Consider the following 112,884-nt stretch of genomic DNA (forward strand, 5'->3'; position numbering starts at 1 on the left):
CCATCTCGTCGAGCAACTCGGACAGATCCACCGGCGCGAACATCGACTGCGGGCCCTTGAAGTAGTCGTCCCGGACCTTGAGCATCCAGGTCGGCTGGGAGTCGGCCTCCCCGAAGTGGACGTTGATCAGGCAGTCGATCGCTTGGGTGTTCATGACACCTTCTCTTCGGCTTGCTCTCGCGCCCACCGGTAGTTGGGCTTGCCGTTGCCGAGGCGCTGGATCTGCTCGACGAAGATGANAGGCCGCGGTGGCCATGCATCCGGTCTCTGATACACAGCTGCGGCGCCGGGATCGCCGACGGCCAGCGGCCATCCCCGGGCCCGCACCAGGTACGCCGTGGCCGCGGCTTCGGAGGACACCCCGAGGCCGCCTTGGATGTGCACCGCCATCGTCGCCGCCTTGGCGGCCTCCTCGGCCATGAAAACGAAAGCCGACGGCGCCAACTCGGGGCGTTCGTCGGGTTCGTTGTCCAGGAACCAGGCGGCCCGGCGGGCGAGGTTGCGCCCGCCCTGAACGGTGATGGCCATGTTCGCCAGGGGGTGCGAGATGGCCTGCAGGGTCGAGATCGGCACGCCTAGCGTGTAGCGGGTCTTGGCGAACTCCGCGGCGATCGTCATCGTCTCCTCGACTAGGCCCACCAGCGCGGCCGCGGTCAGGAGCCGCCATTCGTCCAGCGCCCGTTGGTAACTCGCCACCGCGTCGGGGCCCTCGGCCACGACCGTGCGGGTGTCCGCGGCGGCCGGATCCACCCAGGCCATCGGCAACCGGCCGATGTTGTCCACCTTCGCCGGCCGGGTGCCGAAGGTCAGCCGCACGACCTNGGTGCAGAAGGTGTAGAGCGCGCGCCCGTCGGCGCTCAGATCGGCGCCCGGGTGCGGGGCGACGAGCGCGACGACCTCCTGGCCCCACCGCTCGCTCGGCCGCCCCACCACCAGGGCGTCGGCGACGCCCGGATGCGCCCGCAGCACCTCTTCGACCTCTTCGACGAACACCTTTTCGCCGCCAGTGTTGACCACCAGCGAATCGCGGCCGAAAAGCCGGATGGTGCCGTCCTTTTCGAGGGCTGCCCGGTCACCGGGTATCACCACGCGCCGGCCGTCGATCTGCGGGAAGGTCAGCCGGGTCGCCTCGGCGTCGCCGAAGTACCCGAGCGGAATCCGGCCCGTCCGGGCGGCCCAGCCGACCTCCTGGTCGCCGGGGCGCAGGAACCGCGTGCGATCGGCGGAGACGACCGTGGCCCCGTCCCTGGGTTGGAAGGTTTCGCTGGCGGTCCCCTCGCGGCTGTGCCCGAACGCCATGTTGCCGCTCTCGGACGACCCGTAGCCCTCGATGATCGTGATGTGCGGCAGGCATTCCATCAGTGCCCGTTTGTATTTCGCGTTGGTGGCGGCCCCGCCCGTGCCGATCGCGTTCAGCGCGGACAGGTCGTAGCGATGCGAGCGGAGTTCGGCGATCAGCGGGCCGGCGTACGCGTCGCCGACCATCGTCATCATGCCCACCTTCTCGCGCTCGGCGGTCTTCCACACCGAACACACGTCGAGCTTGTTGCGGTCGTCATAGAGCACGACCGGCAGCCCGGCGCACAGCGCCGCGAACGCGGTCCACAAGCCCGCCGCGTGCATCAGCGGGGAGACCGCGAACCACGGCGGGCCGCCGCCGCGCACCTTGTCGTGGATCTCGGTGACGCTGTCGTGGTCGGCGCCGACCATGGACGACACGTACATGTCGCTCTGGCGCCACAGCACCCCCTTGGGGCGCCCCGTCGTTCCGCCGGTGCACATCATGATCAGGTCGTCCGGCGACCCGACCGGCCGCACGTCCGGGTCGCCCGCGGCCAGAGCGTCGTCCAGCGACACGGCGCCCGGCAGTTCGGGTGCGCCGCTGCCGTCGTCGATGGAGACCAGGAGCTCGGTCCCGTCGGGGGGCAGCACGTCGGCGAAGCGGGCGCCGAGGGCGCGATGGTAGATGATTACGCGGGGCCGCACGTAGGCGAGCAGGTCGGCGATTTCGCGCGGCGAGTAGTGGTGGTTGACGTTGACCGGAACGGTGCGCGCCTTGAGGCATCCGATCACCATGTCGGGGTACAGGTCGTTGTACATCAGGAGCGCGACGCGATCCTGACCGCATTCCCAGGGCTCGAGCTCCTCGCGCTCGGCGTGGGCCCCGAAGCCCTTGCCGCTGAGGAAGTTTGCCAGCCGGGTGGTGCGGCTCGCGGATTCGGCAAACGTGCTGCGGCGGTCACCGCAGACGGTCATCAGACGATCTCCGATGACGTCGGCGATGGCGTCCAGCACGGCGCCCACGGTCCATTCACTCATGTGTCAGCGGCTAGGCGGACGATCCGACCTGGACACCGAGCAGGTCGAGGGCGTTGTCGCGCATGATTTTTCGGACGTCGGCATCGCTGAAACCGACGAGCTCTTCGGTAAAGGACACCGGCGACTCGAGGCCTTCGCCGTGCGGCCAGTCGGATCCGAACAGGATCTTGTCGATGCCGATCGCGTTGGCCAGCCCCGGCAGGTCGTCCTCGTAGTAGGGCGCGATCCAGACGTTGTTGCGCAACTGCTCGACCGGGTCTTCGGGAAAATGCCGCGGGTAGTTGTTGGCCACCTTCTTCAGGCGCTTGATCAGCCGGTGCACGAAGTACGAGCCGTTTTCGATGCTGACCGCCTTGAGTTTCGGGTGGCGGGTGAACACGCCGTGCACGATCATCGAGGCCATCGTGTCGTGGATGGCCCGGTCGTCGAGGAGCACCTGATCCAGTGGGTCCTTCTCGCCGAACCCCTCGAAGGTTGCCTTGCCGCCCCACTGCGCGGCGATGTGCAGATAGCCGCTGTCGCTGAGGTGAAAGCCCACCGGTACGCCTGCCTCGGCCAGCCGGGCCCACACCGGGTCGTGGCTGCGATCGCCCAGCGACCTCGGCTTGACCACGCCGGGCACCGGCGCCGGCCGTACCAGCACCAGCTTGGCGCCGCGGGCCAACACGAACTCGACCTCGTCGAGCGCCTTGGCCGGATCGGCCAGCGAGATGATCGGCGCGGCAATGATTCGGTGATCGGGCCGGTCGAAGCCCCAGTCCTCGTCGAGCCAGAGGTTGAACGCGTGCACCGACGCCATCGTCGCCTCGATGTCTCCCTTGAGCGCCTCCTCGACGCCGCAGCCGAACGTCGGCAGCATGAAGACCGTCTCGATGTCCTGGGTGTCCATCACCGCGACCCGCGCATCGCGGTTCTGGTACTCGGGGTGGTCGCCCAGGCGTTCGACTTTCATCAGCGAGGCCGGATCCACACCCTCGGGGATCTCGCCGCGGAACAGCAAGTCGAGGCAGCCCGGCACGATGATCGGGTCGAAGGTGACGTTGGGGATGAAGTGGTTGACGCGGTCCCCGATCACGGCCCAGGTGCGCTTGCCGTCGCTGACCATCTGCACCCCTCGGCGCTTGAACTTCTTGTCCAAGTGGCGGGTGAAGGCGTCCAGCGGCTCGTAATAGTGGTTGTCGACGTCGATCGGCCGGTAATCCAAGTCAGCCATGATCATCCTTTCCGGTGCCACCGGCAAAATTAAGCTTCGGTTGAAGTGAGCGAAGGGAATTGGGGCGGGCGCTTCTCGAGGAAGCTGGTGATCCCTTCGATGACGTCCGGTCGCGGCATCGCCTCGTGCAGCAGGATTTCGGCGCGCGCCGTAGCGTCGGCGACGTCGCGGGTGGCGTCGCCGTAGACCTGCTGTTTGATTACCGCCATCGAGGCGGGCGAGCAGTTTCGCGCGACGTCCTCCGCGTACTCGAGGGCCCGTTTCATCAGGTTTTCGGGGGCGACGACTTCTTTGACGAGGCCCAGCTCGGCCGCCTCCTCGGCGAGAAAGGTGCGACCGCTGAGCAACAGGTCGAGGGCGACTCCCCAGGAGCTCAGCCGCGGAAGTATCCAGGAGATGCCGAATTCGGCGATCAGCCCCCGCCGGGCGAACACCGCCGCGAACTTGGCCCCGGCTGCCGCGAAGCGGACGTCGCACATCAAGGCTTGGGTCAGGCCGATGCCGACACAGGCGCCGTTGATCGCCGCGACGACGGGCTTGCGAAGCGCGGTCACGAAATGCGGTGGGCGCTCACCGACCAACTCGGCCAGGTCGGTCTGACCCGCCTTCTCCATCTTCTCGCCGTAGCTGGCCGCCGAACTCGGCGCGCCCAGATAGGCGCCCGCGCAGAATCCCCTGCCCCGACCGGTCACCACGATCACCCGGATGTCGGGGTCTTTTTCGGCGCGGTCGATCCCGGCGTAGAACGCGGCGGCGATGTCGGGGCCCCAGGCGTTCAGGCGATCCGGACGATTGAAGGTGAGGATTGCGACGCCGCTTGCCGTGGCCTCGTAGAGTACGGCGCCTTCGGAAGCACCGTCGCTGCCGGACATCTGCCGCGGCACCTCCTCACCCTCGACCTGCCGGAAATCAGCCGTCTTTGTACGCATACTGTATACCTATCGGTAGCGCATTCCACAACCGCCGCCGCGCGCGCGTGAACCGCGACCAAACAGCGATTTTCGGCGCGCTGGGCTGCCCAGGGCAACCCCTAGCGGGACGCCCGTCCGCGGGTGATCAGCTTGACGATCGCCAGCAGGATCACCGCCCCCAGCAGACACGTGAGAAACGAGAACAACAACCCTCGGCCGTCCACGCTGACACCCATGGCGCGCAGGAGGAATCCGCCGATCAACCCACCGACGACGCCGACCGCGATGTTGAGGAGCAAGCCCAGCTGCGCGTCGGTCCCCGTGATTTTGCTGCCCACCCAGCCGGCCACGCCCCCGATGACGATCCAGCCGATGACACCCAGCGTGAGCACCGCCCGATCGTAACCGCGGGCGACGGGGTTTGGGATGGCGACGCGGGGGTTATCGATGACTCGTGAATGCGACATTTGCAGCGCTTGCTCACCGCCTGCGCCAGGCGCGCGCGGTGGCATCGCGGGCCGAGCTGGCGGTGATGGGCGCGCAGATCCTGTTCTGGGCGGCGCTGATCGGCGTTCTCGCCTGCCTCGGGTTGCGGCCGCGGCGGCGGTTCAACTAGGGGCTGTGGCGGGCGCCACGATCGCACAGGTTTACGTCGGCCACCTGACCGGGAAGCCTAGAAACAAGCCATTTATCAACGGGAGGGAATGCAATGGTTGACGCCAAGAGCGGTCCGATCGAACTCGTCCGGGGCATCATCGAGGATGTTTTCGGTAAGACCAAGCAGGTCATCGGCATCATCATCGGCCGCAATGACCTGATCAACGAGGGCAAGGCGCAGCAGGACAAAGCCGACGCGCAGCGCAGCGCCGGGAAGAAGGAAGCCGCCGCCGAGAAGGCGCGTAGCAAGGCCAAGGTCTATGAGGAGCGTGAGCGGGCCGAGCAGAACTAGACGGCCCACCCTAGCGAGCGGGCCCGGTCACGTACCGGGCCCGCTTCGCCGTGAAATCCGTTCTACTGCAACACGGTTTCGAGAAGACCGACCCGCCGGTAGGCGTTTTCGATCTGGGCCTTCGCCTCGGGCGGCAGTTCGGCCTGCGGAGGCCGCGAATGTGGATAGTCGCCGATCGGCAGTCCCAGCAGCGAGGCGGCGTACTTGAAGGCGCCACCCCAGTGGGTGAAGTAGTCCGGCCGCCCCGGGTAGCACGTCCACCAGGACCCGATGTCGAGGTCGAACTGGTCCATCCCGGACTCCCGCGCGTAGTCCATCGCCTCGAGGAGCTTGTCGCCCAGCACCAGCTCCCAGTATTCGGAGAACAATCGCCGTTGCGGGGTTTCGAATAGATAGCCGGCCGTGCCCAATTGCGCCGGACAGACGATGCCGGCGCGCAGCCACCCGGCGCGGTACACGGTCCGGTCGCATTCCCAGACCGCGAGGTCGGGCGCCAACTCGTGCAGCCGCCGGCTCGCCTCCGGCCGGAAGGCGCCCTCCTTGGTGGCGCACACGGCGGGTATCTCGTGATAGATGCGCGCGCTTTCGGCCGGGGTCAGCACGTAGCCGGAAGACGGAGAGTTGAACATGCCCAAGGCGATATCGGTGCGCGCGGCGATATAGGAGAAGAACCTCAATACACCCTCTCCTCCGTGCGCCTCCATCATCGGCGTCTGGATGTAGGCGATGTCGGCACCCGCCTGCTGGGCGTGGCGGGTCAGTTCCAAACAGTCCTTCGCCGACGTCGCCGCAGTGCAGGCCTGCACGACGACATCCGGGTTCAGGCCGCGCGCCTGCTCGATTGCCACCTCTAGCAGGCGCTTGCGCTCGTCGAGGGTCAGTGCCCAAAACTCGGCGATGCCGCTGGTACACCACAACATCGGGTGCCCGAGATCGCCGACGCAGTAGCGCACCAGTGTCCGATAGGCGTCCCAGTCGATGTCATCGCCGTCGGTGCCGCAGAACGGCGTGTAGAGGGAGTCGCCGATTCCCCGCAATGCTCCGCGCGCCCAGGTGCGCGCCTCGGTCGCCGTCGCCACAATCGACTCCTTTTGTCGGCCAAACGATTTCGGGTCAGGTGAAGTCCGAACCACCGTCGACGTTGATGTTGGCACCGGTCATGTAGGAATTGCGCCGCGATGCGAGGAAGGCGGCGACCGGTCCTATCTCTTCCGGCAGGCCGGCCCGCGGCATCTGCGCGGGATGCCCGAAATGCTCGGCGATCGCGTCCATCAGCGCGTACGGGTCGTTGCCGTCGACGCCGACGGACTTCGCCCAGCCGACCAGGGACTCCGACGCGATGCTGCCCGGCGACACCACGTTGACCAAGATCTCGTCCTTGGCCAGCAACAGGGACAAGTTTTTGGAGACGCTCGTCAGCATCGACTTGGCGGCGGTGTAGGCCGGCAGCATCACGCTTTGTCGCTGGGTGGAGTGCGCCGAGAAGTTGACGATCCGCGCCCATTGCGCCTTGCGCAGCAGGGGAAGTGCCGCACGGACGCAGCGCACCATGCCCATGACCCCGTCCTCAACGGCCCGGTGCCACTGTTCGTCGGTCAGATCCTCGAAGCTGCCCGCCGCGCCCGGCCCGACCGTGTTGACGAGCACGTTGAGTTCGCCGTCCCATCGCGCGGCGAGGTCGGCGAACACCGTGTCGACCGCGGCGGCGTCACCGATGTCGGCCACCAGGCCGAGGGCATCCGCGCTGCCGCGTCCGGTCAAATCGTCCGCCGCGGAATCCAGCGCGTCGCGGGTGCGGCCGACCACCGCCACCCGGGCCCCCTCGTCGGCCAGGCAGCGTGCCGTCGCCAACCCCATCCCGCGGCTACCGCCGACCACCACCGCCGTGGCATTCGCCAGCCCTAGATCCATGTGTCCAGCCGTTTTACCAAAAAGCCTACGATAGGTATTACAGTAGCAGACGGAAAACGCGCCGACACGCACGCATATACGCAGGTCAGAGAGGAACCAACGGTAGATTCCACTCTACCGGTGGCACGGCTAGATCCTGATGGAGGTGCCCGTAGTGGCAAAGCAGGCAACCGCCGAGAAGCGTCAACGACGCGAGCGCGGGTCCATCAATCCCGACGACATCATCAGTGGCGCATTCGAACTCGCGGAGCAAGTGTCGATAGACAACCTGAGCATGCCGCTGCTGGGCAAACACCTCGGCGTGGGCGTGACCAGCATCTACTGGTACTTCCGCAAGAAGGACGATCTGCTCAACGCCATGACCGACCGTGCCCTGGGCAAGTACGTCTTCGCCACCCCCTATGTCGAAGCCAGCGACTGGCGCGAGACGCTGCGCAACCATGCCCGCCTGATGCGTAAAACCTTCATGGGCAACCCAATCCTGTGCGACCTGATTCTCATTCGCGCCGCCCTGAGTCCGAAGGCGGCGCGGGTGGGCGCTCAGGAGATGGAGCGCGCGATCGCCAACCTGGTGGAGGCCGGCCTGTCGCCCGAGGACGCCTTCGACACCTACTCCGCGGTCTCGCTGCATGTCCGCGGTTCGGTGGTGCTGCAACGGCTCTACGACAAGAACCAGACGCCGGACAGCGGACCGCGCGCCATCGAGGACGCGGTGGCCATCGATCCGGCCACCACTCCGCTGATCGCCCAGGTGACCGGGCAGGGACATCGGATCGCCGCTCCCGACGAAGCGAATTTCGAGTTCGGCCTGGACTGCATCCTCAACTACGCCGGCAGTCTGATCGAGAAGGGCGCCAAAGCGTCGGCCCAGTCGCGTCAACGCAAGGCAGCCAAGTCGCGTTAAGGCCCACCCTGCCGCTGTGCAGCGTCGAGCGTGAACTGACGGCGGCTTTTTGGCCGATTTCTCGCCCTGGCTGCACGCTCGGCGTGATGGCGCGGTTACGCCTCGGGCTCCGGCACGTGGAAGTGCTCGTCACGCAGCCGGAACGCCTCCTTGGCGCCGTGCTGTGCGCGGGTCTTCACGAAGTTGAACTCGCCGGGGGCGAACTGCAGGTTGGTCCCGAAGGCGTGAAACAGATAGCTCGCGACTTCCTCGCCGTTATAGGCCTGCGTCTGCTCGACGAGGCGGAACGCTTCCTTGGCGATCACGACCCCGTCGGCGGGCATCTTCGCCGCCTTCTCGGCCCAATACCGCGCCCGACCGGTCACCGAGCCGGGATCGCATGTGTCGGTGAAGATTCCGAGGTGCTCGATCTCGCCGGCTTCGACGATGTCGCCGGTCAACAGCAGGCGCCGGGCCAGTACCGGGCCCAGCCGATGGAAGAACATGTGCAGGCTGCCGAGCGCGGGCCCGAGGAAGCGGGTCGCCGGCATGCCGATCTTGGTGTCGCGCGCAATGACGGAGATGTCCGTCATCAGCGCCATCTCGAAGCCACCGCCCAGCGCATAGCCGGCGATCTCGCCCACGGTCACCTTCGGGAAGCCCATGAGGTTGTGGTAGAAGCCAAAAGACTTGCGGTCCACCGTGAGTCGGCGGCGCTGGCTGGGGCGGCGCGTGGCCGCGGCGTCCTCGGACGGGTGGGCCTTGTCGTCGCCGTACCAGCCGTACGCGTTGTTCATGTCGGCGCCGGTGGAAAAGACGCCCTCGGCTCCGCGCAAGAGCACCACCGTCAGGTCGTCGTCGTCGGCCACGCGATCCAGGCAGCGGGCGATGGCCTCGCGCATCGCGGCGTCGTAGGAATTGCGCTGCTTGGGGTTGTTCAAAGTGATGGTCGCGATTCGCCGGTCGGGTTCGACCTCGAAGAGCACCCGATCGTCGGAAACGTTGGAGGAGCTCATCTGTCCCATTCCCTTCGCCGCCTGCCGAATTTGAATCCGGTCAGCTGCTCCGGCGGCGACGCCAACGTGGTGACCTCGCCCGTACAGAGCACCTCGTCGCCGAGCAGCAGCCGCGCGCTCGACGCGATGCCCCGCTCGACGTGCGACCGATCGATGTCGAAACGCAGCTCGGTGAGCACCGGGGTCGGCCGGCGGAAGTTGACCAGCAGCGACCGCGTCTTGCCGGAAAGACCGGTGACGCAGTTGTGGTGCTGGATCACGCAGTCGAAGAAGAGGCCGAGGAAGCCGCCGTGCACCAGCCCGGGCGGCCCCTCGTAGACGAGCGGGAAGCACACCACCCCGCCGGCTTTCTCGGCGTCGAGCCGATCGAACCGGTATTCGGGAAAGCACGGGTTGTAGGCGCCGATGTCGGTGGCGTGGTTGAGGTAGACCCGCCGGGGATCGCCGGGAAGCTCCCCGATGCGCGGCGCCGGGTCCGCCGCGGCCGCGGGGGCCAGCTCACCCTCCCATTCGGCGAACTTTGCGAGCATCGCGTCCACGGTCGGGTGCGGGTGTTCGAGGGAGAGCAGCAGCGAGCTGAGGCGACGCATGGCGCCGGCGGCCGCCACGGTTTGGGCGAGCGGCGCCTCCCCGAACTTCGCGTCGCCGACCATGCTGCCCGCCTTCACCGGGCTCCCCCGGTTGTTCCGTCGTTGGAGTTTCCTTGCTAACTTATACCCGTATCAATCGTATTGCCTACTGTATGGGTAACCGTATCGGCGGGGAAAGGCCGGGTACACGGTGAATCACGAGGCCGATACGGCCGGCGCCGACGGTTCGGTCACGGCGTGCCGGGACGGCGCGGTCTTGCGGATCACACTCGACCGCGCCGCCCGGCGTAACGCGTTGACCCACTTGATGATCGAGACTTTGGTCGACGCGTTGACCGGTGCCGCCGCCGACGATTCGCTGCGCGCGATTCACATCGGCGGGGCGGGGGACGACTTCTGCGCCGGCGCCGACTGGGTCGCCGCCAACGATCTCGGCGGGCGACGGCCGCGCGCGGGCGATTTGGTGCGGCGGATCCCCCATGCCGCCCACCGGGTCATCGAACTCGTGACGAGCGTCCAGCTGCCGGTGGTCTGCAGCGTTCGGGGCCGGGCGGTGGGGTTCGGCTGCAATCTCGCGCTGGCCGCCGACTTCGCCGTGGCCGCCGACGATGCGGTGTTCTGGGAACCGTTCGTCGACCGCGGCTTCAGCCCCGATTCGGGCTCCACCTGGTTGCTGCCGCGGCTGATCGGGGTGGCGCGGGCCAGGCGGATGCTGTTGCTCGGCGAGAAAGTGGGCGCGACGGATGCGGCCGACTGGGGCCTGATCCACCAGGTGGTCCCGGGACCCGACCTCGACGACACCGCCGGGAAGCTGGTGGAGCGGCTGGCCGGCGGGCCCACGGCGGCGATCGGGCTGGCCAAGCAGGCGCTGGGTTTCGGCCAGCACGCGACGCTGGGCCAGGCCATGACGCAGGAACTGTTCAATCTGGAACTCTCCTGCCGGACGGGCGATTTCAAAGAGGGACTGGAAGCGTTTCGGCAACGACGCGCACCGAGATTTGAGGGCCGATGACCATGCCGACGTTCGACACCATCACATACGAACTCGACGGCCATACCGCCACCATCACGCTGAATCGCCCGGAGGCCCTCAACGCGCTCAGCCCGCACATGATCACCGAACTCCGCGCCGCCTACGACGAGGCCGAGAACGACGACAAGGTGTGGCTGTTGATCGTCACCGGCACCGGCCGCGCGTTCTGCACAGGCGCCGACGTCAAAGAGATCCCCGAAGACGGCAAGGTGATCTACGAGCGGCCGTACCTGTCGACGTATGACCAGTGGGAGGCCCCGCAGGAGGGGACCCCACCGTTTCGCACTATGGCCAAGCCGGTGCTGACCGCCGTCAACGGATTGTGCTGCGGCGCCGGCATGGATTGGGTCACGACCACGGACATCGTCATCGCCTCCGAGCAGGCGACCTTTTTCGATCCGCACGTCAGCATCGGGCTGGTGGCCGGACGGGAACTGGTGCGGATATCCCGGGTATTGCCCCGCTCGATCGCCCTGCGGATGGCCCTGATGGGCAAGCACGAACGGATGAGCGCGCAACGCGCCTATGACCTCGGGTTGATCAGCGAAATCGTCGAGCACGACCGACTGCTGGACCGGGCCCGCGAGATCGCCGAGATCATCAATTCCAATGCGCCGCTCGCGGTCCGGGGAACCCGGCTGGCCATCCTCAAGGGCCTGAATGTGCCGCTGCACGAGGCCGAGATACTCGCCGAAACCTTCCGCGAGCGCGTGCTGCGGACGGAGGACGCCCAGGAAGGCCCCAGGGCTTTTGTCGAGAAACGTCAACCCAATTGGAAATGCCGGTGAAGGCAGTGCGTTTCGAAACGATCCTCCTCGACGTCAATGCGGGCGACCACGTCGCCACCATCACGCTCAATCGGCCCGGGCGGCTCAACGCGTTCGACCGCACCATGTGCGAGGAGATGGCCCGGGCCTGGCAGGCGGTCAAACTCGACGAGTCGGTGCATGCGGTGGTGCTGCGGGCCGCCGGCGACCGGGCGTTTTGCGCCGGGCTCGACATCAAGACGCCGTACGGTCAACCGGAAAACGTGTGGAATCACGAGGATCCCGGTGAAGCGCTCAGTCCCAAGTGGCAGAAGATGTGGAAGCCGGTCGTGTGCGCCGTTCAGGGCATGTGCACCGCGGGGGCTTTCTACTTCATCAACGAATCGGACGTGGTCATCTGCTCGCAGGACGCCACGTTTTTCGACTCCCACGTTTCGGCCGGGCTGGTGTGCGCGCTGGAGCCCATCGGCCTGATGCGGCGCGTCGGCCTGGGCGAGACGTTGCGGATGGCACTGATGGGCAACGACGAACGGGTCAGCGCCGAGACCGCCCTGCGGATCGGACTGGTGACGGAGGTGGTCCCCGCCGACCGGCTGTGGCACCGCGCCCACGAGATCGCGGCGACGATCGCCGACAAGCCGCCGTCGGCGACCCAGGGCACCGTGAAGGCGATCTGGGAATCGCTGGACAAGCCCTACCGCGCCGCCATGGAACAGGGGCTCATCTACACGCGGCTGGGCAACCCGATCGGCACCGCCGAACTGGCCGCCCGCCAAGGCGACGCCGGTGCGCGCCCGCCGAAGATCCGCTGATGCCTCTGCACCCGCTCAGTCGGCGCATCGCAGACGTGCTCGAACTGCGGCCGGACGCGCACGCGATCGAGTATGAGGGGCAATGGGTCCCGTGGCGCCGGGTGGGCGACACGGCGCGCAGCATCGCGCCCCTGGCCGGCCAAAGCGGCAGCATCGGGATGCTGCTGCGCAACCGGCCCGGCCAGGTGGCGGCCTTCCTCGGGGTGCTGCTGGGTGGCGGAACCGTCGTCACCATCAACCCCGCCCGCGGCGACGAGCGCACCCGGGCCGACATCGCCGCGCTGCGGCTGCCGCTGATCATCGGCGAGGCCGACGACCTGGCCGCGCTGGTCCCGCCGGGGACCGCGACGCTGGAGGTTTCGGCCTCCCTGGACGGCGTTCCCGCCTGCGGGAGCGTGGGATCCCGCACACAGCCCGGCGTGGCGGTGCGGATGCTGACCAGCGGAACGACCGGGCCGCCCAAACGGATCGACCTGACCTACGACATGCTGGCCCGCAGCGTCATGGGCCACGACCCCGGCGCCGCGCCGGCGCCCACGGAGCTGCGACGCGGCGTAGCGATCGTCAACTCGCCGCTGGTGCATATCGGCGGCGTCTTCCGCGTCCTGCAGTGCATCGCCGGGGCCAGACCCTTTGTGCTGCTGGAACGATTCGAGCTCGGAGCGTGGGCCGAGGCGGTGCGCAGGCACCGGCCCCGCACCGTGTCGCTGGTGCCGGCCGCGCTGCGGACGGTGCTGCACTCCGATCTGACGCGGGCCGACCTGGAAAGCGTCCGCGCCGTCACGTGCGGCACGGCCCCGCTTTCGGCCGATGATGCCGACGCCTTCACCGACAAGTACGGCATTCCGGTGCTGACCTCCTACGCCGCAACGGAATTCGGCGGCGGGGTGGCCGGCTGGACCCTTGCCGACCACAGGGAATACTGGCAGGCCAAGCGCGGCAGCGTCGGCCGGGCCAACCCGGGCGCGCAGCTTCGGGTGGTCGACGACGAGGGCGCGACGCTCGGGCCCGACCGGGTCGGCCTGCTCGAGGTCAAGCCGGGACAACTGGGCCCGGCGGCGAACTGGATGCGGACCACGGATCTGGCGCGCATCGACGCCGACGGCTTCGTCTGGATCGTCGGGCGGGCCGACCAGGCGATCATCCGCGGCGGGTTCAAGGTGATGCCCGACGAGGTGCGCGTCGCGCTGGAGGCTCACCCCGCGGTGGCGGGCGCGGCCGTGGTCGGGCGGCCCGACAAACGCCTCGGCGAGACGCCCGTCGCGATGGTGCAGCTGCGCGAGGCGGCGTCCGCGGATGCCGACTCGCTGGCGGACTACCTGCGGACCCGACTGGCCCGGTACGAAATCCCCACCGAGATCGCGATCGTCGACGCCATCCCCCGGACACCCTCGGGCAAACCCGATCTCGCGGCGGTCAGGCTCTTTTTCGGCGGCTCCTCGGAAATCACAGCCCAGCGCGACCATGCCCGGTGACGCCCCCACGGTCGCGGAAACCCTGCGGCACCAAGCCCGTTCGCGCGGCGACCACCCGCTGCTGGTCTGCGACGACGACCGCCTCGGCTACGCCGAGGCGGACCGGCGCTCGGCGGAACTGGCCCGCGGACTGATCGCGCGCGGGGCGGGCAAGGGCACCCATGTGGGGCTGCTCTACCCGAACGGCGCCGGGTTCGTCGTCGGGATGCTCGCGGCAGCGCGGATCGGCGCGGTGGTGATCCCGTTCTCCACGTTCGCCACCGCCCGCGAGATACGCGAGCAATTGGTCGACAGCGACACCGAATTCCTGTTGGCCACGCCGTCGTTCCGCTCCCACGACTACGTGCGGCGACTGGCCGAGGTGCTGTCGCATGCCGAGCTGGATGGCGACGACCGGCTGTTCGTCGCCGCCACGCCGCAATTGCGCTACGTCATCGTCGATTCCGAACGGGCGGGCCGGCTCGCGCCGAACGTCGATCCCGCCCTGCTGGCGGCGATGGAGGACGATGTCGACGGCTGTGATCCGCTGGCCATCGTGTACACGTCGGGCTCCACCAGCACGCCGAAGGGTGTGGTGCACACGCACGCCGGCCTGCTCGCACATCAGCGCAACCTCAACGAGATCCGCGGCCTGACTGCATCGGACAGGCTGTTCTGCAATTCACCGTTCTTCTGGATCGGCGGCTTCGCGTTCGGGCTGCTCGCCACGTTGGCCGCCGGATCGACCCTGGTGTGCTCCAACGCCACCGACGCGGGTCGGACGCTGGAGCTGCTGGAACGGGAAAAGCCAACCATCACCAATGGTTTCGCCGCCGGCATCGCGCACCTCGCGGACCACCCGAGCTTTCCCGCGCGCGACCTGTCGTCGATGCGCCGGGGCAACCTGTACCCGATCATGGCGCCCGGCGCGCGACCGGCCGACCCGGAGCTGCGGCACAACATGCTCGGGTTGACCGAGGCCGGCAGCGTCGTGTTGATCAGCGGCGACGAATCCGACCAACCCGAACGCCGCCGCGGGTCCTTCGGCATGCCGGCGCCGGGATTCGAGACCATGATTGCGGACCGGGACGCGTCGGGCGTCGGCGAGCTGTGCATCCGCGGGCCGTATGTGATGCAGGGGTATTACAAGCGCAGCCGCGAGGAGTGCTTCGATGCCGACGGCTGGTTTCACACCGGCGATTTGGTGCGTGCCGACGCCGACGGGTTCTTCTATTTCGTCGGCCGGCTCAGCTCGATGATCAAGACGGCGGGCGCCAACGTCTCGCCGGCCGAGGTTGAGCAGGCCATCGCCAAGGCGAGCGGCGTGGTCGCCCACGTCGTCGGCATTCCGGACGCCCGGCGCGGGGAGTTGGTAGCGGCGGTCGTGCTGGTGCCCGACGACCATGGCGCGTTCGACGAGGCGGCGTTGCGCGAGCGGCTCAGGGAGACGTTGTCGGCGTACAAGATCCCCAAGCGGTTCCTCGCCGTGCCCCCCGCCGAGATACCGCTGCTGTCCAGCGGAAAGGTCGACCTGCAGAAACTGAGGAAGCTGTTCGATGCCTGAACGCACCATCGACGAACTGGTTCGTTCTCGGGCCGCGCGGCACGGCGCCAAGCCGATGGTGATCGACCCGGCGGCCCGAATCAGCTATCGCGAACTCGAGCCCACCACAAGAGATCTGGCCGCGGTCTTCGTCGAGGCCGGCGTGGGCAAGGGCAGCCGCGTCGGGCTGATCATGCCGAACGGCGCCCGCTGGGTGCGGGTGGCGATCGCGCTGGCCCGCATCGGCGCCGTGCTGGTTCCGTTGAGTACCCTGCTGCGGCCCGGCGAATTGGTGGCGCAGCTGCGGACCGCGTCGGTCCAATTCCTGGTTAGCGTCGCGGAGTTCCGCGGTCACCGCTACCTGGCTGACCTGCAATCGGTGCCGCCGCTCGACCTTCCCGCCCTGCGCCAGGTCTGGCCGGCCGACCGGCTGGCGCGAGCCACCGCCGGTGAAAAGGCCCGCCGGATCGTCGACGCCCTGGCCGAGACGGTCACCCCCGCCGACCCGTTGGTCGTCATGTTCACCTCGGGCAGCAGCGGAACCCCCAAGGGGGTCATCCACTCCCACGGCAACGCGTTGGGCGCGGTGCGGGCGGGCCTCGCGGCACGCTGCATCACGTCCGACACCCGGCTGTATCTGCCGATGCCGTTCTTCTGGGTCGGCGGCTACGGCAGCGGCATCCTCTCCGCGCTGCTGGCCGGCGCGACGCTGGTGACCGAGGAGATGCCGCGGCCCGAAACCACCCTGCGGCTACTGGAAGCCGAACGGGTCACGCTGTTTCGCGGCTGGCCCGATCAGGCCGAGGCGCTGGCGCGGCACGCGGACAAAGTCGACGCCGACCTGTCGGCGTTGCGGCCGGGCAGCCTGGAGGCCCTGCTGCCGCCCGAACGGCGGGCCCAACCCGGCGCCAGGGCCGCGCTGTTCGGCATGACGGAGGCGTTCGGGCCGTACTGCGGGTACGCCGCCGACACCGACATGCCGCCGTCGGCGTGGGGCAGCTGCGGGAAACCGTTCCCCGGCATGGAGGTCCGCATCGTCGACGCCGACGGCCGGCCGGTGCCGCCGGGATCCGTTGGCGAGATCCAGATCCGGGGTCCACACACGCTGCGCGGCATCTGCCGTCGCGGCCGCGAGGAGCTGTTCACACCGGACGGCTTCTACCCCACCGGCGACCTCGCCCATTTCGACGACGACGGGTTCCTGTTCTACCACGGCCGGTGCGACGACATGTTCAAGGTCAGCGGCGCCACCGTCTACCCCGGCGAGGTGGAGCAAGCGCTGCGCACCATCGATGGCGTCGACAATGCCTACGTCACCAACGTGCCCGGCACTCAGGGCGAGCGGGTGGGCGCGGCGGTCGTATGCAACCGCGCGTTGACCGCCGAGCAGCTGCGTGGGTCGGCCCGAAAGTTGTTGAGTGCGTTCAAGGTTCCGGCGGTCTGGTTGGTGCTGGAATCCGACGACGACGTTCCGCGCGGCGCCACCGGCAAGGTCGACACCAAGCGGCTGCGCGAGATGCTGCTGAGACAGGATCATCAAGGTGCGTCGCAGGGATAACGCACCAATGCACGTCGCGGTCAGCTGGGCGCGCCACCCGGCGGCAAGCTGGCGGCGCCATGACCGTCGACGACCGCGTACTTCTCCATCAGGTTGCGCTTGTAGAGCTTGCCGGCATCAGTTCGCGGCAGCTGTGCCTCGAAGTACAGCTTGCCGGGACACTTGTAGTGCGCCATGCGATTCCGCAGCCAATTAACCAACTCTCCGGCCAGTTTCGTGGACGCCAGGGCGGGATCCGCCAGTTGTACAACGGCGGTCACCGCCTGACCCATCACCGGATCAGGCACGCCGAAGACGGCGGCATCGACCACGAGCGGGTGACTGACGAGCAGGTTCTCGGTCTCCTGCGGATAGATGTTCACCCCGCCGGAGATGATCATGTGATTGCGGCGATCGGTGAGATACAGGTAGCCCTCCTCGTCGAGATACCCTACGTCGCCTACGGTGACCCAGCCCTCGGGACTGCGCGCCGCGGCGGTCTTCGCTTCATCATTGAGGTACTCGAACGGATAACCGCCCTCGTAATAGATTTCGCCGACCTGTCCCGGTCCGAGCTCGGCACCATGGTCATCGAGGATGTGGGGCGTCCCAAGCATGGGCTTACCGACCGATCCCGGGCGCGCAAGCCACTCGTCGGCGCGGATGAATGAGATACCTGCCCCTTCCGATGATCCGTAGTACTCGTCGACTATCGGCCCCCACCAGTCGATCATCTGGCGTTTGATCTCGGGCGGACAAGGAGCGGCGGCGTGGACGACGCGTCGCAAAGTCGATAGGTCGTAGCGCCTCCGGGTTTCTTCAGGCAGCCGCAGCATTCGCACGAACATCGTCGGCACGAACTGGGCGTGCGTCACACCGTAGCGCTGTATGCAGTCGAGGGCCTGTTCGGCGTCAAATTTTTCCATGAGAACCGTTGTCGCGCCGGCGGCTTGCGCTGCCATCGTCCACATGGCTGGTGCGGTGTGGTAGGTCGGGGCGGGGCTCAGGTAGACCGAGTCGTTTCTCACCCCGAGCGCCTCGAAGACGGGCGTCGACAAACTCGAAACACCGGAGCCTTCGCGATTCAAGGGGCGGCGGATTCCCTTCGGGCGACCGGTGCTGCCTGCGGAGTACTGCAACAGCTGGCCGTCGCACTCATCGGCGATCGGCGTGGAAGGTTCGTGAGCCACGCAGTCGGGATAGCGCTGCCAGCCACCGAGGTCGGCGTCGGCGATCAGCGCTACCGGCGGCAGTCCGGGCCCGAGCAGGTCGGACAGTTCGCGGCACCCACCCAGCATCGCCCGCGAGGAGATGATGGCCTTGGCCCCGCTGTCTGCGACGATGTAGGCGATCTCGGAGTGGCTCAGATGCGTGTTGACCAGCGTGTAGTACAGCCCACTCCGCCGCGCCGCCCACATCGCCGCGTGGATGTGTTCGTTGTTCTCCATGAGAATTGCGACTGTGTCCCCGACTACCAGACCCGATCGCCGCAGGAAATGGGCGAGGCGGTTAGCGCTTGCATCGAGCTTTGCGAAGCCCACTACGGTGCCGGACGGATGAAGGAGCACGGCGGGTTTCGCGAACCGTGTGTGATCACGCAGCTGCATACAGGACCATCGACCTCCATTCGATCAGGCGACGTCGCCGCATTACATCGTGACGTCGCGGAACGCCTTAACGAGAGGCGACAGGACCTCGACCGCTCGATCGCCATCCGCTGGCACCGCGACCGTAAACCGGACATCGGTGACGCCCGCGGCGACGAGTGCCGGTACCGATGCGGCCGACGCCGCGTAATCGATTGATCCGTCATCGCCCTTCACGGCCCGGGCGGCGCCCTGAATTTGCAGATCGCTGGGGTCGCCGCCGTGGGCGGCGATCTTGTCTTTCATTGCCACGATTGCGGTTGGTAGGTCGGCGAACGCAGAGCCCCAAGGAATCCATCCGCTGCCGAATCGCGCGATTCGCCGTGCGACCGCGTCGTTCACCGTTCCGCTGATCCAGCACGGCACACCGCCGGGTTGCACCGGCTTCGGCATCTGGTGAATCGCGTCGAAGGAGAGTTCGGGCGAGTCATACGACGCGCGCTGCTGAGTCCACAACGTCTTGCAGACTTCCAGCGTGTGATCCAGCAGTCGCCCACGACGAGCGAACGACAGGCCGACGGCGTCGTATTCTTCTCGCTGCCAACCCACCCCGACCCCGAGATCGACTCGGCCCTCGGAGAGGACGTCGAGTGTCGCGAGCTGTTTGGCCAGGACCGCGGGCCGCCGCAGGGCGGCCAGCAGTATCGACGTCCCTAGTCTGATCCGCTGGGTGGTTGCTGCGATCGCCGTCAGGACCACAAGGGGTTCCAGCCAGCTTCCGTCGGGCCCAGTTGGTTGGCGGCCGCCGGGCGCGCCGCCTACGGACGGATCGCCGTAGGCGTCGAGGTTCTCGCCGAACACCACATGGTCGGACACCACGACACGGTCGATGCCGGCAATGTCCATCGCCTGTGCCGATGCCAGCATCGGGCGCCAATCATGTTGAGGGCCATCGGTGAACGTCCTGAGGTACAGCGAAATTTCCGGGCTGCGGGTCGTCATGCCGTTGTCTTCCTCCAGGATTGATCCCAATGATCGGTCGCTGCCACCTCGTTGAGCGGTTTGCGCCGCACCGGGTGGTGCCCGCCCTTGGGCCAGCCCACGGTAAGCAGGGTCGCGATCTTCCAGTCGTCGGGAATTCCGACCATGGATCGCAACTGGTCCTCGCAGGACCCGTGCCACAGGGTGATCGCCGCGCCGAGGCCTTGCGCGCGGGCCGCCAGCAGGAAGTTCTGCACGGCGGGAAAGATCGAACCCCCTTGCTGAAGTTCGGTGGTCCCGCGCTGCGGCTGGACACAGAACAGCACCAGCACGGGCGCCGCGCCGCCGACGCTCATGTGCTCAGCCATCGTTCGCAGCACGCGCGATTTGGGGTCGTCAGCGTCGTCCTCAGGCATCTCGAACTTATAGAACTCGCTCATGACGTCCCATGTCCTGTGGGCCGCGGCTGTGACCACGTCGCGCACGCTACTCGATCTGAGTACGACGAACTTCCACGGCTGCTGATTGCCGCCGGACGGAGCCCAACTCGCGGCACGCAGGCAGGTGTCGATGGCCTCGTCGGAGACGGGTTCGTCGCGATAGCGCCGCACCGCCGACGCCGTGCGCATGACCTCCCACACGTCCGCCGACGTCCGCGGGACCTGTGGCTCGCTCACGGCTTCGCCGTTGTGGGCAGCACGCCCTGCCAGGTTGCGCCGCGCACGGGACCGATGACCAGAGGGAGATCGAGGGTGGACAGCAAACCGGGTGGGGCGGCCATCACAGCGGGGATGGCGTTGAGTTCGCGCATGACAGTCGCGTAGGTCAGGCCGCGCATGTTGTTCCCGCGGCCATGCATCTCGATGTCGACGGTGTAGGTGGGCAGGCCGTCGATGATGACCCGGTAGCCACCGTGCGGCGATGGGTGCCGTGGCCAGTCCGGCGCGGATCCTTCGCCCATGCGAGTGATGTGTTCCAGCACGACACGCTCCTCGCCACCCACGACGCCGGCAAGCTTGAAGCGCATACCTCCCATCGTGCCCGGCTCGATCCAGCCCGACGCAACCTCGTATCGCTGGGTGGCCAACCATTTCTCGATCGATGTGTCGACGTGGTCCAGCCGAAGCCCGACGCCGTCGGCGACCAGGTGGACGACGGGTCCCCACAACGCGGCCAGGCGCACGGGGTCGAATAAGGGCGCCGGATAGTCCGGCGGATGTCCAAAGCCCATGAAGTCGAACATGATGTCGGGTTGATTGATCGGACCGTAGTCGAGGATCTCGAGCATGGTGATGCTGTCGACACGACTGCTGAACCCCGTCATCGTCAGCGCGATGACGTCGTTGGCCCAGCCGGGGTCCACACCGCTATTGAAGAAGCTGGTGCCGCCGTCCGCGCAAGCCGCCTCGAGCAGTTCGACGGTTTCCTTATCGGCCGCCGGCGGGTAGCACATGGGCACCAGCGAGGTACACACCACATCCTTCCCCGCACGCAGGCAGCGCGCGATGTCCTGTGCCGCTTCGTGGTAGCGATAATCGCCCGATGCGAAATATGCCACCACGTCCGCGTTCAACGACAGAGCGGCACCGACGTCGCGGGTGGCGATGACGCCGGTCGCGGGCATTCCGCACAGCTCGCCGGCGTCCTTGCCGTCCTTGGCTTCGGCATGCACCACAACGCCCGCAAGCTCAAGGCCCGGATGCGCAATGAGGGCACGCAAGGCGCCGATGCCGACCTGCCCGGGCCCCCAGAGTATTACCCGCGGCCTTCGTTGAACGCCCGCCATCCGCACCCCTAACGGCCGTGCCGGCCGATCTGTGAGAACATAGCTTCTCATATATTGATAACACCATTACCAGTTATGGACGAGAGATTGGACGCGAAGGGTGAGCGATTACGACTTCTTGAAGTGGGAAACGTTCGACGACGGCATGATCATTCGGATTTCGCTGAACCGCCCCGACCAGCGAAACGCCCAGAACCGTGGCATGCTGGTAGAACTCGATCAGGCGTTTGCCCGCGCCGAGGCCGATGACACCGTCCGTGTCGTCGTCCTCGCCGGTGAGGGCCCGATGTTCTCGTCGGGTCACGATATCGGCTCCAAGCAGGCGCGCGCCGAGTTCAGCCCGGGGCCGGGCCAACACCCCACCGTGACGATCAACGGCGGCACGCGCGACGGCGCGGAGAGAACGATGGTGCAGGAATGGCACTACTTTTTCCAGAACAACCTGCGATGGCGCAACCTGCGCAAGATCACCATCGCCCAGGTGCACGGCGATGTGTTCTCGGCAGGGCTCATGCTGATCTGGGCGTGTGACCTCATCGTCGGAAGCGAAGAGGTGCGCTTCGCCGACGTGGTCGGTACGCGGTTGGGGATGTGTGGGATGGAGTACTTCGGCCATCCTTGGGAGTTCGGGCCGCGACGCGCAAAGGAGCTCATGTTGACCGGCGACGCCATCGGGATCGAAGAGGCCTACCGGCTCGGCATGGTCAGCAAGATCTTCAAGCGCGACGAACTCGCCGAGCGCACACTCGAGTTGGCAAGGCGCATTTGCAAAGTGCCGACGATGGCGGCCCTGCTGATCAAGGAATCGGTGAACCAGTCCGTCGACAACATGGGCTTTTACAATGCGCTGCAATCGTGTTTCACGTTGCACCAACTCAATCACTCCCATTGGGCCCAGATCCGCGAAGACAAGCTTCCCACCGCAGGCGAGGAGCAGGGGGTGCCCAACTGGCGGACCGCTCCCCCGGTTGTCCTGGCGGTTAAGGACCAGGTCAGGTCCGACGCGTGACCGCTATCGCTTCGTCCGGCGAATCGACGCCCCAACCCATGGACGTAACCATCCCCGGTCACCTCTTCGGCCACCTGCCGTTCTACGACGTGGTCGACAACGACGAGTCGGTCGTCGTCGACCTGCACAACCGACCGGACCTGGCGAACTACCGGGGGGCGCTACAAGGCGGGTTGATCGCCACGCTCATCGATGTGGCCGGCGGCCGGCTTGCGGTCAAGCACGCGGGTGAGGGCAGCGGTGCGGGCACCGCGGACATGTCCATCCATTTCTTGGCGCCGATCGTGGAGGGCCCCGCGCGTGCGAGTGCCACGCTGGTCCGCGCGGGAAAACGCATGATCGTGGTCGCGGTCGACGTCTGCGATGTGGGTCGAGACCGGCTCGCGGCACGGGCGACGCTGAGCTTCGCGATCCTGGCGCCGCGCGATCCCGTTCATCCGGCGGTCGCCCCGTAGCGTGCGTCGGCGACGCGGTCCATTGCGCCGGCGGGATCACCGAAAACCATGGCCCACCCCCGGACTCGGCGGTAATACAACTGAATGTCACCCTCCATGCCGAACCCGTATCCGCCGTGGATGTGCAGGCTGCGGCGCGTCGCGTCCCGGGCCGTCTCATAGGCGAAACTGAAGGCCATGGCGGCCAGTTCGCGAGCGCGCTCGGGCTCGTCGGTGAATGCGCACGCAGCCTTCAGGCCGAGCAGGCGCGCCCCGTCGGCGGCGGTGGCGCTGTCGGCCAATGGGTGAGACACGGCTTGAAAGGTGCCGATCGCGGTTCCGAAGGCGTGGCGTTGTTTGGCATAGTCAACGCCGATCTCGACGGCTTTCTTGGCCGCGCCCGCCAACGCGACAGCTGTCAGGGCGAGCCACAAGTCGAGGGCGCCGGAAAACAGGTCGCTCGCCCGCATTCCCTCAGCGAGCACAACGGCCTCATCGACAATCGTGATGTCCGCCAGTGGCATTGACGCGAGGTTTGCCACCGCTGTGCGGTTGTTGCCGATCGGCACCGCCAGCAGCTTTCCCTCCGCCAGGACAATGACGTGGTCTGCCACCGCCCCGGCAGGCACCAGCCCCAATCGCCGCCCATGCCCCGCGCGAGGCGCGAATGCAATCAGCCGTTCGCCCGCGAGGACCGCGTCCAACAGCACTGCTCCGGCCTCCCCGGACTCGGCCAGCAAGCGCGCGGCGACCTGCGCTTCGATGACAGGCACGGAGGCGACCGCGCGCCCGAACTGTTCTGCGATCAGCGCCAGTTCCAGTTCCGAGGCGCCCCATCCGCCTGCAGCCTCGTCGACTGCCATCTGCACCGTCCCGGTATCCAGCAGCGCCTTCCAGAGCTTCGGGTCAAACCCCACCGGTTCGGCTTCCCGGACGCGGTCGGAGGTTGACTCCCGCGCAAAGAGCGCGGCGAACGAGTCCACCAACTGTCGCTGCTCGCCGGTTAAGCTCAGGTCCACCCTCGCCAGTCCTATCACGTGCGGATATGGTTACTCTCGAATTTGAGAGTAACATTACCGCCCAAATCAGCCGGGTGCGTGCGACGACAGATTGGCGTGCATAGATGCATTTTCAGCTCGATGCAGATACCGCGGCCTACCGCGACGAGGTCCGCGCCCACCTTCAGGGCGTGCTGACTCCCGAATTCGAAGAGCGCATCTATCGCAGCGGCGTCTCACACGATGAGGAGTTCGCCAAAGGCCTGGTTGGCAAAGGCTATTTCGCGCCTGCCTGGCCCGTCGAGTTCGGCGGGCAGAACCGCAACGCATGGGATGACCAGGTCGTCAAAGAGGAGCTCATGCGTTTCGACGCGCCGGTGTACCTTTCCGAGACGACCCGAATGGTCGCGTCGATCATCCGGGAGATCGGCACCCCGGCGTTGAAGGACCGCATCCTCCCCGGTGCGATCAACGGCGACATCACGATTGCCTTCGGCTTCACCGAACCGGAGTGCGGGTCGGACGTCGCGGCGGCGGCCACCAAAGCCGTTCGCGACGGCGACGACTGGGTGATCAACGGCTCCAAGATGTTCACCACCAACGGTCACATCGCTGACTTCGTGTTCTTGCTGGCGCGCACGAGCCCCGAAAAGCCAAAACACAAGGGCCTGACGATGTTTTTGGTGCCGCGTGACTCCAGCGGCTTTGAGGCACAAGCCGTGTGGACCCTTTCCGGCGAGCGCACCAACATCACGTTCTACAGCGACGTCCGCGTCGGCGACGAGTGGCGGATTGGCGAAGTCGACGGTGGCTGGCAGGTGCTCGGGCTGTCCCTGCGCGACGAACACGCATCGGGTTGGGGCCCGCACGTGATCCGGCTGTTACAGCATGCCGAACACTGGGCCACCACCACCATTTCCGACGATGGCTCACGGCCGATTGCGAATACCGACGTCCGGCGCCGGCTCGCCCGGGTCGCGATGGAGGCTGAGGTGTCGATGCTGTTGCAGCGGCGGTGTGTGTGGATGCTTGAACAGGGCGAGGTACCCGTAGCCGAGGGTTCCATGTCGAAGGTATTCAGCACCGAGGCGCTCGAACGCGGTAGCCAGGACGTGGTCGAGCTCGTCGGCACGGACGGCTTGCGCAGCTATCTCGACCCGACCGCCCCCGAACGCGGGCGGTTCGAGCACTCATTGCGGTTCTCGCTGGGCACCACCATCTACGCGGGCACGAGCGAAGTCCACCGCACCATCATCGCCCAGCGCGGGCTCGGCCTACCCCGTTAGCTTCTTGGTCCGGCGGCCTGACACCGCGCGCGGCGCTGCCTTGCGCACCGGCTTGACCTTGACGTCGGTGACAGGCGGTGTGACGGCCTGCTTGCACCACGCCCACAATTGGTCCTCGGTGAGCCTCGGACTCTTGCCGCCCAGATGGAAAACCCCGATCTGAGCGAGTGCGGTGAGTGTGGTGTTGAGCAATGTGGTCAGTTGCACGGGAGTCAGATCCGTGCGCACCAGTCCCGCCCGGGCACACGACGTGAGGATCTTCGTCAGCAGCTTCAAGTGAGGCTCCCACACCTTGGCGAAGTCGTCCGGCCGCTCGATCTCCAGGCTGAGGTTGTAGATCGTCATGACCCGGCCGCCGACGGCTTCCGAAGACTCTGCACGGGACAGCACGCCGCGGCAGAACGCCTCGAGTTGCTCCATCGGCCCGTCGGCCGCGGCGACCTCGTGCCGGATGTCCTCGGTGAACTGACTCGTGACGTTCTCGTAAAGCGCCAACATGAGTTCTTCTTTGCCCGCGAAGTGTTGGTAGAACGCGCGCAGGCTCAGGTTCGACCTGTCGATGAGCGTCTGGATCGTGAAATCGGCCTTACCCGACTCCTCCACCAACTCCAGCGCGGTAGCCAGAAACCGCGAACTGCGGGCGAGAGCGCGCGCCCTCGCAGTGCTCAGGCGCCGTTCGATCGTGCGCTGCTGCCACGTGCTGGAGAGCTCAACGTCGGGTTCAACCAATTCCAAGCCGGTTTCGGATTCGGGACCGGCGGGCTTCTTTGCGGGCATAGTGCCGTCAAGAATACGCGATCGACGTCGGAAGTGTGCGATCTACCTACACGCGCATGTTGATTATCGCGTTGCGGAACTCGTGATTTCCGCCTTCTGGGTCTTCCGACGCGCGGGACACCCCGGAGTGCCCTCGGTCGAAATCTTTGACCAGTGCCGCACCGCCAAGGGCGCGTTTGGATTTCGACACCGTCGAAATGCCCAGGACCTGGGGCGGCCCGGGTGTGTCTGAACGAACGGATGCGGTACCGTGTAAATGGTGATTCTCTTTCCCGAATTAGTGTGCCGCAAGCTGAAGGCGCAGGCCGTTGTCGAAGGGGTGCAGCGTTGAGTGCAGACATTCTGATCGTCTCGCCGGACGACCACCTGGTGGAGCCCGCCGATCTGTGGACGAGCCGGCTGCCCCAGCGCTACCAGGACATTGGGCCGCGAATCGTTCGCACCCGCGGACGCATGGATCCGAGCGTGACTTCCGATGTCGCGTTCGTCGAGGACGACGAGGGCCGAGAAGCGGACATCTGGCACTATGAGGATGCGGTCATCCCAATCCCGCTCATCAGCGCGGCTGCCGGCTACGACCTCGACGAGCTCACCACCGACCCGATCACCTACGACGAGATGCGTCCGGGCTGCTTCCGGCCCGCGGACCGGCTCGCCGACATGGACATCGCCGGGATTGAGGCCTCGGCCTGTTTCCCCAACACCCTCGTCCGCTTCTGCGGCCAACGGTTTCTGTACGGCAAGGACAAGGAACTCGCCAAACTCTGCGTCGAGGCTTACAACGACTTCCAGATCGACGAATGGGGCGGTAGCTCTAACGGTCGTTTGATCCCGCTCGGCATCATCCCGCTCTGGGACGTTGAACTCGCCGTCAAGGAGGTCGAAAGGGTTGCCGCCAAAGGAATGCGCGCCGTGTGCTTCTCCGAGCTACCCAGCCGTCTCGACCTGCCGTCGATCCACAGCGGCTACTGGGACCCGTTCTTCGCCGCCTGCGAGCGCAATCGGGTGGGCATCATGCTGCACATCGGATCAAGCTCTTCGCTCACCAAGTCCTCACCCGACTCCCCGCACGTGGTCACCAGCGCCCTCATGGCGGTCAACTGCACCATCGCCTTGGTCGACTGGCTGTTCTCCGCCAAGCTCGTCCAGTTTCCCAACCTGAAGCTCGCGTTCGCCGAGGCGCAGGCGGGCTGGATCCCCTACTACCTGCAGCGTGTTGACGAGGTCTGGGAGGACCGGCGGGCCTGGGGCGGCATCCATCCCCTGCTGACCGAGCCGCCGAGCAGCCAGGTACCCGGGCGCGTTTACTTCTCCACTTTCGGTGACCCGGTCGCGTTTCGCATCCTCGACCTCGTCGGTCCGGATCAGCTCATGTTCGAGACCGACTACCCGCACAACGACACCAACTGGCCGAGGAGCCTCGCGGTGGCCAACAAGGCGACCGAAGGTCTGGACGACGAGACGAAGCGGAAGGTGTTGTCCACCAACGCGAAGGCCTTCTTCGGCCTGGTGTAGCGCTACAGTGCCTTCCAATCCGGTTTGCGCTTCTCGAGGAAGGCACGCGGCCCCTCGATGGCGTCCCTGGTCAACGCAACCTTCATGCGGTAGTTCTCGGCGAGCAGTTCGGCCTCGTAGATGGGCAGCGTGAGACCCTTGCGCACGGCCATCCGTGAACCCCGGACCGCCAGCGGTGCATTGGAATTCACGATGCCGGCGATCTCCCACGCTCGCGCCATCAACGAGTCGTGCGGGACCACCTCGGTAAAGACGCCCAGGTCGTAGGCGCGCTGCGCGTCGAGTTGCTCGTGCTTTCCCATCAGGATCAGCCGCATCGCCACCGGCAGCGGCAGGATCCGGGCGAGCCTCACCCCTTCGCGTCCGGAGGTCACGCCGATGCTGACATGCGGATCCATCAACGTCGCGCGCTCGGATGCGATGGTGATGTCCGCGGTGGTCACGAGGTCCATCCCCGCACCGCACGCGATGCCATTGACCGCACAGATGATCGGCTTGGTCATCTGCAGCCACGGCGGCGTCGCCTCCTGCGGTGCGTCCCACTGCCGCATCGAGCTGAGGATGGGTTCGCCCTGGTTGTCGATTCCGGGCGCATTCTCCATGTCGTGGTCAGCCGCCTTGTTGACGTCGGCTCCGACGCATAGGGCGCGGCCGGCACCGGTGATGATGACCGTCCAGATATCCTGCGATCGTTCGATTTCCGCGTAAGCCACCGCCAATTCCGCGATCATCTCGTCGTTGATCGCGTTGAGCACCTCGGGGCGGTTGAGGGTCACACACGCGGTGTGATCCCTGACCTCCACGTCGATCGTGTCGTATTGTGTCACCGGGTGCGGCCCCCCTTCTCCAAAGCCGTTGTGGCGCTTGGACGGAATCCGAAGGTGTCCTCGAACCTGTCGGAGTAACGAGGCCAGACATCGGGATTCAGCAGACGTGGCGGCATACCGCCGTCGAAGATCGTCCGCCACTGCGTGGCGGTGGCGACGGCGATGTCGTGCGCAGCTTCGATCGTGATCCCCGCGGTGTGCGGCGTTGCGACCACGTTGTCGAGCTGCAGCAATGGGTTGTCGTGTCGCGGTGGCTCCTCGTGGAACACATCGAGGCCGGCTCCGGCGATGCCTCCACTGGCGAGTGCATCGAGTAGCGCAGCTTCGTCGTGGACGAGCCCGCGGGCTGTGGTGATGAAAAAGGCCGTTGGCTTCATCGCCGCGAACTGCGCCCTGCCGATGAGGCCCTCGGTCTCACTGGTCAGGGGGCAGGTCACCTGGACGAAGTCCGAGCGCTCGAGGACCTCGGTGAGCGTGACGGCTCGCGCCCCGTGTGCTTGAGCGTTCACCTGGTCGAGGTAGGGGTCGAAGACCAGGATTTCCATTCCGAAGGGGGCGCACAGCTCCACCAGGCGTCCCCCGATGGCCCCGAGCCCGATGACACCGAGCGTCTTGCCCATCAGCTGAGTCCCCCGTAGGACCAGGCGGTCGCGCAGCGGGCCGGCACGCAGCGTCCGGTCGGCGGCAGTGATCTTTTTGGCCAGGTCAAGCATGAAGCCCAGCGCGTGCTCGGCGACCGCCTCCGCGCCGGGGCCGGAGTTGTTGCACACCGCAATTCCGGCACGCGTGCACGCGTCTACGTCGATGACGTCGTACCCCGCGCCGGCAGAGCACACGGCGAGCAGCTTCTCGCAACGCTGCACCAAAGCCGGCCCGGCCAGCCACTGTGCGCCGTGGGCGTATCCGGCCACGTCGGTGCGGGTGGCGACCTGGTACCCGTGCGCCGATTCCAAAGCGGCCCAACTTTTCTCGTCGGGTGCGGCGAGATCGAGTTTGATCAGATCGACATCGCCATCTTTGAGGATGTCGCCGGCGACGGGATCGGTCCACCGTTCGTAGACCAGGCGCGCGCGAGCGCTCATGTGTTATTGACTTTAGGCTTCGCCTGGGCCGCCTTGAACATCTCGGCCAGTTCGGCGTTGACATTCTTGTAGTCGTTTCGCGCGATGGCTCCGTCCCGGCCCTCCACGACGTCGTATCCCAGCCGCAGGTCTTTGTTCTCCATGTGGAAGTACTCCCGGCCGATGGGCAGCCGCCGGTCTTCGCGCGGCACCTCCATCCACGCCCGCAGGAAGCAGCGCGCCTTCTTTGGATCGTTGCTGCTGACGAAGTCCGACCGCGAATGGCACATCGCGAAGTTGTTGGCTACCGCGGCCTCGCCGGATTCGAGCCGGAATTCGACCTGCTGCTCGACCAGGATGTTGCGCAGCAGCTCCACCGCTTCGGTCTCCTCCGCCGTGAACTCCCGGCCGAGCGCGTGCATGGCGGGAAGGATGCTGCTGTAGGTGAAGTTGATGCAGATCCGTCCGTCGATCTGGGAGAAGATGGGCACATCGTACGGCGTCACGTCGGGTTGGTCGTCGGGCTGCTCACTGCGCCGATGATGCGGAAAGCCCCGGTAGAGCACGTCGAGCAGGTCCGGACGTTCGGCTAGAACCCGGTTGTGCGCCGCGGGTCCGCTGGCGAACTGGCTTTCCCCTCCCTGAGCCGCCGGGTACACGCACAGCAACGACAGGATGTCGGCGGCGTCGTTGTGCATTGCCAGCTCGGCGCGGGACTTGGTTCCGCGGGCGGGTTGCACGCCGCCGGGCAGGATCTCCTCCTGGACGCGCACCATCCGATGCCCGAATGAGTTGTTCGACACGAGGTATCCGAGGTGGGTGCAGAACGCCCAGTAAATGCGTTCGAGGTCCTCGATCGAGTGCTGTTCGACGGGGAAGCCGCGTACGCACGCCAGGCCCTTGCCGAACATCAGCTCCTGGTAGAGCCGCGCCAGATCTTCGTCGAGATCGGGATGTCGAGCATCCTCTGCCGTGATGTCATCCCGGTCCTTGTTCGCGGTCTTGGCCAGGATCGATTCCAGCGCAGCCACGTTGCGCGCCGACAGGTCGAAGGCGAAGTCTTCCTTGCTCGTGAAGTCGGCGCCCGTCCACGCCATTGAGTCGGTGACGGGTTCGGTGTAGATGGCTGTCGGCATCCGGTCCTCCTGATGTATCGGCGTCGCTTCGGCTCTTGGTTTCGTTCGTCAAATAGGTTCCCGCGGTGACCCGCCCAGCCCGCGGAGCGCTTGTGCGCGCGCTGTGGCCGCCTCGGTCATCAGGCCGATGTCAGTCCCCGCCGAGATGAATCGCAATCTCAGTCCCACGAACCGATTCAGCAGTTCAACAGACTTTATTCCGGCCATCCCGAGCGCCACGCCGTGACCACGACAAGCCGCCGCGACCGATTCTACTGCACGTTGGAAATGTGGATTCTCGTACTGCCCGTGGATGCCCATTTCGGCGGTCAGGTCGCTCGGTCCGACGAGGATCATGTCGATGCCTTCCACTGAGGCGATGGACTCGGATGCATCGACGGCTTCCGGCGTCTCGATCATCACGGCCACGACCGTGCGTCGTTCGAGCACGTCCACCAATTGAGGTGCCGTTAGCGGCTGGTATCCACTGACAGCGTTGGGGCCCGAGATCGACCGATGGCCGATCGGCGGAAACCGCGCGGCGCGGATGACAGCTTGCGCCTCTTCCTTCGAATTGACGTGGGGAACAATGACTCCCACCGCTCCGCCGTCCAGCACTCGCGCAATGACGCTGGGGTCGTGTGATGGCACCCGCACCAGGCCGGAGATCCCCGCCCCCAGTGCGCTCATGCAAAGCATCCGCGCGGTTTCCAGAGACGTGGATGTGTGTTCGAGATCGACGTAAATGGCGTCGTACCCGCATGCCGCCGCGACGGCGGGCACATCGGGCGTGCGTGAGTTGAGCAGCGCCAGGCACAGCACAAGCGGTTGTCCCCGCAACGCGTCGCGCAGCGCTACCGTCATAGGCTCACCGTAGCGGACCGAGAATATGGTTTCCATGCTTTTGCGAACGACCATTATCAGCGGCGATGCACGATGTGATACCCATTAGCTATGCCGTCGAACCGCGTCGCCATCGTCGGCGCTGCCCTGTCCGACTGCGGCCGAGTCCCTGATCAGACCGCCATGGCGCTGATGGCCCAGTCCTCGCGACGGGCGGTCGCCGATGCCGGGCTCACGAAGGAGGACATAGACGGTTTCGGCGGGCATGGGACGTTGCTTCCGCCGGTGGAAGTCAGCGAATACCTGGGCCTGCGGCCCGACTGGGTCGACGCGACCAATGTCGGCGGATCGTCGTGGGAAGTGATGGCCGCTCACGCCGCCGCAGCGATCGCGGCCGGGGAAATCGAGGTCGCCCTGTTGACCTACGGATCCACCGCTCGCTCCGATGTCAAGCGCCGGGCACGAGCGTCCGCAGCCGCCATGGGCACCGGCGGCGCACTGCAGTACGAGGCGCCCTACGGCGCGACATTGATCGCCAAGTACGCCATGGTGGCCAGGCGTCACATGATCGAATTCGGCACTACCGTCGACCAACTGGCTGAGGTCGCCGTCGCCGCCCATGAATGGGCGGCCATGAACGAGAACGCATTTGAGCGCGACCGCATCACCGTGGCCGACGTGGCGGCCGCGCCGATGCTGGCTGACCCGTTCACCTCCAAGCACGTGTGTCTACGCACCGATGGTGGCGGTGCCGTCGTGCTGGCCAGCGAACGCGTGGCCAACGATTGTGCGAAGGACCCGATTTGGATTCTCGGGGCCGCCGACGCTACGTCGCACGTCAGCATGAGCCAGTGGCCCGATTTCACGACTTCGGCCGCCGCGCGCTCAGGCCCGCGGGCCTTCGCGCGGGCCGGCGTCAGTCCGGCTGACATCGATGTGTGCCAGCTCTACGACTCCTTCACGTCCACCGTGCTGCTGACCCTGGAGGACCTGGGCTTCTGCGCCAAGGGCGAAGGCGGGCCCTTCATCGAGTCCGGCGCCCTTCGCCCTGGCGGCGCGCTCCCGACCAACACGGACGGAGGCGGGCTGGCCGCGTGCCACCCGGGTATGCGAGGGATGTTCCTCATGGTCGAGGCTGTAAGGCAGTTGCGGGGGGAATGCGGACGGCGCCAAGTCAGCGGGGCCCGCCTGGCGTGTGTCCACGCGATGGGTGGTTTCTTTACCCACAGCGCCACGATGATCCTCGGGAGGCTGTAGTGACGGCGCCCGATCGCCCCACGATCGACACCGACGGCCAAGCGTGGTGGGCGGCCACGCAGGACCGCAGGCTGATGATCAACGTCTGCCGGTCCTGCGGTCAGACGTCGTTGTACGCGAGGCCCTTCTGCCCGCACTGTTGGTGCGAGGACGTCGAGTTGGCGCCGGCCACCGGACGCGCGCGGCTGTACACCTGGAGCGTCATCCACCAGAACGCCGCACCCTTCGACGCGCGCACGCCGTACATACTGGCCATGGTGGACCTCGAGGAGGGGCCACGGCTGATGACGGTCGTAGAGGATTGCACAGTCGAAGACCTGTGCGCCGGCCTGGAGCTGGCGATCGCCTTCCGCGAAGACGACGACGGATTCCTGGTCCCGGTCTTCCATCCGGCTACCGGGTAGTGGCAAGACGGTCGGCAAGCAGCCGCCGGCGCCCGGCCGAGCGTGCGTCGAGCTTGGTGCGGTCGACCTTGCCGTTCGCGTTGACGGGAAGCGGCTCGTCCCACACCACCAGCTCCTCCGGCAGCTTGTATTTCGGCAGCCCCTCCGAGACGAGAGCCCTGCCGACCTCGGCCAGGGTGATCTCGACGTCGGGGTCCAGCACCACCGCCACGGCAAGCCGCTCACCAGTGGTGTCGTCGGCGACCGCATAGGCGGCACACTCGCGGACGCCGCCGATCCGCGACACGGCTTCCTCCACTTCGGCGGCCGGGATCTTCAGACCGTTGCGAATCACGATGTCCTTGATCCGACCGATGATCCGCACCCGCCCGCCGACGATCTCCGCCACGTCGCCAGTGCGGAACCACTCGCCGTCGAAAGCTTGCTTGTCGTCCTCGGCGTCGGTATACGCGAGGAAAGTGTGCGGACCCTTGATGCAGCACTCGGTGGGTCCGGCCGCGGATCCGATCCGCACGTCGACGTCGGCGAGCGCCACTCCGTCGTCGGCATGGCGTACGACTCGGGATTCGGTCCGCAGACCAGACGTGCTGACCGGCACTTCCGAGGACCCGTAGGCGCGCATGACGACGATGCCGAAATCGTCTTCGACGCGTTCGACGATCCGCCGGTCCAGCGTCGTGCCGCCGAGATAAACCGCGCGGAGCGGGACGGCGGCGGCGCGCGCCGCGGCCTCGTCGAGCATCCGGTCCAGCAGCCGGTCCGGACCGCCGTACCATGTCGCACCGGAGGCGACCAGCAGGTCGCACGTCGCCGCCGGGTCCCAACTGTCCTCGAGAATCACCGGTACCGCGAGCATCGGACCGATGAACAACGCTTGCAACACACCGGTGACCGATGCCAGCGGACTGATCAAGAAGATCCGGTCGTCAGAACCAAGGCCCGCGGCGGCTATGTAGTTCGCCGACGCCTTGGCCAACGTGCTCAGCGAATGGATCACCCCCTTGGGCCGGGACGTGGTGCCCGAGGTGTAGAGCACGAAGCAGGGAGCGTCGGCTGAGCGCGCCGGGGGCGGGGGTTCGGCGACGCCTCGGCGGTCGCCGCTGCCCAGATCGATCCAACGACAGTGCGCGGGAAGTTCCGGCTGGGTGATCATCGTGCGGTTCGGCGCCGCGCCGAACTGCGCACCGGAACGGGTGAGGATGTCGGCGAGCTGCTTTGCCCCGGCGCTGCGCGGCACGAGCAGCACCACCGCATCGACACGCAGCGCCGCGTGAACGGCCACTACCGAGTCCACGTCGTTGCCGACGACCAAGATGATCGCGCTGCCCGGGCTCGCGCCGGCATCGACCAGCGCCAGCGCGGCCGAATCGATGCGCTTGTCGAGCTCGCCGTAGGTGAGTTCGGCGCGTCGATCCGCCACGGCGGGCCGGCCGGGATGTTCCGCGGCAGCAGATCGCACCACGTCAACCGGCTCCGCGGACCAGGATCCGGCCGCGCGGTAGCGGGGCCGCAGCACCTCAGCTCGCCGGTGCGCGTGCCGCAGTAACTCTGTGGGGCCAGTCAATAGAGTGTCCTCCGACGCAAACGCTTGCTCTCGATTTAGTAAATGTAACCTCTCACGCATGGAGTCAATGACTTTCGATGACCAGGTAGCCATCGTCACCGGTGCCGGCGGTGGGCTCGGCCGCTGCCACGCCCTCGAGCTGGCCCGGCGTGGCGCCCGGGTCGTGGTCAACGACCTGGGCAGCTCGGTGGACGGCAGCGGCGCGTCGACATCGGCGGCCCAAGCCGTGGTCGACGAAATCACCGCCGCGGGGGGCACCGCGATCGCCAACGGCGACTCGGTGGCCACCGAGGAGGGCGGCGCGGCGATCGTGGCGGCGGCGATCGATGCCTTCGGGCGGGTCGACGTGCTGGTGAATAATGCGGGGATTCTGCGCGACGCCGCGTTCAAGAACATGACCGCGGATCAAGTCGACGCCGTCATCGCGGTACACCTCTGCGGGGCATTCAACGTCACGCGGGCGGCGTGGCCGGTCATGCGGGAGCGGAATTACGGACGAATCGTTCAGACCACCTCAGGCACAGGACTTTTCGGCAACTTTGGTCAGGCCAACTATGGCGCCGCCAAGATGGGCCTCATCGGCATGATGCACGTTCTCGCCATCGAAGGAGCCCGCAACGGCATCGCCATCAACGCCATCGCCCCCATCGCGCGGACGCGGATGACGGAGGCCATCATGGGCGACGCGGGCAAGGCGATGCATCCTGAACTCGTCACTCCTGTCGTGGTCTACCTGTGTCATCGGTCCTGCGACCGAACAGCGCACATCTACTCGGTAGGCGCGGGGAAGGTGTCACGGGTGTTTATCGGAGTCACCAAGGGGATCGAGGATTCGTCGTTGACCGCGGAGTCGGTGGCCTCCTCGATCGACGAGATCGACGACACCGCCACGTTCACCGTTCGCGGCGGCCCGACGGCGAGCTGAGCGCAATCAGCGGCCGAAGAACTTGGGTTCCCGGCGTTCGGCAAACGACGCCAGGCCCTCTTGGAGGTCCGCGGTGCGCGACACCACCTCTTGGGCCCAGGCTTCTTGCTCGAATGCGCGGTGTCGATCCGACTCCGACGACACCGACAACAGCCGCTTGGTCAGCGCCAGCATCACCGTGGGGCCCGCGGCCAGCCGTACCGCGAGCTCCTCGGCGACCGCGTGGGTGTCGGCCGGTGCGGTCACGCGATTGACCAGCCCGAGCCTCTCGCAGGCCGCAGCATCCACTGGCTCACCGAGCATCAGCAGTTCGGCAGCCTTGCGCAGGCCCACAATTCTCGTCAGGAGGTGGACGGCGCCCGAATCGGGAAGGATTCCCCGGTGCACGAACGCCTCCACAAGCTTTGCCTGCGTTGACATGACGACGAGATCGGAGGCCAGCACCAGGCTGGCCCCGGCACCGGCCGCGGTACCCTTGACCGCGGCCACCACCGGTTTGTCACAGTCCAAGATCGACGCAACCAACCGCTGCCAGCCCTGCTGAAGCATGCGAGCGATGTCACCGGGCCGTTTCTCGGCGACCGGTTTTGACGGCGCGTCAGCGTTGGCCGTCTGTGACGGCAAGCCTGCACCGGTACAGAAGTGTCGGTCACCGGTTGCGCTCAACAGCACGGCGCGGACATCGGGTTGGTCGTTGGCCCGGGCGAACGCCTCGGTGAGCGTGTCACGCGCCAAGGGCGACAACGAGTTTCCGACATCAGGGCGGTCGATGATGATTCGTTGCACTCCGTCGTCACCGACGGCCACCACGATCCCAGATGCTTCTTCGCTCATGATCTCATTCCTGCGTTAACGGCATTTCCGCTTTTCGGGTATCTTAATTTCCATGCCGGAGACCGGTCAGATTACCGACGAGGGACTGGCCCGGTTGCGCGCCACCATCGGTATCGCCGTTCCCCATACGCAGCCGCCGCACTACTTTCGCCCCAACGAGGACAGCTTCCGCCACGTGGCGGAGAGCTACGGCGACGCCAACCCGCTGTGGACCGACTCGGAGTACGCAGCCAAATCCGTGTGGGGTGAGCCGATAGCGCCGCCCGCACTCGTCGGCGGCGACACCCTGATCGGCGAGGACGAGGTGGCCACGCTCTCCGATGAAGAGCGCGCGCTGACCAAGGGCGACCCACTGCGCGGCGTTCATGCGTTCTACGCCTCGTCGTCGCGCGAGTGGTGGGCGCCGCTGCGTGCGAATCATCGTGTCTTCCGGCGCAATGCCCTGGTCGCGGCGCTGGACAAGAGCAGCGAATTCGCCGATCGCGCCGTCCACGAATGGTCGGCGCAGGTGTTCCGCGACGACGAAGGCGTCATCTTGGGCGGCCAGTACCGCAACATGATCCGCACCGAGCGCAGCAAGGCGCGCGGTCGCAAGAAGTACGAAACAGTCGAACTGAAGTCATGGACGCCCGATGAGATCGCCGAGTTGGACGAGAGATACGCGCGCGAGAAACCGCGTGGCGCCGAACCGCGATGGTGGGAGGACGTCGACGAGGGTGACGACGTCGGTGCCTTGACCAAAGGCCCGCTGACGGTCACCGACATGGTCTGCTGGCATGTCGGCATGGGCACCGGGATGTACGGCGTCCGGCCCCTGCGGCTGGCATGGCGAAACCGGCAGCGCATTCCCCGTTTCTACACGCCCAATGAATTCGGTGTGCCGGATGTGCAGCAGCGGGTGCACTGGGAACCGGACGCAGCGCGCAATGCGGGCAATCCCACCACCTTCGACTACGGCCGCATGCGCGAGACGTGGCTTATCCACCTGTGCACGGACTGGATGGGTGACGACGGCTGGCTGTGGAAGCTCGACTGCGAGTTCCGGCTCTTCAACTACGTCGGAGATGTGCACACCATCACCGGAAAGGTGGTGAGCAAGTACCTCGCCGAGGGTGACCGGCCCGCCGTCGACCTCGAGCTGGCGGCGACCAACCACCGTGGTCAGGTCACGGCGCCCGGACACGCCACGATCCTGCTGCCCAGCCGCGAACGCGGACCCGTGCGGCTACCCGAGCCTCCCGGCGGGGCGAGTAACCTAACCGATCTGCTCACCGCCGTGTCTGCACGGTTCGCCGAGCGCTGAGGCCATGAGTTACGACAGCGTGCCCGGCCTTCGCGCCGAATATCGTGATCAGGCCCTGCACCTGACGTTGGACCGTGCCGATCGCCGGAACGCGGTCAACGACGTGATGCTCGACGCGATGATCGCGCACCTGGTCACCGCGGGCACCGACGAGTCGGTGCGTGTCATTCGGATCGACGCCGAGGGACCCGACTTCTGCGCCGGGTCCGACCTGATCGCCAACAACACTCGCTCTGAGCGCAAGCCAAGGGTGGGCAGCACACAGCGCCGGCTGCCGAGCAAGGCGAACCGGCTGATCCCGTTGATGCTCGAGACGCAGGTGCCCATCGTGTCGGTGGTGCGCGGCTGGGCCGCCGGTCTCGGGTTCCATATCGCGCTGGCTTCCGATTTCTGCGTCGCCGCCGCGGACGCGCGGTTTTGGGAACCCTTCATGGCACGCGGATTCACCCCGGACAGTGGCGCGGCCTGGCTGCTGCCTCGGCTTATCGGCATGGTCCGCACCCGGCAGCTGTTGATGCTCGGCAAGGAGATCTCCGGAACCACCGCGGCCGAGTGGGGCATCATCCACGCCGCAGCCCCCATCGAGCAATTGGAGGCGGTCGCCGGCGAACTGATCGGGTGTCTTGGCGACGCACCCACGGTGGCACTGGGGCTCACCAAATGGCTGCTGCACAGCGGCAACGGGCTCGACCTTGACCGCCACCTGCAAAACGAGGCTATGGCGCTCGAGTTGTCGAGCCGCAGTGAGGATTTCAAAGAGGGCTTGGCGGCCTTCCGCGACAGACGCGACGCGAAGTTCCAAGGGCGCTAGTCAGTCATGACACCACTGCCGATCTCCGAGGCCACCAACGCCACAGACGCCGTCGCGGCGGTCGAGCAATGGATCGACGCCGAGGTACCCGTCTCCTGGCGCATAGCAGCCGCCGAGAGTCCCGCTGCCTTGCGCGCGGTGCGGAGCCCCGGCGAGTACCGGCAGTGGTATCCGGCCTTCGCGGCGTCCGGTCTTGTCGTGCCGACCTGGGCCCGCGAATACGGGGGTCTGGGCATCGGTAATCAGGTGGCGCGGGCGATCGATCAGGTGCTGCGTCCGCTTCGGCTGTCCCGGCTGAACCCCTTGGGGCTCAACAACGCTGCCGCCGCATTGTTCAGCCATGGCACGGAAGCGCAGCGGCTGCGCTTCCTGCCGCCGATAGTGCGCAACGAGGAGAAGTGGTGTCAGCTCTTCAGCGAGCCCGGCGCCGGGTCCGACCTCGCCTCGTTGGCGACGCGAGCCGTCCGGGACGCGGACGACTGGGTGATCTCGGGCCAGAAGGTCTGGACCACGTGGGCCGACGAGGCGGACTTCGCGATCCTGCTCGCGAGAACCGACCCAGAGGCACCCAAGCACAAGGGCATTACCTACTTCCTGCTCGATATGCATCAAGCCGGCGTCGAGGTGCGACCGCTGCGTCAGATCACCGGTGAGGCGGAGTTCAACGAGGTCTTCATCGATAATGCGCGGGTCCCTGACGCGCACCGGGTGGGCGAGGTCAACGACGGGTGGCGTGTCAGCGCATCGACATTGTCCAGTGAGCGGCAGATGGTTTCGGGTTCCGGGTCGGGAGGCATGGGCCGCCTCGGCGGCTCCGGCGCCGACCGACTGATAACGCTGGCGCGCGAGACAGGCCGATGGCACGACCCGGTCGTCCGGAACAAAGTCATGCACTTGTGGGCCCAGGAGCAGATCCGCGGCTGGACCAACGACCGTGTCCGCGGCGCACTTTCGGCCGGCCAATCCCCGGGAGCGGCATCCTCGATCGGCAAGGTGCACCAGGCCACGCTGAACCAGCAGATCCAGGACCTGATGGTTGATCTGTTGGGCACGGAAGCGATCGCCTGGCCGGCCACCGACGATCCGGACGCCCTGCCCCGAGACGTCCACGGCATGATGCGCAGCCTGGCCAACGGCACCGAAGGCGGCACCACCGACATCAACAAGAACATCCTGGGCGAGCGTGTGCTCGGGTTGCCCAAGGAGCCGGACCCGTGGAAGGGCAAGCCCTGGAAGGACATCCCGCGCTCGTGAGCACCTACCAGCGGCTGGTGGTCGAAAAGTCCGACGGCATCGGCTGGCTCATCCTGAACAGGCCGGACGCGGGCAACGCCTTCGACTCGTTGATGCTCGACGAGCTCGAATCCGCCTGGGCCGACCTCGAGGCCGACCCCGACGTCCGCGTGATCGTCAACACCGCCAACGGCAAGGCCTTCTGCACCGGAATGGATGTGGTGCAGGTGGCCCGCGACAAGGATGCGATGCGCAGGCATTCACGCCGGACCAGGGATGCCGAGCTGAAGATTTCGTCGTGGCACTGCCAGGTGTGGAAACCGGTGATCGCGGCGGTCAACGGTGTTTGCGCGGGCGGCGGTCTGCATCTGGTGGCCGACGCCGACATCGTGATCGCCGCCGAGGAGGCCTCGTTTGTCGACCCGCACGTATCGCTCGGCCAGGCCGTCGCCTACGAGGCCATCACGCTGCTTCGCAAGTCCCCCATGGAGGCGATCACCCGGATGGCGTTGAGCGGCAGGGGTGAACACATCTCGGCGAAACGCGCCTACGAGTTGGGCATTCTGTCCGAAGTGGTACCGGCCGACAAGCTCCGCACGGCAGCACGGCGGCTTGCCGCCGCGATCGCCACGAATTCGCCGACCGCGATGCGCGTCACCAAGAAGGCGCTGTGGCACTCCCTGGAGGTCGGAATGACGCAGGCGCGCACCGATGCCGCCGATGAGATCTGGCGGCTGCGTAATCATCCCGACCACAGCGAGGGTGCCCAGGCGTGGCGCGACAAGCGCACGCCGCGGTGGCAAGCGCTGTCGGACGCCGTGGAGGTTTCATGACATACCAGCGGCTGGTGGTGGAGCGGCGCGGGCCGGTCGGCTGGATCATCAACGACCGGCCGGATCGCCTCAACGCCTACGACGCCGCGATGCGACAGGAATTCCCCAGAGCCTGGGCGGAATTGAACGCCGACCCCGACGTTCGCGTCATCGTTCACACCGGCAATGGACGAGCCTTCCAGGTGGGAGCCGACGTTGAGGAGCTCGACGGCGAGGCGGTTCTGCAGTTCCAGGAGACCATGCGCACACTGGACCTCAAGTTGACGGCATGGCACTGCAACGTCGAGAAGCCCGTTATCACCGCCGTCAACGGGGTGTGCGCCGGCGGCGGATTGCACTGGGTGGCCGACGCCGACATCGTCATCGCGTCCTCGGATGCGACCTTCGTCGATCCCCACGTGTCGATCGGTCAGGTCAGCGCCCTGGAGACCATCGCCCTGATGCGCAAGATGCCCGCCGAGGCCGTTTTGCGAATGGCTCTGGTGGGCAGCCACGAACGGCTCAGTGCCCAGCGTGCATACGAGCTCGGCATGATCAGCCAGGTCGTCGACCCGCCCGGAAAGCTACGCGAGGTCGCCCAGGAACTCGCCGAGAAGATCGCCAAGAACTCGCCCGCGGCGATGCGCGCCACCAAGCGGGCGCTGTGGGGCGCACTCGAATACGGCCTGACGGATGCGTGCCGCGAAGGTGCCAAGCACCTGACGTCGATGTGGGGACATCCGGATCAGAACGAGGGTCCGCTTGCCTTCGCGGACAAGCGAACTCCGAACTGGACCCCGCTGGAGGCCGATTCGTGAGCCTCGCGGAGCTGCTGGACGGCCTGCCCGCCGTCGCGGTGCACATGCTCGACGCCGATGTGTCACGCGACGAGCTGACAGCCAGCGCAGACCGGCTCGGGACACTGCTCGCCGAACACGGACTGACGTCGGGACAGGTCGTCGCCGCGATGCTGCCCAACGACGCAACCACCATCGCCGCGCTGTTCGGCACGTGGCGCGCCGGTGGCGTGTACACACCGCTGAACCCCAGGGCGGCCGATGCCGAGGTCATTGCTCAGCTGGAGACATTGCAACCCGCTGCTGTCATAACTACTCACGAACTCGCACAACGATTTTCGGCGTTTCACCTGCCGATCATCGCCGGTGACGCGCTGTCATGGGCGACGGTTACGTCGTCGAGCCATCCCGCCGGGGCGCGGTCCTACGACGACGATGTCGCGCTGCTGCAGTTCACATCCGGCACCACCGGCCCACCAAAGCCGGTACCGCTTCGGCACACCACGGTGCTCGACCTCATCGACCGGCTGCTGGCCAAACTCCGCGGGACAAAACCTGCCGGGGACCAACCGAAGCGGCCCCCCATGCCGAACCTCGTCCCATTGTCGTTATCGCTATGGGCCGGCATTTACCAGGTGCTGTTCGCGTTCCGGGCGGGTTCGGGCGTGGTGCTGATGGAGCGATTCTCCCCGTCGGACTTCGCCGCGCTGGTTCGGCGCCACCAACTGCGATCCACGGTGCTGCCGCCCGCGGCGCTCACCATGGTGCTGCATGAGGACTCGGTCACGGATCTGTCGCCGCTGAAGATCGTGCGGTCGATCACCGCTCCCCTGTCACCGGTTCAGGCGGCCCGATTCAGGGACAAGTTCGGGGTGATCGTGCTCAACTCTTACGGCCAAACGGAACTCGGCGGCGAGGTGGTGGGCTGGTCGGCCGCCGATGCCCGCGAATGGGGAGAGACCAAACTCGGTTCGGTGGGACGGCCGCTGCCGGGCATTGACGTGACCATTGCCGACGACGAGGTGCTGGTACGCACGCCGACGACAGCGGCCGGCAACATCGATCCGGCCTTCCTCGACCGGCTCACCGACGACGGCTGGTTCCACACCGGCGACCTGGGCTGGTTCGATGACGACGGGTTTCTGTGGCTCGACGGCCGGGTGTCAGACATGATCAACCGCGGCGGCCTCAAGGTCTTCCCGGGCACTGTGGAAGACGTCATTCTCGCCGCCGGCGGCGTCCGGGAAGCCGCCGTTGTGGGCGTCCCCGATGACCGGCTCGGCGAGGTGCCCTGGGCGTTCGTCGTGCGCGGCGATGAATCGGTATCCGAAGACGGGCTCGTGGCGTGGTGCCGACAGCGGTTGACGCCGTACCGCGTACCCGCGCGGGTGATCTTCGTCGAGCAGTTGCCGCGCAACGATGTCGGCAAGGTGGTCAAACGCAAACTGGCAGCGCTGGCCGACGGCTGAGGTGTCGCTCGGTGACCACTATTGTCCTCGGATCCACTGACCCGCTGACGAGCGCGCTCGCCGACGGACTCGACGCTGTCATGTCAGGGCTCGCTGCGCCTCTACCACCTGCGGTCGACGGCGTCGTGGTCGTCGTCGGCGCCTGCTCGGCGACGACAGTCGACGCCGGCGAGGCGATGTGGCAGACGCTTGTCGCTCTGCAACACTCACACACCGCGATGACGCAGCGCGGCGGCCGTATCGTCCTCGTCGTCCCCACGATCGGCATGGCGGGTGCGGCCGGAGGGGTGGGCTACACGACGGCGATCGAAGGTATCCGAGCGATGACCAAATCGGCCGCGCGGCAATGGTGTTCTGACGACATTACGGTCAATCTCGTCGCGGCTCCGGTGGGTCTGTTCGCGCCGGGCGTGGATGCGTCCCATCTGACCGCGGCCGCGTTTCCCGATGACAGCACGCTGATCCACTCCATCGTGGAGACAACGAAGTTTCTTCTCCGGCGCGACATCGACCACCTCGTCGGGGCGACCATCGTCGTCGACGGAGGTTCGGTGATGCTGCCATGAGGCTTGACGGGCACACGGTCCTGGTGACCGGTGCGGGCGCAGGGGTGGGATCCGGTATCGCGATCGCGCTGGCCGCCAACGGCGCGCATGTCGTGGTCGCATCCCGCTCCGAGAGCGGATGCGATGTCGTCGGCGGGATATCCGCACGACGCCACCAAGCGACCTGGGCACGCTGCGACGTGACCGTACCCGAACAGATCGCTGGGGCCGTGCGCATCGCCCTGGCCGCCACCGGGCGGCTCGACGCGGTGGTGCACAACGCGACCAGCAACAGTTCCAGCCGACCGCATCGGCTCGAGGAGGTGAGCCGGTCGCTGTGGGACGACCACTACTCGGTGTCCGTCGGCGGCGCCCAAAACTGCGCCGCCGCGGCATTCGACGCGCTCAAGACGCGCGGCGGCACCTTCCTGGTGATGACGTCACCTGCCGGTATCGAGGGCAGCGCCACGCTTCCCCTTTACGCGACGATGAAGGGCGCTCTTCGCGGCTTCGCCAAGAGCTTGGCCCGCGAGTGGGCACCTCACGGGATCACGGTCAATGTGGTTTCACCGCTTGCCTATTCACCTGCAATGACCGCCGCGATCGAAGCCGAACCGGCGATGGAGCAGCGCCTTTCACGGCGGGTGCCGCTGGGTCGAATCGGTGATCCCGAGCGCGATATCGGATCGGCCGTCGCGTTCCTGGTCGGCCCCGCAGCGCGCTACATCACCGGACAGACCCTGGGCATAGACGGCGGCCACTTCATGAACCTCTGACCATGAACTCTGAGCCCGGCCGCCCACGGATACCATTGTTTGCTATCTTTGAGAACAACCATTCTCTCGCATGTTGGAGGCGCAGGTGAACGACGAAAAAACGTTCGAAGTATGGGACGCCGACAACCACATGTACGAGACGATCGACGCCTACACGCGGTATCTGCCGGAGAAGTATTCCGACGCATTGAAGTTCGTCGACGTCAACGGCCGGCAGAAGCTCGAGATCCTCGGCGTCATCACCGAGACGATTCCCAACCCCACTTACGAAGTGATTCCCACTCCGGGCGCGTGGGCCGACTACTACCGCGGGATCAACCCGGAGGGCAAGACGCTGCGCGAGCTTGCCGAGCCGATCCGGTGTCCGGACGAGTTCCGGCGTCCCGACCTGCGCCTGGCGTTGATGGACCGCCAAGGGGTCGACGGCGCGCTGATGTTTCCGACCACTGCGGGCATGCTCGAGGAGCGGACGAAATCCGACACGGAGCTCACCCATGCGGTCACCCACGCCTTCAACCGCTGGCTGCTCGACGACTGGACCTTCAACTTCAAGGACCGCATCTTCCCGGTCCCGGCGATCTCCCTCAACGATCCCGCAAAGGGCGTCGCCGAACTCGAGTGGTGCCTGGAGAACGGCGCCAGGACGGTGCTGATCCGGCCGGCGCCGGTACCGCGGGAGGACGGCACCTCGCGGTCACCCGCACTGCCCGAGTTCGACGACTTCTGGAGGTTGGTCGAGTCGTCGGGCATCTCAGTCCAAATGCACAACTCTGACGCGGGCTACGACCGCTACCTGTCGGACTGGGAGGGCGGCAACGAGTTCCAGGGCTTCCAGCTGACGAAGTTCCGCGGATTTATCTACGAGGAGAGCCGCCACATCTTCGACACGCTCGCGGCGTTCGTCGCCCACGGGGTGTTCGAGCGGTTTCCCGGCCTGCGCATCGGTGTGGTCGAGAACGGCGGATCATGGGCTCAGCGCCTGATGGACGTATTCGACCGGGTGTACCGCAAGAAGCCGCGGGAGTTCAGCGAGCATCCCTGTGATGTCTTCCGCAGGCATGTGTGGGTCAACCCGTTCCACGAGGAGGACATGGCGCACCTCATCGATATTCTCGGTGCGGATCGCGTGATGTTCGGGTCGGACTTCCCGCATCCCGAGGGGCTGGCCAACCCCGCGGACTTCGTCAGCGAGCTCGAGAACCTTCCGGCGGCCACCACGGCGCGAGTGATGGGCGGCAACCTCAAGGAGCTGATCGGCATCTAGCCGAGTTCGGCGAATCGCCTCAGATACGGCCAGGCGATCTCCGGCGGCATGCCGCCACACAACGGGGAGATGTTGAACATCTCCCCTGCGGTAACGCGCTCCCTCGCTTCGTCGATCGACAAGATTACATGCGTCGACGATGTGTGGCGCAATTCGTCGACTGTCTTGGCGCCGGTGATGTTGGCCGACGTATTGTCGGGATTCCACTCCGCATACGCCATCGCATCGTGCAGCAGATACTGACCGATCTCGCCCCAGGCGGCATCGACATCTTGAGCGACGAAACAGTTTGTGACGGCATCACGTTCGGGAAACAGCATGAACCCCGGCTCGAAACCGGCTTGGCGGCAAGCCTGCTCATAGGCTTCTTTCATTCTCGGCACCACGCCGTTGGCGAGCAGGCCGAGGCCGTTGCGTCCGGCACGCTTCGCAGCGGCCACGCTGGCGCCGCCCCACATCATGGTCGGCCCTTCCGGCGTCCGCGGCCGGGGCGTCACCCTCATCCGGCGTCCGTCGTGTTCGACCTCTTCGCCGGCCAGCAGCCGACGCAGGATCTCGAGTTTTTTGTCGGCCAGCCGGCCACGATCTGACAGCGAAAGCCCGAAACGTTCGAACTCTTCTGCGCGGTAACCGATCCCGAACACATAGCTCGCGCGGCCCGCGCTGATGTGGTCTAGCACCGCCATGTCCTCGGCGAGCCACGCGGTGTCGTAGAACGGAAGGATGATCACCAGGTTCAGCATCAGCTGTTCGGTGCGCGCGGCGATCGCCGCGCCCAGCATCAGGGGCGAGGGAAGATAGCCGTCGTCGGCGCAGTGATGCTCACACAGCACCGCCGCGACACAGCCACGGGTTTCCGCCCAGGCCGCCATCTCGCATGCCGCGGCATACAGCTCCGTCGGCGGCGCACCGATGGATGGCGCCCGCATGTCGAACCGAAGCGTGAACATCATGCCTGATGTCCTCCTGCTGACCTAGCGTCATCCGAACCCATTACCTCAGCACTGGCCTGGATGACAGACAACGCCGCAACCGCCGACAGGCCGATAGCGCCCGCGCCGATCACGATCGCGACTTCGCCGGGTTCCAGTCGCGAGGCACGAACATAGAACTCACCAACGGCAAAGGCATCCACCACGGCGATCGCATCGCTGGATACCGATCCCTCAACGACTTTCGCCGTCGCCTCCGGGACCACGAGCAACTCTCCGAAACTGCCCTGCGCTTCCGGGTGCTGTCCGATGATCCGGAGTCCGCCTGCCCCGCCATCAACCAGCCGGATCGGCATCGAGGTGACGCGTGCACCGATCGGAAACGCATCGCTACATCCCGGGCCGTGACCGATGACCTCGCCCACGAACTCGTGACCCATCACAATGTCGCGGCCGGGGTCATAAAGCGACCGCCCGGTCGGGTCGTCGATGGCCAGTTCGGGATGGTCCATGAAATGAACATCGGACGCGCAGATCGCGGTGCTGAGTGTCTTCAGCAAGAGATCACCTTGCCCGGGAATCGGATCGGGGGTGTCACGAACCGTCAGTTCGCCGCCTCGCAAGACCACTGCACGCAAGTTTCACGTCCTTTCTGTACTGATGCTCAGTCAGAATCACCGACTCACGAACTGGGCGCGTAGTTCGGCCTTGAGCACCTTGCCGGTGAGGTTGCGAGGCAGCGCATCCACGATTTCGAGCCGTTCGGGCGTTTTCTGCTTGCTCAGCCCTCGAGCTTGACAATGTTCGAAAACCGACGACAGCGTCACCGACGCGCCCGGACGGGCGACGACGACGGCGCACACGCGCTCGCCGGTCCGCTCATCGGGAACACCGATGACGACGACGTCGGCCACCGCCGGGTGGCTCGCCAGCACACCCTCGATCTCGAGTGCCGAGATGTTCTCGGCGTTGCGGATGATCGCATCCTTGATGCGCCCGGTGACGATGACGTTGCCGTCGCCGTCGATGCGACCCAGATCGCCTGTGCGGAACCACCCGTCGGCGTCGAACGCATCGGCATCCAAGGAAGCATCGACGTAGCCGAGGAAGCATTGCGGCCCCTTGAGCCGCAGCTCCCCCTCCTCGCCGGGCGCGACCTGCCGCTCGGATGCGTCGACGACTCGCACCGCAACGCCTGGCACCGGCTTGCCGACGGTGTGGTCCAGCAGCTCCGGAGGGCCGTCCGGTGCTTGAGAAGTAGCGACCGGAAATTCGGTCAGTCCCCACGAATTGGCCACACCGTCGACTGAAAAAATTTGCCGCACTTGGTTACCCAACTCTGCAGTGATCGGCGCGCCGCCGCCGACGCAGCCGCGCAGGCTGGGATAGAGCGGTTCGTCGCCATGCTTGGCCTGCGCCGCCATGAAGGCGACGAAGAACGGGGTCGCGCTGCCCAGCAGCGTCGGGCGGTGCGCCGCGATCGCGATCGGGGTCTCGACGGGATCGAAGGCGTCGAACAGCACCAGCCGCATGCCGGTACGGAGAGCCGCGGCGAGCATGGCAGCTCCCCCGATGTGCGAAACCGGAAACGCGATCGGGTTGACGTCGCTACTGGACGCGCCGACGATGCCGACGACGCCCTCCGAGCCGGCGATGACCGAGCGGTCGCAGTGCCGCGCGCCCTTCGGGGCCGCCGTCGTCCCCGACGAATAGTAGATCCAGCGTGCGTCCTCGCCAGATTTCGGTGGTGCAGGCAGCGCCGCCGGATCACCGGCAGGCAGTCGAAGTGCGTCGGTGATGGGCGCGTTGTGGTCGATGACCACGACAGACATCGGCCTCTCGTCGGCGAGACGGTGCGCGAGCGAGGTGTGGTCGAAGTTGCGCCACAATCCCGGCACGACAATGACGTCGGTCTCGAGTTGCGTTGTCACAAAGCGCAGTTCGCTCTCCCGCCATATCGTCAGCACCGGGTTCTGGACCGCACCAAGACGGGTCAGCGCGACCATGACGACCATCGTCTCCAGCGTGGTCGGCAGCTGCCACGACACCACCGTGCCCGCGCCGATCCCGCGCTCGGCCAGCGCCGCTGCACACGTCAGCGCGGATCCGCACAGCTGTGCGCTGGACAGCCTGCGCCCATAGTCGTCGGCGAGGACCACCCTGTCGGGGTGCGCTTCGGCTGCGGCCTCGATCAGCGACCAGTAGGTCTGCGCGGCGGGGTGCGTGGTCATCGGCTCGGCAAGTGCAGCCGGCGCTTGGCAAGGATGTTGCGCATCATTTCCGAGCTGCCACCCGATATCGTGTAGGCCCGCGACCATAGCCAGCATTCACGCAGCCGTTCTTTGGCCTGCCGCAGATCATCGTCTGCGGCGACTGTCGCAGACGCCGCCAGCTCCGCGCCATATGCCGCGACACGGTGATAGGTCTCGGCAAAGCTCAACTTGGCGATCGAGCCGTCTCCGGGCTGTTCATCGCCCGTTGTCAGCCGCTCCACGTGGTCGTCGATGAACGCCTTGGCCACTTCGACCTCGACGGCCAACTCGGCCACCTGTTGGCGGATGTCGCCCGACTCCAGCGCGGGTGCGCCGTCCACATGCGCGTGGCCGGCCACGGTGACCAAATCGTCGATCAACAGTTCGAGCAAGATCACGTTGCCGCCGATGCCGAATCGTTCAAAGTCCAAACCCGCCATGATGATCGACCAGCCTTGGCCCACCTCGCCGATCAGGCTCTCCGCATCAAGCCGGACTCCGGTCAGGAAGACTTCATTGACCTCGATCGCGTCACCGATCGTGCGGATCGGACGAACCTCGACACCGTCCGCCGAGAGCGGCACGGCAAAGACCGACAGGCCGTGGTGGCGTAATGAAGTCGGATCGGTGCGGATCAGGGCGAGGCCCATGTCCGCCCAATGCCCGTCGGTGATCCAGATCTTCTGCCCGTCGATGCGCCAGCTCCCATCGTCTTGCCGCGCGCCGCGGCTGCGCACTGCGGCGATGTCGCTACCCGCATCGGGTTCACTCAGTAGTTGGCACCAGACATGCTCGCTGCGGCGGATGGGTGGCAGCAGTGTTCGCTTCTGCTCTTCGGAACCGAAGTGCAACAAGACGTGTGCGGCCAGGTTGACCTGGTCGATGGGCCGTGGTGCGCGGGCGCGCAGAATCTCCTCGCTCACGATGCGATCGTGCAACGGGTGGTGGTCGTCGCGTCCGCCGTATTCGACCGGCCAATCGGCACCGATGAGCCCCGCCTCGAATAGGCCGGCGAACCACGTGCGCAGCTGAGCTTCCTGGTCGGCGGTCTCGGGCGCTCGGTGGCCTTCGCGCGCTTCGATCGGCGGTGCGTGATCGGCGATGTATGCCCTGACCCGCTGCCTGAAGTCGGCCAGCTGCGCCGCGGTGGGCCGGTTCCCGAACACGCTCACCAGCCCGACACCTCCGCCAGCAGCGCCCGACTGGACCGCGCCGTGCCTATGAGGTGACCGTTGGCGAAGACACGACGCAGCTCGTGGTGCAGCGGGTACTCCCAGGTGAAGCCGATGCCGCCGGACAGTTGCATGCACTCGTCGACGGCGGCGGCGGCTTTCGCCGCGACGAACGCGTGCGCCGCCGCCGTCAGCGCGGTCGCCCTTTCCTCGGCGGAAGCGATTCCCCTCGCCGCCCTCATGACGACGGCGCGCGCTTTGACCTCGAAGACAAGTAGCTCCACGAGCCGGTGCTGAATCGCTTGAAAGCTCGCAATCGGCGCCCCGAACGCGACGCGCTCCTTGAGGTACGCCGTCAGCCGTTCGAGGGTCATCGACACCGCGCCCACGGAGTCGGCGGCAACAAGTAGCCGGGCCATCGCGATCAACTCGTCGGCCCGCTCGGGAGATCCGATCAGGGCGCTGGGCGCGTCTGTGACGTCGGTACGCCATACCGTTCTGGTGACGTCGAGCAGATCCGCGTCCAGCTCGAACCGGTCGCGATCCACCTCGCACAACAAGTGAATTCCGTTGCGGCCCAATATGAGCACTATGTCGACCTGATCGCCGCGGATGACGCGTGCGGTCTGATCAAGAACGGCGAAGCCCGCCGTCACGGTGCCGTCGAGCAAGCCGGGCAGCAATTGTTCCCTGACTTCCTCGGGCGCGGAGGCGAGCGCCGCGGCGCCCAGCGTGGTTCCGAACCACGCAGACCCGTCCTGTGCCCGCCCGAGCTCTTCGGCCACGACGCACGCCTCGACCGGACGCCAGCCGGCACCGCCCAGCACCTCATCGACAAGCAGCCCAGTCCAGTCCATCGCCGCAAGGTCCTTGACCGTACCCTTCTCCCCGCGTTCGGCCAGGAACTCCCGCGCCGACGCTCGCAAGAGCTCGAGGTCGACCGCGGCTGAGTCCTGGTCTGCCATCCCGCTGCTAACTCCGGGAGAGCAGCTGGTCGGCGTTGTCGCGCATGATTCGCCGCTTGGCGGCGTCGTCGAGCGGATCGAGCAACTTGGCGAACTCCGCCGGCACAGCCAGGCCTTCGGCGTGCGGGTAATCCGAGCCCATCACCAGGCAGTCGTCGTACCCCAGGCCCGCGACGACCGCGGGGATGTCGTCCTCGGGGTATGGCACGACTCGGACATGACGGCGAAAGATCGACGACGGCCGCTCCGTCAACTTCCCGCCGATCCATGGGCCGTTGCGGCCCATGCCGCGGCTCTTGTCCATGTGTCTGACGAAGAACGGCACCCATTCCGCGCCGTGCTCGGCGACGAGGACGTTCAGACCCGGGAAGCGGCCAAAGAGGTTGTCGAAGATGAGTGCGGACAACGTCTCCTCGATCGGTCGCTGCCCGTAGATGTTCATCCACTGCCATGCCGACATGTGCCACGAGGCAGGGTCGGGGTTCTGTCCCCACGCGGGCGAGATCGCATCGAAGTACCAGAACGGCATGATGTGGAACACCAGGATGCAGCCGGCCTCCTGCAAGCGTGCGTAAACGGGGTCGAAGTACGGGTCGCCGGGTGATCGGCCGTAGGCCGGCCCAGTTGGCAGCAGCACAAACTTTGCGCCCTGCGCGATGATCGCTTCCGTTTCTGCGATCGCAGAATCCAAGTCGCGCAATGACATCAGCGCCGTGGCATAGATCTTGTCTTCGTAGTTGAAACCCCACTCCTCATCAAACCATCGGTTGAACGAGCGCAGATTCGCATACAGTGCTGCCGTGTCATCGACATAGTGTTCGGCGGCCAGCGCCATACCGCTTGGATAGATGACCATCCGCTCGATGTTCTGGTCCGCCATGACGGCCAGCCGTGCGCCACGCTCGATGAATTCCGGTTGCATGGGCTGCGGCTCGTAGGACTCCTCAGGATTGCCCGATCCCATCTGCTTGAGCATCTCCTTGAGCGAGCCGGGCCGGTAAGCGACATCGAGACCCAGACCCCCCTCGCTGTTGAAGGTGGCGACGCGATGCCCCGCGAGGATCACTTCTACGCCGTCCGCCCCGCGCACGGTGGTGATCGCCCGGTCCCTGAACTCTTCCGGCAGATAACGAGTGAAAGCGTCCCGCGTCTCGTAGCAGTGGGTGTCGCAGTCAAAGATGCCGTAGTCGAGTTTCGTCGTCACCGCGTCGCTCCTTTAGCGAGAATGCAAATTCTCTATTTCCAGAAAACATACTATCCTGATGCGGCAATGGCCATCCCGGGCTGGATGGTCGAGGCGCCTGAGGAGTACGCGGCGACGGCTCTGCCGCGACCGCACAGAGGAGACATGTCACGTTCACAATTGCTGGCGGACAACGGGATCGGCGGACGGCAATGAGCATGTGGATTCGCCCTGATTCCGCGGCGCGACCGAGTCCGGAGGCCGCGCGTGCCTACGAGTGAGCTCGACGAGCTGCGCAGCGTCGTTCGCGACTACCTGACTGCCACATCGCCCAGCGAGACGGTGCGTAAGCTGATGGCGACGGACACCGGGTACGACGAGGCGTCGTGGCACCAGATGGCCGGAGAGTTGGGTCTGCACGGCATCGGCGTCCCCGAGCGGTGGGGCGGGGCGGGTGCTGGTATGGCCGAACTGGCGGTGGTCTTCGAGGAAATGGGACGCGCGCTGCTGTGCTCCCCGTTTTTCGCCACCGTGGCGCTGGCGGCCCAAGCCATTCTCGCCAGCGGCGATGACGCGGCGGCGGAAGAGTTCCTCCCCGGGCTCGTTGACGGCTCTGCCACCGCGACGCTGATACTCAACGGCCGCCTGGACGCCTGGGACCCCGCCGCCGTGACACTTAAGGCCGAGCGCCATGGCGCCGCCTATCGGGTCCACGGTGAGGCGCCGCTCGTGATCGATGGTCACACCGCGGACGTCGTCCTTATCGCGGCCGGCACTGACGCCGGCATTTCGTTACTGGCGATCCGCGCCGGGGCAGACGGGGTTCGCCGCGCACCGCTGGCCGGCCTCGACCGGACCCGCAAGCTGGCCCGGTTGGAGTTCACCGGGGCGCCAGCAACGTTGATCGGAGCCGACGGCGGTGCTGCCGACTTCTTGGCGCGCACGTCGGACCTCGCCATTGTCACGCTGACGGCCGAACAGCTCGGCGCTGCGCAACGCTGCCTCGACATGGCCGTCGACTACGCCAAGCATCGAATTCAGTTCGGTCGGCCAATCGGCAGTTTCCAAGCGATCAAGCACCGCTGCGCGGACATGTTGGTCCAGGTTGAGGGTGCACGTTCGGCCGTGTCGCATGCGGCCGAGGTGGCCCACACCGATGACCTGCCGACCGCCGCATCGGTCGCGAAAATGGTCTGTTCGGAAGCCTTCCTCCAGGTTGCGCTCGACAACATGCGCATCCACGGCGGCATCGGCTTCACCTGGGAACACGATGCCCACCTGTTCGTCCGTCGCGCCAAGACCACCGAGTTGACCTTCGGCGACCCCGACTACCACGCCCAACGCCTGGCCACACTCGTTTCCCCATGAAAGGACCCTCGTGACCGTTTGCTTCTCCCTCGAACTGCCCACCCAACGCGTCGAGGCGGTCGACGAGTTCGTGACCGCCGACGCGATTGCCGACATCGCGCGAGTGGCCGAGGCGAGCGGATTCGGCGCAGTCCACGTCACCGACCACCCCGCCCCCGACGCGAAGTGGCTCGACCACGGCGGCCACCACGCCCTTGATCCGTTCGTCGCGTTGGCGTTCGCCGCCGCCGCGACGACCGACGTCAAGTTGCTGACCAATGTCTACATCGCCGCTTACCGCAACCCCTTTCTCGGTGCCAAGTCGATTCAAAGCCTCGCCGCGCTGTCGAAGGGGCGACTCATCCTCGGTACCGCTGCGGGTTATCTCAAGCCCGAATTCAGAGCCCTCGGAATCGATTTCGACAGCCGCGGCGCCCTGCTCGACGAGGCACTCGACGTCTTGGACAAAGTGCTCACCGGTGCGGATATCGCCTATGAAGGGTCGTCGTTCGCCGCCCGCGGTGTGCGGCTGCGGCCACTGCCCGCCACTCCGCCACCGGTGTGGGTCGGCGGCAACAGCAAGCCTGCGGTACGCCGGGCGGTATCGCGCGCCCAGGGGTGGGCGCCGTTCAATACCTTCGGCTACGCCGCGGCGTCGCGTACCGCGGAGATCTCGACGATCGACGAGTTGGAGCTCGCCATCGACTGGGCCAAGCAACACGCGGCCGAAGTCGGCCGCACCGCACCGCTGGACATCTGCTTCTCGGCGGGAAGCCTCTTGGACGACAGCAGATCGGCCGACGAACGTCACGCGACCATCGCACGACTCGAGGCGGCGGGGGTCACCTGGCTCACCATCGCTCCGCAGGGCGCCGACCGAGCCGAACTCATCGACCGTTCCCGTGCTTTCGCCGAGGAGTTCATCACGGCATGAGGCACGCTCAGGCCATCAGGCTATCGGCCGCGAACGCGTCCACGCTGATCCGGCGATGGGCGAACAGCCACCGACCGTTGACCGGGATCAGTACATCCCGGTAGCGGCCCCAGTGGTCGAGCCCGATGTCAGTGTGGACGGCGAAGTAACTGCTGACCTCGACCCTGTCGCGGGCCACCGATCCGAACCGGATGCTGGAGACGTGGTGGCGGACGTGAGTCAGGCTGCGCCCCGCCGCTTGCCCCGAATCCGAAGGCCGGGTCACCGCGCCGAGGCCGGCCTCGATTGCCGCGGCCCCCGTCAGCGGTTCGACACCTCCGGTGAACTCCAATACGCCCTCCTCGCCAAAGCACGACGCGAGCGCGGGGAGATCGAATCGATCGGTGGCCGCGGTGTAGTCGGCTAGCGTCTGCCGCACCGACTCCCGTACCTCAAGCTCCCAAGCCTCCACCTGACCTCCTCACAAACGAGCATTTCCGCACACGATAACGTTTGTTCTCATGCCACATCCAAGCCTCCAGGACCTGCTTGATCCCGCCACCACCGCGCTCGTGACCCAAGAGTGTCAGGGCGGCGTGATCGGACCGCAGGCTGGCCTCCCCTTGCTCGCCGAAGAGGCCCGGCGCGAGGCCATTCCCAACATCGCCAAACTGCTCGACGCGGCCAGGACGGCCGGTGTCACGGTCGTGCACTGCCTGGTCCAACGGCGCGCCGACGGTCGCGGTTCCAACACGAACGCCCGGTTGTTCGCGGCGGGCAAATCCTTCAGCGTCGACCTCACGCCCGGTAGCGCGGGGGCGTCAGTACTGCCGGAGTTGGGCCCACTCGATACCGACATCGTTCTCACTCGCACCCACGGCGTCGGCCCGATGTGCGGCACCGATCTCGACTCTGTGCTGCGCAACCTGGGCATCAAGACGGTTGTGGGGGTGGGCGTTTCGGTCAACGTCGCGATTACAAACTTCGTGATGGACGCCGTGAACCGTGGCTACCAGTTCGTTCTACCGCGGGACGCGGTGAGTGGATACCCGCGGGAGTACGCGGATTCGATCATCGACAACACCCTGTCCCTGCTCGCGACCGTGACCCCGTCCAGTGCGGTTGTCGACGCGTGGAATGCGTTGGCCTGACCGATAGCGTCACCCGACCTGGATGTTGCGGGACGAGGGTGATAACGTCATTCTCAAATAGCGTAAATGATCATATTCGCTGCGCAGGAGGAAAGTCCCATGTCTTCCCGTTCATTGCCGTACCCGGTTTTCGACATCGACAACCACATGTACGAGACGACGGACGCACTGACCAAGTACCTGCCGAAGGAGCACCGCGGAAAGGTCGGTTACGTCGAGGTCAACGGCCGGCCCAAACTGGTCGTCAAGGACCACATCAGCCACATGATCCCCAATCCGACATTTGAGCGGGTGGCCAGGCCGGGCAGCGCCGAGGACTACTTCCTGGGCAACAATCCCGAAGGCCTCAACTTCCGCGAGTTCATCGGCGAGGCAATGAATGTCATCCCCGCCTACCAGGCGCCCGCACCCCGCCTAGAGCTGATGGACGAACTGGGCATCGACCAGTGCGTAATGTACCCGACCCTCGCCAGCCTCATCGAAGAACGCACCACCGACGACGTCATACTCACCCACGCGATCATCCACGCGCTCAACGAGTGGATGCACGAGCACTGGACATTCAACTACCACGACCGGATCTTCCCGACGCCCGTCATCTGCTTGCCGCTGGTGGACGAAGCCATCAGAGAGTTCCACTGGGGCCTCGAACGCGGCATGAAGACGTTCCTGGTCCGGCCCGCACCCGTGCCCAGCCGCTTCGGCGGTTCGCGCTCCATGGGCCTGCCCGAATTCGACCCGTTCTGGGAAGAGGTCGTCAACGCCGGCATGCCAGTCACCATGCATGCCTCGGACAGCGGCTATCAGAAGCACCTCATGGAGTGGGAGGGCGGCGACGAGTACCTGTCCTTCAAGCCGAGTGCGCTACGGGAGGTCGTGATGGGCCACCGCGCCATCGAGGACACCCTGGCCGCGATGATCTGCCACGGCGCGCTCTCGCGCTTCCCAGATCTGAAAATATTGTGCGTCGAGAACGGCAGCGGCTGGGTACGCAACCTGCTCGAGCAGCTCAACACCGCCTACAAGATCATGCCCAAGGAGTTCGAGGAGCATCCCGTCGAGGTGTTCAAGCGCAATATTTACATCCACCCGTTCCTCGAAGACGACGTCAAGGGAATCGTCGACATCATGGGCGAGGACCACGTGATGTTCGGCTCCGATTTCCCTCACCCCGAGGGCATCGGGGACCCCCTGAGCTTCGTCGACCGGCTGGACGGCATCTCGGAATCGACCAAGGCAAAAATTATGGGCGGCAACGCTATTGAGCAGTTGAAACTCAACGTCCCCGCATGATCCAGGCGCCCACTTCCCCGAAGGTGTACGACGGGATCGCCGGCTTCGAGGCCCACGTCGGCGAGCATCTCGGCTACAGCGACTGGCGCCGGGTCACACAGAAGGAGATCGACCTGTTCGCCGAGGCGACCGGAGATCATCAGTGGATTCATGTCGACCAGGAGAAGGCTGCCACCGGCCCCTATGGCCGGACCATCGCACACGGGTATTTGACCTTGTCGCTGGTACCCATTCTGGTGCAACAGATTTACCGGGTGACCGGATTGGCGATGCAGGTGAATTACGGCGTCGATAAGCTGCGGTTCCCCGCACCGGTACCGGTCGACTCCCGCATCAGGGCGGGCGCCGAGCTATTGAAAGTGGAGCGCAACGAGAGCGGAGGCCGGGCCACAGTGCGCGTCACCGTCGAAGTCGAGGGAAGCGACCGGCCGGCGTGTGTCGTCGACACGATCGCCGCGATGGTCGACGCCTGATTAACGAGAATAAGCAAGACCGCTACGCGTTCAGCACACGGTTCCCAATGACTCGTTGTTCACGCAGCGTGGCAATCTCCGCATCGGAAAGTCCGAGTGTCCCCAGCACCTCGGCGTTGTGCTGCCCGAGGGTCGGGGCCGCCGTTCTGTGATGATGCGCGGGACCCGGCGAAATGCGAAACGGCCAGCCCGGAAACCTCTGCCGCCCAGTGATCGAATGGTTGAGATCTTGATAAAAGCCGCGCGCCTCGAGCTGCTCGACGTCATACATCTGGTCGGCCGCGAGTAGTCGCTCGGCGGGCACGCCATGCTGGCCCAGCGTTGCCACCAGCTCGTCCGCGGGTTGCCTGCACGTCCAACTGGCAAGTATCTCGTCGAATTGATCATGGTTTTCCCGGCGGGCCGCTGCGGTCGCGAACCTCGCGTCGTCGCGCAGGTCGGCGCGGTCGATGACGTCGAGTACGGAAAGCCAGTCAGCATCGTCGCGCACCGACAGCGCGACCCACTCGTCGGGGATGCTGGTTGGGTAGACGCCCTGGGCGTATTCGCGGTGGCGATTTCCCTCGCGTGGCCGCACGGTACCAGTCAGCGAGTATTCGATGACGGGTTCGGCGGTCACCGCCGCACCGACTTCGATCTGCGCGACCTCGATGAGCTGCCCCTCACCGGTAGACCGCCTGTGCTCGAGCGCAGCCAGCAGCGCGATGCATGCGTGTACCCCCGCAATCGGGTCCGCGGGGCCCTGCAGATTGCACGGTGGTCCGTCGGCGTAACCGGTCGCGGCCGACATGCCCGCCACCTGTTCGATGTTCAGCGCCCAGCCGACGTAGTCGCGCCACGGCCCCTCCAAGCCGAACCCGGGCATCCGCACCATGATGACGTCGGGATTGATGTTCACGAGGGAGTCGTAGTCCAGACCGAACTGCTCGACCACGCGCGGGGAGAAGTTCTCCACCACCACGTCGGCTTCAGCGGCGAGCCGCCGCGCCAGTTCGAGACCGGCGGCAGAGGTGAGGTCCAGGGTGACGTCCCGCTTGTTGAGATTGGTCCCCTGCCACAGGGGCCCACGCTCGTACCAGTCATCGCCCTCACGCAACAGCGAGCCAGAGTAGCGGTGCCCGTCGGGGCGCTGAATGGATTCGACCTTGACCACGTCGGCCCCGAACGCGCCGAGATAGCACGTCAGGTATGCACCCGCCCAGAAGGTGCTCAAGTCGAACACCTTCAATCCGGCAAACGGCAGCGAGACGTCGAGGAGGTCGTTCCCCTGGCGGCGTGCGCGGTGTTCGCTCCACGCGGGCGCCGCAGCGGTTCGGAGGGAGGGAGCGGGCAATGGCGGCGGGACCGGTGTCCTCGAGAAGCGGAAAGGCGCTCCCGGTCGGGTGAATCGCCATCCGTCAGGTGCCGCCTCGATGAAAAATCCTCGCTCGGCGTACTGCGGACAGCTCAGGATCGTGTCGCCTTGGGTGACCGGCGCCGCGGGTATGCGCATGGCCTGACTCAATTCGACCAGGTCGGCAACGGACATCGAATCGAGGAAGGGCTGGGCCTTGGCGAAAAACTCGTCGCGCTCGGGGCCGCCAAGCATGATCGCGAGCTGATGCTCGCCGAATTCGGGCAACCCGACCATGGCGCACACGTCCAGCCAGTGCTGGCCGGTCAAACAGTTGATCCCGATCCAACCATCGGCGGCACGCACGATACCCAGCATCGGCGCGGCTTTGGAATTCGTCGGCAGGCCAAGGCTCTTCAGGCGCGCCGCCATCAGCATCGGGTAGGGCAGCGTCGACAGCAGCGCCTCGAACGCCGAAACGTCCACCTCGACTGGTCGGTTGGCCCCGGCCGCGACGATTCGCAGCGCCGTCAGCGCACCCAGGGCCGCATATCCGCCCGTAATGTACTCCGGGATCCGGGCACCCCCCTGGACCGGCGCCCGCCCGGGATCGCGCACATTGACCCAGCCCGCGGCCGCCTGCATTGTCAACGAAGTCATCACCCGGTCGCGCAGCGGCCCCTCCTGGCCGAAGCTCGAGATGCGGACGACGACGAGGTTCGGATTGATTTGGCCAAGTGTCGCCACGTCCAAGCCCCACTCCAGGCGGTCAGGCGCGCCTGCAGGCAAGTCTTCGACCAGTACATCGGCCTTCGAGATCAATTCGTGGAAGGTCGCGAGGCCGCTTTCCTGACCGAAATCGATTGTCGCACCGTGTTTTCCCGCGTTCAAATACTCGAAAAGCCCGCTTCGCTCCGGATCCGGACGCGCTGAGGGGAAGGGCCCCCAACGGCGCAACGGATCACCCGAAGGCGACTCGACCTTACACACATCTGCGCCCAGGTCCACAAGCAGCTTCGTGCAGTAGGGCCCCGCGATCTCGGAGGCCAGCTCGACGACGCGCAATCCCGACAGAGGCCGGTTCACGCGGGGATCCCGATGGCCTTCGGCTCCATGTAGGCCCGCAATCCCAGTACACCGCCCTCGCGACCAATGCCGCTCTGCTTGAACCCACCGAACGGTGCGTCTCCGGGAATGGTGCCATTGATCGACACCTGTCCGGTCCGGATCCGGCGGGCGATATCCACGGCGCGCCCGACGTCGGTTCCCCACACCGCACCGCCAAGCCCGTAGGCCGAGTTGTTCGCGATGGCCACCGCGTCGTCATCGTCGCGGTACCGCAAGACCGTCAAGACGGGCCCGAACACCTCCTCCTGGGCGATGTAGGAGTCGGCGGTCACCTCGGTGAGAATCGTTGGCTCGAAGTAAAAGCCGCTACTCAAATCCTTGGGCCGGGCTCCCCCCACCACCACGGTTGCGCCGTCGGCTTCGGCACGTTTGACGAATCCCTCGACGCGGTCGAGATGCTCACGGCTAATCAACGGGCCCATCGTGACCGCGGGATCGACGGGATCGCCGACCACGACTCCACGGGCCAGTTCGGCGAGCCGGTTCACCACCTCGTCGTGAATCGTGTCCGGCAGCAGCAGCCTGCTGTTGAGGATGCAGGCCTGACCGGCATGCATCGTGCATCCCTCGAACAACAGCCGCTCCAACAATTCGTCGCTGAGATCGACGTCGGGCAGCAGTATGGTCGCCGACTTGCCGCCGCATTCCAGTAGAACGCGCTTCATCGTGCTCGCCGCGCCCGCCATCACATCTCGGCCGACGGCCGAGCTGCCGGTGAAGCTCACCATGTCGACCCTGGGATCCAGCGTCAGGCTCCTGCTGGCCGCGACGCTGGTCGGTGTGACCACGTTGACCACACCCGGCGGGATGTCGGTGTCCTCGTCGATGATTCGGGCAAGGGCGAGCCCCGCCAGCGGTGTCAGTGGCGACGGCTTGAGCACGAGCGTATTTCCGGCCGCCAGCGCCGCTCCCAGCTTCATCACGTTGAGCGTGTGCGGAAAGTTCCACGGCGTCATGGCCGCCACCACACCGAGCGGTTCATAGCGCAACAGCGTGGTGCCCGCGGCGCCCCACGCATCTAACGGCGCCTCGGCGGGCTCCTCGGCAAGCTCGGCGGCGTGACCGACCATGAACACCGGACCGTCCACGTGAATCAGCCGCTCGTTTGCTGAGCAACCCCACTCGGCTTGCGCCAGGGCATACATCTCTTCGCCCCTGGCCAGCAACGCGTCGCTGAGCTGCTGCAGGCATCGGGCGCGTTCGCCGGGTGTGACCGCCGGCCACGGACCCGCGTCGAAGGCGGATCTCGCCGCAGCGACCGCCTGCCCGACCTGCGCCACGCTGGCATCGGGCGCCGTTCCGATCACCGCCTCGGTCGCCGGGTTGATCACGTCGTAACGCCCGCTGTCCGGGTCGGCCCATTGCCCGTCGATGTAGTGACCGCAAGCGTTGAGAAGCGACCGAGATCCAGCCATCACCTGTCTGCCTTCCTGACTGCCTGCTCGCAGGCGCAATACACGGCGCCCCTAACGAGAACTTACATACTTTGGCTCTGTGTACACAAGCCGTTGAGGCTCGTCAATCGGCAATTAACGGTGATTTTGCGGTATCTGGGCCGCGATTGACACGGGAGTCTGGTCTACGGTAGACACCTTGGAAACGGACATTCTTTTTAAATCTGTCCGACCAGCTCTCAGCGTTGAGGAAGGCCTGCGGTGCCCACTACGACTGTCCCCTTGCACTCACCCGACTTCTACGCGGGTGATCCGTACCCGACCTACCGGGAGCTGCGAAACACGACTCCTGTCGTATGGAACGACGTCACCAACTTTTGGGCGCTGTTGAAGTATGAAGACATCCGCTATGTTTCGGGCCACCCGCTGACCTTCTCGTCGACGCGCGGCATTTCGATCCCCGATCCCGCCCAGCCGGAACCCGTTCAGGAGGGGAACCTGATCTTTACCGATCCCCCGCGACACCGGCAGCTTCGCAAGCTCATCAACTCGGGTTTCACCCGCCGTCAGGTGCAGTTGCTAGAGCCCAAGGTGCGCGAGATCGTGAAAGGAATCGTCGGCGGGGTGGACCCGTCACGGGAATACGAATTCGCCGAGGAAATCGCCGCGCCGCTGCCTACTCGGATGATCGCCGAGATGCTTGGGGCCCCGCCCGAAGACTGGGAGCAGTTCCGCGCATGGTCGGACGCGGCGGTGGGCACCGCCGACCCGGACATCGAACTCGACTCGGTGGTCGCACTCGGTGAGCTGTACGAATACTTCACCAAGCTCATTGCCACACGGCGCTCCGGCGAGGTCAGCGGGCAGGACGACCTGCTGAGCATCCTGGCCGCGGCCGAGGTCGACGGGGAGCGACTCACCGACGCGGACCTGCTCAACTTCTCCTTCCTGCTGTTGGTCGCCGGCAACGAAACCACCCGCAACCTCATCGCACTGGGCACGTTGGCGCTGATCGACCACCCTGAGCAATTCGCGCTGCTGCGCTCGAAGCCCTCGCTGCTACCCAGTGCGGTCGAAGAGATGCTGCGATTCACCAGCCCCGTCACGCACATGGCCCGCCAGGCAACCCAGGACGTCGAGATCCGCGGCCAGCAGATCAAGGCCGGCGACACCGTCGTCATGCTTTACGGCTCCGCCAACCGTGACGAAGAAATATTCGGGCCCACCAGCGAAGAGTTCGATATCACCCGCAACCCGAATCCGCACATCGCGTTTGGGGCCGGCGAGCACGCCTGCCTCGGCGCGCAGCTTGCCCGGCTGGAGGCCAGGGTGATGTTCGAGGTGCTGCTGGGCGCCTTCCCGACGATCGAGCTCACCGGCGACGTGTCACGGCTACGCGCCACCATGGTGCCCGGTGTAAAACGCATGCCGATCCGACTCGGAGCAGCCAACTGATGAATTTCGACTACACGCCTGAGCAGGAACAGCTTCGCAAGGACTATCGGACACGCCTCGAGGCGGTGATGACCCCGGAACGCCGCGCGGCCGTTGCCAACCTCACCGAGGGCGGCGCGGCCATCAGCGAGTGCAGGCGCGCGCTCGGCGAGGCCGGACTGCTCGGCGTCGCCTGGCCGGTCGAGTACGGCGGCGGCGGGTTGACCGCGCTCGAGCAGTACATCTTCTCCGAAGAAGCGCGCAAGGTGAACGCCCCGTTGCCGATGATCACCCTTAACACCGTGGGCCCCACGCTCATTCAGTACGGCACCGAGGAGCAGAAGACCAAGTTTCTCCCCCCGATTCTCAAGGGCGCCATCGAATTCGCGATCGGCTATTCCGAGCCGGGTGCCGGCAGCGACCTCGCATCGCTGCGCACCACGGCCGTACGCGACGGCGACGATTTCGTCATCAACGGTTCGAAGATGTTCACCAGCGGCGCCGAGTTCGCCGACTACATCTGGCTGGCAGCGCGCACTGACCCGAATGCCAAAAAGCACAAGGGAATCACCCTATTCATTGTGCCGACGACCTCGCCAGGGTTCTCCTGGAAGCCGCTGCACACCATGCCGGGCGTGTCCACCTACTACACGTTCTACGACGACGTCCGGGTACCCGAGAGCGCCATCGTGCTGGGCGAGAACCAGGGATGGACGCTCGTGACCAACCAGCTCAACCTGGAACGCGCCGCGCTGGGTAACCTCGGTGCCCTCGAACCGCTCTTCAGCAAGACGCTCACATGGGCATCGACAACACCGCTCGACGACGGCATGGTCATCGACCAACCCTGGGTGCAGCAGGCCCTGGCCCGGGTGGAAGCACAAGTTGCCGCCTACCGGCTGCTGAACCTGCGGGTGAACTCAACGATGAGCTCTGGCGCACTCGGGATGGGCGAGGCGTCGGCGGCAAAGGTATTCGGCACCGAGCTCACCCAGCAGGTCGCCCGCGAACTGCTCGAAGTGGTGGGGCAAGCCGGTGTGCGTAAGGGCTCGGCGGCTCCACTCAAGGGCGAGCTGGAGAGCGCGTACCGCATGGCGGTCATCAACACATTCGGCGGCGGGGCCAACGAACTCCAACGCGACATCATCGCCATGGCCGGTCTCGGGATGCCGCGCGCACCGCGGGACATGCGGGCCAGCGCATCCTGAAAGGAAGGTCGACAACCAGTGACCGACACAACGAAGGACGAACTTCGCGAGCGCCTCGACGCGCTCATCGGCAAACCCATCAGTTCCGGGCAACCAACTAAGGCGCCAGATCCGGTGAATGCCGCAATGATCCGGCACTGGGCGTACGCGTTAGACGACATGAACCCCGCCTATCTGGATCCGGAATTCGCCTCTTCCTCCCGTTATGGCGGCCTCGTCTCACCCCCCGTCATGCTGCAGGCCTGGACAATGGCGCCGCCTAAGCTCGTCGGGATCCACGAGCGCGGTGGGGTCCCCGTGGAACTGAAGGGCGAAAACCCGCTGCAGTTCCTCACCGATGCCGGCTACACCGGCACCGTCGCCACCAACTCCGAGTTCGAGATCGAGCGATACCCGCGGGTCGGTGACGACATCACCGCCGAAACGGTGTTCGAGACGATTTCCGACGAGAAGAAGACGGCGATGGGTAACGGCTACTTCGTCACCTGGATCACGACCTACCGAGACCAGAACGGTGAAGTGGTTGGTCGCCAGCGGTTCCGGACGCTGCGATTCAAGACGGGTGGGGCCCCCGCCGGAACGGCTGGGGACTGATGGCCACCCGACTTGCTCCGTCGATCAGCCCCGACACCGAATTCTTCTGGTCGGGCCTCAAGGACCGTAAGCTGCTGATCCAGCGGTGCACCGACTGCAAGACATTGCGGGTGCCTCCCCGTCCGATGTGCGGGAACTGTCAGTCCCTCAACTGGGATTCCGTCGAATCGACCGGGCGCGGCACGGTTTACAGCTGGGTGATGCCGCAGTACCCCCCGCTGCCGTTCCTCCAGTACCCGTACGTGGTGGCACTGGTCGAGCTCGACGAAGGAGTTCGCATCGTGTCGAATCTGTGCGATATCGAGCCCGCGGCCATCGAGGTCGGCCTGCGCGTCGAGGTCTTCTACGAGAAGTTCGAAGCCATCCCGAGCGGGGACGAGCTGGTGCTGCACCAGTTCCGGCCCGCGCGCTGACCAACGAGGTATCAACCGAGCATGGACTTTTCCTTCACCGAGGAACAAGAGACCGTCGGCAAGGTGGCGCGCCAACTCTTCGAGCACCGCGCCACCCCCGAAGTTCTCACCGACCTGGAATCGGGCCTGAAATCCGGCAGTGTTCGCCACGACCAAGCGTTGTGGCGCGAACTTGCTTCGTCGGACTTGCTGGGCATCGCGCTGCCCGAGTCTGTCGGCGGCAGCGGGGGCGGATTCCTCGAGCTCGGTGTCCTACTCGCCGAGGTCGGGTGGAGTGTCGCGCCCGTCCCCGTCTACGCGACGCTCTTACTCGGCGCGGACACGATTGCGCGACACGGCAATTCCGCTATTCAGCAGCGATACCTGCCAACGGTGGCGACCGGCGAGACGATCCTGACCGCCGCACTCGCCGAACCGGGCAACTCCGACCCGACCGCGCCGCGCACCAGCGCGCGCGCCGCCGGCGACAGCTGGATCCTGGACGGTAGCAAGGAACTCGTGCCCGCCGCGCAGCTCGCCGACGCCATCGTCGTTTCGGCCCAGACGGACGACGGCCCCCGCCTGTTCGTCATCGACACCACAGCGGACGGCGTCGTCGTCAACCCGGTAAGCACCACCAACGGCGAGCCCTACGCCGACGTCGAATTCGCCGGCGCGCTAGGTCACCGACTGAACGGCAGCGGTGCTGAGGACGCCGTCGGCTCGCTGTACACCAGGGCGCTCGTCGGGCTGTGCGCGCTCCAAGTCGGCGTAGCCGAACGAGCGCTGGGGATCGCCGCTTCCTACACCACCCAACGCGAGCAGTTCGGCAGGCCGATCGGCTCGTTCCAGGCAGTGCAGCAAAGGCTGGCCGACGCCTTCATCGATGTCGAGGCGATCCGCTGGACCACCTGGCATGCGGCCTGGCTAATCTCCGAGGGCCGGCCCGCCGGTCGCGAAGCGGCCATCGCCAAGTTCTGGGCGGCTGAGGCCGGCGCACGCGTCGTCGCGTCCGCCCAGCAAGTCCACGGCGGCATGGGCATCGACGTCACCTATCCGCTCCACCGGTATTTCCTGTGGGCCAAGCAGATCGAGCTTTCGCTGGGCTCGGCCTCCCAACAACTCGCCCGCCTCGGCGCCGCATATCCGGAAGGAAACAAATGACCTCCACCGTCGACCGCACCACCACACTGGCATGGAACTCCATCAATGTCGGCGACGAAGTCACCCCGATGGACGTTCCGGTGACCACCACGCTGATCGTCGCCGGCGCCATCGCATCGCGCGACTACATGCCCGTACACCACGACCGCGACTTCGCCAACTCCCAAGGATCCAAAGACATTTTCATGAACATCCTGACGACAAACGGGCTCTGCGTGAAATTCCTACACGACTGGGCGGGCCCCGAGGCGATGATCAAGAAGCTGTCCATCCGCCTGGGCGTACCGGCCTACCCGAACGATCCGATGCGGTTCACCGGGTCCGTCACCGACAAATCATCGACCGACGGCGAAGGACTCGTCGAGGTCACCTTCAAGGGCACCAACAGCCTCGGCGACCACGTCTCCGGGACCGCAGTGCTCAGCCTCCTCCAAGGTGTCAAGGCATGAGCGACGGCATCGGCGGCAAGACGGCGCTCGTCGGGATCGGCCAGACCGAGTTCTCCAAGGAATCGGGCCGCAGTGAGATGCGACTGGCCTGTGAGGCAGTCATCGCCGCGATCCGCGACGCCGGCATGCGGCCCGCCGACATCGACGGCATGGTCACCTTCAGCGTCGACGACAACGAGGAGATCGAGGTCGCCCGCAATGTCGGCATCCGGGACTTGACGTATTTCACCCGCGTTCCACACGGTGGCGGGGCGGCCGCGGGAACCGTCATGCAGGCCGCAATGGCGGTCGCGACGGGCGCGGCTAACGCGGTGGTGTGTTACCGCGCATTCAACGAGCGCTCTGGGTTTCGCTTCGGCGGCGCCGGCCGCCAGCCGGGCGTGACACCACTATGGATGGCGCCCTATGCGCCGTTCGGGTTCATGACGCCGGCCGCCTGGGTCGCGTTGCACGCTCAGCGCTACATGACGACATACGGCGTTACCAACGCCGATTTCGGCAAGATCTCCGTCATCGACCGCAGGCACGCCGCGAAGAATCCCGACGCTTGGTTCTATGGCAAGCCGATAACCCTTGAGCAGCACCAGCATTCGCGATGGATCATCGAGCCGGTGCTGCGGCTGCTCGACTGCTGTCAGGAGAGCGACGGCGGGGTTGCGTTGGTGGTGACGAGCGTCGAGCGCGCGCGAGACCTCGCCAAGCCGCCCGCCGTCATCACCGCCGCCGCACAGGGCGCCGCCCACGACGGCGAGGTGATGACGAGTTACTACCGCGAGGAGATCACGGGGCTGCCCGAAATGGGTGTCGTCGGTGACAAGCTATGGCGCGATTCCGGTCTTAAGCCCCAGGACATTTCGACAGCTTTCCTCTATGACCACTTCACGCCGTTCGTCTTTACCCAACTAGAGGAACTGGGCTTCTGCGATCGAGGGGAGGCCAAGGACTTCGTCTCAGTCGATGAGTTGTCGCTCGGGGGCCGCATGCCGATCAACACCAACGGCGGGCTGCTCGGCGAGGCCTACATCCACGGCATGAACGGCATCACCGAGGGCGTCCGTCAGGTGCGCGGCACCTCTTACAACCAGGTCGACAACGTCGAACATGTGCTTGTCACGTCCGGCACGGGCGTTCCGACGAGCGGTCTCATTCTCGCGCCGGATCGCTGAGTTCGCCGATGCAAGGGAGCCTGATGACCCGTGCGACCGCCGTGGACACCCGCGCGGTGCTCATCTCTGCCGCCTTCACGTGCTTCCGAACGCACGGGCTGCGAAAGACGACGATCGTCGACATCGCCCGGGCCGCGGAGGTGTCCCGGAGCACGTTCTACGAGTACTTCCGAGACAAGGAAACAGTTGTCGAGGCCTGCGCGGAGGCGGCGTCGCAGGGCTTCTACCGCAAGCTGGCCAGGGCAATCGAGCGCGACGGCGGCAGCACCCTCGAGGACAAACTGGCCCGGGCAGGCGTCTTCGTCACCCAGGCCCGCCGACTAGTGGAATCCGAGTTGTATTTCGACCAAGAACAAGTCGACCTGATGCTGACGAAGAATGCGTCGACCCTGCTCCGCGAATGTGGCGAATTTCTCGCGCCGTACATTTCGGCGGCGAGGCTGACCGGTGAGGTGCGCAGCGATCTCGACATTCGGTCGGCATCGGAGTGGTTTGCGCGAATCTTGTTCTCGTTGTTCACAACCCCGTCGCCCTACCACGACGCTAACGACGTCGCGGTGGCCGACTTCGTCCGCTCCTATGTCGTGCGGGGATTCGCCCATGACCGACGCAAGAGGTAGCAGCGGGTAGCTCTGGAACCCGCCTGCCCCACGTCACGGCGCTCTGTGGCCTCTCACTCGGTCGATCTCGCGCAGCAGCGGATCCGCCGCAGCGCGGATTTCGCTCATCGTCATAACGCGTAACGGGTGGATCCCGAGAATGAGTCGCACGTGGCCTCTCTCGTCCAACACGGGCGCGGAGATGGTGGCAACCGGGAGCGCATCACGTGCGCTGTCGCCGGACAGCAAGTTCGCCGAAATGAATTCGACGCGCAGTTGGTCGACGACGGAGCGCAGGTTGTGGGGCACTCTCTCGTTGGACAACGTTTCGATCGCATGAGCCGCCTGCGCCAGCGCCGGGGTCATCCAATCGATGTCATAACCGCGGTCTCGCGTCTGGGCCAACACTGCGCGAAGGCGCTCGGCCAACGACGTGTCTCCTGCCGCGCCGCGCTGAATCCACGATTCTTGCTCGCTTGGGATATCCCAAGCGGCGCAGGCGATCCCGAACGGCGGGGCGTACGGGATACGCTCGTAGGAAGCGACCGGCTTAGTGGACCCGTCAGGAGTTTCGAACGCGGTAATCACCAGTTCATCTCCATTGCGCTCGACTACCGAGGCCGGCGTACGGGTGGTCTCGGCGAGACGGCGGATGGCCTCGCGGGCGACGGCCAGAAGTGGGCGCGTGGCTTCGAACCTCTCCGCGATGAGGGCAACAGTCAGGCCAAGGACAAATTTTTTGGAAATGGGATCCCGGGTCGCCCAACCGCGGTCGCACAGAGTCTTGAGTATGGAGTGTGCCGTCGCCTGAGAAAGACCGAGCTCGCGGGCGACGTCGGAAAAGCGGTGCCCGCCACTTTCCGGCCGGCTGAGCAACTCGACGACATCGAGGACACGCTCGGCCGGCGCTGAAGTGACTCCGCGCATCTTGACTCCCTTCGCGCCGCATCCTACGGTCGACTCAGTAATCAGATAAAAATTTCTCTAATAGTAGAGAATATCTCATGAGGATGTGACAGCCAGTGCGGGCCGTGGTGCTGCGAGGCGGTGAGCTTACGGTTCGCGAGACTGCCGATCCCGTTCCCGGACAGAGCGATTTGCTGCTCAAGACCCTCAGCACCGCGATCTGTGCGTCCGATGTGCACTACATGGACCATCCGGAGTTGGCGGTCGACGATCCGACGGGTCGGTCGCTCTATGACCCCGACCGCGACATCGTCTTGGGGCACGAGTTCGTGGGCGAGGTCATCGGCCACGGCCCTGGTTGCGGCGATGGCTTCCCGATCGGGGCCAGGGTGACGTCGATGCCGATCCGGTTGGTGGACGGCGGCGCCGGGGGTTTACGCATCATCGGACAGCACCCCGAGGCGCAGGGCAGTTTCGGAGAGTTGCTCGTGGTACCCGAGGCAACGGCGAGGGTTATAGAGGGTTCGGTGTCCAGCGATGCGGTCGCCGTTGTCGACGCCTTCGCGGTCGGCGAGTTTTATGTCCGCGCCTCGAATTTGCAGCCCGGCGAGATCCCGATCGTCGTCGGCGCGGGTGCCATCGGGCTTTCGGCGGTCGCTGCGCTCAGCGCGCGCGGGGTTGATCCGATCATCGTGTCCGACTTCAGCGCCGAGCGCCGCGAACTGGCCCACACGGGGTTCGGCGCGCATGTTCTGGTCGACCCGGCACAGCAGTCGGTGTTCGAGGCCTTCCGCAAGGTTCGTGCCGAACGGCACCTGGCCGGCTCCGCCGTGGTATTCGAATGCGTTGGTGCTGCGGGTCTCATCGACAAGATTGTCGCGGAGGCGGAGTTCTCGTCGCGCATCTACTGCGCGGGTGGCTGGTACACCGGCGACACCCTCAACATCACCGCAGCCACACGAAACGGTCTCACGCTGCAGTTCGGTGGAGGGCCCCTGCCGCAGGACTGGTACGGCGTTTTGCACGCGGTCGTCGAGGGGAAGCTCGACCCACTGCCCAGCGTCGGCAAGATCATCGGTCTCGACGAGGTGCCGGCGGCGCTGGAGGCGGCGCGGCGGTCCGAAGGGCCGCCCCGCGTGGTGATTCACCCGAACGGTGACCTCTGATGTCGGACCGCGACGACATTTTCGACCTGACGGTCCGATACGCAACGGCAATCGACAGTCAGCAATATTGGCTTCTCACGAGAGTTTTCACGGAGGATGCACGCGTCGACTACGGTGTGGTCGGCCAGTGGGCCGGTGGCGCAGAGGTTGCGCAGTTTATGGAGGCAGTCCATGTCGGTGCGGCGCACACGATCCATCGAATGACCAACCAGGCCATAGCAATAGACGGGGACACGGCGACGATCCGCACCTACGTCGACGCACTGATCCTGATGGAGGACGGCTCGGGCGCGAACCCCGTCGGTTACTACGACGACCACGTCGCACGGACGCCGGACGGTTGGCGGATCGACCACCGTACCTACACATCGGTTCGGCTCGCTGCAGTGACGGGCGCCCATGGGTGATATCGCACAAAGCTACGGACCGTGGGCGGTGGTCGTCGGCGCGTCCGACGGGTGCGGCGCGTTGTTCGCCGAGCGGTTGGCGCAGGAAGGGGTGAACGTTGCGCTCGTCGCTCGTCGCCAGCACCTTCTCGACACGGTGGCCGGGGCAATTCACGAGCGCACCGGTGTCGAAACTCGGGCTCTCGCCATCGATCTCACCGAGGCCGACGCCTCGCAGTCCATTATCGACGCCACCGCAGACCTCGAGGTCGGCATGCTGGTGTATTGCGCCGGCGGGGATCCGAATTATCAACCTTTTCTTGCCAATCCGGTATCGGCAGCCGAAGCCCTGCTGCAACGCAACTGCCTGGTGCTGATGCGGTTGTGTCACCATTTCGCGGGCCTCATGGTTGAGCGTGGACGGGGCGGCATCGTGAACTTTACTTCGGGCGCCGCGCTGGCCGGTGGCCGAAACATGGTGGCATACGGAGGAACCAAGGCCTTCGACATGGTTTTCACCGAGGGGCTCTGGGCGGAGTTGCACGACAAGGGCGTTGACGTCCTGGGTCTGGTCCTCGGCATGACCGACACACCGGCTCTGCGGCAACTGGAGTTCGAGCGCGGCCGACTCAAATCTCTCGACGAGATTCCCCCGGGCGCGGTGACCGCGGCGAGCGTCGTGGATGAGGCTTTCGCCAACCTTCGCAACGGACCGACGATCGCCACGGGCGATGACGTCCAGATGGCGTCTGAACTTTTCAAGTCCATGTCGCGCAACGAAGTGGTTCGTCTGATCATGCAGGCAAGTGCCGAAGTCATGGGTTCCGACGCACGGCAGCGGGGTTAGACAGGGCTATGTTCACCCTTCGCTTCGACATGCGAGCGCCCTCCATCGGAGCGCCGGCCACCGAGTTGTACGCCGCGGCCACTGAGATGTCGGCGTGGGCCGAGCAGCATGGCTGTATCGCCGTCGTACTGTGCGAACACCACTGTGCAGACGACGGTTATCTGCCGTCGCCGTTGCTGCTCGGCGCGGCCATCGCGGCTCGCACGAAGCAACTGATGCTGAACCTGACGATTTTGCTGCCGTTCTACGATCCGGCACGGCTGGCCGAGGACATCGCCGTGCTGGATCACATCAGCGCGGGCAGAGCCACCTACGTATTCGGAATCGGATATCGCGCTGAGGAATACGATCACTTCGGACTCTCTATGTCCGACCGCGGTAGGCTGGCGGACGAGAAGCTCGCCGTACTACGCCGCCTCCTGGCCGGCGAAGAAATCGAACACGGTGGCAGGCGAATGAAGGTCACCCCACGACCGCGCACGCCGGAAGGTCCCATGATGAGCTGGGGCGGTGCCAGCCTGGCAGCCGCCCGGCGTGCTGGACGCAACGGTCTCGGGTTGCTTGCCAACGGCGGAGTGCCCGGAATGCGCGATGCCTACGAAAAAGCATGCCGCGACAACGGGTTCGAGCCCGGCTTCGTCCTCATCCCCGAGCGTAATGCGGCGACCAACTGCTTCGTCGCCGAGGACGTCGACGCGGCGTGGGACGAGATCGGCAAGTACCTCCTGCACGATGCGATGGCCTACTCAGAGTGGAACCCCGACAACGCCGTGTCTGCCAACATCACCACCGCCACGACCATCGACGAGCTTCGCAATACGTCGTCACATGTGATCCTCTCGGTCGACGAAGCGCGGAAGCGCATCGCAGCCGGTGAGGTGTTCAACGTCTCGCCGCTATGTGGCGGGATACCGCCCGCGATCGCTTGGCCCTATTTAAAGAGATTCGCCGAGCTGCACTAGCCGAAAGGACATGAGATGACTCGGGACCGCGTGGCGCTACACGAAAGGATTGCCTTCGCGAAGTGGGAGGGCTATGCAAAACCGATTGAACGCAACCGCCACGTTACCTTCGGCGACGAGTTCATCTGGGCACCCAATTCTGTGATGATGAGTCCCCTGTTCAACGACGGTGTCCCGCAGTCGGCAGCCGACATGCTCTCCGACGAGGTCGCGGCGGCCGTCGCCAAGTATGCGCCGGACGGCGATATTCTCACCCCGGAGTGGCGCATGTGGTGGAAGCACATGCCGGACTACCGGCTAATCAGCCCATTCGAATGTGTGGCCGGCGATTGGGGCTTCTCCTCCTGCGACACCTATGCGGGGACACTTCCCGACGGGACACGGTTGGAACTGCGGGAATGGGACTACATCTGGACCGACGAGAACGGGCATATCACGCGCTGGGACTGGTTTGTCGACTCGGCCGAGTGGAAATCGTTGCTTGCACTGATCGGGCTCGAGCCCGACGGGCTGACTAGCCAGGAGTACACCATCAACTTCCTGAAGGAGGGCGGCGTGGGGGCCTAGCGCTCCAGCGCAGGGGCGTTCGCGATTCTGAAAAAACCATGATGTCAATGAACGATCAATCTGGCACGTCTCTGGGATCTGTTCACTTCGATCCCTTCTCGGATGAGTTCTTCAACGATCCGTTCGAGACCTACCGCCAACTACGCGATCGGGCGCCGGTCTACCACAGCACTCAGTACGACTTCTGGGCCCTTTCTCGCTATGAAGATGTCGCGAGCGCAATGCGTGATCACGAACAGTATTCCTCCGCAAAGGGTGTGACCCTCGATCATTTCATCGATCCTGACGCGATGATCCCGCAAGGGGTGATCATCATGATGGACCCTCCGCAGCACACCAGAATGCGGTCGCTGGTGAACAAGGTATTTACCCCGCGTGCGATCGCCAAGCTCGAGCCGATGATCCGGAAGGTGATCGACACAATCGCGCGAACCATCGATGTGACGTCGTTCGACATGGTCGAGGACTTCTCGGCGCTGTTCCCCGTCGAGATCATCACCACGATGTTGGGGGTGCCGCCGGACGGTCGCCAGCAGATCCGGCACTGGCTCGACGCACTGCTGGAACGCGAGCCGGGAAACATCAGCACGACGCCGCACGGCCGCGAGTCGGCGGTGACCATGTGGAGGTATTACTACGACCTTGTCGTCGAGAAACGCGCCAACCCGCAAGACGACATGATTTCGCGCCTCACCCAGGTCGAGGTCGAACGCGATGACGGCACCATGACCCGCCTCGACGACATGGAGATTTCGGCCTTTGCGTCGTTGCTCGGTGGTGCGGGCGCCGAGACGGTGACCAAGCTGGTCGCCAGCGCCGCAGTCGTGTTTGCGCGACACCAAGACCAATGGCAGGCACTACGGCGAGACCGAAGCCTCATCCCCGCCGCCTTCGAAGAGCTGTTGCGTTACGAGGGACCATCGCAATACGACATCCGTTGGAGCAAAGTCGATGTCGAGCTTCACGGCACGGTGATACCCGAGCACAAGCCGGTGATGCTCATCAATGGTTCGGCCACCAGGGATGAGCGTGCGTTCGTCGACGCGGATCGCTTCGACATCTATCGTCGGCACTCAGGCCACAACCTCGGATTCGGCTACGGAATACACAGCTGTCTCGGCGCGGCACTGGCGCGCATGGAGGGACGCATTGCCATCGATGCCCTGTTGGACTTGATCCCCGAGTTCGAGGTAGACGTCGCGGGCCTGCAACGGGTCAAGATGCCGAATGTCTTCGGCTGGGGACGCGTACCCGTACGTGCGGTAGCGCAATGATCCGCCGTAACCGTGGAGCACGACGATGTCGGCTCTTGAAACAACGCACATAGGAGACTGAACGGTGGCAACTGAGAAATCCGGAAGGTATCGCGTTGTTCACGTAGGTACGGGACTGACCGGGAAGGAGGCACTCCGGGCAATCATCGATGATCCGGCACTGGAACTCGTCGGAGTGAAAGTGTCCACGCCCGAGAAGGCCGGAGTCGACGCGGGTCGCCTGTGTGGCCGAGCGGATGTCGGTATATCGGCAACCGACGATCTCGACGCGGTGCTGGCTCTCACGCCGGACTGTGTTACCTACTGTGCCACCGCCGTCCGGCGCGAGAACGACGCAATCGCCGACATCGTCGCCTACCTCGAGGCGGGGATCAACGTGGTGACGATCTCTACGATCCCGATGGTCTACCCGCCTGCGGCGCCGCCGGAGTGGCGTGCGGCCGTAGAAGCCGCAGCGGCGAAGGGTAATTCGACTTTCTACGCCACCGGCGCCGAGCCGGGCTTCGTCAGTCTCAACATCCCTACCGCCCTGCTTGCCGGCGCCGGAACCGTCGAGTCCTATCGGATGGACGAATACGCGATCGACCTCGACAAGTCCTATCCCATTTGGGATGTCCTGCACGAATCCATGGGGTTTGGAAAGCCAGACGGGCACGTGCCCGCTCGAATCGCGTCGGGCAAGGTTAACCACGATTGGCAGACGGTGGTGCACTACATCGCCGACATCCTCGGTCTGGAACTAGACGGAGTTGAACTGGATTGGGAAACGTTGCTTGCGCCAACGGATCTGGAAACCGCAATCGGCGTGATTCCGGAAGGGACGATATGCGGGCACCGTTGGCAGCTCGCCGGCGTCGTCGATGGTCGTCCAGTGGTCGCGGTCCAGTACTTTGCGACGGTAAGTTCCACACCCTGGCCGCAGCGATGGCCGAGGCCGTCGAGGGAAGACCAAGGTGGCATGGTCATCCGAGTCGAGGGGCGGCCCAGTATGTGTTTGGAGCTGTACTTCGAGCAATCGCCCTCGGATCGGGTCAATCCGGGTGTCGCGGTTACGGCGCTGGCTGCGGTCAACTCCATACCCGAGGTCGTCGACGCCGCACCTGGCGTGCTTGGCTATCCCTTGGCGGGTCCAGCAGTCGTGAGCAGGCAATCACGAACTAGATCTCTCCCTTACACCGCTACCCGCTGATGGCGCGGTCGACGACCACATCAAGGCGCCAGACCTCAGCCCACAATGCTGCCTTCACGCAGGAAGTTCACGGTGTAGGCCTGATACGTCAGGCTGTCGCGATCGAGGCCGATGAGATCGAGGAAGGGGTGCCACTCCCGGGAATCGACGAACCAGTCCCAACGGGTTATGTGGCCCTCGTCGTTGGTCCACACGTAATCCCATTCGTGAAGCTGGAGCACCGTCCCGTCGGCCAGCGTTCCCGCGTAGGTGTCGCGGACTGCGAACCCCCAATCGGCAGAGGTGCACTCGAACGGAGTGACGATTCGAAAGTCCGGCATGTGCTTCCACCACATGCGGAATTCGCATGTGAGCATGTCGCCGTCGGGCGCGTACTTCTGCATGGCCGCGAGAACCTCCTCCGACGCCAGGTCGGCCATCACGTGATCGGCGCCGCCGTTGAACAGGGGGCACATCATCACAGCGTCTGGTGCGTAGACCCACTCCTCGCCGTAGCTGATTTTGCCGATCTCCGGAGCCTTCGCGTAGGCCTCCCACTTCCCGTGTGCGATCCTGCGGTGTAGAGCCACGCGATCAGAGGTCATCTTTTCCCGCTTTCATAAAGGAGCGAACAAAATTCAGCCCCGCTTGCGCACGGGAACATTGGCCCAGCCGAAAACATTCGACATGGCCACCCGGCGCAACCCGCCGCGGTCGACTTCGTACTCGGGGATGAGGTCGAGCAGCGCGTCGAGAGCGATGCGGCTTTCCATCCTCGCCAGCGCCGCCCCCAGACAGCTGTGGATGCCGTAGCCGAAGGCGAGATTGAAGCCCATCCTGCGCTCACGGTCGATGTCCAGCCGATCGGGTTCCGGGAACATCCGTTCGTCGCGCGTCGCGGAGCCGGTGACGAGCAGCACGGCGCTACCTTGGGGAATCACCTTGTCGTGCAGCACAACATCGCGGGTGGCGGTGCGAATCTGGTACTGCGACGGCGCCTCGTAGCGCAATAACTCTTCGATCGCCGCGGGAATCTTGCCGCGGTCCTGTCGTAGCTTTCGCCACTGGTCGGGAAAGTCGGCGAAGGCCACCATGGCGTTACCGATGAGCTTCGTCACGGTCTCGGCTCCAGCGCCTCCGAGCATGGTCGCGAATCCGGTGATATCTACGTCGGTGAGTTTCTCCACCTGACCGTCGCGCTCGATCTCGGTCTCGATAAGCCGGCTGATCATGTCGTCGCGGGGTTCGGCGCGCCGCTGCTGAACAAGATTGTAGTAGTAGATACCGGTCTTCGTCGATGCCTCGAAACCCTCAGCAGGCACCGCGATCTGACCCGGGCGCCGTTCGAGCAACAGGTCGAGCCAGTGCCGGATCTGGTCACGATCCTGCTTCGGCACCCCGAGCATGGTGGTGATGATCTCGTTCGGAAACAGGGCCGAGAAGTCGGCCACCACGTCGAAGGAAGACGGGTCGATTGCGTGGATTCGTTCGTAGACCTTCTCGCGCACCATGTCTTCCAGCGCGGCAATGGCGCGCGGGGTGAACACGCTGCTGACCAGCCCGCGCATCTTGTTGTGTTCCGGCGGGTCCATCGAAATGATCACTTTCGGCACGGGTAGGGCATCGTCATGCGCGTGCACCATGTCCAGCGTCGCGCCCTTTGCCGACGAATATGTTTCGTGGTCCTTGGTGGCGGGCGCCACGTCTTCGTACCGGGTCAGAGCCCAGAAATCCCACCTGGCGTTGTAATAGACCGGAGCCTCGTCCCGTAGCCGCCGGTAGGTGTCGAACGCCCCGTTGAAGAAGTCTTCAGAGAACGGGTCGAATTCCACGGGGCTGCCGGCGACTTCGTGTGACGTCGTCGCGCTCATAGGATCGCTCCGGTCTCCTTGTAAGCCGCGATAGTGGCCCAGTCGAAGCCTGCCTCCATCAACACTTCTTCGGTGTGCTGGCCGTGCTCGGGCGCCCCTGGCGGGACCACGGCCTGTTCGTCGAACTGGACGGGGTTGGTGGGCAGCGAGTACGGCGAACCGTTCATCGTTGTTGTGCTGGCGATATAGCCATTCGCGGTCACCGCCGGGTCGTGGCACAGCTCCCCCGGCGTCTGCACCACGCCCCAGGCGCCGGAAAGGTCCGCGAGCGCTTCGCGCCATTCGGCGAGTGTACGTTGGGCAAACGCTTCGTCCATCAGCGCTATGAGTTCCGTCCGGTTGGCGAATCGCGTTGCGGCCGCGGCAAATCGCGTATCATCGACGAGCTCGGGTAGGCCAATGGCGCGCATCGCTTCCGGGTAGAACTTGTCGAGTTGCAGCATCATCAGCTGGACGTAGCGGTCGTCCTTGGTGCGGTAGGTCCCCACCAACGGATTGGGCGAGTCGGCGTGGCTGTAGCGCGGGACGGCGCTGCCGCCGTGGATCTGGCTGACGGCGACGTCGGGGCTGAGGTTCCATGCCGCCAGCCCGAGCAGGGAGACATCCACGACGGAACCCTCGCCGGTGGTCGCCTTTCGGTACAACGCGGCCGCGATCCCACCGGCGATCGTCATTCCTCCGAGCAGGTCGCCGAAGGCGGGTCGCGAGCGGACCAATTCCTCGGCGTCCTCGGTGAGTATGGTGGCGATGCCGCCGCGTGCCCAGTAGGAGACGCCGTCATAGCCGGGCTTGTCGGCATCGGGCCCCTTCGGACCGTGGCCCGACCCGCGCACGTACACGATGCCAGGGTTGGCGGCTCTGATGTCGTCGACGTCGATGCCCATTTTCTTGCGCCGGCTGGGCAGGTAGCTGGTGAGGAACACATCGCAGGTCGCGGCCAGCTTGCGGATAACGTCTTGGCCGCCGGGAGTACTGAGATCGACGCCTATCGACTTCTTCCCTCGATTGGGTATCTCGATCATGTAGTTGACCGTGCCGCCGCCCCCGTCAACAATGCCCATCGTGACCAGTCCACGCTGTGGATCGCCGCCGTCACGCGGCTCGACCTTGATGACCTCGGCCCCCCACTCCGCCAGGACGGCGCCGGCCGACGGCACGAAGGTCCACGCGGCGACCTCCAGCACGCGGACACCGCTGAGTACTTTGTCGACGGAAATCACGGCCTCCACTGGTCAAAACGGCACGGGTGCGAACGCACCGATAGGTCTGCAACGGCGATAACGCCAGTTTGCATTATCCGAGAATGTCAGTTCTATGCGGTTTTGTAAACCACGCCGACCGACCGGCAACCCGGACCTAAGGCTACGGACGTGCCGACAGCCGTTCGGGCAGCGCCGGATCTCCCTCGGCCCAAAATGCCTGCCAAGTCGGCATGCGTTGGGGCATGGCCGCGCGCAACGGAACGTCGGCCGGCCAGCGCATGAACTCCGGCCCCGGGCGCTCCGTCACATCGACTGAATACCAGGGGTGCTCGCGTCGCTTCACGAAATACCACTGGCCATCGCGGCGTTCGTAGACGTCGTCGTAGCGCATCGTGATCACGTACCACCCGTCGCCGTCCTCGTGTTCGGCGCGGCAGTAGACCGATCCGGTCGCGTGCTCGGCGTCGACGAAGTCAAACTGGTGGCCGCAGATCAGGTGGATGCTGCGGTAGAACCGCCGGAGCACCTGGTCGTACCAACGCTTCAATGCATCCCGGCCGCTACCCTCCGCGCCGGCGCCGACATCGTCGACGAACAGCGCCACCAAGGCGTCGAGGTCCCGGGCGTCGAGGGCCATCGCATACCTGCTGGGCAGCTGACTGATTGCCAGACTCGACTCCACCTGGTCGAACCTGTCGCCAGCTGCCGAACCCCGCAAATCTGTGGCCATGGCCGAATTGTAAGTCGGAGCCGGTCGGTGAGAACCGGTGTTACCGTTTTTCGGAAAGCCTACTATCCTGCGCTCATGCCCTTCCCGACGATCTCACCCACGATCCCCGCGCTGGTGAGGTTTTGCGCAGCACGCTACGGAGACAGGCCGTTCCTAATCGCCGACGGGCGGAGATTGACCTACGCCGATCTCGACCGGCGTTCAGCCGCACTGGCCGCTGCCCTATTGGCGCAGGGCATCAGCAAGGGTGACCATGTCGGCATCCTGATGCCCAACAGCGTCGACTGGGCGCTGGCGTGGTTTGCCGCCACACGCATCGGTGCGGTCGCCGTTCCGCTCAACACCTTCTATAAGTCCTCCGAACTGGCCTGGACTGCGCGCCATGCGGACCTGAACGCGATCTTGGCGTGGTCGCGGTTCCGCAATCACGACTTTTTGACCCGGCTGGAAGATGCACTGCCGGGCCTCGCTGGCCAGGACCGGCCAGGTCGCATCATGGTGCGCAAGGCCCCCTTCCTGCGGACCGTCGCGGTGTGGGGACCGTCCGATCGGGCCTGGACAACGAGGCTCCCCGCCGACGGCGCGCTGCCGACCGCCGACGCCGACTTCCTCGTCGACGTGGAATCCTGCGTGACACCGGCCGACGAGGTGATGATCATCTACACCTCGGGCAGTACCGGCGACCCGAAGGGGCCTGTGCACACCCACGGCACGCTGGTCCGCCACACCTACAACCTCACGTACATGTACTGCGTCACCCACGACGACGTGATGTTCACCGCCATGCCCTTCTTCTGGGTGGGCGGGCTGATCACCGGATTGCACGCGGTGATCCACCACGGCGCAACCTTGGTCACCCAGCCCGCTTTCGACGCAACAGAAGCGCTGGAACTCATGGAACGTCACCGCGCGACGATCGCGCTGGGTTGGCCGCAGCAGGGCAAGACACTAGCCGAACATCCAGACTTCTCGGCTCGCGATCTGAGTGCGGTGCGCCGCACCAGCATGCCCGCGATGGTGCCACCCCAGCGTCAGCCCAAGGGCTCCAGTGGCCTGGGAATGACCGAGCTGTGCGGCAATCACCTCGGGGTCGACCCATATCTGGCGCAGCCGGCAGAACGCTCGGAAACCGGCGGCCTACCGATAGACGGGCTGCATCACCTGCTCGTCGACCCGGACACTGGACAGCCGACGCCTATTGGCACGCCAGGCGAGATCTGGGTTCGCGGATATTCGTTGATGCAACGCCTGCACAAGCATGAGCGCGAGGACGTGTTCACGCCCGACGGCTACTACCGGACCGGCGACTGCGGCGTCCAGTACGACGACGGGTGGATCAGATTCACCGGCCGCCTGGGCGAGCTGATCAAGACGAGCGGCGGCACCAACGTCACACCCAGCGAAGTCGAACTGGCACTGGCCGACTGCGACGGCGTTCTCGAGGCATACGTCGTCGGTGCCGACAGCGACGACGGGACGGTGGTCGCCGCGGCGGTGGTGCCCCGAGGCGAATCGACACTCAATGGCGAATCTCTGCGAGAGCAACTGCGCGCGCGGCTCTCGGCGTACAAGGTGCCGAAGTTCATCTGGGTCACCGCAAAACAGGACCTCCCTTTCACCGCGACGGGGAAGGTGAAGAAGTCGGAATTGGCACGGCAGCTCAGCGGGCTTTTGTCGGCCCGCTAGGGCGTGATCGGTTGCCCGTCCGGCATGTTCGTGCTCATCAGCGTCAACGGGATCCCGAACAACGGCTCGAGCTTGACTTCGGTCAACTCGAAGCCGTCGCCGTCGTGGCGCTGCCGGAAGTCGGATTTGGCCCCGTGCCGCGCGGCGATGTTTTCGGCCGCATCGCAATCCTTCGTACGCACGACCACAGAGAACAGCCCGTCGCCGTTGCGGGCCAGAAAGTCCGATGCCGTACCCGCGTCGGTTGGCGCGGCCGCGGTGGGCGCGATCAGCTCGAATCCGCGATCCCAGTCGAGGCGGATCTGCAGGCCGAGGTGCTCCAGTTCGAAAGCCTGGAAATGAAAACCCAGAGCGCTCAGGTAATCCGCGGCAAGGTCGAGGCGCTCGAGGCCGATCGCGAAAACGACGTGGTGCAATAGCGGCAGTGCCCGGGACATGTGAACGACTTTACGACGTCGGAGAAGGAATACCTTCCGAATTCGGAAACATTGATTCTCATTGCGGTAGATTTGCGGCTGCATACGCACACATCTGCGCAGAGAGGCGCGTCGTGGCACTGGAACAGTTCAAGCTAGACGGTCAGGTTGCGATAGTCACCGGCGCCGGGCGAGGAGTCGGCGAGGGCATCGCGAAGGTACTCGCAGAAGCAGGTGCCACGATCGTCGGCACGGCCCGAACGACTTCCGAGGTGCAACGGACGATCACGGAAATCGAAGAAGCGGGCGGAAAGGGCCTTGCGCTCACCGCCGACGCGCTCGAACGCTCCGACAGCGAGCGTGTGGTGCGGACCGCGGTCGACGAGTTCGGCCGCATCGACATCCTCGTCAACAACGTCGGTTTCGCCACCTACGGACCGTTTCTGAGCCTCACCGACGATAACCTTCGCCAGACGTTCGACTACTGCGTTACAACCGCGTTTGTCATGAGCCAGCTCGCCGTGCCCCACATGTTGGATGTGGGGCGGGGCTCGATCGTCAACATCTCCTCCGGGGCCGGTCGATTCGGAATCCGCGGATTACTGCCCTACTCGGTGGCCAAGGGAGGGCTCGAAGCACTGACCCGAGCCATGGCACAAGAGCTCGCTCCCAAGATCCGCGTGAATGCCATCGCCCTGGGTGCATTCATGACGACCGGGCTGCAGTCGAGCTTCGACCTGATGCCCGGCTCCCAGGAGAAATTGAAAGAGTTGACGCCGCTGCATCGCATTGGTGACGTCGCAGACCTCGGCCGGCTGACGTTGTACCTGTGCACCAGGGATTGTTACGCCACCAATTCGACCTTCATCGTCGACGGTGGCCTGCAAGGGCCGAATTCATCACTTCCGATCCCCGATCTGTAAGAAACCGAGGAGCAGTGGCCATGCCAGACAAGGTATTACGCGTAGCCGTCATTTCGACCGGCGGTGTGGGCAGCATCGCGGTGCGGGCGATCAACCGCCGAGCGCACCTCGACCTGGTCGGGGTGTGGGTGCACAGTCCCGAGAAGACGGGCCGCGATGCCGGTGAGGTCGTCGGCCTTGGCCCCATCGGCGTGACGACCACATCCGACCTCGACGACATCATCGGGCTGAGGCCAGACTGCGTGGTCTATGCGGCGTTGGGCGCCGACCTGGACGCGGCCGCAGTTCCCGACTATGTCCGATTCCTAAAGGCCGGCATCAACGTCGTCACGACCAATACACCGGGGATGATGTTTCCCGACAGATGGATTCCCGATTTGGCAGATCAAGTGCGCGCGGCGGCGCTCGCCGGCGGCGTCACGATATACACCTCGGGTATCGAACCGGGTTTCGCCGGTGATCAGTTCGCCGTCGTGCTGTCCACCCTGTCCAACACCATCCGGTCGGTCCGCGCGCAGGAGATCTTCGACTACTCGGCGTACCCCAATGAGTACTCGATGTTCGACGCGATGGGCTTCGGTCGTCCGCTCGACTTCACGCCGCTGCTCGAGCTGGAAGGCGCACAGCGGTTCGCATGGGGACCACCGATCGGTCTGGTGGCACGAGCCCTTGGCGTCGAGCTCGACGACGTAACCGAACGCTACGAGCGGGTGATCACGCCACGCGACCTGCACGTGGCGTGCGGACTGATACCTGCCGGCACCTGTGGGGCGGTGCGCGCCGAGACCACCGGTGTCGTCGGCGGCCATCCGGTGATCACCATCGAACACATCAACCGCATGGCCCCCGATCTCGCACCCGAATGGGCGTCCGCGCCGCACGGCACCTACCGCATCGTCATCGAGGGCGAACCGCACATCCACTGCGATCTTCGTTTCGGTACCGAACCGACCGCGCAGTCAGCGAACGACGATGCCATGGAGGCGACAGCCATGCGCGTGGTCAACGCCATCCCATACGTTGTCGATGCCGCCCCCGGCATCGCCACCTCGCTGGATCTGCCGATCACCGCTCCCCGCAACGCATTTGATTTCGGCTAGACGGTGAACATCGGGCCCCGAGGCGCGCCCCTCACCTCGTTGCCGCCGTCGATCGCAAAGCTCTGCCCGGTCATCCAACTCGACTCGGGGCCGGCGAGGTACCGGACGCCGGGCGCGATATCGTCGGACACCCCAAGCCGGCCCAACGGGACACGTTCGAGGAAGCTGCTGGTCAACTCCTCCAGGTGGATGTAGCCCTGGGTAGTGGCCGCCTCGGTCAAGCCCGGCCGGACGGCGTTGACGCGAATTCCTTTCGGCCCGAGTTCGGATGCCGCCACCCGGATCATCATCTCGAGCGCGGCCTTGCCGGCCGAGTAGTGCCCCAGTCCCTCCATCGGGATCTTCGACGACGTCGACGAGATGAACACGATCGACCCGCCGTTGGTCATGAGCGGCGCCGAGTAGCGCATCGCCAGGAAATTGGACCGCAGATTGCCCATGACGAAGTTGGTGAAGGTCTCGAGGTCCTGCTCGATCAACGGACCCGTGCCCCCGATGGCCACCGTACCGACGACGATGTCCAGCCGCCCGTTGACGTCAAAGGCCGCCTGGGCGGCTGCCGCGACGGTCGCCTCGTCTTCCGGATCGCCCTTCTGGAGTACGATTTCGGCCCCCGGAGCTACGGCGCGGATGCCCTCGCGGGTCGCTTCCAGGCGCGTGCTCGACCTGCCGAGCAGGTATAGCGTGGCACCGTCGGCGGCCAACAGCTTGGCACTCGCCTGAGCGATTCCGGCCGAGGCACCCAGAATGAACGCGGTCTGTCCGTCAAGTACACCCATGCGATCGTAGAATACTCATTCTCAGTCAAAGATAAAGGATGTTCTCAGAAGCGGCGTGCTGATGTAGCGTACCTGTGTGCCAGACATGACCGGCAAGGTTGTATTCATTACTGGGGCCGCCCGCGGCCAGGGCCGTGCCCACGCCGTCAGGTTGAGCGCCGACGGCGCCGACACCATCCTCGTCGACCTCGCGGGCCCGCTGCCGCCAAGCGTCCCATACGATTCGGCCACCCCCGAGGAGTTGGCCGGAACCGCCGACCTCGTCGCTGCGAACGGTAGACGCGCCGTCACCGCGATCGCCGACACCCGCGATTACGACGCGTTGTGCGCCGCGGTCGACAAGGGCGTAGCCCAATTAGGCCGGCTCGACGTGATCGTCGCCAACGCCGGCATCTGCTGCCCGGCCGCTTGGGATCATGTCTCCCCCAGCGATTTTCAGGACACCATCAACATCAACCTGGTCGGCACCTGGAACACGGTGATGGCCGGCGCCAAGCACATTATTGCCGGTGGGCGGGGCGGGTCGATCATTCTCATCGGGTCGGTGGCGGGGCTGAAGGTGGAGCCGTTTATGGTGGCCTATACCGCGAGTAAGCACGGCGTCACTGGGCTCGCGCGCTCGTTCGCAGTGGAACTCGGCCGGTACGACATCCGGGTGAACAGTCTCCATCCTGGATCGGTCGCGACGCCGATGGGCAGTGGGCGGATGATCGAAGCGATGCAGCAGGCAGCGGAATCGTACCCGCATCCTCAGTACGGCTTCAGCAAACAACTCCTTCCCAACGCGGTGACGATGCCCGACGATGTCGCCAACGCTGTTGCGTGGCTCGCCTCAGATGAGTCGAGATTTGTTACCGCGGCGGCCATTTCCGTCGACGTCGGAGTCGCCCAGGCGTAGCAGGACCGCGCTCCCGCACGAGTCGAACGAAGTGGCTCACTTGTAAAAGGGTCCTGGCTTGCCCGCTTCCTCGAGATGCCCGTAAGGGTCGTATACCTTGATATTCGGATACGGGTTCTGCTCGTAAGCGGGTTCGGACAATCCCGCGGCACGAAGCGCGGCCAGCACCGCGAGCGGCGCCGCAAACGAAACGAGCCCCAGCGAAGCGGAAACGAGGAGCTTGCGCGTCAGAGTGACCCCCGTGGGTTGCGACTTCGGAAGCCGATGTGCAATCCGGTTGATCAGCACCAGCTCGCCTCCCTCGTCGCGTACGCACATGACGGCGACCATCGCGAAGATGAACGAGTCGTAAGCCGCCATGATGAGTGGGAAGTGGATGTGACCGATCCGGAGCGTGGGCCCCACCGCCTCGGTGTAATAGAAGATGCCGAACCTCATCCAAGTGAATTGGATGATTCCGTTGAGCGGTATTGCGATGACGAAGGCGCCGAGGAAGACCGCAACGAGCCGTTGGCGTGCAAGCCAACTCGAGCGCCGCATAATCGGACCCAAGAATCGGTCGTGCAGTTGCAAAATCCCCAACCCCATGAGGAGGTAGTACGCCGCATAACCCCCGAGGAAGGACAGCGCCGGCTCGAGGTTCGGCGCAATGTTCACGTACGGCCATGTCAGGGGAAAGTGCAGCATGCGCGGGTCGAAGACCGCGAACGTCGCCCAGTTGGCCAACGGATCCAAAGCGCCGGTGATCAGGCCCGCGAAGGCGATCACCACGGCCCAGTGCACCTTGTGCCGTCGCACCGAGAGCCACACCAGAGTTCCTATCAGGTCGATCGCCATCGGAATTGAGCTCAGGGCGACGGCCAGCGACCAGTTATCGAAGCCGAGAAACGGCGGATACGGCGCTGGACCCGGGTTTGGGTTCGTAATCCGGGGATCCCCGTGAGTGCCCGATTGGATGGTCGCGACGGTCACAATTGCGAATACCAGGTAGGCGACGATGAAGAACCCCCACCCGGCCCTGGACGACGTTAGCGAACCGCCTGCCTCAACCGGCTCGACGGGAGCCGAATCGGTACTGCAGTCAACCGGGTTCGTCATGTCACAGCCTGATACTCCCTTCTTGCATCTGTCGCGAAAACACATCCGACCGGTTGAGAATAGGCGTTATCGCAAACCGCAAACAAGACTTGCGCCAGGATCGTCCGGCGTCAGCCCACCGTCTGCGCGGGCTTTCCGCTGTTGCCTTTGATGACAGGCATGTTTGTCCACGTCCCCTCGTCGTCGCGATACCACCCCGCGGCGGCCAACGCACCGCCGTCGGCATGCACCACACTCCCCGAAACCCAGGCGGCCAGCGGGCTCGCGAGAAACAGCACGCAGCCCGCGATGTCCTGCGGGGTTCCAAACCGGCCCAGCGGAATCCAGCGCGGAATATTGTGCCGCTGCGATTCGTGAATCATGCGGTCGAGCGGCACCTGGGCGCTATCAGTGGTTTCCGGCGCCACGGCGTTCACCCGGATGCCCTCCGGGCCCAACTCGAGGGCAAGGCTCATCGTAAAGCCGGTCACCGCAGCCTTGAAGGCGCCGTATACCGCAAACTGAGGTATCCCCCGGAATCCCTCGATCGATGAGACGTTCGTGATGCTCGCACCGCTGGCAGCGGCACGCAACAGTGGCAGCATCACGCGGCTGACCAGGAAGATGTGTTTCAGGTTCACCCGATATATGTCGTCGATCTGCTCGTCGGTGAGCCGCTCGAAAGGCGTCGGTCGCGTCATGAAGTGGCCGACATTGTTCACCAGCACGTCGAGGCGTCCGTACCGATTGCCGATCGTATCGGCGAGAGCCGTGACATCGGCAGCGGCGGTCGCATCGCCCGTGACCACCAGCCCCCGGTCACCCAACCGGCTGCGTAGGTCATCCGACCGCGAGGGGTCGACCTCGAGTGCGATGACCGACGCGCCCAGGTCTGCGAACGCCGTCATCGTGGCGCGACCGATGCCCGCCCCGCCGCCGGTGACAAGCACCACCTTGCCGTTGAAGTCGATCATGGAGCCTCCTGTGTCCAGCGGCGGAGCGCAGTTGATCCGACCGCGTAGAGAATATCAATTCTCATATGCGAGAATCCCGGTAACTCTATTCAGGCTCAGCTAGAGGAAGCGGGTTATGAGCGACCGGCACTCAAACATCGCGGGGACGCGGATGCTGATCATCGGAGCGTCCTCCGGCATAGGCCAGGCGTTGGCAATTGCCGCCCACTCCCGGGGCGCCAACGTGGCGCTTGCCGCACGGCGGGTGGACCTGCTCTCGAAACTGGCCGATCGGCTCCACGGATCGGCGCATGAACTCGACGTCTCGGATGCGCACGCCGTAGAAACCGTCATCGACGAAGTCGCCGCAAACTTCGGCAAGCTCGACGCGGTGGTGTTCACCAGCGCCGTCGTGCCGTTCGCGCTGATCGAAGACACCGATGTGGAGACCTGGCTGCACGCCTACGCCGTCAATGCCGTCGGAGCCTCCCACGTACTGCGGTCGGCACTCCCCCACTTGGCCGACAACGCCACGATCGTCGTCGCGTCGAGCCACGACGTCGGCCGGCCCCGTGCGGGGGTTGCCGCCTACCACGCGAGCAAGGCCGGACTCGACGAGATCTTGCGGTCTTGGCGGGCCGAGCATCCCGAACTCGCGGTGGTCCGGGTCAGCGTTGGCCCCACCTGTGACACTGAGATCCTGCGCGGGGCCGACCGCGAACTGCTGGCCGACCTGTACCGAGCGTGGGCGCGCGGAGGCCAGATCCCGGAAGAGATGTCTACCGTCGAAGACGTGGCCAACGCCATGCTTTCGCTGATCGCCATTTCGCGCGCGAACCCCACCGTCGTCAGCGAGATCGTGCACCTCGCGCCGCGAATCGTCAAGACTCGTTAAACCGTCACCCAACCGCGTAAGAACGGACGAGTCAATGGATCTTGGTTTCGACGGCGCCACGGCGGTCGTGACCGGGGGCAGCAAGGGGATGGGGCTGGCGATCGCCGAGAGCCTCGGGGCCGAAGGCGCTTCCGTCGCGATCATGGCGCGCGGCCGGGCGGCGTTGGACTCGGCTGCAAAGCAGATCCGTCTTGCAGGGGCCGCCGAGGTACTCCCCATCAGCGTAGACATGGCCGACGCCGAATCCATCGCAACGGCGTTCGCATCCGTTGGTGACGCCTGGGGCAGCCTGAATGTCTTGGTGCACACGGTCGGCCCGAACGCGGGCGCATTCGAGGATCTCGGCGACGACGATTGGCACGCTGCATTCGACCTAGGCACGCTGTCCGCCGTGCGCTCGGTTAGGGCCGCATTGCCGTATCTGCGGTCGGCCGAGTGGGCGCGCATCGTCACGCTGTCGGCGCACTCAATCCAGCGCCAGAGCCCGCGTCTGGTCGCCTACACGGCCGCCAAGTCGGCGCTGTCGAGCGTCACCAAGAACCTGTCGAAAAGCCTTGGTGCCGAGGGCATCCTGGTCAACTGCGTTTGTCCGGGCACCATTGTGACGGCGAGTTTCACCGAGATCCTGCGTGACATGCTGGCCGCCGACGGGCTGGACTCGTCCGATCCAAAAGATGTTATGACGTGGGTCGAGAAAACTTACGGCCATCCGTGCGACGTCGGTCGCGCCGGCTTGCCCGAGGAGATCGCTTCCGTCACCTCCTATCTGGCGTCCCGGCGAAACGGCTACGTGACGGGAGCCACCGTCAATGTCGACGGGGGATCGGACTTCATCTGACCTCTCCGAGAGGGCAGATTCGCGACGCGGGCAGAGCAGCGATCACCAAAGGCTGAGAAGGGAGTTCAGAAATGACCACGAGTTCCCGACGGCTTCGAGTCATCCAGTGGGCCACCGGTGCCGTCGGCACCGAGATGGTCAACACGATCCTCGACTACCGACCCGACCTCGAACTTGTCGGGGCGCGAGTGTACTCCGAGTTCAAGAACGGAATCGACATCGGCACGCTTGTCGACCGACAGCCGGTCGGCGTCACCGCCACCACCGATGTCGCCGAGATCCTGGCGTTGGACGCCGACATCGTGCTCTACGCGCCGTCATTCACCAACCTGGATGACGTGTGCGCGCTGCTGGAAAGCGGAAAGGACGTCGCCACCGTCTCATTCCTGTTCCACCCCCGGCGGATCGGCGACGCCGACCGCCGACGGCTGCAGGCGGCCTGCGCGAAAGGCAACAGCACGATCCATGCCAGCGGTCTCAACCCGGGCAACCTGTCCGGTGTGCTGCCACTGGCTCTGTCCGGCATGAGCCGCACTATCGGCCGCTTCACCTTGCAGGAGCGTGCGGACTGGTCGCTCTGGGAGAGCACCGAGATAACGTTCGACGGAATGTGGTTCGGACGACCGACCCAGGACATCACCCCGACGGCCAACGAGTTCCTGACGTTCAACACGTCCCTGTTCACCCAGCAGACATGGTTCATCGCCGACACATTGAACGCGGCGATCGACGATGTCGCGGTCACAGTTGACGCGGTGCCGGCCACCAAGGACTTCGAGATCTTCGACCATCAGGTGCGCGCCGGAACGACGGCCGCTCAGCGCTGGAACTTCGTCGGACATCGTCGCGGCGAACCAATCATAGAGTTCGAGACGCTCTGGACGGTCGGTGGCGAGTACCCGGCGCACTGGCCCAAACCGGATGACGGCTGGACCCTCACGCTGGAAGGCGACCCATCCATGCGTGTGCACTTCTTCTGCCTGGCCAGCTACTCGCGGCCAGCTTCAGTCGAGGAGCATGTGCGGGCAGGTCTCGTCGCCGTGGCGATGCAGGTCGTCAACGCCATACCCGCAATATGTTCCGCGCCCCCGGGTTTCGCCACCATGGCGGATCTGCCGCTGATCCGCAGCTATACGGGTTTCGGCGACCGGCCCATCGACATCCCTGACTGACCTCGCGGCGTCCGTACTGCCCGGTCAGGATCCCGCTTGCGAGTCGACCGCAACGGCCGCGAAAGCATGCTCCATTTCGTCGAAAATGCTGCCGGGCACGAATATCTGCGACGGATCGAGGATACGGTCGAGGTTGGCCGCTACGTCCTCGGCGTCGAAGGCACCGCCGGCGCCGAACCAGCCACGGGTCACGCCGATCTGCAGCGCAGCCACCCGTCCACGGAAGGCGCTGAGAACCCTGTGCGTCAGCGTGCAGTGCTCGCTGGCGAGAAAGGCGACCACAGGTGCTACCTGATCGAGTCGCAACGTCTCCAGGAATGCCCGCGCATCGGCCGTGCGGCCCGCCTCCCCCATGAGCGCCATGGCCATTCGCGTGTCGCCCATCGGCATAATCGCGTTGGCGTGTATCCCGTACGCGGCACCCTCGAGCGCCGCGACGTTCATCAAACCGAGCACCCCCGTCTTAGCCGCGGCGTATCCCGTCAAGCCTGGCTGCCCGAAGACTCCGGCTGCGGAGGACACGAATACCAATCGGCCGTATCCGGCGTCCCGCATCACCGCGAAACCCGGTCGGACAACATGGAAAGCAGCCAACACGTGATGGCGCAGCAGCGCCTCGAAGCGTTCGGTCGGCCAGTCCGGGAGCGGGTCGTCATGGATGATGCCGGCGTTGGCGACGATCGCATCCAATCGCCCGAACTCCTTGACAGCAAGGTCGACTGCCGCCCGCCCGCCTTGTTCGGTGCTGGCGTCCGACGCGCATGCGACCGCCCGTCCGCCCGCGGCACGGATCGCCGCGGCGACGTCGTCGGCCGGGTCCGGATCGCCGCCGCTTCCATCGGTTTCGACACCGCTGTCATGAACAACCACGGAGGCTCCGCGACGGGCCATTTCATGGCAGTACGCCTCGCCCAGACCGCGGGCACCGCCGGTGACCAGGACGACCCGATCGGTGAACGAGATCATTTTCAGCCTCCCGCAGACAGCTACGTTGTGGGCACGACGCCGCGCTCGGTCCAGTGCGCGACGAACGGGGCGATCGTCGAGAGGTCATAGAGCCCGGGCTGAGCAGCAACTACTGCCGGGATGGCATTGATGGCATGCATGGCGGTGGCCAGGCAGCCTTGCTCGGCGTGATCCTCCTCGTGGGAGCCGATCACGAGATGAAAACTCATGTTGGGCTTGCCCTCGAAGGCCACCTGATAACCGATTTCCGTCGGCCACTCGGGCGCCAGATCATCGGCCATCCTGGTGAGATGCTCGACCGCGAGCGCGGTTTGGCCGCAGTCGACCACGACGCCGAAGCGCATCGCCCCGACGGTGCCCGCGGGGATCTCCCCGGCAGCCACCGTCAGCGCCCGCGGCGTCGTCGCGACCTCGCGGAACCCCTCGACGGACCGAATCTCGAGCCCGAGGGCCTGCGCGAGGACCGTCGCACTGCCGATCCAGGCGCTCGCGGCGTAGTCGGTGTTGGTCAACAGCGGAGTGGTGTCATCGGGCGCATGGCCGAAGCCCATCGCGTTGAAAATCAGATCGTGGCTGGCGTAGGTCGAGTAGTTCAGCACCTCCCGCACACTGATCCGGTCGGTGCGTTCGGTAAGCCGGGACAGGATCGGCGCCAGCGACTCGCCGACGAAGCCCGGGTAGAGGCCGAGCCCGAGAAACGATGAACAGCCCGCGCAGCAAGCCTTTTCAATCCCATCGGCCAGCGATTCGTGCAGCGAGCGGGGATGGACGAACCGGCTGCCGGTGGCCACCACGTTCTTGCCCGACGCCAGCAAATCACAGACGTCCGCGAAGCAGCCGGGCGTATCGGTCTCCACCTTCCCCATGTAGAGCACCACATCGGCATCGGTACCGATGACGGCGTCACGATCGGCAGAAGTCAGCACTCCCGCTTCCGCGACCCCGCACAGGGTGCCCGCGTCGAGTCCGGCTTTCGCCGGGTCGTACACCCGCACAGCGACCAGTTCCAGGTCCGGGCGGCCCAACGCGTGGCGCAACGACATCATTCCGGTCACTCCGGTCGCCCACTGGATCACACGAGTCATGTCAGTCGGTCCGTTCAATCCCACACCACGTCCAGGCGCGGCGGCGAACGGAACAGCGTGCCGCTGACATAGGGCGGCGGGGCGTCGGGGTCGAGCCGCAACCCCGGCAATTCGTCGAACAGCGCGTTGAAGAACTTGGTGCTCTCCAACCGGGCCAAGTGCATCCCCAGGCACAAGTGGGCACCGTGGCCGAACCCGATGTGCGGCTTGCGCTCCCGGAAGATGTTGAAGGTCTCGGGGTCCGCCCAGCGCGTCTCGTCATGGTTGGCACTGCCGAGGTTCACCATCATCGTCGAACCTTTCGGAAGGTGCAGCCCGAAGAATTCGGTATCGGTGCTGACCTCTCGGATGAAATTCAGCAGCGGCGTCTCCCACCGGATGCCTTCCTCGATCGCTTGCGGCAACAGACTGCGGTCGGCACGCACCGCGTCGAGCTGATCGGGGTGGGTCAACAGAGCCAACGCGAGGCTCGCCGTCGATCGCGACGTGGTCTCCGCTCCAGCGGGCAGCAGATTGCGCATGAACCCGTAGATCTGCTCGTCTGACATTTTGACGCCGTCGATCTCGGCCTGCGACAGGATGGTCACCATATCGTCCTTCGGCGACTTGCGCCGGTCGGCCAGCACGCCGATGAAATACTCTTTCATCTCTGCCGACGCCTTCATCGCGGTCTCCATGTCGGCGCGAAAGCCCAACAGGTCGATGGCCAGCCGATGGAACTGGCCGATATCGGACTCCGGCAACCCGAGAAGGGCCGCGATGATCCGCACCGGGATCGGCATGAACACCGCTTGGACCAAATCGACACGCTTGCCATCGCGGAACTTCGCGATCGTGCGATCCACCAGGGGCCCGACGAGTTCGGTGTCCCAACGTTTCATCGACGACCTGGCGAACGCGAATTCGTGCAACCTGCGGTAGGTGGCGTGTTCGGGCTCCTGCATCTCCAGGATCGTCGGACCCTGCAACGGTCGCACCATGTCCTCGTAGATCCGGGTGCTGAACGTGATGTTGTCGGTGAAAACCGCCTTGACGGCGTCGAAGGAGTAGGCCGTGAACGTCTTCTTGCCGTCGGGTCCCTCGCAGGGAACCCCCATTTCCGGCCAGCCCGGGTGAACGGGCGCCTTTTGGCGTAACTCGCGCAGCAGCGGATAGGGGGTCGCGTCGCCGTCGGCGCCCATCCCGACGTTGAACTTCTCCTGCGCCTCGCGGATGCGCTGCTCGATGTCGTCAGTAACCGTCGGATCAGGCACCTGCCACCTCACAAGCTCCACCAACCTACATGCTGTCGGTTGCAAACCTACATGATGTAGGTTGAAGGAACCAGAAACTCCGCAACATCACGAAAGCGCAACCTGGAGCGTTTGATTGGTTACCCGAGTCGTGCAATGGGCGACCGGCGCCGTGGGCCGGGCCGCGCTGCGGGAGCTCATCGAGAATCCTCGTTATCAGCTGGCGGGCGTGCTGGTGTACGACCCGGCGAAAACGGGTCTCGATGCGGGCGCCCTTTGTGGTCTGCCGCCGACGACCGGCGTGATCGCGACGGCGGATAAGGACGAGATCGTCGCGCTGGGCGCCGACGTCGTCGTGCACACGGCCAGCAAGGCTCACGTCGTCGAGACAAATGCCGAGGACATCTGCCGCCTACTGGCGGCAGGCAGTAGCGTCATCACGACCACGTCGTACAACCACCTACCCACCTACGGTGCAAAGACCGAATCGGCGTTCGTCGATGCCTGCCGGCAGGGCGGGTCACGGTTCCACGCCGCAGGCGAGAACCCCGGGTTCATGTTCGAGCGACTCGTCGCCACTGTGACAGGGCTGAGCAAGACGATCAACCGCATCGACCTCTACGAGGCCACCGACGTTTCAGCCGTCGACAGCCGACCGATGCTCGTCGACCTGATGGGCATGGGCAGACCGCCGGAAGACGTCAGCATCGATTCCCCGATCATCAAGAAGCTCGACATGGCCTATCGCCAGGCCCTCAATGCCACGGCCGACGTCCTAGGGATCACCTTGTCGCACATCGACATCGCGGTCGACGCCACCACACTGCCCCACGACATCGAGGTCCTTGCCGGCACGATTGGGGCGGGAACGGTTGTTGGGCAACGTTTCTCCTGGGTGGGGCACTGGTCAGGGCGCGCGCTGCTGGCCATCCACGAGGAGTGGGTGCTCACCCGCGACCTTCCCCAGTGGGGCATGGCGCCGCTGGCGCCCGGTGAGAAGGCGCCGCTGATCCGGGCCATCATCAAGGGCGAGCCGAGCTTCGAACTTGCGCTCGACGTCGGATCTGAGGGCTCGACGCAACCGGGGCAGCACGCCATGCCCGGCCATCTGATGATCGCGATGGGTGCGGTTAACGCCATTCCCTATGTGCTTGCCCAACCGCCCGGCATCGTGACCGCACCGGTATTCGGCGCTATCCAGCTAGCGTGAGGCGCGGGTGACCGCGCGGGCAATGTGGTCGCTGGGCGCCGCATGGAAGACGTGCGCACTGCCATCCGGCAGCACCCGTCGGGCCACAAGATAGTCGGACCCCATCCAGCCCTGTCGGATGAAACGGCCGAACCGCAAGAACGTTCCGGGAGCGCCGCTGGCCGACGGGACGAGCTTGACCTGCTCCATCCCGTTCTTCACTCCCTCCCCGGTCAGCGGGCGCGCCGCCGCGAGGCCGCGCACGATCACGGTGGCCGCATCGTGCGACAGCCCAGGCATCGAATGTCCCGGCCGACGACCGTATCTCGCCTCGAAGCGGTCGAGGAAGGCCTGACCGACGGTGTTGCGCTCGTCGTAGCTGTCCAGGCCGATCCAGCCCGACAGGTGCCGCCTCCACTCCGCATTGATATGGGCCATTTCGAAGGCCGTCGTCGTGTACCGCGGCGGATCCCACCCGGCGGCCAGCAGCGCATCGGTAAACCCCCACAGCCCATGCCCGAACCCGACGTGCACCAGCGCGTCGGGTTCGGCTGCGCGCAACGCCGTAGCCGCTTCAGATTTGTCGGCTTCGACTTGCGGAATCGCCACGGTGGCAACGACCTTCAACCCCGCGGCGTCGTAGGCCCGCTGCGCAAAACCGAGATACTCCTTGCCGATCAGCGACGACTCGTAGGCAATGGCGATCCGCGACCGGCCATCGCCGATCATCACCGCGGCCAGCATCACCGGCTCCTCCGGCATCGAGCCGTTGTTCAGCGCGAAGCACCACTCGCCGAGCGCACCTTCCGAACCCGAGAGGGTGACGATCGGAACGCGAGCGGTGGCCTCGACGTGGGAACGCAACGGCACCACATTGTCCGATACCCACGGCCCATAGATGGCCAGACAACCCTCCCCCACGAGCTCGTCGAAGGCCCGCTCGACCGCGAGGTAGGCACCGTTCGGCAAGCCGACCACGTTGCGCGTGACGAGTTCGATCGGCCGATCCAGCAGCCCGGAGGACAAGGCTTCGTCCATCACCAGCCGCAACGCGTCGACGGTGTCGTCGTCCGTGTCGCCGGTGGTCGGATAGTCATTGAGCAAGCCGACTTTCAGCGGAGCGACCGAACCGTACGCGCGAACCTCGCCGTCTGCCATAGCGGCAACATACCGGATGAAGGTTGTTGACTCGCCACCACCCGAGAACAATCATTTCCAAAAATGGCATATCCGCCTTTCGTCGTGTTAGCTTCGCGTACGGGCCGCCCAAGGGAGACATGATGACACTTGCATCGCCGCTGGCATCCGGGACTCCGGCCGCTGAGAAGCGGTATCGCGTGATCCAGTGGGGCATGGGCAATGTCGGGACGCTGGCGCTGCGGCACTTCGCACACAATCCTCTCTACGAAGTGGTCGGTGTGCTCTGCAATCGTCCGGAGAAAGTCGGCAGGGACGCGGGCGAGCTCGTCGGGGTGGCGCCGATCGGCGTGCTCGCAACCACCGACAAGTCTGCCCTGGAGGCCCTCGATGCGGACTGCGTGTTCTACGCCCCGCTGTGGTCGGACATCGACGAGATCTGCCGGCTGCTCCGCGGGGGAAAGAGCGTCGTCGCCTCGGGTGGCGCCTGGTGGCATCGGACGGAAACCAACAGCGCGGACATCGACAAGATCGAAGCGGCGTGCCAAGACGGCGGTACTTCGTTCCACGGGGGTGGCATCCACCCTGGCTACGCGGCGGACTTGCTCGTTCTGACGCTGGCGCGGATCGTCGGCAAGACCGATCACATCCACATCTACGAGGCGGTGAACTTCAACAAGGACACCCTGAAGTATTTGGACGAGATGGGGTTCGGAAAAACCCCGGCCGAGTTCGCGGAGCGCAATCTCTTCCAAGATGCGTGGTCGTTATTCGCGCAGTCGCTGACGATGGTCGTCGAAGGGCTCGGCAAAACCGTGGAGAAATTCACGACAAACGTCGAGTTGGGCACGGCCACCCGCGATATCCCCTATGAGGGAACCCCGGACATGGACATGCCGGGCCTTAGGGGTGTGATCAAGAAGGGCACTGTCGCGTCCCAGCATCACGCCTGGACGGCGTGGGTGGAAGGCAGGCCGTTCATCACGCTGCACGAGCTCTACGCGTTCGTTGAACACGAGGCCATCCAGCCGAAGCCCGATTGGGAGCCGTACTACCACTACCGCGTGGTGATCGAGGGCGACCCAGGAACCGAGCTGATCCTGCGGGGCAGCCAGGATGCACGAGATCACGCGAAGCCCGGCTACATCGGCTACGCCTGGACCGCGATGGAACCCGTGAACTCCATTCCCGCCATCTGCGACGCCCCGCCGGGTTTCAAGTCCCACGCCGAACTTGGACTGATGACCGTTCGCGGGATCGTCCGCTGACAACGGTCCGCCCCGAGCACTCAACATACATGCTGAATGTTGCTACGATCGTCGGCATGGCGAAGCGCGGTGGGGCTGACGACGAGCGGAGGGCCCGAGGCGAGCGGACCCGGCTGGACCTGATCAAAGCGGGTCGTGAACTCTTCGTGGAACATGGATTCTTCAACACGAGCATCAGCGACATCGTGACCAAGTCGGGCGTCGGCACTCGGGGCGCGTTCTACCACCATTTCAAGGACAAGGCCGAGCTGTTTCGCGCCGTGTTCGAAGATGTCGAGAACGACCTCACGCTTCGATCCATCGCCGCTCCCCCGCCGGGGGCGGACCCCTGGGAACGGCTCACAAGAGGGCTGCATGGGTTCCTCGAAGCGGCACAGGAGCCCGCAGTGCAGCGGGTGATACTCGTCGACGGACCGGTAGTACTCGGCTGGCAGACCCTGCGCGAAATCCAGGAGGGCAACAGCATCGCCCTCATCAATGACGTGGTCCGCGAGGCGATCGCCGAGGGCATCATCGACGACCAGCCCGTCGGGGAGCTGACCCACATGCTCGTCGCCGCGCTCGAGGAGGCCTCGCTGCTAGTGGCGCATGCCGCGAACCCCACCAGAGCACGCCGGCGAGCCGCCAAGATCCTCGACCGACTGCTGCTCTCATTTGCCGTCGAGCCCCAAAAAGTCCTGCGGCGGTGATCGTTGCTTCTCCTGCGTGCAAATCAGCGTCGCCGTGCGGAAACGAATATTTCCATAACTCGAAATAGCCCCTCCCCTTTCCTGATAATCTCGCTCTCATCGTCTGTTCAAGGAGACCCATGCAGCCCGAAGACATGATCCTGGTGAGCGTCGACGACCACCTAGTCGAGCCCCCGAACCTGTTCGAAGGCAGAGTCGCAAGCAAGTACGCCGACCAGACGCCGCGAGTCATCCGCAGACCCGACGGCTCGGAGGTTTGGACGTTCAACGGTGCGATCATTCCCAACATCGGCCTCAACGCTGTCGCGGGTCGCCCACGCGAGGAGTACGGCGTCGAGCCCACCGCCTTCGACGAGATGCGACCGGGATGCTATGACATCCACGAGCGGATCAAAGACATGGACGCCGGCGGTGTGCTCGGCTCGATGTGCTTTCCCTCTTTCCCCGGCTTCGCGGGCCGGCTGTTCGCCACCCACACCGACAAGGACCTCGCGCTCGCCGTTACTCAGGCATACAACGACTGGCACATCGACGAGTGGTGTGGCACGTACCCGGGGCGCTTCCTGCCGATGGGACTGCCCGTGCTCTGGGATCCGGAATTGTGCGCCAAAGAGATCCGGCGCAATGCCGATAAAGGCTGCCACTCCGTGACTTTCACCGAGAACCCCGCCACGCTCGGATTCCCGAGCTTCCACGACGAGTACTGGGATCCGATGTGGCGGGCGCTGTCGGACACCAACACTGTGCTCTCGGTCCACTTGGGGTCCTCAGGCAAGATCACGATGACCGCCGACAACGCGCCAATCGACGTGATGATCACCTTGCAGCCGATGAATATCTGCTCCGCCGCCGCCGACCTGTTATGGTCGCGCGTCATCAAAGAGTTCCCCGACGTCCGCTTCGCCCTCTCCGAGGGCGGCACCGGCTGGATCCCCTACTTCGTCGACCGGCTCGACCGCACCTACGAAATGCATCACCTATGGACCGGCCAGGACTTTGGCGACAAACTGCCCAGTGAAGTGTTCCGCGAGCGCTTCCTGACCTGCTTCATCGCAGACCCGGTCGGCGTCAAGCTGCGCCATGACATCGGGATCGACAACATCGCCTGGGAATGCGACTACCCGCACTCCGATTCGTCATGGCCCGCAGCCGCCGAGGAGCTCGCCCTGGTCATGGCCGGGCTTCCCGACGACGAGATCAACAAAATCACCTATGAGAACGCTTGCCGTTGGTATTCGTTCGACCCGTTTGCACACCGCACCCGCGAACAGTGCACAGTCAGCGCCCTGCGCGCCGAAGCCGCTGATCACGACGTCGCGATCCGCAGCTTCGACCACGGCCGGTTCGAACGCGCTGTGGGCGCGACCCTCGGCTCCGTTAGCGCCAAGCTCGATGTCTGACAACGAACAACGTCCGCTGCGGGTCGCCGTCGTGGGCGCCTCCGCCGGTCTGGGTCGATGCATCGGCATCGGACTCGCCCGGCGGGGCGCGCACGTCGCACTGCTGGCACGTCGATACGACAGGCTGGTCGACGCCGCGAAGGAAGCCGGCAACGGCGCCGTGGCCGTCGCCTGCGACGTCACGGTAACCGAGACTTGCCAGCAGGCGATGTCCGAAGTGGTCGGTGCACTCGGCGGTCTCGACGCGCTGGTGTACACCACCGGTATGGGCGTGTTGGCGCCGCTGCGCGAGGTGACCGCAGAACAGTGGGCGCAGTTGTTCGCCACCAATGTCACCGGCGCCTCGCTCGTCACGGCAGCCGCCGCGCCGCATCTGGCCGCCGCGGGCGGCTCGGCCGTGTACCTATCGTCGCTGAGTGCGTCCTACACGACCCCGTGGCCGATGCTCGGAGCCTATGCGGTGACCAAGGGTGCGCTGGACAAGCTCGTCGAGGCCTGGCGCATCGAGCATCCGGAGATCGGCTTCACCCGTCTCGCCGTAGGTGACAGCCTCGGCGGCACCGGTGACGCGCAGACCGAGTTCAACAAAGCCTGGGACCCCGACGTTCTGGAATCGGCCATCAAGTACTGGATGGAGAACAAATACATGCTGGGCGGTCTGGTTGACGTCGAGCATCTGACCGAAGTAGTCAACGCCGTCATCCGTTGCGGCAGCAGCAGTTTCATCCCTTACCTGACCCTGGCCCCGCGCGCCTCCGACGCAGTGAAGGAACTTCGGCAATGGTGAACCACGAGTCGCGCATGCTGATCGACGGCAAGCTCGTCGAGTCCGAGACCGGACGGCAGTTCGACAACATCAACCCGGCGACCGAAGAGATCCTCGGCGCCACCAGCGATGGAACGCGCGCCGATATGGGACGCGCCATCGCCGCGGCCCGGCACGCGTTCGACAACACCGAGTGGTCGCGCGATGGCGATGCGCGCGCCGCGGGACTGCGCCAACTGCAGGCGGCGCTTGAAGCCGAACGCGAGGACCTGCGCAGCGAACTCGTCGCCGAGGTTGGCTGTCCGGTGCTGTCCACCTACGGTCCGCAACTCGACGTGCCACTCCGCGAGGCCCTTACCTGGCCCGCGGACATGATCGGCGAATTCGTCTGGAAGCGTTCGCTTCCCGATAAGGACGCATTCGGCATGGGCAGCCTGACGACCCGCGAGGTCTGGAAGGAGCCGATCGGTGTCGTCGGTGTCATCACTCCGTGGAACTTCCCTTTCGAGATCATCCTCAACAAGATCGGCCCCGTCCTGGCGATGGGCAACACCTGCGTGCTCAAGCCCGCCCCGGACACACCGTGGAACGCTACGAGGATCGGCCGCCTAATCGCAGAAAACACCGACATCCCGCCCGGCGTCATCAACATCGTCCCATCGTCGGACCACCTTGTTGGCGAGGCGATTTCGATGTCGCCGCTGATCGATATGGTGGCGTTCACCGGCTCGACGGCCACCGGCAGCCGCATCATGGCCGCCGCCGCCGAGACCGTCAAGCCCACCTTTCTCGAGCTCGGCGGCAAGTCCGTGTACCTCGTCCTTGACGAAGAGGGAGACATCGGCGGCGCGGTGGGCGGCAGCGCCTTCATCTGCATGCACGCCGGGCAGGGCTGCGCCATGCCCACCCGGCTGTTGGTGCCCAACTCGCGTTACGACGAGGCAGTCGAGATCGTCAAGACCGCAATGGAAAAGAACAAATACGGCGACCCCACGGATCCGTCGGTGCTGCAAGGGCCGTTAATTTCCAAGAAGCAGCAAGATCGGGTCCTCGGCTACATCGATCAGGGCAAGCAGGAAGGCGCCCGGCTCGTCACCGGGGGTGGGATACCCAAGCATCTGCCGAAGGGCTACTTCGTCGAGCCCACCGTGTTCGCCAACGTCAACAACAAAATGACGATCGCGCAGGAAGAGATCTTTGGACCAGTACTGTCGGTCATCGGATTCGACGGTGACGACGACGCCGTGCGCATCGCCAACGAATCGATCTACGGCCTGTCCGGCGTCGTATTCGCCCACGACCTCGACCGCGCCAAATCCGTCGCCCGTCGGATCAGAACCGGCACCATGGGCATCAACGGCGGACTCTGGTACGGCGCGGACGCGCCGTTCGGCGGCTACAAGCAATCCGGCGTCGGCCGGCAGTGCGGCATCGAGGGGCTCGAAATCTTCACCGAGACAAAGACCGTCGGCTGGCCTGCTCAGTAATGCGATTCCCCTAACGAAAGAGGCGCGATGAAGTCCAAAGCAGCGGTGTTGCGCGGTGTCGGTGTGGATTGGGAAGTCACCGAAGTAGAGCTCGATCCGCCGCACGCGGGCGAAGTGCTGGTCAAGATGGCCTACGCGGGAGTTTGTCATTCCGATGAGCACTTCTACACCGGCGACAGTGTGCCGACCGCCGAGATGGAAGAGATGATGCGGGCTTCCGGTCTTCCGGTGCCGGAATGGTTCCCGATGCTCGGTGGCCACGAGGGCTCCGGTGTCGTCGAATCGGTCGGCCCCGAGGTCAACACACTCAAACCCGGTGACCACGTGGCAATCTCGTTTCTGCCCGCCTGCGGCAATTGCCGGTGGTGCACCACCGGTTACACCTACCTGTGCGACGTTGGCGCCGACATTTACAGCAAGGCGATGACCACGGACGGCACCCGGCGCCGTCACCTCGGAGACGAGGACCTCATGGCTATGATGCAGGTCGGCACGTTCTCCGAATACGTTGTGGCATCCGAACGCTCGCTAGTCAAAGTGCATGACTGGATCCCCCTGGAGGCCGCATCCCTGGTGTCCTGCGGTGTGACAACTGGATTCGGATCGGGGTCCGTCGCGGCAGGTACCGAAGTGGGCGACACCGTCGTCGTGGTCGGTGTCGGCGGAATCGGCATGAACGCCGTGCAGGGCGCGAAGGTCGCGGGCGCCAAGCACATCATCGCCGTCGACCCCAACGAGTTCAAACGCAAGGTCGCACCGACTTTCGGTGCCACCCATACCGCAGCCGACACGGCTGCGGCGCTGGAATTGGTCAAGGAAATCACCTGGGGTGTGATGGCCGACCGGGTCGTTCTAACACCCGGGGTCGTGCCCGTGGACATGGTATTGATGGCGATGATGTTGTTGCGCAAGGGCGGAACGTGTGTGCTGACCGGGATGGCCAAGATCACCGACATGATGGTGCCGATGCTTCTCGGCGACATGGTCAGCTCGTGCAAGACGTTCAAAGGTGTGCTCTATGGCGAGATGAACCCGCGCGAGGCCATGCCGAAGCTACTGTCGATGTACGAGGCCGGCTTGATCAAGCTCGATGAGCTGGTCACGCAGAAATACAAGCTCGATGACATCAACGAGGCCATGAAAGACCTTCGCGCCGGCAAGAACATCCGCGGCGTGATCGCCTTCGAGTGAGTTACCGTCAGCGGCTAGCGCGACTGCGCAATCCCTCTTAGGAATATGCTCAGCGGCGCGGCGTCACGTCGCGCGTTGCAACAGCAGGACACCAGATGGGACTCCCCCACCCGTACTCACGACGGCGGTGCGGGCATCCTTGACCTGGCGGCCACCGGCCTGGTGGCGCAATTGCAAGACCGCCTCGTAGACGAAGCCAAAACCGTGCAGACGCCCCTCGGATAACTGGCCGCCGTGGGTGTTCAGCGGCAGTTCGCCGTTAAGCGCAATGCGCCGACCACCATCCAGCCACCCCTGGGCCTCGCCAAAACCGCAAAAGCCGAGAGCTTCGAGCCACGACACGCAGTTGAACGTGAAGCCGTCGTACAGCAGCGCAAGGTCGATGTCCTTGGGGCGCAGATCGGTTCGGCTCCATAGGTGTGCGGCCTGCCCCATGACCTGCGGCTCATGAGTGAGCGTTCCCTGATCCCACGAGATGCGTTCGGTGACCTGTGTTCCCACGGCCTCGCAGCGCACTGCCGGTCGCGGCAAATCATCGGCCACGGAGGCGTCGGACACGACAACCGCTATCGAACCGTCGCACGGAACGTCGCAGTCGTACAAACCGAATGGCGACGTGATGGGCCGCGCGGCGAAGTAGTCGTCCATCGTCATCGGGTCGCGGTAGATGGCCACCGGGTTGAGCGCCGCATGGCGCCGGGCGTTCACGGCGATCATGCCGAAGAGCTCTCGGTCGGCACCATAGCGGTGCAGATACTGGTTGGCGTTCACGCCGATCCAGTTGGCTGCCGAAGCCGCACCGAACGGCAACGACCACTGCTGCGGCCCCGCCACGCGCCCGCTGCCGCCGTGTAGCCGAAGCGCCGCGAACGTCGACTCCCACACGGTCCGGAAGCACAGGACGTGTCTGCACAGACCGGCGGCCACCGCCATCATCGCCGCGATAATCGCGCCGCCCTGGCCAGGCAAATCCATTCCGCCGTTGATCCATGTCGGGTGCAGGCGGAGTGCTTCTTCCACGGCCGCGATCCCGCCCTCGCTCATGCCCATTCCCACAGGGCCGGGGTATGTCGAAAGACCGTCAATATCAGTGAGTTCCAAACCGGCGTCGGCGACTGCGGCCAAGCATGCGTCAACGGCAAGCGAGAGCGGATCGACCATCAGCCGGCGGCCGGTGGCAGACCGGCCGACGCCGGATATCACGGATCGATGCTCGAACCGCTCGTTTGTTACCGGTCGTCGCGGTGAGGGGCACGCGGGCGCGCCTACTAGGTCCCGCTCATCCGTTGCGCCCGTGGGCTCGAACAACGGGATCCACACGTCGTCAACGCTTTCGAATCGGACAGCGACTCGCTGGCCGATGTGCACCTCCTCGGGCGAGCAGCCGCCGATGTTGGTCGTCAGCCGCACCTCGGCACACTCGTCGAGTGCAACCACCGCGACGGCGTATGGCGGCTCGAAACCGGGAAGCCACGGATGCTCGTTGACGGTATAGCCGACCACCGTCCCCGAACCCGAAACCACCGCGGGTTCGGACGATGTCGCGCGGCATGACGGGCAAATCGGCACCGGAGGGTGAATATACGTATCGCATTCGACGCAGCGTTGGATGCGCAGATTGCCGTCCTGACCCGATGTCCAGAACCATCGATTCCAGGGTGTGAGTTGTGGCAGTGGTCTCACGTCATCACCGAGGGCATTCGCCGAGCGGGTGCGCGCCATCCCCAACGGAAGCGATCACCTCTGCCTCGTCACCCTGCGGCGCCGGCCGGTGACAGTTGTGGATATATGGATTCTCATAACTGATATCGCTCATTATCGCCATCGTCTCACACGCTTCAGCCCAACACCCAAGCCGCGTCTCGCGCGGGGACAGACCAACCAGCGATCACCATTACGCGACTGTCCGCGCCGCCAAATCGTCAGACAATGACCGGAGTTGTTCACCGATGCGCCCAAGGGTGGGTTTTGGTTTGCGTGAAAGCTCGGCGGCGCCGTGCTCGAAGCCCGTCCTAGGGGACCCGCGTCCAGGGTTGGCAGTTCTGCGACTCGAAGGCCTTGACCGAAGAGTTGATGTTCGCGAACATCGGGCCGATAGAGGTGTTCGTCTGGAGCACATGGTCCTTGTTCGCGTCGGGCGTGCTGTAGGTGAACCACGAACACATCGAATCCTGGGTCGGCACGTTATTGATCCACACTCCGAAGGCCGACCCGGAACCGCCCGTGTGGTACAGGCCCGGCGCGATGTCGGGCCCTACGACAAAAACGCCATTGCCGGGGATCGGATCGAGCGGGTCGGCGACCGCCGGTGGCGCAAGGGCGATCGCCACCACGGATGCAACGAACACTGCCGATGCGCAAATCGTTCGGGGCACGTTTCCTCGCTCTATGCTGTTGCCCCCTCCGATCGCAGCCTATGCCCCGGCGTGCCTTGGCAACAACAGCTAACCTGAGGTCGGATGGCTCCCGTCGATCACGACCCCTCGCGCGGTCAGGTGCTCGATGAGCGGCACCGCGCCGGCGGCAAGGTGTTGCGACATCGCCGCCCGCGCGAGCTCGTCGTCGTGCTTTTTGAGCGCCGACAAGATCCGCCGATGATCCCTCATCGACTGCTCTGGCCAGCCCTCGATGGTGGGAAACACCGATTCCGGTGCGTACCTGGTGATCTGCGACATCAGCTGGGCGAGTTTGGGCGAATCCGCGGCCACATTGATGGCCCGGTGAAACTCATGATTAAGGCGCACGGTCCTCTCATTGTCGGCGCCGGCATAGGCCTCTTCGAGCTCCGCCTGGATCTGCTTGAGTTCGCGCAGCTGGTCGTCGGTGATGTTGACCGCGGCCCGCGCGGCGAGCTCGCCGCCAACGTAGCCCTGCACGTTCGCAACGTCGGCGACGTCGCGCCCGGTCACCGGCAGCACCACGAAGCCGCGGTGCGGCTGCTGGGCGATCAGCCCTTCGGCGCGCAGGGCGAACAGCGCCTCACGCACCGGTGTGACACTGATCCCCAGCTCCGCGGCCAGTTGATCCAGCCGGATGTAAGACCCCGCGGCGTAGCTGCCATCGAAGATCCTCGTGCGGATCAGGCGCGCGACGTCGTCGGAAAGTTGGGTTCGCGCGGCGAAATCCGGAACGCTCATCGCGTCATACCTGATACTCGGCGAGCAGTCGCTTGCTGATGATCGACTTCTGGATTTCGCTGGTCCCCTCGCCGATGAGCAGGAACGGGGCGTCGCGCATCAGCCGTTCGATCTCGTATTCCTTGGAGTAGCCGTAGCCGCCGTGGATCCGGAAGCTCTGCTGGGTGACCTCCGAACAGTATTCACTGGCAAGGTATTTGGCCATTCCGGCGGCGACGTCGTTGCGCTCGCCGGAATCCTTCAATCGCGCCGCATTCACCATCATCAGGTGCGCCGCCTCCACTTTGGTGGCCATCTCGGCCAGCTGGAAGGCGATGGCCTGGTGCTCGGCGATCGGCTTGCCGAAGGTGTGCCGCTGCTGGGCGTATCGCACGGCGAGCTCGAAGGCGCGGACGCCGATACCGCACGCCCGGGCCGAGACGTTGACCCGGCCGACCTCGATGCCGTCCATCATCTGGAAGAAGCCCTGACCCGGCGTGCCGCCGAGGACGTCGTCGGCGCTGGCCTGGTAGCCGTCGAAGATCAGCTCCGTGGTGTCGATCCCCTTGTAGCCCAGCTTGTCGATCTTGCCGGGTATCACCAGGCCGGGCACGACTTCGCCGAAACCGGTTGGCTTTTCGACGAGGAACGCGGTGAGGTTGCGGTGCGGCTTGTCGGCGCCCTCGTCGGTGCGCACCAACACGGCGATCAGCGTCGAACTGCCGCCGTTGGTCAGCCACATCTTCTGCCCGTTGATGGTGTAATTGCCGTCCGGGTTGCGCGCCGCCCGGGTTCGGATTGCGGCGACGTCGGAGCCCAGCTCCGGCTCGGACATGGAGAACGCCCCGCGGGACTCGCCGGTCGCCATCCGCGGCAGGAACCGCCGCTTCTGGGCGTCGGTGCCGTGCTGGCGCAGCATGTACGCCACGATGAAATGCGTGTTGAGCACCCCGGATACGCTCATCCACCCGCGCGCCAGCTCCTCGACGCACAGCGCGTAGGTCAACAGCGACTCCCCCAGCCCGCCGTACTCCTGGGGGATCATCAGCCCGAACAAGCCCATTTCGCGCATCTGGTCGACGATGTGCTGGGGGTAGGTGTCGCCGCGTTCGAGTTCCGGCGCGTTGGGGATTACTTCCTTGTCGACGAATTGCCTTACCGTGGCGATGATCTCGGTCTGGAAGTCGGTCAGGCCGAGGGTCTGGGCGAGTTTGGTCATGCGCTGACTTCTCCTATCGTCTGTGCGCTCGTCAGGCGCGCGATGTCCGCGGGCGTCAGCCCCAGACGTTGGGTGAGAACGTCGGCGGTGTCTTGCCCCAGCGCGGGCGCCGGCGCGCCGGCGGGGTGGACGCCGTCGAACGCCGCCGGCAGGCCGGGGGCCAAGTAGTCCCCGACGCCGGGCTGGTGCAGCCGGGAAAACAGCGGATTGGCGGTCACCTTCGGGCCCGCCGCGACGTCGGCGAAGGTGCTGTAGCGCTCGAACAGCACGGTGGTGCCCGACAGGGCGGCGGTGACCTCGTCGCCCGTGTGGTCGGCGAACCAGGCGGCGAACAGCCCCGACAGCGCGTCGCGATAGCGATAGCGGTCGCCCTCCGACCCGAAGTCCACACCCAGCGCCCCCTCGAGCGCCGACACCGCGGAGCCGGTGCCGGTCACATCGACGAGGTCGCGAAAGTGCCTGCGCGTCAAGGTGACCACCATGAACGCGGCCCCGTCGCGGCTGGTGAAGTCCTGGCCGTACTGGCCGTAGATGGCGTTGCCCAGCCGTTGCCGCTGCGTCCCGTTGACCTGAGGCTCGGTCAGCAGCCCGAGATTTCCCGCGGTGGCCAGCGCCACGTCCTCGAGCGCCAGGCTGATGCGGGCGCCCGCGCCGGCCCGGTCGCGCTGGCGGACGGCGGAGACGACGGCGAGCGCCGCATACAGGCCGCAGCACACGTCCCAGGCGGGCAGCACGTGGTTGATCGGGCCGGCATGCCCGGCCGGACCGGTGACGAGCGGGTACCCGACACCGGCGTTGACGGTGTAATCCACCGCGGTGGATCCGTCGCCGCGGCCCAGCAACTGGACGTGGATGACGTCGGACCGCATGGCGGCCAGCACGTCATGGCCCAGCCAGGGCAGGCCGGCGGCGTTGGTGACGACGATGCCGTCGCCTTCGACGATGAGGCGCTGGACCAGCTCCTGGCCCTCGGTCGAACGCAGATCGATGGTGGCCGAACGCTTTCCCTTGTTCAGCCCGGTCCAGTAGATCGACGCGCCGCCCGCGGCCAGCGGCCATCGCCGGACGTCGGAGGCCCCGCCGATCGGGTCGATACGGATCACCTGCGCGCCGAGCTGACCCAACGTCATGCCGCACAGCGGTGCCGCGACGAAGCTGGAAACCTCGACGACGGTAAGGCCGCTCAGGGGGCCGGTCACGCCGGGGCGACCCGTTCGAAGACCGCGGCGAGCCCCTGGCCGCCGCCGATGCACATGGTCTCCAACCCGTAGCGCGCCTGGCGGCGGCCCAGTTCGCGCGCCAGGGTGGCCAGCATCCTGCCGCCGGTCGCCCCGACGGGATGGCCCAGCGAGATCCCCGACCCGTGCACGTTGGTCCGGTCGTGGTCGGCGGCGCCGAAGTTCCATTCGCGCATCACCGCAAGCGCCTGCGCGGCAAAGGCTTCGTTGAGTTCGATGACATCGATGTCGGACAGCCGCAGGCCCGCCTTGGCCAGCGCGACCTCGGTGGCCGGAACCGGGCCGATGCCCATGATGTTGGGGGCCACGCCCGCCGACCCCCAGGACACCAAGCGAACCAGCGGGGTCAGCCCCAATTCGCCCGCCTTCTCGGGCGTGGTCACCACGCACATCGACGCGGCGTCGTTCTGCCCGCTGGCGTTGCCGGCCGTGACCGTCGCCTCCGGGTCCTCTTCCAGCAGAACGGGTTTGAGCTTGCTCAGCGACTCCACCGAGGTGTCGGCGCGCGGATGCTCGTCGGTGTCGATCAGTTCCTCTCCCTGACGCGTGCGCACCGCAACTCCGATGATCTCCTCGGCCATGACGCCGTCCTTCTGCGCGGCTACGGCGCGCTGGTGCGAGCGCACCGCCAGCTCGTCTTGCTCGAGACGCGAAATGCCATACTGGCGGCGCAGATTCTCGGCGGTCTCCAGCATGCCGCCCGGCACCGGGTAGTGCCGCCCACCGGCGGTGGTGCGCCCCCGTGCGAGCCCGTCGTGCACCCGGACGCCGCTACGCGCTCCGCCCCAGCGCATGTCGGTGGAGTAGAACGCGACGTTGCTCATGCTTTCGCAGCCGCCGGCGATGACGAGGTCGTTGTCGCCGGTGCCGACTTGCAGGCACGCCTGGATCACCGCCTGCAGCCCCGACCCGCAGCGGCGGTCGACCTGCATGCCCGGAACCGTCACCGGCAGGCCGGAATCCAACGCGACGACGCGCCCGATCGCGGGCGCCTCGCTGCTGGGGTAGCAGTGGCCGAGGATGACGTCCTCGACCGCCTCGGGCGAAATTCCGGTCCGCTCGAGCAGCCCCTTGAGGGCGGCGACGCCGAGGTCGACGGCGCTCAGCGACTTGAACATTCCGCCGTAGCGGCCGATCGGCGTGCGTACGGGCTCGCAGATGACGGTTTCGCGCATTGGCCCTCCTCGGTTCCCGTCCGCTCAGATGTGCCGGCCGCCGGTGACTTCCATCACGGTGCCGGTCATGTAGGAGGACAGATCGGAGGCCAAGAACAGGGCGACGCTGGCGACTTCGCTGGGCTCACCGGCGCGGCCCATCGGGATCTCGGCCACCTTCTCGTCCCAAATGCGTTGCGGCATGGCCTCCGTCATGGCCGAGCGAATCAGGCCAGGGGCGATCGCGTTGACCCGGACGCCCAGGTACGCAAGCTCCTTGGCCGCGGCCTTGGTCATCCCGACGATGCCGGCCTTGGCCGCCGAATAATTGGTCTGGCCGATCATGCCGACCTTGCCCGACACCGACGACATGTTCACGATGGCGCCGCGCTTGTTTTCGCGCATGACCGCCGCCGCCAGCCGGGTGCCGTGCCAGGTTCCCTTCAGGTGCACGTCGATGACCTGATCGAACTGCTCTTCGGTCATCTTGCGCATCGTCGCGTCGCGGGTGATTCCGGCGTTGTTGACCATGATGTCGAGGCCGCCGAAACGGTCGATGGCGGTCTGGATCAAGGCTTCGACGTCGGCCGCCCGCGTCACGTCGCAGCGCACCGCCAACGCGACGTCGCCGCCGCCCAATTCTTTGGCCGCGACTTCGGTTGCCTCCAGGTTCAGGTCACCGAGCACCACCCGCGCGCCCTCGGCGACGAATCGCTGCGCGATGGCGAAGCCCAGCCCTTGTGCACCTCCTGTGACGACCGCCGTCTGACCGTTCAGCAACGACACCTGAATCACGCCTCCCTTGGGTTCGCTTGCGTCGTGGGGTACCCGACGGTCGAATATCATATTTCATATAGGATCGCGGGCGCCGGGTGGGTGAGCCCGAGCGATGAGTGCCACAGAGGAGCGTCCGCCATGACCACCGCCGAAGTCCAGGAAGTGCCCGACGAGGACTTCCGGGACATCCTTGCCCAGACCCGCCACTTCGTGCGCACCGCCGTCCTCCCGCGCGAGCAGGAGATCCTGACCGACGACCGGGTGCCGGACGATCTGCGCGACCAGGCCAAGAAGATGGGCCTGTTCGGGTACGCGATCCCGCAGCGGTGGGGCGGCCTGGGCCTGAACCTGGTCCAAGACGTCGAGCTGGCAATGGAATTGGGCTACACCTCGCTGGCCGTTCGGTCGATGTTCGGCACCAACAACGGCATCGCCGGGCAGGTGCTCGTCGGCTTCGGCACCGACGGGCAAAAGCGCCGCTGGCTGGAGTCGATGGCCTCCGGCGAGGTCGTCGCCTCGTTCGCGCTGACCGAACCCGGCGCCGGATCGAACCCGGCCGGCCTGCGGACCAGGGCCGTCCGCGACGGCGATCAGTGGGTGATCTCCGGTGACAAGCGCTTCATCACCAACGCGCCGGTCGCCAACCTGTTCGTGGTGTTCGCGCGCACCAGGCCCGCCGACGAGCAGGGCCCGGGGATCGCGGTCTTTTTGGTGCCGGCGGACGCCGCGGGCGTTCGGGTGGGCGCCAAGGACGCGAAGATGGGTCAGGAAGGCGCGTGGACCGCCGACGTCAGCTTCGACGACGTCCGCGTCGGGAACGACGCGCTGATCGGCGGCAGCGAGGACATCGGCTACCGGGCGGCGATGACCTCCCTGGCCCGTGGCCGGGTCCACATCGCCGCCCTCGCGGTGGGCGCCGCCCAGCGCGCGCTCGACGAGTCCGTGGCGTATGCCGCCACCGCGACCCAGGGCGGGACGCCGATCGGTGGGTTTCAGTTGGTGCAGGCGATGATCGCCGACCAGCAGACCGGGGTGCTCGCCGGTCGCGCGCTGGTCCGCGACGCCGCGCGGCAGTGGGTCACCAACTCCGACCGCCGGGTCGCGCCGTCGGCGGCCAAGCTGTTTTGCACTGAGATGGCCGGAAAGGTCGCCGATCTCGCGGTGCAGATCCACGGCGGCAGCGGCTACATGCACGGGGTCCCGGTCGAGCGCATCTACCGCGACGTGCGCCTGCTGCGGCTGTACGAGGGCACCAGCGAGATCCAGCGTCTGATCATCGGGTCGAACCTGGTCAAGGCGGCGCAGCGATGAGCGGCCGGCTCGAGGGACGAGTCGCGTTCATCACGGGCGCGGCACGCGGCCAGGGTCGGGCGCACGCCGTTCGGATGGCCCGGGAGGGTGCCGACATCATCGCCGTCGATATCGCGGGCAAGCTCCCGTCGTGTGTCCCCTACGATTCGGCCACTCCCGACGACTTCGCCGAGACCGTCCGCCTGGTCGAAGGGACCGGCCGTCGAATCTTGGCCACGGCGACCGACGTTCGCGACTTCGACGAGCTGCGCCGGGTTGTCGACGACGGCGTCGCCGCCTTGGGCCGCCTGGACATCATCGTCGCCAACGCCGGCATCTCGGCTCCGCAGGCCTGGCACGACATCACGCCCGAAACGTTCGGCGACGTCATGGAGATCAACGTGACCGGCACCTGGAACACCGTGATGGCCGGCGCCGACAGGATCATCGAGGGCGGCCGCGGCGGTTCGATCATCCTGATCAGTTCCGCGGCCGGCATGAAGCTGCAGCCGTTCATGGTGCACTACACCACCAGCAAGCACGCCGTCGCCGGGATGGCGCGCGCGTTCGCCGCCGAGTTGGGCAAGCACTCGATCCGGGTCAACAGCGTGCATCCGGGGCCGGTGAACACCCCGATGGGATCCGGCGACATGGTCGCGGCGATGGGCAGGGCGATGGAGACCAACCCGCAACTGGCCAACATGCTCACCCCATTCCTGCCCAACTGGGCCGCCGAGCCGGAAGAGGTGGCCGACGCCGTGTGCTGGCTGGCCAGCGACGAAGCGCGCAACATCACCGCCGCCCAGATCCCGGTCGACCAGGGCTCGACGCAGTACTGAGGGGAGCGCCGGGAATAGCGGTTGCGGTCCGGCGTTCGTAGTGCGCATGAGGAGTTTCAGCGAAGCCGAATGTCAGGAGTTTCTCGCCGCCACGCACGTCGCGGTGCTGTCCGTCGCCGCCGACGGCCGGCCGCCGGCCAGCGTCCCGATCTGGTACGACTACACGCCCGGCGGGAACATCCGGATCATGACCGGGGCGTCCACCCGCAAGGCCCGGCTCATCGAGCGCGCCGGCGCGGTGACCCTGGTGGTGCAGCGCGAGGAGCCGCCGTACCAGTACGTGGTGGTCGAGGGCACCGTCGTCGACACCACCACGCCCGCCCCGGCCGACGTGCAGGAATCCATCGCCATTCGGTACCTCGGCGAGGAAGGCGGCCGCGCGTTCGTCAGCAGCATGGCGGGCGTCGAGGAGGTGCTCTTCACCATCCGGCCCGACAAGTGGTTGTCCGCCGATTTCACCGGCGACCTCTAACCGACCAGCTCCAGCGTCCCGAGCTCGCGGATGGCCTGGCAGCCGCGGGCGAGCATGGCCAGCACCATGTCGTCGCCGCGCTCGGTGGCGGCCGCGAACGCGAACCCCAGCGCCGAGATCAGCGGCGCCTGCATCACCCCCAGCCGGTAATCGCGCCAGCAGGTCTCCCGGTCGTAGCCGGTGACCCCGAAGCGCGAGAGCTCCCGGTGATAGGCGGCGACGAGCTCTTCCTCGATGGTGGCCCGCAGCTGCGGATCCAGGCTGGTCGCGGTGAAGTAGGCGAGATCCCTGGCCGGCAGGCCCACGCCGAGGGTCTGCCAGTCGACCACGCTGACCCGCGTTCGGTCCGGGTCGAACAGCATGTTGTCCAGCCGGTAGTCGCCGTGCAGCAAGGCGAAGCGGTCGTACTCGGCCAGCAGCCACGGTGCCACCAAACCCATTGCCGCACTGAAGGTGTCGCAGTCCTGCGGGGTCATTCGATCGCCCAGCTTCTCGAGCGTGATGCCGGCGCTCATCTTCGCCACCTCGCCCATACCGTGGGCCCCGGCTTCGTCCGGCCGGCCAAAGCCGATGCCTTCGAAATCCAGCCAGACCGGATCACACCAGCTGGGCGCGTGCAGGCCGGCCAGGGCGGTCACCGCCAGGTGCGCTTCGGCTGCGCCGCAGCCGGCGAGCTGATCGCCCTGCACCGCCGGCGCTTGATCGGCGAGTAGCAGCGCGAAATCCATTGCATCCTCGCTGATCTCGCAGTAGAAGCATTCCGGCGTCGGCACCCGCACCCGATCGGCCACCGATGAATAGAACGCGCATTCGCTGCGATATCCGATCACGACGCGGTCGCGCACGGTGTCGTCCTGCGCG

Annotated in this window: 112 protein-coding genes and 2 pseudogenes (2 of these 114 running past the window's edge); 62 read left to right on the plus strand and 52 right to left on the minus strand. The window is 65.5% G+C overall.

The genetic code is table 11. The features are described 5' to 3' along the window. From BN4348_RS46625 to BN4348_RS46645, 6 genes and pseudogenes are all read right to left on the minus strand, one after another. On the minus strand, positions 1-154 hold the 5' portion of the coding sequence (locus BN4348_RS46625) for an amidohydrolase family protein (protein WP_066914494.1). 677 nt of this gene lie to the left of the window's left edge; only the first 154 of its 831 coding nucleotides appear in the window; it begins with the start codon at positions 152-154; its stop codon lies off the left edge, out of view. Beyond that, positions 151-759: an acyl-CoA dehydrogenase family protein gene (locus BN4348_RS61655; RefSeq protein ID WP_235852906.1), complete on the minus strand. Its 609-nt coding sequence runs from the start codon at positions 757-759 to the stop codon at positions 151-153. Before BN4348_RS61655 ends, BN4348_RS46625 begins: the two co-directional genes overlap by 4 nt. Positions 760-822: 63 nt before the next feature. Then, a pseudogene (locus BN4348_RS46630) lies at positions 823-2,319 on the minus strand (AMP-binding protein); the annotation flags it as partial. A 10-nt stretch (positions 2,320-2,329) separates the two neighbouring features. After that, positions 2,330-3,532 (minus strand): amidohydrolase family protein, encoded by a 1,203-nt coding sequence (locus tag BN4348_RS46635; protein ID WP_066914613.1) that lies wholly within the window; start codon positions 3,530-3,532, stop codon positions 2,330-2,332. Between the two features lie 29 nt (positions 3,533-3,561). Next, positions 3,562-4,404, minus strand: a complete 843-nt coding sequence (locus BN4348_RS46640) for an enoyl-CoA hydratase (protein ID WP_066914614.1) — start codon at positions 4,402-4,404, stop codon at positions 3,562-3,564. Positions 4,405-4,562: 158 nt separating this feature from the next. Further along, positions 4,563-4,835 (minus strand): GlsB/YeaQ/YmgE family stress response membrane protein, encoded by a 273-nt coding sequence (locus BN4348_RS46645; RefSeq protein WP_066914615.1) that lies wholly within the window; start codon positions 4,833-4,835, stop codon positions 4,563-4,565. A gap of 62 nt (positions 4,836-4,897) precedes the next feature. On the opposite strand from BN4348_RS46645, the gene BN4348_RS60070 reads away from it, so the two are divergent. Together BN4348_RS60070 and mbp1 are read left to right on the plus strand one after the other, a co-directional pair. Then, entirely contained in the window at positions 4,898-5,059 is a 162-nt protein-coding gene (locus BN4348_RS60070; protein ID WP_160040494.1) for a hypothetical protein, read from the plus strand. 93 nt (positions 5,060-5,152) lie between these two features. Then, positions 5,153-5,392, plus strand: a complete 240-nt coding sequence (mbp1, locus tag BN4348_RS46650) for a microaggregate-binding protein 1 (protein WP_066914496.1) — start codon at positions 5,153-5,155, stop codon at positions 5,390-5,392. Between the two features lie 62 nt (positions 5,393-5,454). Here mbp1 and BN4348_RS46655 read toward each other — a convergent pair whose 3' ends face one another. Continuing rightward, positions 5,455-6,471: a dihydrodipicolinate synthase family protein gene (locus tag BN4348_RS46655; protein ID WP_066914498.1), complete on the minus strand. Its 1,017-nt coding sequence runs from the start codon at positions 6,469-6,471 to the stop codon at positions 5,455-5,457. 34 nt (positions 6,472-6,505) lie between these two features. Beyond that, entirely contained in the window at positions 6,506-7,303 is a 798-nt protein-coding gene (locus BN4348_RS46660) for an SDR family NAD(P)-dependent oxidoreductase (protein ID WP_066914499.1), read from the minus strand. Between the two features lie 139 nt (positions 7,304-7,442). Between BN4348_RS46660 and BN4348_RS46665 the strand changes: the two genes are divergently transcribed. Then, complete coding sequence (locus BN4348_RS46665) at positions 7,443-8,207, plus strand: TetR/AcrR family transcriptional regulator (RefSeq protein ID WP_066914500.1); 765 nt, start codon at positions 7,443-7,445, stop codon at positions 8,205-8,207. Positions 8,208-8,302: 95 nt separating this feature from the next. Here BN4348_RS46665 and BN4348_RS46670 read toward each other — a convergent pair whose 3' ends face one another. Both BN4348_RS46670 and BN4348_RS46675 read right to left on the minus strand, forming a co-directional pair. After that, positions 8,303-9,202: an enoyl-CoA hydratase/isomerase family protein gene (locus BN4348_RS46670; protein WP_066914501.1), complete on the minus strand. Its 900-nt coding sequence runs from the start codon at positions 9,200-9,202 to the stop codon at positions 8,303-8,305. Beyond that, positions 9,199-9,855 carry a hypothetical protein gene (locus BN4348_RS46675; protein ID WP_066914616.1) on the minus strand — a complete coding sequence of 219 codons (657 nt, stop codon included), beginning with the start codon at positions 9,853-9,855 and terminating at the stop codon, positions 9,199-9,201. The genes BN4348_RS46670 and BN4348_RS46675 overlap by 4 nt, the downstream gene beginning before the upstream one ends. A gap of 127 nt (positions 9,856-9,982) precedes the next feature. On the opposite strand from BN4348_RS46675, the gene BN4348_RS46680 reads away from it, so the two are divergent. Genes BN4348_RS46680 through BN4348_RS46705 form a run of 6 tightly spaced genes read left to right on the plus strand, consistent with a single transcriptional unit; the run spans position 9,983 to position 16,959 of the window. Then, entirely contained in the window at positions 9,983-10,804 is an 822-nt protein-coding gene (locus BN4348_RS46680; RefSeq protein ID WP_066914503.1) for an enoyl-CoA hydratase-related protein, read from the plus strand. Further along, entirely contained in the window at positions 10,801-11,613 is an 813-nt protein-coding gene (locus BN4348_RS46685) for an enoyl-CoA hydratase/isomerase family protein (protein ID WP_066914505.1), read from the plus strand. The genes BN4348_RS46680 and BN4348_RS46685 overlap by 4 nt, the downstream gene beginning before the upstream one ends. Beyond that, complete coding sequence (locus BN4348_RS46690) at positions 11,604-12,404, plus strand: enoyl-CoA hydratase/isomerase family protein (RefSeq protein ID WP_066914507.1); 801 nt, start codon at positions 11,604-11,606, stop codon at positions 12,402-12,404. The genes BN4348_RS46685 and BN4348_RS46690 overlap by 10 nt, the downstream gene beginning before the upstream one ends. Beyond that, entirely contained in the window at positions 12,404-13,879 is a 1,476-nt protein-coding gene (locus BN4348_RS46695; RefSeq protein WP_066914509.1) for a class I adenylate-forming enzyme family protein, read from the plus strand. The genes BN4348_RS46690 and BN4348_RS46695 overlap by 1 nt, the downstream gene beginning before the upstream one ends. After that, positions 13,869-15,422 (plus strand): class I adenylate-forming enzyme family protein, encoded by a 1,554-nt coding sequence (locus tag BN4348_RS46700; RefSeq protein WP_066914511.1) that lies wholly within the window; start codon positions 13,869-13,871, stop codon positions 15,420-15,422. Before BN4348_RS46695 ends, BN4348_RS46700 begins: the two co-directional genes overlap by 11 nt. Further along, a complete protein-coding gene (locus BN4348_RS46705; RefSeq protein WP_066914514.1) occupies positions 15,415-16,959 on the plus strand; it encodes a class I adenylate-forming enzyme family protein in 1,545 nt (514 codons plus the stop codon). Before BN4348_RS46700 ends, BN4348_RS46705 begins: the two co-directional genes overlap by 8 nt. Positions 16,960-16,979: 20 nt before the next feature. On the opposite strand, the gene fadD4 is transcribed toward BN4348_RS46705, so the two are convergent. Genes fadD4 through BN4348_RS46725 form a run of 4 tightly spaced genes read right to left on the minus strand, consistent with a single transcriptional unit; the run spans position 16,980 to position 21,291 of the window. Further along, complete coding sequence (gene fadD4, locus BN4348_RS46710; RefSeq protein ID WP_066914515.1) at positions 16,980-18,545, minus strand: fatty-acid--CoA ligase FadD4; 1,566 nt, start codon at positions 18,543-18,545, stop codon at positions 16,980-16,982. Positions 18,546-18,587: 42 nt separating this feature from the next. Continuing rightward, the gene (locus BN4348_RS46715) at positions 18,588-19,526 is read right to left on the minus strand and encodes a TIGR03619 family F420-dependent LLM class oxidoreductase (protein WP_066914517.1); all 939 of its coding nucleotides are present in this window, start codon (positions 19,524-19,526) and stop codon (positions 18,588-18,590) included. Continuing rightward, entirely contained in the window at positions 19,523-20,134 is a 612-nt protein-coding gene (locus BN4348_RS46720) for a nitroreductase family protein (RefSeq protein WP_066914617.1), read from the minus strand. Before BN4348_RS46720 ends, BN4348_RS46715 begins: the two co-directional genes overlap by 4 nt. A gap of 44 nt (positions 20,135-20,178) precedes the next feature. Beyond that, on the minus strand, positions 20,179-21,291 hold the full coding sequence (locus tag BN4348_RS46725; RefSeq protein WP_066914519.1) for an NAD(P)H-dependent amine dehydrogenase family protein: 1,113 nt from the start codon (positions 21,289-21,291) through the stop codon (positions 20,179-20,181). A 100-nt stretch (positions 21,292-21,391) separates the two neighbouring features. Between BN4348_RS46725 and BN4348_RS46730 the strand changes: the two genes are divergently transcribed. Further along, positions 21,392-22,300, plus strand: a complete 909-nt coding sequence (locus BN4348_RS46730) for an enoyl-CoA hydratase (protein WP_066914521.1) — start codon at positions 21,392-21,394, stop codon at positions 22,298-22,300. Positions 22,301-22,338: 38 nt separating this feature from the next. Continuing rightward, a complete protein-coding gene (locus BN4348_RS46735) occupies positions 22,339-22,755 on the plus strand; it encodes a PaaI family thioesterase (protein ID WP_066914523.1) in 417 nt (138 codons plus the stop codon). Here BN4348_RS46735 and BN4348_RS46740 read toward each other — a convergent pair. Continuing rightward, positions 22,734-23,753 carry an acyl-CoA dehydrogenase family protein gene (locus tag BN4348_RS46740; RefSeq protein WP_066914524.1) on the minus strand — a complete coding sequence of 340 codons (1,020 nt, stop codon included), beginning with the start codon at positions 23,751-23,753 and terminating at the stop codon, positions 22,734-22,736. The genes BN4348_RS46735 and BN4348_RS46740 overlap by 22 nt on opposite strands. Before the next feature lie 104 nt (positions 23,754-23,857). On the opposite strand from BN4348_RS46740, the gene BN4348_RS46745 reads away from it, so the two are divergent. Further along, on the plus strand, positions 23,858-25,018 hold the full coding sequence (locus BN4348_RS46745; protein ID WP_066914525.1) for an acyl-CoA dehydrogenase family protein: 1,161 nt from the start codon (positions 23,858-23,860) through the stop codon (positions 25,016-25,018). On the opposite strand, the gene BN4348_RS46750 is transcribed toward BN4348_RS46745, so the two are convergent. Continuing rightward, on the minus strand, positions 25,007-25,795 hold the full coding sequence (locus BN4348_RS46750; protein WP_066914526.1) for a TetR/AcrR family transcriptional regulator: 789 nt from the start codon (positions 25,793-25,795) through the stop codon (positions 25,007-25,009). The two genes, BN4348_RS46745 and BN4348_RS46750, sit on opposite strands and share 12 nt — an antisense overlap. Before the next feature lie 327 nt (positions 25,796-26,122). Here BN4348_RS46750 and BN4348_RS46755 point away from each other — a divergent pair, with 327 nt between their 5' ends. Beyond that, complete coding sequence (locus BN4348_RS46755) at positions 26,123-27,310, plus strand: amidohydrolase family protein (RefSeq protein WP_066914527.1); 1,188 nt, start codon at positions 26,123-26,125, stop codon at positions 27,308-27,310. Positions 27,311-27,312: 2 nt separating this feature from the next. On the opposite strand, the gene BN4348_RS46760 is transcribed toward BN4348_RS46755, so the two are convergent. The 4 genes from BN4348_RS46760 to BN4348_RS46775 are packed head-to-tail and all read right to left on the minus strand — an operon-like array spanning position 27,313 to position 31,213. After that, entirely contained in the window at positions 27,313-28,137 is an 825-nt protein-coding gene (locus BN4348_RS46760; RefSeq protein ID WP_066914528.1) for an enoyl-CoA hydratase/isomerase family protein, read from the minus strand. Further along, on the minus strand, positions 28,134-29,219 hold the full coding sequence (locus BN4348_RS46765) for a hydroxyacid dehydrogenase (protein WP_066914529.1): 1,086 nt from the start codon (positions 29,217-29,219) through the stop codon (positions 28,134-28,136). The genes BN4348_RS46760 and BN4348_RS46765 overlap by 4 nt, the downstream gene beginning before the upstream one ends. Continuing rightward, entirely contained in the window at positions 29,216-30,334 is a 1,119-nt protein-coding gene (locus BN4348_RS46770; protein ID WP_066914530.1) for a TauD/TfdA family dioxygenase, read from the minus strand. Before BN4348_RS46770 ends, BN4348_RS46765 begins: the two co-directional genes overlap by 4 nt. Positions 30,335-30,382: 48 nt before the next feature. Continuing rightward, positions 30,383-31,213, minus strand: coding sequence for an HpcH/HpaI aldolase family protein (locus tag BN4348_RS46775; protein WP_066914618.1), 831 nt, complete (start codon positions 31,211-31,213; stop codon positions 30,383-30,385). Between the two features lie 54 nt (positions 31,214-31,267). Between BN4348_RS46775 and BN4348_RS46780 the strand changes: the two genes are divergently transcribed. Both BN4348_RS46780 and BN4348_RS46785 read left to right on the plus strand, forming a co-directional pair. Next, complete coding sequence (locus BN4348_RS46780) at positions 31,268-32,413, plus strand: acetyl-CoA acetyltransferase (RefSeq protein ID WP_066914531.1); 1,146 nt, start codon at positions 31,268-31,270, stop codon at positions 32,411-32,413. Further along, positions 32,413-32,817: a Zn-ribbon domain-containing OB-fold protein gene (locus BN4348_RS46785; protein ID WP_066914532.1), complete on the plus strand. Its 405-nt coding sequence runs from the start codon at positions 32,413-32,415 to the stop codon at positions 32,815-32,817. The genes BN4348_RS46780 and BN4348_RS46785 overlap by 1 nt, the downstream gene beginning before the upstream one ends. On the opposite strand, the gene BN4348_RS46790 is transcribed toward BN4348_RS46785, so the two are convergent. Continuing rightward, the gene (locus BN4348_RS46790; RefSeq protein WP_084454275.1) at positions 32,807-34,330 is read right to left on the minus strand and encodes a class I adenylate-forming enzyme family protein; all 1,524 of its coding nucleotides are present in this window, start codon (positions 34,328-34,330) and stop codon (positions 32,807-32,809) included. The genes BN4348_RS46785 and BN4348_RS46790 overlap by 11 nt on opposite strands. Before the next feature lie 109 nt (positions 34,331-34,439). On the opposite strand from BN4348_RS46790, the gene BN4348_RS46795 reads away from it, so the two are divergent. Beyond that, positions 34,440-35,306 carry an SDR family NAD(P)-dependent oxidoreductase gene (locus BN4348_RS46795; RefSeq protein ID WP_066914534.1) on the plus strand — a complete coding sequence of 289 codons (867 nt, stop codon included), beginning with the start codon at positions 34,440-34,442 and terminating at the stop codon, positions 35,304-35,306. 6 nt (positions 35,307-35,312) lie between these two features. Here BN4348_RS46795 and BN4348_RS46800 read toward each other — a convergent pair whose 3' ends face one another. Beyond that, entirely contained in the window at positions 35,313-36,140 is an 828-nt protein-coding gene (locus BN4348_RS46800) for an enoyl-CoA hydratase/isomerase family protein (RefSeq protein ID WP_066914535.1), read from the minus strand. 52 nt (positions 36,141-36,192) lie between these two features. Between BN4348_RS46800 and BN4348_RS46805 the strand changes: the two genes are divergently transcribed. The 9 genes from BN4348_RS46805 (at position 36,193) to BN4348_RS46845 (ending at position 45,150) form a co-directional block, all read left to right on the plus strand. Continuing rightward, positions 36,193-37,443 carry a hotdog family protein gene (locus BN4348_RS46805; RefSeq protein WP_066914536.1) on the plus strand — a complete coding sequence of 417 codons (1,251 nt, stop codon included), beginning with the start codon at positions 36,193-36,195 and terminating at the stop codon, positions 37,441-37,443. A gap of 4 nt (positions 37,444-37,447) precedes the next feature. After that, on the plus strand, positions 37,448-38,254 hold the full coding sequence (locus BN4348_RS46810; RefSeq protein ID WP_066914537.1) for an enoyl-CoA hydratase/isomerase family protein: 807 nt from the start codon (positions 37,448-37,450) through the stop codon (positions 38,252-38,254). Between the two features lie 6 nt (positions 38,255-38,260). Next, the gene (locus tag BN4348_RS46815) at positions 38,261-39,508 is read left to right on the plus strand and encodes an acyl-CoA dehydrogenase family protein (RefSeq protein WP_066914538.1); all 1,248 of its coding nucleotides are present in this window, start codon (positions 38,261-38,263) and stop codon (positions 39,506-39,508) included. Then, positions 39,505-40,320, plus strand: a complete 816-nt coding sequence (locus tag BN4348_RS46820) for an enoyl-CoA hydratase/isomerase family protein (RefSeq protein WP_066914619.1) — start codon at positions 39,505-39,507, stop codon at positions 40,318-40,320. The genes BN4348_RS46815 and BN4348_RS46820 overlap by 4 nt, the downstream gene beginning before the upstream one ends. Further along, on the plus strand, positions 40,317-41,117 hold the full coding sequence (locus BN4348_RS46825; protein ID WP_066914539.1) for an enoyl-CoA hydratase/isomerase family protein: 801 nt from the start codon (positions 40,317-40,319) through the stop codon (positions 41,115-41,117). The genes BN4348_RS46820 and BN4348_RS46825 overlap by 4 nt, the downstream gene beginning before the upstream one ends. Then, on the plus strand, positions 41,114-42,565 hold the full coding sequence (locus tag BN4348_RS46830) for a class I adenylate-forming enzyme family protein (RefSeq protein ID WP_066914540.1): 1,452 nt from the start codon (positions 41,114-41,116) through the stop codon (positions 42,563-42,565). The genes BN4348_RS46825 and BN4348_RS46830 overlap by 4 nt, the downstream gene beginning before the upstream one ends. Positions 42,566-42,690: 125 nt before the next feature. After that, the gene (locus BN4348_RS46835; protein ID WP_235852768.1) at positions 42,691-43,131 is read left to right on the plus strand and encodes an SDR family oxidoreductase; all 441 of its coding nucleotides are present in this window, start codon (positions 42,691-42,693) and stop codon (positions 43,129-43,131) included. Next, positions 43,128-43,886, plus strand: coding sequence for an SDR family NAD(P)-dependent oxidoreductase (locus BN4348_RS46840; protein ID WP_066914541.1), 759 nt, complete (start codon positions 43,128-43,130; stop codon positions 43,884-43,886). The genes BN4348_RS46835 and BN4348_RS46840 overlap by 4 nt, the downstream gene beginning before the upstream one ends. Positions 43,887-43,956: 70 nt before the next feature. Further along, on the plus strand, positions 43,957-45,150 hold the full coding sequence (locus BN4348_RS46845; protein ID WP_066914542.1) for an amidohydrolase family protein: 1,194 nt from the start codon (positions 43,957-43,959) through the stop codon (positions 45,148-45,150). Here BN4348_RS46845 and BN4348_RS46850 read toward each other — a convergent pair. The 6 genes and pseudogenes from BN4348_RS46850 to BN4348_RS46875 all read right to left on the minus strand — a co-directional run bounded on the left by BN4348_RS46850 (position 45,147) and on the right by BN4348_RS46875 (position 51,675). Next, positions 45,147-46,100, minus strand: a complete 954-nt coding sequence (locus BN4348_RS46850) for an LLM class flavin-dependent oxidoreductase (protein WP_066914621.1) — start codon at positions 46,098-46,100, stop codon at positions 45,147-45,149. The genes BN4348_RS46845 and BN4348_RS46850 overlap by 4 nt on opposite strands. Positions 46,101-46,168: 68 nt before the next feature. Continuing rightward, positions 46,169-46,711: pseudogene (locus tag BN4348_RS46855) on the minus strand (alcohol dehydrogenase catalytic domain-containing protein); the annotation flags it as partial. Between the two features lie 45 nt (positions 46,712-46,756). Then, the gene (locus BN4348_RS46860) at positions 46,757-48,313 is read right to left on the minus strand and encodes a class I adenylate-forming enzyme family protein (protein ID WP_066914543.1); all 1,557 of its coding nucleotides are present in this window, start codon (positions 48,311-48,313) and stop codon (positions 46,757-46,759) included. Further along, positions 48,310-49,506, minus strand: coding sequence for an acyl-CoA dehydrogenase family protein (locus tag BN4348_RS46865; RefSeq protein WP_066914544.1), 1,197 nt, complete (start codon positions 49,504-49,506; stop codon positions 48,310-48,312). The genes BN4348_RS46860 and BN4348_RS46865 overlap by 4 nt, the downstream gene beginning before the upstream one ends. Beyond that, positions 49,503-50,471 (minus strand): acyl-CoA dehydrogenase family protein, encoded by a 969-nt coding sequence (locus tag BN4348_RS46870; RefSeq protein WP_066914545.1) that lies wholly within the window; start codon positions 50,469-50,471, stop codon positions 49,503-49,505. The genes BN4348_RS46865 and BN4348_RS46870 overlap by 4 nt, the downstream gene beginning before the upstream one ends. A gap of 7 nt (positions 50,472-50,478) precedes the next feature. Beyond that, entirely contained in the window at positions 50,479-51,675 is a 1,197-nt protein-coding gene (locus BN4348_RS46875) for an amidohydrolase family protein (RefSeq protein ID WP_066914546.1), read from the minus strand. Between the two features lie 246 nt (positions 51,676-51,921). Between BN4348_RS46875 and BN4348_RS46880 the strand changes: the two genes are divergently transcribed. Continuing rightward, positions 51,922-53,022 (plus strand): acyl-CoA dehydrogenase family protein, encoded by a 1,101-nt coding sequence (locus BN4348_RS46880; protein ID WP_066914547.1) that lies wholly within the window; start codon positions 51,922-51,924, stop codon positions 53,020-53,022. A gap of 10 nt (positions 53,023-53,032) precedes the next feature. Continuing rightward, a complete protein-coding gene (locus tag BN4348_RS46885; protein ID WP_066914548.1) occupies positions 53,033-53,935 on the plus strand; it encodes a TIGR03619 family F420-dependent LLM class oxidoreductase in 903 nt (300 codons plus the stop codon). A gap of 7 nt (positions 53,936-53,942) precedes the next feature. On the opposite strand, the gene BN4348_RS46890 is transcribed toward BN4348_RS46885, so the two are convergent. Continuing rightward, a complete protein-coding gene (locus tag BN4348_RS46890; RefSeq protein ID WP_066914549.1) occupies positions 53,943-54,386 on the minus strand; it encodes a nuclear transport factor 2 family protein in 444 nt (147 codons plus the stop codon). A 49-nt stretch (positions 54,387-54,435) separates the two neighbouring features. Here BN4348_RS46890 and BN4348_RS46895 point away from each other — a divergent pair, with 49 nt between their 5' ends. The 3 genes from BN4348_RS46895 to BN4348_RS46905 all read left to right on the plus strand — a co-directional run bounded on the left by BN4348_RS46895 (position 54,436) and on the right by BN4348_RS46905 (position 56,831). Next, complete coding sequence (locus BN4348_RS46895; protein WP_066914550.1) at positions 54,436-55,065, plus strand: cysteine hydrolase; 630 nt, start codon at positions 54,436-54,438, stop codon at positions 55,063-55,065. A 99-nt stretch (positions 55,066-55,164) separates the two neighbouring features. After that, positions 55,165-56,358 carry an amidohydrolase family protein gene (locus tag BN4348_RS46900; protein WP_066914551.1) on the plus strand — a complete coding sequence of 398 codons (1,194 nt, stop codon included), beginning with the start codon at positions 55,165-55,167 and terminating at the stop codon, positions 56,356-56,358. Beyond that, the gene (locus BN4348_RS46905; RefSeq protein WP_066914552.1) at positions 56,355-56,831 is read left to right on the plus strand and encodes a MaoC family dehydratase; all 477 of its coding nucleotides are present in this window, start codon (positions 56,355-56,357) and stop codon (positions 56,829-56,831) included. Before BN4348_RS46900 ends, BN4348_RS46905 begins: the two co-directional genes overlap by 4 nt. A 22-nt stretch (positions 56,832-56,853) precedes the next feature. Here BN4348_RS46905 and BN4348_RS46910 read toward each other — a convergent pair whose 3' ends face one another. Together BN4348_RS46910 and BN4348_RS46915 are read right to left on the minus strand one after the other, a co-directional pair. Then, the gene (locus BN4348_RS46910) at positions 56,854-59,250 is read right to left on the minus strand and encodes a CaiB/BaiF CoA transferase family protein (protein ID WP_066914553.1); all 2,397 of its coding nucleotides are present in this window, start codon (positions 59,248-59,250) and stop codon (positions 56,854-56,856) included. Then, positions 59,247-60,707, minus strand: a complete 1,461-nt coding sequence (locus BN4348_RS46915; protein ID WP_066914622.1) for an aldehyde dehydrogenase family protein — start codon at positions 60,705-60,707, stop codon at positions 59,247-59,249. Before BN4348_RS46915 ends, BN4348_RS46910 begins: the two co-directional genes overlap by 4 nt. Positions 60,708-60,968: 261 nt before the next feature. Between BN4348_RS46915 and BN4348_RS46920 the strand changes: the two genes are divergently transcribed. The 8 genes from BN4348_RS46920 to BN4348_RS46955 are packed head-to-tail and all read left to right on the plus strand — an operon-like array spanning position 60,969 to position 67,713. Beyond that, complete coding sequence (locus BN4348_RS46920) at positions 60,969-62,141, plus strand: cytochrome P450 (protein ID WP_066914554.1); 1,173 nt, start codon at positions 60,969-60,971, stop codon at positions 62,139-62,141. After that, positions 62,141-63,328 carry an acyl-CoA dehydrogenase family protein gene (locus BN4348_RS46925; protein WP_066914555.1) on the plus strand — a complete coding sequence of 396 codons (1,188 nt, stop codon included), beginning with the start codon at positions 62,141-62,143 and terminating at the stop codon, positions 63,326-63,328. The genes BN4348_RS46920 and BN4348_RS46925 overlap by 1 nt, the downstream gene beginning before the upstream one ends. A gap of 18 nt (positions 63,329-63,346) precedes the next feature. Continuing rightward, positions 63,347-63,922, plus strand: coding sequence for an FAS1-like dehydratase domain-containing protein (locus BN4348_RS46930; RefSeq protein WP_066914556.1), 576 nt, complete (start codon positions 63,347-63,349; stop codon positions 63,920-63,922). Continuing rightward, positions 63,922-64,335: a Zn-ribbon domain-containing OB-fold protein gene (locus tag BN4348_RS46935; protein WP_066914557.1), complete on the plus strand. Its 414-nt coding sequence runs from the start codon at positions 63,922-63,924 to the stop codon at positions 64,333-64,335. Before BN4348_RS46930 ends, BN4348_RS46935 begins: the two co-directional genes overlap by 1 nt. 21 nt (positions 64,336-64,356) lie before the next feature. After that, a complete protein-coding gene (locus BN4348_RS46940) occupies positions 64,357-65,478 on the plus strand; it encodes an acyl-CoA dehydrogenase family protein (protein WP_066914558.1) in 1,122 nt (373 codons plus the stop codon). Then, positions 65,475-65,927, plus strand: a complete 453-nt coding sequence (locus BN4348_RS46945; RefSeq protein WP_066914559.1) for a MaoC family dehydratase — start codon at positions 65,475-65,477, stop codon at positions 65,925-65,927. Before BN4348_RS46940 ends, BN4348_RS46945 begins: the two co-directional genes overlap by 4 nt. Continuing rightward, positions 65,924-67,093: a lipid-transfer protein gene (locus tag BN4348_RS46950; RefSeq protein ID WP_066914560.1), complete on the plus strand. Its 1,170-nt coding sequence runs from the start codon at positions 65,924-65,926 to the stop codon at positions 67,091-67,093. The genes BN4348_RS46945 and BN4348_RS46950 overlap by 4 nt, the downstream gene beginning before the upstream one ends. 23 nt (positions 67,094-67,116) lie before the next feature. Further along, positions 67,117-67,713, plus strand: coding sequence for a TetR/AcrR family transcriptional regulator (locus BN4348_RS46955; protein ID WP_066914561.1), 597 nt, complete (start codon positions 67,117-67,119; stop codon positions 67,711-67,713). 33 nt (positions 67,714-67,746) lie between these two features. On the opposite strand, the gene BN4348_RS46960 is transcribed toward BN4348_RS46955, so the two are convergent. Further along, the gene (locus tag BN4348_RS46960; RefSeq protein ID WP_066914562.1) at positions 67,747-68,619 is read right to left on the minus strand and encodes a helix-turn-helix domain-containing protein; all 873 of its coding nucleotides are present in this window, start codon (positions 68,617-68,619) and stop codon (positions 67,747-67,749) included. Positions 68,620-68,723: 104 nt separating this feature from the next. Here BN4348_RS46960 and BN4348_RS46965 point away from each other — a divergent pair, with 104 nt between their 5' ends. The 7 genes from BN4348_RS46965 (at position 68,724) to BN4348_RS46995 (ending at position 74,989) form a co-directional block, all read left to right on the plus strand. Next, entirely contained in the window at positions 68,724-69,764 is a 1,041-nt protein-coding gene (locus BN4348_RS46965; RefSeq protein ID WP_066914623.1) for a zinc-binding dehydrogenase, read from the plus strand. Then, complete coding sequence (locus BN4348_RS46970) at positions 69,764-70,171, plus strand: nuclear transport factor 2 family protein (RefSeq protein WP_066914563.1); 408 nt, start codon at positions 69,764-69,766, stop codon at positions 70,169-70,171. Before BN4348_RS46965 ends, BN4348_RS46970 begins: the two co-directional genes overlap by 1 nt. Beyond that, complete coding sequence (locus BN4348_RS46975; protein WP_066914564.1) at positions 70,164-70,997, plus strand: SDR family NAD(P)-dependent oxidoreductase; 834 nt, start codon at positions 70,164-70,166, stop codon at positions 70,995-70,997. The genes BN4348_RS46970 and BN4348_RS46975 overlap by 8 nt, the downstream gene beginning before the upstream one ends. 8 nt (positions 70,998-71,005) lie before the next feature. Continuing rightward, positions 71,006-71,959 (plus strand): LLM class flavin-dependent oxidoreductase, encoded by a 954-nt coding sequence (locus BN4348_RS46980; RefSeq protein WP_066914565.1) that lies wholly within the window; start codon positions 71,006-71,008, stop codon positions 71,957-71,959. A 15-nt stretch (positions 71,960-71,974) separates the two neighbouring features. Beyond that, positions 71,975-72,526, plus strand: a complete 552-nt coding sequence (locus BN4348_RS46985; RefSeq protein ID WP_066914566.1) for a hypothetical protein — start codon at positions 71,975-71,977, stop codon at positions 72,524-72,526. Positions 72,527-72,567: 41 nt separating this feature from the next. Beyond that, positions 72,568-73,800, plus strand: a complete 1,233-nt coding sequence (locus BN4348_RS46990; RefSeq protein ID WP_372513929.1) for a cytochrome P450 — start codon at positions 72,568-72,570, stop codon at positions 73,798-73,800. A 64-nt stretch (positions 73,801-73,864) separates the two neighbouring features. After that, the gene (locus tag BN4348_RS46995; protein ID WP_235852769.1) at positions 73,865-74,989 is read left to right on the plus strand and encodes a dihydrodipicolinate reductase; all 1,125 of its coding nucleotides are present in this window, start codon (positions 73,865-73,867) and stop codon (positions 74,987-74,989) included. 35 nt (positions 74,990-75,024) lie between these two features. On the opposite strand, the gene BN4348_RS47000 is transcribed toward BN4348_RS46995, so the two are convergent. The 4 genes from BN4348_RS47000 to BN4348_RS47015 all read right to left on the minus strand — a co-directional run bounded on the left by BN4348_RS47000 (position 75,025) and on the right by BN4348_RS47015 (position 78,771). Next, a complete protein-coding gene (locus BN4348_RS47000; RefSeq protein ID WP_066914568.1) occupies positions 75,025-75,573 on the minus strand; it encodes a hypothetical protein in 549 nt (182 codons plus the stop codon). Between the two features lie 33 nt (positions 75,574-75,606). Next, positions 75,607-76,839 (minus strand): cytochrome P450, encoded by a 1,233-nt coding sequence (locus BN4348_RS47005; protein WP_066914569.1) that lies wholly within the window; start codon positions 76,837-76,839, stop codon positions 75,607-75,609. Next, entirely contained in the window at positions 76,836-78,068 is a 1,233-nt protein-coding gene (locus BN4348_RS47010) for a CaiB/BaiF CoA transferase family protein (RefSeq protein ID WP_066914570.1), read from the minus strand. Before BN4348_RS47010 ends, BN4348_RS47005 begins: the two co-directional genes overlap by 4 nt. 133 nt (positions 78,069-78,201) lie before the next feature. Then, on the minus strand, positions 78,202-78,771 hold the full coding sequence (locus BN4348_RS47015) for a nuclear transport factor 2 family protein (RefSeq protein ID WP_066914571.1): 570 nt from the start codon (positions 78,769-78,771) through the stop codon (positions 78,202-78,204). Between the two features lie 75 nt (positions 78,772-78,846). Here BN4348_RS47015 and BN4348_RS47020 point away from each other — a divergent pair, with 75 nt between their 5' ends. After that, complete coding sequence (locus tag BN4348_RS47020) at positions 78,847-80,457, plus strand: class I adenylate-forming enzyme family protein (RefSeq protein WP_066914572.1); 1,611 nt, start codon at positions 78,847-78,849, stop codon at positions 80,455-80,457. Here the strand turns inward: BN4348_RS47020 and BN4348_RS47025 are convergent. Then, positions 80,454-80,894, minus strand: coding sequence for a VOC family protein (locus tag BN4348_RS47025; RefSeq protein ID WP_066914573.1), 441 nt, complete (start codon positions 80,892-80,894; stop codon positions 80,454-80,456). The genes BN4348_RS47020 and BN4348_RS47025 overlap by 4 nt on opposite strands. Positions 80,895-81,007: 113 nt before the next feature. Here BN4348_RS47025 and BN4348_RS47030 point away from each other — a divergent pair, with 113 nt between their 5' ends. Then, a complete protein-coding gene (locus BN4348_RS47030; RefSeq protein WP_066914574.1) occupies positions 81,008-81,796 on the plus strand; it encodes an SDR family NAD(P)-dependent oxidoreductase in 789 nt (262 codons plus the stop codon). Between the two features lie 20 nt (positions 81,797-81,816). Next, a complete protein-coding gene (locus BN4348_RS47035; protein ID WP_066914625.1) occupies positions 81,817-82,896 on the plus strand; it encodes an NAD(P)H-dependent amine dehydrogenase family protein in 1,080 nt (359 codons plus the stop codon). Here the strand turns inward: BN4348_RS47035 and BN4348_RS47040 are convergent. After that, positions 82,893-83,675: an SDR family NAD(P)-dependent oxidoreductase gene (locus BN4348_RS47040; RefSeq protein ID WP_066914575.1), complete on the minus strand. Its 783-nt coding sequence runs from the start codon at positions 83,673-83,675 to the stop codon at positions 82,893-82,895. The genes BN4348_RS47035 and BN4348_RS47040 overlap by 4 nt on opposite strands. Before the next feature lie 85 nt (positions 83,676-83,760). Between BN4348_RS47040 and BN4348_RS47045 the strand changes: the two genes are divergently transcribed. After that, positions 83,761-84,573, plus strand: coding sequence for a mycofactocin-coupled SDR family oxidoreductase (locus BN4348_RS47045; RefSeq protein WP_066914576.1), 813 nt, complete (start codon positions 83,761-83,763; stop codon positions 84,571-84,573). A 36-nt stretch (positions 84,574-84,609) separates the two neighbouring features. Here BN4348_RS47045 and BN4348_RS47050 read toward each other — a convergent pair whose 3' ends face one another. Together BN4348_RS47050 and BN4348_RS47055 are read right to left on the minus strand one after the other, a co-directional pair. After that, positions 84,610-85,410, minus strand: a complete 801-nt coding sequence (locus tag BN4348_RS47050; protein ID WP_235852770.1) for a spirocyclase AveC family protein — start codon at positions 85,408-85,410, stop codon at positions 84,610-84,612. Positions 85,411-85,781: 371 nt separating this feature from the next. After that, positions 85,782-86,624, minus strand: coding sequence for an SDR family NAD(P)-dependent oxidoreductase (locus BN4348_RS47055; protein WP_066914578.1), 843 nt, complete (start codon positions 86,622-86,624; stop codon positions 85,782-85,784). A gap of 115 nt (positions 86,625-86,739) precedes the next feature. On the opposite strand from BN4348_RS47055, the gene BN4348_RS47060 reads away from it, so the two are divergent. The 3 genes from BN4348_RS47060 (at position 86,740) to BN4348_RS47070 (ending at position 89,508) form a co-directional block, all read left to right on the plus strand. Next, positions 86,740-87,498: an SDR family oxidoreductase gene (locus BN4348_RS47060; protein WP_066914579.1), complete on the plus strand. Its 759-nt coding sequence runs from the start codon at positions 86,740-86,742 to the stop codon at positions 87,496-87,498. Positions 87,499-87,532: 34 nt separating this feature from the next. Continuing rightward, entirely contained in the window at positions 87,533-88,336 is an 804-nt protein-coding gene (locus BN4348_RS47065; RefSeq protein ID WP_066914580.1) for an SDR family NAD(P)-dependent oxidoreductase, read from the plus strand. 71 nt (positions 88,337-88,407) lie between these two features. Beyond that, the gene (locus BN4348_RS47070; RefSeq protein ID WP_066914581.1) at positions 88,408-89,508 is read left to right on the plus strand and encodes an NAD(P)H-dependent amine dehydrogenase family protein; all 1,101 of its coding nucleotides are present in this window, start codon (positions 88,408-88,410) and stop codon (positions 89,506-89,508) included. Between the two features lie 24 nt (positions 89,509-89,532). Here BN4348_RS47070 and BN4348_RS47075 read toward each other — a convergent pair whose 3' ends face one another. Genes BN4348_RS47075 through BN4348_RS47085 form a run of 3 tightly spaced genes read right to left on the minus strand, consistent with a single transcriptional unit; the run spans position 89,533 to position 92,812 of the window. Next, entirely contained in the window at positions 89,533-90,474 is a 942-nt protein-coding gene (locus BN4348_RS47075) for an SDR family NAD(P)-dependent oxidoreductase (protein WP_066914582.1), read from the minus strand. A gap of 20 nt (positions 90,475-90,494) precedes the next feature. Then, positions 90,495-91,559, minus strand: coding sequence for an NAD(P)H-dependent amine dehydrogenase family protein (locus tag BN4348_RS47080; protein ID WP_066914583.1), 1,065 nt, complete (start codon positions 91,557-91,559; stop codon positions 90,495-90,497). A gap of 14 nt (positions 91,560-91,573) precedes the next feature. Beyond that, positions 91,574-92,812, minus strand: a complete 1,239-nt coding sequence (locus BN4348_RS47085) for a cytochrome P450 (protein WP_066914626.1) — start codon at positions 92,810-92,812, stop codon at positions 91,574-91,576. Between the two features lie 130 nt (positions 92,813-92,942). On the opposite strand from BN4348_RS47085, the gene BN4348_RS47090 reads away from it, so the two are divergent. Further along, the gene (locus BN4348_RS47090) at positions 92,943-94,001 is read left to right on the plus strand and encodes an NAD(P)H-dependent amine dehydrogenase family protein (RefSeq protein ID WP_066914584.1); all 1,059 of its coding nucleotides are present in this window, start codon (positions 92,943-92,945) and stop codon (positions 93,999-94,001) included. On the opposite strand, the gene BN4348_RS47095 is transcribed toward BN4348_RS47090, so the two are convergent. Beyond that, a complete protein-coding gene (locus BN4348_RS47095; RefSeq protein WP_066914585.1) occupies positions 93,993-95,138 on the minus strand; it encodes an ABC transporter substrate-binding protein in 1,146 nt (381 codons plus the stop codon). The genes BN4348_RS47090 and BN4348_RS47095 overlap by 9 nt on opposite strands. Positions 95,139-95,260: 122 nt before the next feature. On the opposite strand from BN4348_RS47095, the gene BN4348_RS47100 reads away from it, so the two are divergent. From BN4348_RS47100 to BN4348_RS47125, 6 genes are all read left to right on the plus strand, one after another. Continuing rightward, entirely contained in the window at positions 95,261-96,385 is a 1,125-nt protein-coding gene (locus tag BN4348_RS47100; RefSeq protein WP_066914627.1) for an NAD(P)H-dependent amine dehydrogenase family protein, read from the plus strand. A gap of 56 nt (positions 96,386-96,441) precedes the next feature. Then, the gene (locus BN4348_RS47105) at positions 96,442-97,074 is read left to right on the plus strand and encodes a TetR/AcrR family transcriptional regulator (RefSeq protein ID WP_066914586.1); all 633 of its coding nucleotides are present in this window, start codon (positions 96,442-96,444) and stop codon (positions 97,072-97,074) included. A 119-nt stretch (positions 97,075-97,193) separates the two neighbouring features. After that, on the plus strand, positions 97,194-98,474 hold the full coding sequence (locus BN4348_RS47110; protein WP_066914587.1) for an amidohydrolase family protein: 1,281 nt from the start codon (positions 97,194-97,196) through the stop codon (positions 98,472-98,474). Continuing rightward, on the plus strand, positions 98,467-99,261 hold the full coding sequence (locus BN4348_RS47115; RefSeq protein WP_066914588.1) for an SDR family oxidoreductase: 795 nt from the start codon (positions 98,467-98,469) through the stop codon (positions 99,259-99,261). Before BN4348_RS47110 ends, BN4348_RS47115 begins: the two co-directional genes overlap by 8 nt. Continuing rightward, positions 99,255-100,727: an aldehyde dehydrogenase family protein gene (locus tag BN4348_RS47120; protein WP_066914589.1), complete on the plus strand. Its 1,473-nt coding sequence runs from the start codon at positions 99,255-99,257 to the stop codon at positions 100,725-100,727. The genes BN4348_RS47115 and BN4348_RS47120 overlap by 7 nt, the downstream gene beginning before the upstream one ends. Positions 100,728-100,754: 27 nt before the next feature. Next, positions 100,755-101,918: an NDMA-dependent alcohol dehydrogenase gene (locus tag BN4348_RS47125; RefSeq protein ID WP_066914590.1), complete on the plus strand. Its 1,164-nt coding sequence runs from the start codon at positions 100,755-100,757 to the stop codon at positions 101,916-101,918. A gap of 63 nt (positions 101,919-101,981) precedes the next feature. Here BN4348_RS47125 and BN4348_RS47130 read toward each other — a convergent pair whose 3' ends face one another. From BN4348_RS47130 to fabG, 7 genes are all read right to left on the minus strand, one after another. Continuing rightward, positions 101,982-103,601 (minus strand): thiolase C-terminal domain-containing protein, encoded by a 1,620-nt coding sequence (locus BN4348_RS47130; protein ID WP_066914628.1) that lies wholly within the window; start codon positions 103,599-103,601, stop codon positions 101,982-101,984. A 329-nt stretch (positions 103,602-103,930) separates the two neighbouring features. After that, positions 103,931-104,293, minus strand: coding sequence for a hypothetical protein (locus BN4348_RS47135; protein ID WP_066914591.1), 363 nt, complete (start codon positions 104,291-104,293; stop codon positions 103,931-103,933). A gap of 69 nt (positions 104,294-104,362) precedes the next feature. Further along, positions 104,363-105,055 carry a GntR family transcriptional regulator gene (locus BN4348_RS47140; RefSeq protein WP_066914592.1) on the minus strand — a complete coding sequence of 231 codons (693 nt, stop codon included), beginning with the start codon at positions 105,053-105,055 and terminating at the stop codon, positions 104,363-104,365. A gap of 4 nt (positions 105,056-105,059) precedes the next feature. Next, positions 105,060-106,253, minus strand: coding sequence for an acyl-CoA dehydrogenase family protein (locus BN4348_RS47145; protein ID WP_066914593.1), 1,194 nt, complete (start codon positions 106,251-106,253; stop codon positions 105,060-105,062). Then, positions 106,250-107,452, minus strand: a complete 1,203-nt coding sequence (locus BN4348_RS47150) for a CoA transferase (protein WP_066914594.1) — start codon at positions 107,450-107,452, stop codon at positions 106,250-106,252. The genes BN4348_RS47145 and BN4348_RS47150 overlap by 4 nt, the downstream gene beginning before the upstream one ends. After that, positions 107,449-108,666 carry an acetyl-CoA C-acetyltransferase gene (locus BN4348_RS47155; RefSeq protein WP_066914595.1) on the minus strand — a complete coding sequence of 406 codons (1,218 nt, stop codon included), beginning with the start codon at positions 108,664-108,666 and terminating at the stop codon, positions 107,449-107,451. The genes BN4348_RS47150 and BN4348_RS47155 overlap by 4 nt, the downstream gene beginning before the upstream one ends. Positions 108,667-108,690: 24 nt before the next feature. Beyond that, the gene (gene fabG, locus BN4348_RS47160; RefSeq protein WP_066914596.1) at positions 108,691-109,440 is read right to left on the minus strand and encodes a 3-oxoacyl-ACP reductase FabG; all 750 of its coding nucleotides are present in this window, start codon (positions 109,438-109,440) and stop codon (positions 108,691-108,693) included. A 120-nt stretch (positions 109,441-109,560) separates the two neighbouring features. Between fabG and BN4348_RS47165 the strand changes: the two genes are divergently transcribed. From BN4348_RS47165 to BN4348_RS47175, 3 genes are read left to right on the plus strand one after another with little or no spacing between them, the layout of a single operon-like run. Further along, positions 109,561-110,733, plus strand: a complete 1,173-nt coding sequence (locus tag BN4348_RS47165) for an acyl-CoA dehydrogenase family protein (RefSeq protein WP_066914597.1) — start codon at positions 109,561-109,563, stop codon at positions 110,731-110,733. Continuing rightward, on the plus strand, positions 110,730-111,551 hold the full coding sequence (locus BN4348_RS47170; RefSeq protein ID WP_066914598.1) for a mycofactocin-coupled SDR family oxidoreductase: 822 nt from the start codon (positions 110,730-110,732) through the stop codon (positions 111,549-111,551). The genes BN4348_RS47165 and BN4348_RS47170 overlap by 4 nt, the downstream gene beginning before the upstream one ends. Positions 111,552-111,597: 46 nt before the next feature. Then, a complete protein-coding gene (locus tag BN4348_RS47175; protein ID WP_066914599.1) occupies positions 111,598-112,023 on the plus strand; it encodes a pyridoxamine 5'-phosphate oxidase family protein in 426 nt (141 codons plus the stop codon). On the opposite strand, the gene BN4348_RS47180 is transcribed toward BN4348_RS47175, so the two are convergent. Beyond that, positions 112,020-112,884: the 3' portion of a phosphotransferase family protein gene (locus tag BN4348_RS47180; RefSeq protein WP_211145741.1), read on the minus strand. The gene runs 212 nt beyond the window's last position; the window shows 865 of its 1,077 coding nt (coding positions 213-1,077); its start codon lies off the right edge, out of view; it ends in the stop codon at positions 112,020-112,022. The genes BN4348_RS47175 and BN4348_RS47180 overlap by 4 nt on opposite strands.

This window comes from Mycobacterium interjectum, assembly GCF_900078675.2.
Lineage (GTDB): Bacteria > Actinomycetota > Actinomycetes > Mycobacteriales > Mycobacteriaceae > Mycobacterium > Mycobacterium interjectum.

Excerpts from the sequence above, each read along its gene's own strand:
- BN4348_RS46905 (WP_066914552.1), top strand. The coding sequence starts at position 56,355 with ATGATCCAGGCGCCCACTTCCCCGAAGGTGTACGACGGGATCGCCGGC.
- BN4348_RS47055 (WP_066914578.1), bottom strand. The coding sequence starts at position 86,624 with ATGATCGACTTCAACGGCAAGGTGGTGCTTGTCACCGGCGGCGGGGCG.
- BN4348_RS46840 (WP_066914541.1), top strand. The coding sequence starts at position 43,128 with ATGAGGCTTGACGGGCACACGGTCCTGGTGACCGGTGCGGGCGCAGGG.
- BN4348_RS46765 (WP_066914529.1), bottom strand. The coding sequence starts at position 29,219 with ATGAGCGCTCGCGCGCGCCTGGTCTACGAACGGTGGACCGATCCCGTC.
- BN4348_RS47050 (WP_235852770.1), bottom strand. The coding sequence starts at position 85,410 with ATGGCGATCGACCTGATAGGAACTCTGGTGTGGCTCTCGGTGCGACGG.
- BN4348_RS46660 (WP_066914499.1), bottom strand. The coding sequence starts at position 7,303 with ATGGATCTAGGGCTGGCGAATGCCACGGCGGTGGTGGTCGGCGGTAGC.
- BN4348_RS47020 (WP_066914572.1), top strand. The coding sequence starts at position 78,847 with ATGCCCTTCCCGACGATCTCACCCACGATCCCCGCGCTGGTGAGGTTT.
- BN4348_RS46735 (WP_066914523.1), top strand. The coding sequence starts at position 22,339 with ATGGACGTAACCATCCCCGGTCACCTCTTCGGCCACCTGCCGTTCTAC.
- BN4348_RS46690 (WP_066914507.1), top strand. The coding sequence starts at position 11,604 with ATGCCGGTGAAGGCAGTGCGTTTCGAAACGATCCTCCTCGACGTCAAT.
- BN4348_RS46895 (WP_066914550.1), top strand. The coding sequence starts at position 54,436 with ATGCCACATCCAAGCCTCCAGGACCTGCTTGATCCCGCCACCACCGCG.
- BN4348_RS46750 (WP_066914526.1), bottom strand. The coding sequence starts at position 25,795 with ATGCCCGCAAAGAAGCCCGCCGGTCCCGAATCCGAAACCGGCTTGGAA.
- BN4348_RS46695 (WP_066914509.1), top strand. The coding sequence starts at position 12,404 with ATGCCTCTGCACCCGCTCAGTCGGCGCATCGCAGACGTGCTCGAACTG.
- BN4348_RS47105 (WP_066914586.1), top strand. The coding sequence starts at position 96,442 with ATGGCGAAGCGCGGTGGGGCTGACGACGAGCGGAGGGCCCGAGGCGAG.
- BN4348_RS47000 (WP_066914568.1), bottom strand. The coding sequence starts at position 75,573 with ATGACCTCTGATCGCGTGGCTCTACACCGCAGGATCGCACACGGGAAG.
- BN4348_RS46845 (WP_066914542.1), top strand. The coding sequence starts at position 43,957 with ATGTTGGAGGCGCAGGTGAACGACGAAAAAACGTTCGAAGTATGGGAC.
- BN4348_RS46950 (WP_066914560.1), top strand. The coding sequence starts at position 65,924 with ATGAGCGACGGCATCGGCGGCAAGACGGCGCTCGTCGGGATCGGCCAG.
- BN4348_RS46705 (WP_066914514.1), top strand. The coding sequence starts at position 15,415 with ATGCCTGAACGCACCATCGACGAACTGGTTCGTTCTCGGGCCGCGCGG.
- BN4348_RS46925 (WP_066914555.1), top strand. The coding sequence starts at position 62,141 with ATGAATTTCGACTACACGCCTGAGCAGGAACAGCTTCGCAAGGACTAT.
- BN4348_RS46725 (WP_066914519.1), bottom strand. The coding sequence starts at position 21,291 with ATGGCGGGCGTTCAACGAAGGCCGCGGGTAATACTCTGGGGGCCCGGG.
- BN4348_RS46775 (WP_066914618.1), bottom strand. The coding sequence starts at position 31,213 with ATGGAAACCATATTCTCGGTCCGCTACGGTGAGCCTATGACGGTAGCG.
- BN4348_RS47170 (WP_066914598.1), top strand. The coding sequence starts at position 110,730 with ATGAGCGGCCGGCTCGAGGGACGAGTCGCGTTCATCACGGGCGCGGCA.
- BN4348_RS47035 (WP_066914625.1), top strand. The coding sequence starts at position 81,817 with ATGCCAGACAAGGTATTACGCGTAGCCGTCATTTCGACCGGCGGTGTG.
- BN4348_RS47045 (WP_066914576.1), top strand. The coding sequence starts at position 83,761 with ATGACCGGCAAGGTTGTATTCATTACTGGGGCCGCCCGCGGCCAGGGC.
- BN4348_RS46795 (WP_066914534.1), top strand. The coding sequence starts at position 34,440 with ATGGAGTCAATGACTTTCGATGACCAGGTAGCCATCGTCACCGGTGCC.
- BN4348_RS47140 (WP_066914592.1), bottom strand. The coding sequence starts at position 105,055 with ATGAGCGTTCCGGATTTCGCCGCGCGAACCCAACTTTCCGACGACGTC.
- BN4348_RS47125 (WP_066914590.1), top strand. The coding sequence starts at position 100,755 with ATGAAGTCCAAAGCAGCGGTGTTGCGCGGTGTCGGTGTGGATTGGGAA.
- BN4348_RS46770 (WP_066914530.1), bottom strand. The coding sequence starts at position 30,334 with ATGCCGACAGCCATCTACACCGAACCCGTCACCGACTCAATGGCGTGG.
- BN4348_RS46985 (WP_066914566.1), top strand. The coding sequence starts at position 71,975 with ATGACTCGGGACCGCGTGGCGCTACACGAAAGGATTGCCTTCGCGAAG.
- BN4348_RS47095 (WP_066914585.1), bottom strand. The coding sequence starts at position 95,138 with ATGGCAGACGGCGAGGTTCGCGCGTACGGTTCGGTCGCTCCGCTGAAA.
- BN4348_RS47120 (WP_066914589.1), top strand. The coding sequence starts at position 99,255 with ATGGTGAACCACGAGTCGCGCATGCTGATCGACGGCAAGCTCGTCGAG.
- BN4348_RS46745 (WP_066914525.1), top strand. The coding sequence starts at position 23,858 with ATGCATTTTCAGCTCGATGCAGATACCGCGGCCTACCGCGACGAGGTC.
- BN4348_RS46960 (WP_066914562.1), bottom strand. The coding sequence starts at position 68,619 with ATGCGCGGAGTCACTTCAGCGCCGGCCGAGCGTGTCCTCGATGTCGTC.
- BN4348_RS46990 (WP_372513929.1), top strand. The coding sequence starts at position 72,568 with ATGTCAATGAACGATCAATCTGGCACGTCTCTGGGATCTGTTCACTTC.
- BN4348_RS47040 (WP_066914575.1), bottom strand. The coding sequence starts at position 83,675 with ATGGGTGTACTTGACGGACAGACCGCGTTCATTCTGGGTGCCTCGGCC.
- BN4348_RS46935 (WP_066914557.1), top strand. The coding sequence starts at position 63,922 with ATGGCCACCCGACTTGCTCCGTCGATCAGCCCCGACACCGAATTCTTC.
- BN4348_RS46975 (WP_066914564.1), top strand. The coding sequence starts at position 70,164 with ATGGGTGATATCGCACAAAGCTACGGACCGTGGGCGGTGGTCGTCGGC.
- BN4348_RS47025 (WP_066914573.1), bottom strand. The coding sequence starts at position 80,894 with ATGTCCCGGGCACTGCCGCTATTGCACCACGTCGTTTTCGCGATCGGC.
- BN4348_RS47080 (WP_066914583.1), bottom strand. The coding sequence starts at position 91,559 with ATGACTCGTGTGATCCAGTGGGCGACCGGAGTGACCGGAATGATGTCG.
- BN4348_RS46815 (WP_066914538.1), top strand. The coding sequence starts at position 38,261 with ATGACACCACTGCCGATCTCCGAGGCCACCAACGCCACAGACGCCGTC.
- BN4348_RS46685 (WP_066914505.1), top strand. The coding sequence starts at position 10,801 with ATGACCATGCCGACGTTCGACACCATCACATACGAACTCGACGGCCAT.
- BN4348_RS47015 (WP_066914571.1), bottom strand. The coding sequence starts at position 78,771 with ATGGCCACAGATTTGCGGGGTTCGGCAGCTGGCGACAGGTTCGACCAG.
- BN4348_RS46945 (WP_066914559.1), top strand. The coding sequence starts at position 65,475 with ATGACCTCCACCGTCGACCGCACCACCACACTGGCATGGAACTCCATC.
- mbp1 (WP_066914496.1), top strand. The coding sequence starts at position 5,153 with ATGGTTGACGCCAAGAGCGGTCCGATCGAACTCGTCCGGGGCATCATC.
- BN4348_RS46955 (WP_066914561.1), top strand. The coding sequence starts at position 67,117 with ATGACCCGTGCGACCGCCGTGGACACCCGCGCGGTGCTCATCTCTGCC.
- BN4348_RS46640 (WP_066914614.1), bottom strand. The coding sequence starts at position 4,404 with ATGTCCGGCAGCGACGGTGCTTCCGAAGGCGCCGTACTCTACGAGGCC.
- BN4348_RS46780 (WP_066914531.1), top strand. The coding sequence starts at position 31,268 with ATGCCGTCGAACCGCGTCGCCATCGTCGGCGCTGCCCTGTCCGACTGC.
- BN4348_RS47110 (WP_066914587.1), top strand. The coding sequence starts at position 97,194 with ATGCAGCCCGAAGACATGATCCTGGTGAGCGTCGACGACCACCTAGTC.
- BN4348_RS47100 (WP_066914627.1), top strand. The coding sequence starts at position 95,261 with ATGACACTTGCATCGCCGCTGGCATCCGGGACTCCGGCCGCTGAGAAG.
- BN4348_RS46635 (WP_066914613.1), bottom strand. The coding sequence starts at position 3,532 with ATGGCTGACTTGGATTACCGGCCGATCGACGTCGACAACCACTATTAC.
- BN4348_RS47065 (WP_066914580.1), top strand. The coding sequence starts at position 87,533 with ATGGATCTTGGTTTCGACGGCGCCACGGCGGTCGTGACCGGGGGCAGC.
- BN4348_RS46915 (WP_066914622.1), bottom strand. The coding sequence starts at position 60,707 with ATGGCTGGATCTCGGTCGCTTCTCAACGCTTGCGGTCACTACATCGAC.
- BN4348_RS46715 (WP_066914517.1), bottom strand. The coding sequence starts at position 19,526 with ATGACGACCCGCAGCCCGGAAATTTCGCTGTACCTCAGGACGTTCACC.
- BN4348_RS46940 (WP_066914558.1), top strand. The coding sequence starts at position 64,357 with ATGGACTTTTCCTTCACCGAGGAACAAGAGACCGTCGGCAAGGTGGCG.
- BN4348_RS47060 (WP_066914579.1), top strand. The coding sequence starts at position 86,740 with ATGAGCGACCGGCACTCAAACATCGCGGGGACGCGGATGCTGATCATC.
- BN4348_RS46700 (WP_066914511.1), top strand. The coding sequence starts at position 13,869 with ATGCCCGGTGACGCCCCCACGGTCGCGGAAACCCTGCGGCACCAAGCC.
- BN4348_RS47165 (WP_066914597.1), top strand. The coding sequence starts at position 109,561 with ATGACCACCGCCGAAGTCCAGGAAGTGCCCGACGAGGACTTCCGGGAC.
- BN4348_RS46970 (WP_066914563.1), top strand. The coding sequence starts at position 69,764 with ATGTCGGACCGCGACGACATTTTCGACCTGACGGTCCGATACGCAACG.
- BN4348_RS47075 (WP_066914582.1), bottom strand. The coding sequence starts at position 90,474 with ATGATCTCGTTCACCGATCGGGTCGTCCTGGTCACCGGCGGTGCCCGC.
- BN4348_RS47005 (WP_066914569.1), bottom strand. The coding sequence starts at position 76,839 with ATGAGCGCGACGACGTCACACGAAGTCGCCGGCAGCCCCGTGGAATTC.
- BN4348_RS46670 (WP_066914501.1), bottom strand. The coding sequence starts at position 9,202 with ATGAGCTCCTCCAACGTTTCCGACGATCGGGTGCTCTTCGAGGTCGAA.
- BN4348_RS46900 (WP_066914551.1), top strand. The coding sequence starts at position 55,165 with ATGTCTTCCCGTTCATTGCCGTACCCGGTTTTCGACATCGACAACCAC.
- BN4348_RS46860 (WP_066914543.1), bottom strand. The coding sequence starts at position 48,313 with ATGACCACGCACCCCGCCGCGCAGACCTACTGGTCGCTGATCGAGGCC.
- BN4348_RS47070 (WP_066914581.1), top strand. The coding sequence starts at position 88,408 with ATGACCACGAGTTCCCGACGGCTTCGAGTCATCCAGTGGGCCACCGGT.
- BN4348_RS46675 (WP_066914616.1), bottom strand. The coding sequence starts at position 9,855 with ATGGTCGGCGACGCGAAGTTCGGGGAGGCGCCGCTCGCCCAAACCGTG.
- BN4348_RS47155 (WP_066914595.1), bottom strand. The coding sequence starts at position 108,666 with ATGCGCGAAACCGTCATCTGCGAGCCCGTACGCACGCCGATCGGCCGC.
- BN4348_RS46980 (WP_066914565.1), top strand. The coding sequence starts at position 71,006 with ATGTTCACCCTTCGCTTCGACATGCGAGCGCCCTCCATCGGAGCGCCG.
- BN4348_RS46810 (WP_066914537.1), top strand. The coding sequence starts at position 37,448 with ATGAGTTACGACAGCGTGCCCGGCCTTCGCGCCGAATATCGTGATCAG.
- BN4348_RS46800 (WP_066914535.1), bottom strand. The coding sequence starts at position 36,140 with ATGAGCGAAGAAGCATCTGGGATCGTGGTGGCCGTCGGTGACGACGGA.
- BN4348_RS47175 (WP_066914599.1), top strand. The coding sequence starts at position 111,598 with ATGAGGAGTTTCAGCGAAGCCGAATGTCAGGAGTTTCTCGCCGCCACG.
- BN4348_RS46850 (WP_066914621.1), bottom strand. The coding sequence starts at position 46,100 with ATGTTCACGCTTCGGTTCGACATGCGGGCGCCATCCATCGGTGCGCCG.
- BN4348_RS46870 (WP_066914545.1), bottom strand. The coding sequence starts at position 50,471 with ATGGCAGACCAGGACTCAGCCGCGGTCGACCTCGAGCTCTTGCGAGCG.
- BN4348_RS47145 (WP_066914593.1), bottom strand. The coding sequence starts at position 106,253 with ATGACCAAACTCGCCCAGACCCTCGGCCTGACCGACTTCCAGACCGAG.
- BN4348_RS46825 (WP_066914539.1), top strand. The coding sequence starts at position 40,317 with ATGACATACCAGCGGCTGGTGGTGGAGCGGCGCGGGCCGGTCGGCTGG.
- BN4348_RS47115 (WP_066914588.1), top strand. The coding sequence starts at position 98,467 with ATGTCTGACAACGAACAACGTCCGCTGCGGGTCGCCGTCGTGGGCGCC.
- BN4348_RS46720 (WP_066914617.1), bottom strand. The coding sequence starts at position 20,134 with ATGCGCACGGCGTCGGCGGTGCGGCGCTATCGCGACGAACCCGTCTCC.
- fadD4 (WP_066914515.1), bottom strand. The coding sequence starts at position 18,545 with ATGCAGCTGCGTGATCACACACGGTTCGCGAAACCCGCCGTGCTCCTT.
- BN4348_RS46665 (WP_066914500.1), top strand. The coding sequence starts at position 7,443 with ATGGAGGTGCCCGTAGTGGCAAAGCAGGCAACCGCCGAGAAGCGTCAA.
- BN4348_RS46805 (WP_066914536.1), top strand. The coding sequence starts at position 36,193 with ATGCCGGAGACCGGTCAGATTACCGACGAGGGACTGGCCCGGTTGCGC.